This window comes from Ruegeria sp. BG11, from assembly GCF_056538565.1.
Genome location: NZ_JBQFTH010000008.1, coordinates 1 through 115,343, shown reverse-complemented (window position 1 = coordinate 115,343; position 115,343 = coordinate 1). Strand labels below are relative to the sequence as shown.

Sequence of the window (115,343 nt, the reverse complement as noted above, 5' to 3'; positions counted from 1 at the left end):
CAGGCGCGCGCGTGCTGGGCGGAGAGATCCGGCGCGGCGACGGGGATGAGATTGATGCAGCCATCATGTTCTGCGATTTGCGCAACTCGACCAGCCTGGAGGAGAGCCTTGACCGGGATGCCTATATCAATCTGCTTAACGAGTTCTTTGAGACGGTCTCGGGTATCGTGGATGAAAACGGGGGCGAGGTTCTGAAATTCATCGGCGACGCCGTTCTGGCCGTTTTCCCAGCGGGCGAAGAACCCGCGCAGGCCCGCGCGAATGCCCAACAGGCGGCAACGGAAATCGTTGAAAAACTCGCCGAACTGCGTTCAGCGGATCCTAATATCCACTGCGACTGCTCAATCGGCGTGTCCTATGGCCGGGTGACCTATGGCAATGTCGGCTCGCGTGAACGGTTGGATTTCACCGTTATCGGACAAGCCGCCAACGTTGCGGCGCGTCTGGGTGAGCATAGCAAGTCGACCGGTTACCGCATTGTCGTCTCGCAAGACATTGAGCCCGCATGCTGCAATGCAATCCCACTCGGCGACATCAAACTGCGCAACGTGTCCCAGCCAGTCACGTGTTTTGCCCTGCGAACGGCGGCTGATGTTGAGGTCGGTGGTCCAGCTTAACCTCGGCGAATTATCAAGCTCGCAGCGTTTGATTTGGTTCGACCATATGATGCGCAGGCTAGATTGGGTCCCATTCCACCACCCTGACGATTGGTGCAAAAAGCACCGACTCTAGCCCGCACCCAACAAAATCAAAGCGGTCTGCGCCGGTGATATTGTGCTTTGCAACTGCGCGATCTGACTGCGAGCCAGATACGTATCCGTCAGTTTCTGAATAGCTTCAGGCTCTGTGAATTGGGCCAGATCATCCGATCCGGTTAAGCCCGACAAACGGTCCTTGAACACCTCAAGCTGCCTGTCCAGATCGAGCTGCGAAAACGAGGATGGCAGGCCAAGCGCAGTCTCCATCATGCTACGCAAGGGTGGCAAGCCCATCAAGTCGAACCATTTTGTGTCCGCGCTGCTGTCACCGGCAGCCAGTTCACCAAGCGCATGTTGCGCGTAGAGGGAAATCCGCATTGTCTCATTCGTCTCACCCACGGAAACTTCGAAACGGGACACCAGATTGTCTTCGGCGATCTGCTCCATATTCGTGATCAGACCGGTCTTGCGCACCTCTCCGGGGCCAAAACCGAACGCTTGAGAAAACTCGCGATACCGCTTGTCGGACAATCGGTTGGACAGGGCATCATCGGTTTTGGTTCCATCCTCCAATATCTTTTGGATGAAGAACCGATTGTTGATGTCCTCTTCCAACCCGAAAGCGCCCAAAGCAACCTGTAGCAACCGACGATCCGACACAAGGTCTTCGGCGGATTGAACCTTGCTTATGTTTTCCAGAAAATACTGCCTGTCCCTCTGGTTGACGCTGGAGTTCGTAAAGCTCTCCAGCTGTGCGTCATAGGTCCGCTGCAAAAAACGCCAGCCGACAATGCCTCCAGAGGGTATGACAGGCTGGAACGTCATTGTTGGTACGCCATCAGCCGCTCTTCCCGTGGCAGCAAAGAGCGGAGAGATTTGAGACATTTATAGTATTGCTCGGCCACCAGCGCTTCAGTCGCTTCGCTCAGGACACGCCGACTGTCTGAATCCGTGAACACCTGGCTCAGTTCCTCGACCCTTCGCAGCAATTGCTGGCGCGCCTGATCAGGCTCCATATCTCCAGACAATACCAATTGAGCAGCATAGCAAACGCGGCGCACAGGTGTTGTGACTTCGTCCGGGTGGATCGCATCGCGCAGACGCAAAACGTTGGCTTGCGGTGTCATGATCGAAAACCGGCTGCGGCGGTCTCCATTTTCGATCACTACACCATTGATCAACACCCTCTCTTTCGGGGCAAGTTTCAGGACCAGGCCACTCATCCGGCGGCCCTCATGTGTCGCAGACCGCGCAAAACCGCCATGTTGATCTCCAGCAAAGGTTCTACCGTCGCAGTGTTCCCCAAAACCTGTGCGCTGTGCTGCTCCGTAAACTCGGCCAGGTAGAAAATCCGCGCGCGCAGGTCTTTCGGAAGCGAGTTGTCTGAGTCCGCCACGCCGGTCGCCAGCACGGTCCAAAACCGCCGATTTTCATGCAATGCCTAAACAAATCCAGAAAAATCGGTTGCCTTCCGGGCCGCTGCTGCCTTGAGCCGATGCGTGATCATCGAGATCGCCTCATACTCCGTGTCCCGCGGCGTGCGGGTCGGAGCGGCAAATTGCGCATAGGCGCGTTGAGCGTAACTTTGCGGTGTCACTTGAAATCCTTCCAATAGGCCGTCTTCAGGCAGTCAGCGCCGGGGCGCGGTGTTCACTCCCCGGCCAGGTTCCGAATTTAACGGAACAAAGACAGGATCGACTGCGGTGCCTGGTTGGCAATCGACAGCGACTGGGTGGCTAGCTGCTGCTGCACCTGTAGCGCCTGCAACCGGGCCGAGGTTTCTTCCATATTGGCGTCTACCAACGAACCGATGCCCGATTTAAACGAGTCTGTCAGGTTCGAAATGAACTCTTTCTGGGTCTCGATCCGGCCCTGGGCCGAACCGAATGCGGCCGAAGCGTCGATCGAGGTGTCGATCAGCGATTCAACAGCTGCCAGCGCGGCGGTTGCTCCCGGACCGGTCGACACGTCAATGCCAGTCAGCGCTCCCAGACCACCCGAGCCTGCGTTCACATACTGAGCAGAGAACGAAACATCTGAACCCGTGCCATTCGTAACGGACAGAGTGCCTGCCGTGCCCGAGTCGTAGTCAACGGTCAGACCGGTTATGCCTAATTCTTCGATCTTGGCTTTCAAACCAACGGCAACAAGGTCACCGGTCGTGGTGGCTGCCGCATCTGCCGCAGACACGGTGTAGGACACAACTTGATCATCAATAGCGACAACCACCTTATCGCCCGCCGCAAAAGCACCAATGGATTCATCGGTCGCCAATGCGGTTGCCGATGTAGCACCAGCAGCAATGGTGGCACCGACGCGGTCATTGGCTGTCGACGAGCCAGTCGAGCCGTCAAATACCGCCGCTGAGGTATAGCCACCAGTCGACAGGTTCTGACCCGCAACCGTGATGGAAGAAGCTGTCACAGCACCAGTGTTGTCCCGATCCAAAGAGGCCAGGATGGATGCTGAACCAGCCGAACCATCAACAAGGTTCAAACCGTTGAATTGGGCAGCCCCCACAACCGAAGTGATCTGGTTCTTCAGCGCAGTCACATCATCGTTGATCTTGCCGCGGTCCACGTTGTCTTCCTGTGCCGCGACGATCTTTTCTTTCATCTGGGTCAGAAGGTCGGTGACAGTTTCAGACGCGTTCCGCGCAACGGCGACCGTCGATTCACCCAGCGAAAGGCTGTCTTTGATCGCGTTGAAGCCTTTGACGTCCGACTCCATCACTTTGGAAATCGCCCAGACGGCCGAGTTGTCTTTTGCTGTTGCGACATCCTTACCGGTCGAGATTGCGTTCTGGGTCATCTCGAGGTTTTTGTTGACCGATTTCAAGGTCTGCAGCGCAACCATCGCGCCGTTGTTTGTCAGAATACTGGACATAGTTCCATCCTTTTACGTTAGGGCTTCAGCTCCCAAGATCACCCCGCTAGACAAGCGGGCTTTGGTGTCTTTCTGACCTGTGCGATGCGCCGTCCGGCCCGTCGCGCCACCCGATGTTTCAGGTGCAGCACCACTTTTGACCTCGATCCCCTAACGGAGTGCTAAAGCGGCCCGACCCGAAATTTCGCATTTGAATCAACTCTGACCCTATGCGCATTTTTCCAGCTTTGCCTGACCCCGCACGGTAAAACCGTTGCGTTGCCCGTCGGCTCCATAAGTGCTGAATTCCTGCCGCACGCGACGCAGCTCTGCCATGCGGGTGGCCACCGCGCGAATCCCCTCGGCCGCGCTGTTCAGCAGCGCCTGATTGCGCTCCACCTTTTGATGGACGCGAAGCAGATCATCGCTGCTCAGCACCTGAAGATCGTTGATCGCGCCGATCAGTTTCTCTTTTTCAGGTACCATATGATTGAGACGCTCAAGATCACCGTCCACAAGCGCGGAGCGCTCAAGATCAAGGACCTCCTCCAGTGATTTGATCAGAAGGTTAGGCTCATGTGTCATCGGAATTCTCCATCAAGGATTGAAACAGAAGTTCAGACAGGCCAACGCCTCCGGATTGCGCCATTTGCCGGGCCTGTTGCTGAACAAGAAAGGACGAGAACTGGTCCTCACCGGCACCGCCACCAAACGAATCGCGTGCTTTTCCCAAGCCTGCGGATTTCAGCATTTCGGCCAGAAACGCCGCCTCGAGCTCGACTGCGGCGGCTTGCAGGCGGTCATGGGTTGAGGGCGGCGGCGGCATCGACTGGAGGGGAGGGATTTTCATCGGCTTCTCCGAAAATTGCATCGAACTTTCTTGATCAAAGACGAAAGCGGTTAAAAAAAACGTAACCTCCTTTGGGCAGTTTGACCGTCAACCACGACGGAGCCGGAGCAAAATGCCTAACCCTCTTACGCTGATGACACCCACGCAAAACACGGCCACGAAACCGGGGACGCGCGAAACCACATCGGAGACGTCCACGCGCTTTCAGGATGTTCTTGAGGAAGAAACGCCGCAGCCTGAATCCGAGTTTGCAGCCGAGGATGAGCCCGCAACTGAACAGGATATCATGCCGGAGGATCCTGCCCTAGAAGATGTTCTTAAAGACCCTCGGCCGGTAAAGCCCGACGCTCCTGAAGAACACGTGTTTGAGGGCCTGACCGCACTGCCCGAGTCGAGCGCGACGCAGGTACCGCTAGGGTCTGAAACTGCACCTATTCCGTCGAAACTCGAGGGTATAGAGGCGCCGAAGACCGACTCGGGCGCAATGCATAAGGTTTCGATTGCGGCACAGCCCCGGCCCGAGGTCGAAAACACGCGCGGTTCCCCTGTTCAGCCACAACCCAGCGTAGTCCAACCGGCGTCTTCCAAAGCGTCGGGCGGTCAAGTCTTGCCTGCAAGGCCGGTTGCTGGGCAGTCTGTTCCAACTGAGCGTGCGCAACCCTTCGCTTCGGCGCTACCCGCTGAAACAACGACTGCGCTCCAGATAATCGCGACTCAGAGCGCCCCTCAGCCCCCCCGACCAACACCGACCCTTGCACAGATGCAGGTGATGGCGTCTGTGCGGAACGCAGATGCCGAAACCGCCACGGCGATTCTCGAAACTGATGGCGGGATCGCCACGCGCGAAGAGCCATTGCTTCAGAACGTCCGCGACACGGCTTCGGTTGCGCAGCCAGCCACACAGTCTGCCAAGGCTGAGATCACTCGAGCCATCGCCCGGCAGATGGCGGCGGCGATTCAGGTTCGGGCGGGTTCCGGTACGATCGAGATCGCGCTCAGCCCCGAGGAACTGGGGCGGGTCTCCATCACGCTCAACGGTCGCGAGGATGGGATGGTTCTGACCATAGCCGCCGAGCGCCCCGAAACACTGGACCTGATGCGCCGACATCTCGCCGTCTTGGAGGCCGAATTCCAAAGCCTGGGATATGGCGACATCTCGTTTGACCTAAGCACATCGGACGATGCGCAGGAAGATACCGCAAAACCCGAAGGAAAGCGACTATGGCCCGTCCCATTCGATGCAATTGGACGCGCCAAACTCCCCGCTTATTCCCCGAAATCTCTCGGGTCGTGGCATTGATATGAGGCTTTGACCAATGATCACTCCTACAAGTTCCACTCAGACTGCAGCACAGACCCCGACCTCGGCCGCATCGCAGGCGTCCAAGCTAACCTCGGATTTTGAGACCTTTCTGCTGATGCTAACTGCACAAGCGCGAAACCAAGACCCACTGGAGCCTATGGATTCCTCGGAATACGCGTCTCAGCTGGCTCAGTTCTCGATGGTTGAACAGCAGGTTCAGACCAATAGCTTGTTGTCTTCCCTAAGCACGGCTTTGGGGGGACAAAAGCTGAGTGAGCTGTCCAATTGGGTGGGCCTTGATGTTCAATCAGCTTCGGCTTTCCGATTCGAAGGCCAGCCGGTCACTCTGTTTGCTCAGGCCGATGCAAAAAGCGATGAAGCCTTCATGGTGATCCGCAATTCAACCGGCACCGTGATTGACCGCATTCCGGTCAACGACACAGACACCGAATTCCTCTGGGCCGGAACCGATGCTTCGGGCAATCCGCTGAGCCAGGGCACTTATTCCGCCACGTTGGAGAGTTACAAGGATGACGAGCTGTTGTCTCAGCGTCTGGCCGCCAGCTACAACCGCGTGGTTGAGGCGCAAATCGCTGATGAGACGGTGCATCTGTCCCTGCGAAGCGGGGCCACTGTACGCTCGGATGAGGTAACAGCCATCCGAACAGGTGCTTGATCTGATCGGGCTGGCAGTCCAAACCTTGGCAAATCACGATTCCTTTGCTGAGCGGTACGTCCCCTGCCCCATGTCAACGCACCTCCACCAAGCCTGATCGACCACCTGCGCACGCGCGGGCTGATCACGGGGTCCGTGCAGTTTGAACCTCTGTTTGGGGGTCGGACCAATATGGTTTGGAAAGTTCTGGGGGAGAGTGGCGACACGGTATTGAAGCTTTACCGAACCAAACTGCGCAACCCCATGTTCCGCAATGACGCCCACCTCGAAGCGCTGTGTCTGCGCGCGTTTGAGCAGGACGGGTTCGTACCCCGGTTGCGGGCAACGGGGCAACATCAGGGCGACGCCTGGGTTCTGTACGATCACGCGCCGGGTCGCCCGTGGGAAAGTAACACGGCTCAGGTCGCCTCTTTGCTGCGCAGATTGCATGGCGCGACGGTCGATTTGCCGCTGCCTACTGGACGGAACGGCAGCGCTGATCTGGCTCGCCACGGGGCTGAGCTCTTGGCGTTGTGTTACTCTGGCTTTAAAGATCGCGTCACCGCGATGCGGCCCGAGGACCCTGTGCCTCCAACAAAAAGAACATGTCTGATCCACGGCGACCCTGTGGCCGGGAACATTCTGGTGGACGGATCAAACCTAACCCTGATCGACTGGCAATGCCCGGCAATTGGCGATCCCTGCGAGGATCTGGCTCTGTTCCTGTCGCCTGCCATGCAGCATCTGTATCGTGGCGCACCGCTGGCCCAGGACGAACGCGCGCGATTCCTGCCTGAATATGGCGACCCCGAAACGGTTGCTCGGTACGAAGCGCTGCGTCCGTGGTATGCGTGGCGAATGGCAGCCTATTGCCTGTGGCGGTTTGAGAACGGGTCAACAGACTATGAAAAGGGCCTGCAGCTTGAGCTAAAGGCGCTTGAGGGCCACGCTATTTCTGAATGACAGCATCTTCCCAAGCCGTCAGGAATTTCCTGCGTTTGAGCGTGTCGAGGTAAGTCAGCAAAGCAGGTTCCAGCGTAATTACCGCGCTCTCCTGCGCCTGCTGTGACGTGAGCAAGGGCAAAGGTGCCAACTCAGGCCCTGCAACGATCAGGTGGCGGACAAACGCCTCGGCGACAGCAGGATATTGCGTGTTTTTAACCACCATTGCCGTTCGCATCATGGTTGTCTGAAAATCGCTGGGCAGAATGACTTCGAGCGCCTCTTTGCCTTCAACCCGCGCCGTTGCGTAGCTGCCAAGCACGTTATAAGCAACCGCGATCGAGCCGCTTGTCAGATCGTCAATCATGTCGCCCGAGCAGCAATACAGACGCAAGTCCAGCCCGCCCATGACCTCCATCAGGCGCCAAAAGGTCTCAGAGGCGCGGGCATCTTGCGTGGCGAACAGATAGCCCAAACCGGATTGGCGGATATCATAGGTTCCGACCTTCCCACGGAAGTCTTCGGGGCGCGCGCGCAGGGCCTCGATCAGTTCCTGCCGGGTTTGCGGAACGGGATACCCTGCGAAGGCCGCACGGTTGATGACGATAGCCGCAGGTTCCTGCGTAAAGGCAAAAAGGCTGTCATGCCACTGGGCCCAGTCCGAACCGGGCATATTCTCCAGCGGCATTGCGAACCCATCATTGGCAAGTTTCAGCTGTAAATCCATCGCGCTGGAAATGACAATGTCAAACGCCTCAGGCGCTGACCGCACACGCGCATTCAAATCGGCGGTTCCGGTCACCAGATACTCTACGGAGACGTCCGGGTTTTGCGTCAGGAACCCCTCTATCAACGGCGCGAAAAGCGCGGTGTCGGTGCTGGAGATGATGCGCAAACGCGGACCATCAGCGGCAGCGTTGAACACCCGCTGGTCTTCCCACTCCTCGGCCGCGCAGACTGAGGCCAGAAGTGAGAGGATCAAAGCAATAAGGTAACGCATGCGCCTTTGCCTTTTCGGTTGGTCAGGATCAGATCGCCGCCATGGGCCTTCGCGACATCCTGAACGATGGTCAGACCAAGCCCCGAGCCAATGGTCCCGGCCGCATTCTTACCGCGCTCGAACCGCCGGGTGAGCGTGTCAATTTCGCTTGGTGGAAAGCCCGGCCCCTGATCGCGCACGCTGATCTGCGCTTGCGTCCCTTGCGAGACCTCGATCTCGACCACGCTTTCGGCAGGGGCATATTTTAGCGCGTTGTCGACTATGTTGCGTACCGCATTCTGGATCAGGATCGGATCGCCCGAATAGATCACAACGGGGTCTCCGACCAACGTCAGGGAAAGGTCCTTCATCTCGGCAATGGGTGTGAGGCGCTGAACCAGATCGCGGACGAGGGCGACAAGATCAATCTCTTCCCGCTCAAGATGATCGGCGCGAAAAGTGATCATTGCGTGATCCAGCAATTGCCCCGCCGCCCGAGAACTTTCGTCAATCGCCCGAACCATTGAACGCAAAGCCTCTCTATTCTCTTCTTTTTCAACACGTTGCAAGGTTGTATCCGCATAGGATCGAACCGTTGCCAATGGCGTCCGGACCCGGTGTGCCGCCTCGGCTATGAAATCCTCGGACTGGCTGAGCGACTGATCCAAACGCCCCATCAAAGAGTTTAGCGACGACACTAGCGGGGCCATTTCCCGCGGCACCGGTTTTCTGAATGGGCTGAGGTCTTGTGGGCCCCGGCGAGTCACCGACGTCGTCAGCTTGTTCAACTGTCCGATGGTGGCTGACGTTGCCCAGAATGATAACCCGGCGACCAAGGTAAAAAAGCCGATCCCCAGATACGCCGCGTTTCGTGAAATCTGCCTGAGGGTTTCGGCCAATGCGTCTTGCGTTTGACCAAGGGCCACTTCGACCTCGGTCCGGGTTTCCAAACCCACGAGAGTGCGGCTGGCGCTGACCTGGCGAATGGTCTCTCCGCGTACCTCGCCCGATTGAAATGTCCATTCGCCATTGGGCGTTCCATTCGTGGCTGAAAGATCGTCGTAGCCGGACAGCAGTTCTCCGTCCTGAAAGATTGCGTAGAACACCCGATCATCCGACGGCGTGCTGAGCATCGAGAAGGCGGCATAAGGAATGTCGACCTCAAGCTCTCCGTCCCGTAGGGCGACGGCATCGAGGATCGAGGTGACGGAAGCGCCAAGAATATTGTCCTGCCCTTGCTGCGCGACGCGTGCGGCATAACTGCGCACTGTAAAGAACAAAAGCAACGCCAGAATGGCCGCACCGCCAATCAGGGTCAGCACCAGACGGTTGCGCAGAGATCCTGAAACCGCGGGGCTAGCTGACATGATCCAGCCTGTAACCCAGGCCACGCAACGTGGTAATCTTCAACTCCGAAGGCTCGAGATGTTTGCGCAGGCGAGCGACATAGACCTCGATAGCATTGTCCGAGACATCGTCGTCATAGGAAAACAGCCTGTCCGCCAGTTTTTGTTTCGAGAACACTTGACCGGGCGCATTGATGAAGAACTCCAACAGACGCAGCTCCCGGTTGCGCAGCGACAGGGTCTCGCCACCGACAATCAAGTGACCGGCAACCGGGTCGAAGACGATACCGCCGATCTCGATGGTTGATTTGGCGATCCCGGATTTGCGGCGCAAAACGGCGCGGCAGCGGGCCTCGAGCTCTGCGTGATCGAAGGGTTTGGTGACGTAGTCGTCGGCCCCCAGATCCAGCGACCCGATTCGATCCGAGACTTGGCTGCGCGCGGTCAAAACGATGACGGGTGTGTCCAGATGACTTGCACGGTGGCGTTTGAGGAAATCGCGCCCATCCCCATCGGGCAGCATGATGTCCAACAGGATCAGGTCATATTCCTCAGCCTCGACGAACGCGGTCGCATCGTCCAAAGTTGCAGCATGATCAACGACATGGCCGTCCAATCGCATCCGCGAACCGATTGCGTTCGCAAGATCCATGTTGTCTTCGACCAGTAGAAATTTCATGAGGCGTTCGCAGTATTTTCGCGCATGACAGGTTGATGTCAGGTTGATGTGTTTTCTTGACCACAATCTGTGCCGCCAAGCGGCCAGTTGTCAAATGGGAGGACATCATGACAACTTTCAAACTGGGCCGTCGCGCCCTGATCGCGGCTGTGGCCGCTGTTGGTCTTGCCGGACCTGTTTTGGCTGACGGCCACGAAGTGGTGGACAGCATCCACTTCCTGATCCCCGGCGGCGCAGGCGGCGGCTGGGATGGCACTGCACGCGGCACCGGCGAGGCGCTAACCAAAGCGGGGCTTGTAGGTACTGCGTCTTACGAGAACATGTCAGGCGGTGGCGGCGGTAAGGCCATCGGCTACCTGATCGAGAACGCCGACAGCAACCATGGTACGCTGATGGTGAACTCGACGCCCATCGTGATCCGCTCACTGACGGGTGTGTTCCCACATAACTTCCGCGACCTGACGCTGGTCTCGGGCACAATCGGCGACTACGCGGCCATTGTTGTCGGCAAAGACAGCCCGATCAATTCGATGGCGGACCTGCTGGCCGCCTATGACGCGGACCCGGGTGCAACAGCAATCGGCGGCGGCTCGGTTCCGGGCGGCATGGACCATCTGGTTGCGGCCATGGTGATGGAAGCAGCAGGCAAGGACGCGCTTGGCGTGAAGTACATTCCTTATGATGCAGGCGGCAAAGCCATGGCAGCCTTGCTGTCGGGTGAGATCGCGGCGCTGTCCACCGGCTTCTCGGAAGCGGTTGATCTGGCCAATGCAGGCGAGGTGAAGATCATTGGTGTGACTGCGGATGAGCGTGTAGACGCCGCGCCTGACGCGCAGACCATGAAGGAACAGGGCATCGACACCACCTTCGTCAACTGGCGCGGTTTCTTTGCAGCGCCCGGCTTGCCCGAAGACAAGCTGGCCGCCTACCAAGACGCCATCGCCAAGATGTATGACACCCCCGAGTGGGAAGAAGTACGTGCGCGCAATGGTTGGGTGAACATCCACAATTCGGGCGACGATTTCTCGACCTTTCTCGAGCAGCAAGAACAGCAGATCAGCGATCTGATGAAAAAACTGGGCTTCCTCTAAGCACCACTCACGGCAGAGCGGCCCGCCCGCTCTGCCACAATCAACAAAAAACACGAGGGAGGGGATGTCATGGCGCTGGATCGCTGGATCGCGCTTGTTTTGCTTGGGGTCTGTCTGGCCTATGGCTACGCCGCCTGGTTTACGATGGATGGCAGCCTGCCCCCCTTCATGCAGCGCAACCCTATTTGGCCAAGCACCTTCCCCAAAGTGCTGTCTGTTCTGGGCATCATCGCCTGCACGATCATCCTGCTGGGCTTCGAAAAATCCGAGCCGAAAGCGGCGGATATCGACTACCGACGTCTGGGTGACTACCACCTTGATCAAGCTTTGATGCTATTGGCCCTGATGGTGATTTATGCCCTGTGCCTGCGGCCCGTCGGCTTTCTGATCTCGACTTCTGCCTTCCTGATCCTTGGCTCCTTCATTCTGGGCGAGCGCAAGTGGCACATCATGCTGCCGGTTGCGTTCATCGCCACCGGCGCGGTCTGGTACCTGGTTCAGGAAGTCCTGGGCATCTACATGCGCCCCCTGCCGGGCATTTTCGGAGGCTGACATGCTTGAAGGACTTCTGATCGGCCTGCAAACGGCATTCTCAATCCAAAACCTGCTGATGGTCATCGCCGGCTGTCTGATCGGCACTTTCATCGGCATGTTGCCGGGCCTCGGCCCAATGTCGATCATCGCGATCATGATCCCGGTTGCTATTTCGATGGGCGATCCTTCGGCAGCCCTGATCCTGTTGGCAGGCGTCTACTATGGCGCGATTTTCGGCGGGTCGACCTCTTCCATTCTGCTGAACGCGCCGGGGGTCGCGGGCACCGTGGCCTCAAGTTTCGATGGCTACCCGATGGCGCGGCAGGGCAAGGCCGGTAAAGCACTGACGATCGCGGCCATTGCCAGCTTCGCGGGTGGCACGCTCGGCGCCATTCTGTTGATGGTCTTCGCGCCAGCACTGTCCTCTGTCGCGTTGCTGTTCCATTCGGCCGAGTACTTTGCCCTTATGGTCGTAGGCTTGTCCGCCATCGCGGCCTTCGCCGGGTCTGGTCAGGTCGCCAAAGCCATGATCATGACAATCCTCGGCCTGATCATGGCAACCGTCGGCGAAGGCGCTTTGTTCAACCTGCCGCGCTTCACCATGGGGATCATGGACCTACAGTCCGGCTTTGGCTTCATTACGCTGGCTATGGCGATGTTCGCCCTGCCCGAGGCGCTGTTTCTCGTTTTGAAACCCAAAGACCTGAAAGGCGACGACGGAGAAATCAAGGACCTCCGCATCACCAAGGACGAAGCGAAAGCAATTGCACCCGTCATTGGCCGTCAGTCAGTTCAGGGCTTTTTCATCGGCGTCCTGCCTGGGGCTGGGGCGACAATTGCCAGCTTCCTCGGCTACGCGGTTGAACGCAATATTGCACCGAAGCAGGAACAGGAAGAGTTCGGCAAAGGCTCCATCAAAGGTCTGGCAGCACCGGAATCCGCCAACAACGCGGCCTGTACCGGGTCATTCGTACCCCTGCTAACGCTGGGTATCCCGGGGTCGGGCACAACGGCCATCCTGTTGGGCGCTCTGATCGCGCTGAACGTGACACCCGGCCCGCGCCTGATGGTGGATGAGCCTCAGATTTTCTGGGCCGTCATCATGTCGATGTTTATCGGCAATCTGGTGCTGCTGATCCTGAATCTGCCGCTGATCCCCTACATCGCCAAAGTGCTGGCCGTACCGCGCAATTTCCTGATCCCGTTCATCCTGTTCTTCACCCTGATGGGCGCCTATATCGGCCAGAACAACGCGACCGAACTGCTGATCCTCGTGGGTTTCGGCATCTGCGCCACCGCGTTGAAATTCGCCGACTACCCCCTCGCGCCGCTTCTGATCGGGTTCATCCTTGGCGGAATGATGGAGGACAACTTTGCCCGCTCGATGCAGCTCTATGACGGTATCGCTTTCATCTGGGAACGCCCGATGACCCTAGGTCTGCTGGTAATCGCCGTCCTTCTGGTGCTGCTGCCGAGCTACCGCGCGCGCCGTGCGCGGGCACGGGCCGCGGGGATTGCGGATGGGGACTGACCCTCTGGCCGGCATTCGCGTTCTGGATCTGACGAACGTGCTTGCCGGCCCCTATTGCTGCTATCAGCTCGCATTAATGGGCGCCGAGGTGATCAAGGTCGAACGCCCTGGCTCAGGCGATCTAGCCCGTGTTTTGGGCGCTGACCCTGATCGCAACAAAGCTGGCATGGGGATCAGCTTCCTGGCGCAAAACGCTGCTAAAAAATCCGTCACGCTGGACATGAAATCCGACCGGGGCAAAGCGCTGCTGAAAAAGCTTGTTCGCAACGCCGATGTTCTGGTCGAGAATTTCAGGCCCGGCGTTATGGATCGATTGGGTCTGAGCTATGAAATCCTGAAAGCTGAAAACCCGCGACTGATCTACTGCGCGATCAGTGGCTTTGGGCAGGACGGACCCCGCCGGGATGATCCCGCCTATGACCAGATCGTACAGGGCATCAGCGGCGTCATGTCCATCACCGGCGCGCCGGACACGGCCCCTTATCGTGTTGGCTACCCTCTGGCGGATACAGTTGGCGGCCTGACCGCAGCATTCGCCATCTCATCCGCCCTGAATACGACCCCGCGTGGCGCGTTTCTGGACGTTGCTATGACCGAGGCGGTGATTTCTACAATGGGTTGGGTCGTCTCGAACCACCTGATCGGGGGCGTCACGCCGGCCGCGCATGGGAACGAGAACACAACCTCAGCCCCCTCGGGCACCTTTGCCACTGCAGACAGCCCGATCAACATTGCCGCCAACCGCGATGAACAATGGCAGGCGCTGGCTCAGCATCTGGGCCGGGACGACCTGCTGGACGATCCAGCCTACACAACACGAGAGGATCGCAAGACAAACCGTCACGCCTTGCGCGCGGAATTGGAGCACACGCTGACCACGCGACCGGCAAAGGAATGGGTGCGAGAGTTGAATGATATTGGAGTGCCCACCGGGCAGGTTCTGACCGTCGCCGATGCACTCGACGACCCGCAATTATCTGGGCGGGGTTTGATCGGTACGCTGGAAATTCACGGTGAAGACCTACAGCTCGCTGGCAGCCCTATTGTCATGGACGGGTCGCGCAAACATCCTGGGACTGCACCGCCGGAATTGGGCGCAGACAATTCCGCAATCTGGTCTGAACTCGGGCTGTCGCAGGATGAGATCGACGCCTTGAAAAAGGAGGGCATCATATGAGCGATGTATCCGATTGGTGGCAAACCTCGATCATCGACATGGAGCCTGGCCGGATATACCTGCGCGGAGAGCCAATCCAGGATTTGATCGGCAATCTGAGTTTCGCCGAAATGATCTGGTTCATGCTGCGCGGCGAGAAACCGACCGAAGCACAAGCTCGTTTGTTCGAAGCAGCTTTGGTTGCGGCGGTCGATCACGGTCCGCAAGCGCCTTCAATCGCAGCCGCCCGCATGGCAGTCACCTGCGGTCTGCCCCTGAACAACGCGATGGCAAGCGCGGTCAACATGCTGGGCGATGTGCATGGCGGGGCCGGAGAGCAGGCGGTGCAGCTCTATCACTTTGTTGTAGAGCATTCGGGCAATCTGGGGGAAGCATTGGACGACTGGATCACCACTCAAGGAAAGATCCTGCCGGGCTTTGGCCATCGCTTTCACACCCCGACTGATCCGCGCGCGCCGCGCCTGATGGCGCTGGTCACCGAAGCCGTCGATCAAGGGGCATGCAGCGGTGATTTCATGCGGATCGGGCAGGCGATTGAGGACGAGCTGGCCCATCGCAAAGGCAAACCCGTCCCCATGAATATCGATGGCGCGACGGCCGTGATCTATGCCGAGTTAGGCTTTGCCCCACCCTTGGCGCGCGGGTTGTTTTGCTTGTCCCGTTCTGTCGGCATCCTGACTCACGCATGGGAGCAGATGGAGCAAGGTGGCCGCAACAAGGGACCGACCCCGCCCGCCTATCGCTGGACTTATGTGGACCCCAAAACCAAGACCTAAACGCCCAGCCCTTCGGTCGACAGATCATCAAGTCGCGGCATTAAGTGCAATAGTTCCTTGGCGTAGTCCGTCTGCGGGTTGGCGAACAGGGCATCGGTCTCTTGGATCTCGACCATCTGCCCTGCCTTCATCACGGCAACGCGGTCGCACATCTGCCGCACGACCGGCAGATCGTGGCTGATGAACAGCATCGTCAGGCCCAGATGCTCTTGCAGGTCCTTCAGGATGTTCAGGATCTGCGCCTGGATCGAGACGTCTAGCGCACTGGTCGGCTCATCGCAGATCAGGAACCGAGGCTGCGTCGCCAAGGCGCGCGCGATGGAGATACGCTGACGCTGCCCGCCAGAGAACTCATGCGGGTATTTCAGGCCCGCTTCCGAACCCAGACCCACCTGATCCAACAGCTCATCCACCCGACGTTTGACGTCTGAACCGCTCATGAGACGGTGATGACGGATTGGTTCCGCCACGATCTCGTCCACGCGCATTCTGGGGTTCAGTGAAGAATAGGGATCCTGAAAGATCATTTGGATGTTCTTGCGATAAGCATCCTGCACAGCTTTGTCGCCCAGATCACTGACCAACTGCCCGTCAAACGTGATTGAGCCGCCATCGACCGGGTACAATCCTGCAATCATCCGCGCCACAGTGGACTTGCCTGAGCCGGATTCCCCCACAACGCCGAACACCTCGCCCGCACGGATATCAAAGCTCACGTCGTCGACGGCGGTAAAATAGGTCCGGTCCCAAGGCAAAAGTCCGCGCCGTTGCAGGAAGCGTTTGGTCAGGTTGCGAATTTCGAACACGGGCTTGGACGCGTCATTGTCCACTTTCGGCCAATGGCGCGCCATATCCTCGATCGCAAAGCGCGTCTCACGACCGCCATAGCTGATCTGAGGGAACCGGTGCAGCTTGAGCGTCGGCCGTGGCACCGCCGCGATCAGCGACCGCGTGTATTCGTGTTGGGGCTGCCCCATCACCTGCGCGGTTGTCCCGGTTTCGACAACCTTTCCAGCATACATGACGGTCACGCGATCGGTCGTATCGGCGATGACGCCCATGTCATGGGTGATCAGAATGACGCCGACCTGCCGTTCCCGCGCCAATTCCTTGATCAGGTCCAAAATCTGCGCCTGAACCGAAACATCCAGCGCTGTGGTCGGTTCATCAGCGATGATCACATCTGGTTCGGTACACAGCGCCAAGGCGATCACCACCCGTTGGCGCATCCCGCCCGAGAATTGGTGCGGATATTGGTCCAGACGCGTATCCGGGTCCGGAATCCCTACCCGGTCAATCAGGTCGCGGGCGCGTTGATTAGCCTCGGCGTCCGTGCAACCCAGATGGGCCAGGATGGTTTCGGTCAGTTGCTCTCGGACCGTGAACAAAGGGTTCAGCGAGGTCAGCGGGTCCTGAAAGATCATCGAGATCTTCTTGCCGCGTAGGCCGCGCATCGCTTCGGCATCGAGGCCACTGATCTGTTCGCCACCCAGCTTGATCTGGCCGCTGGCGATCCGCCCGGGACGTTCCAGCAGCCCCATGACAGCCGCACCGATGGTGGATTTGCCTGCGCCAGATTCGCCCACCAAACCGTGGATTTCACCCGGCTCGACGGACAGGTCTGCGTGATCCACCGCAGTGAACAGCTTGCGGCGTGTTGGGAATTCGACGGTGAGGTCTTGGATGGTCAGAAGGCTCATGAAATCACCGCAGTTTAGGGTTCAGCGCATCGCGCAGCCAGTCGCCCAGCAGGTTCACGGACAGGGCGAGGGCCAGAAGGGTGCAGGCGGGGAAGAACAGAATCCACCACTCCCCCGAGAACAGGAACCCCTGCCCGATACGGATCAGCGTCCCTAGAGATGGCTGGGTCGGAGGCGCGCCGACGCCAAGGAAGCTCAGCGTCGCTTCGGCGATGATAGCCAGCGCCAGCGAGATCGTCGCGATTACCAGAACCGGGCTGAGGACATTAGGCAGGATGTGACGGAACATGATCGGGATCGAACCGCGACCGATCAGCCGCGCCGCCTGCACGTATTCCTTGTTCTTCTCGACCAGCGCCGCCCCGCGGACGACGCGCGCAAACTGCACCCAGTCTGACAAGGCGATGGCGATGATCAAAACGTAGATTGCCATCTCATCGCGATATTCAGGCGGGGTCACGCCCTTGGCAATGCCGAAGATCAGCATGGCGACCAGAATGGCCGGAAAGGTCAGTTGAACGTCGGCGATCCGCATGATCAGCGTCTCGACCCAGCCGCCAAAATAGGCCGCGACCAGCCCCAGAACGACGCCGATGATCAGAGCCAGCAATACGGCGGCAGCCCCCACGAACAAGGAAATGCGTAGCCCGTAGAGGATGGTCGAGAATACGTCCCGACCCTGGTCGTCTGTGCCCAGCAGGAAGGTTTCCTGCGTAAACGCATTCGGTGTGCCCGGCGGTGTGAAGCCGTTCATCAGGTTCAGCGTCGCAGGGTCGAACGGATTGTAAGGCGCGATCAAGGGCGCAAAGACGGCACAAAGCACAAGGATCAGCACAACGGCCGAGGCAATGACGGCCACCGGCGAATGCCGGAAGGACCATGCGAAATCGCTATCCCACGCTTTGGCAAAGCGCGACTTGGAGGCGGGTTGCGGGGTTTCGATCGTATCGGTCATGTGGCCCTCGCGTCGACACGCAGGCGCGGGTCAATGGCATAGTAGAGAAGATCGACGATCAGGTTGATCGTCACGAACATGACCGAGATCAGCATCAGATAGGCGGCCATGACGGGAATATCGACGAACTGGATTGCGTTGATGAACAGCAGTCCGACACCGGGCCATTGGAACACGGTCTCAGTGATGATGGCAAAAGCGATGATCGATCCCAGTTGCAAACCTGTGATCGTAATCACCGGCACCAGCGTGTTTTTCAGCGCGTGGCGGAAGTTGATCACCCTGTCTGACAGCCCTCGGGCGCGGGCGAAACGGACGTAGTCGGCGCGCAGGACCTCAAGCATCTCGGACCGCACCAGACGCATGATCAGGGTCATCTGATACAAGCCCAACGTGATCGCGGGCAGGATCAGCGCCTTCAGGCCCGAGGTGGTCAGAAACCCGGTTGACCAGCCCCCTATCATGACCGTCTCACCCCTGCCGAAACTGGGTAAGAGGTCAAGTTCGACCGAGAAGATATAGATCAGCAATATCCCGATCAGGAAGGTGGGCAGAGAGACCCCGATCAGACTGACCGTCATGATGATATTCGCCGCCACCCCTTGTCGTCGGATCGCGGTGAAGACACCCAGCGCGATGCCCATAGTGATAGCGAGGAAGCCTGATACGAAGGCTAACTCCAGCGTCGCGGGCGCACGTTCAGCGATGATGGTCGAGACCGGGCGCCCCTGACGGTAGGACACTCCGAAATTGCCCTGAACCGCGCCTTGCAAGAACTTGGCGTATTGCACGATAAATGGCTGATCGAGGCCCAGTTCCGTCCTCAGCCGGTCGATATCGGCCTGTGTGCGTTCCTGACCCAACATGTTGTCGATCGGATCGCCGACAAAACGAAACATTGAGAACGCGACCAGACCCACGACCAGCAAAACGATCACGGATTGGAACATCCTTCGAACAATATATGCGAACATTCAGAATCCCCGGTTGATCGGCCTGTCTAAGCCGCGTCTGACCAAATGGTCAAGATACCGCTAACGAAACAGGGGCCAGAACGATCCGGCCCCTTGAACAGCGTTTTCAGTCTACGGTAACCCACCGCAGGATGAAGAAGTTATCCGGCCGTTGCGTCAGCTCGATATTGCTGCGCGTTCCCCAGACCAGAGGTTGCACATACATCGGAACATAGACCTGCTCATCCTGAATGATGCTGGTGACCTCGTCCAACATGGCCTGACGAGCGCCTTCATCCAGCTCGGACTGAATCTGCGGCAGCAGTTCATCGACACGCGCGTTCGAGAAGCCGCCGAAATTCCAGCTGCCCAGCTTTTTCTCTTCGTTGGGTGTCGCGACGAGAAAGCGCACGGGGTGTTCGGCGTCAAATGTGCCCGGGCTCCAGCCCAGCAGGTACATGTCGTAGTTGTCCTCGCGCAGTTCGGGCCAGTAGTTGCGCACCGGCATCGCGTCCAACTCAGCCGTTAGGCCGATCTGCGCGAGCATGCTGACAATCGCCTGACAGACGGCCTCGTCATTCAGATAGCGGTCATTAGGGCATTTGAGGCCGAACGAAAACCCATCCGCGTATCCGGCCTCGGCCAGCAACGCCTTTGCGGCCTCGACATCATAGGCCGGTCGCTCTGCATTGGCCGCCGAGTAACCGCTCATTGCCGGGCTTACGAGTTGTGAGGCCGCTTCAGCGTTGCCGCGCATGATCGTGGCAAGGATGGCGTCGACATTCACCGCATACGCCACGGCCTGACGCACGCGCGCATCCCGGAACGGGTTCGGTTTGCCAGCATCATCGGTGTATTTCAGGGTCTCGGCCTGATGATCAAAGCCCAGCATGATCACTCGGGCCTCAATCCCCTGAATGACCTCGACCTCATCATTGCCCTGAAGGCGCGCCACGTCTTGAATCGGAACAGGCTCAATCATATCGACATCGCCGGACAGCAAGGCCGCGACGGCGGTGGCAGAGTTCTGGATCGGGTTGAATTCGGCGCGGGTGATGTTGTGCTCTGCCTCACCCCACCAACCATCAAAAGGTTCCAGAACGGTGCGCAGACCGGGCTCACGCGCGGTGATCTGAAACGCACCGGTGCCGTTGGCATTCAGCGTCGCGTAATTCCCGGTTTCCTTGACGGGCAGAGCGGCCTCGTTCGCCTCAGCCCAGCCCTGATCCATGATCATCCAATTGGCAATGGACGACGGGAACAACGGGTTGGGTGCAGTGGTCATGAAATCGACGGTGTAGTCATCGACCACTTTGACCTCGCTGATCGGTGCAAACCAGCTGCGGGTATCCGAGACCTCATCCGAGGCGCGTTGATAGCTGAACAGAACGTCCTGCGCGTCGAATGTGCTGCCATCGTGGAACGTCACGCCCTCACGCAGGGTGAACCGCCAGCCTTCGCCGTCTCCGATCGGTTCCCAATTGGTGGCCAGGGCGGGCTCAACGCTCATATCCTTGCCGCGGCGGACCAGCCCTTCGTAGACATTGTTGAGGAACCCAAGAACAGCGGCCGAGTTGACGGCATGCGGGTCCATGGTCTGTGGATCGGTGGTCGAGGCCCATTTGAATTCGGCCGCCTGAGCGGCGCTTGCGGCCAAAAAGGCCAAACCGATGGCTGTTGCCTTGAAGGTCATGGCGATACCTCTCTGTTTTGGGTGAACAGTCGTGAAACACCAAATGACAGGGCGCTGGTCCGCGCCCTGCCCTGTCTTGAAGCCTGAACCTTAGTTCATGGTGAAGTATTTGATCTTCGGCGAATCTTCCGGCTCAACAATTGTGCCGACATTCGACTTCATACCCCAGTTCAGCACCTGATGGTGGATCGGGATATACAGCTGATCGTCCTGCACCACTTGCCAGATTTCGGCGATCTGCGCGTCGCGCTTCGGAAGGTCCGTTTCAGAGGCCAGCCCCTGGATCTTGGCATCCAGTTCCGGGTTGTTGTAGCGGGTCGCATTCCACGAGCCGTATTTCTCACCCTTGGTGTGAACCAGGAAGTTGAAAATATACTCAGAGTCGTAGGTCGGAACGCCCCAGCCCAGCATGTAGAAGTCGGTCTCGAGGTTCGAAAGCAACGGGAAATGCTGCGCCTTGGGTTTGGCATCCAGATTCACCGTGACACCAATCTGCGCCAGCATGCCAACGGCAGCCTGACAGATCGCTTCGTCGTTGACATAGCGGTCATTGGGGCAGTTCAGCGTGATCGAGAACCCATCCGGATATCCAGCCTCGGCCATCAGGGCCTTAGCGCCTTCGATATCGGTCGTCGAGGAGCTATCCATTCCCTCATCCCAACCGTTCACGAAAGGCGGTGCGATCATGCCCGCAGGGGCCGACTGGCCGCGCATAACGACCTGCTTGATGGCATCCCGATTGATGGCCTTGGACATTGCCTGACGCACACGCACGTCAGCCAACGGGTTCTTCCCGTCCACATTGTCCGAACCCAGATCGGCATCACCCATGTTCATGCCGAAGAAGATCACCCGGTTCTGAGGCGCGGTCCGCACGTCCAGACCATCGGTATCCGCAACGCGGGCCAGATCCTGCACCGGAACGTCCTGAATAAAATCGACCTCACCCGACAGCAAAGCAGCAACCCGGGTCGCGGCGTTCTGGATCGGGGTATAGATGATCTCGGTCACTTCTAGGGGGAACTCATCCTTGCCCCAGTAGTTCTCGTTCGCGGTCAGAACGGTTTTCACGTCCGGTTCACGGCTGACCAGCTTGTAGGGGCCAGTACCGTTTGCGTTCTTAGCGGCGAATGTATCCTCGCCCCCTTCATAGTCCTGCACCTTCACGGCGTTGTTCGCCTCGGCCCAGGCCTTGTCCATCATGAACATGTTGGTCAGGTTGTTGGGCATGATCGGGTTCGGACCGTCGGTTTCGATCTCGACCGTGTATTTGTCCGGCGCGCGCACCTCTTTGACCGAGGCCAGCAGCTCTTTGTAGTCCGAATCCGGCGTCATGGCGCGGTTGAGTGAGAAGACAACGTCTTCGCTGTCGAACTCGGCGCCGTCATGGAAGGTCACGCCTTCACGCAGCTTGAACACCCAGACGTTCGGGTTTTCCTCAGACGGCGCCCATTCAGTCGCCAGCGACGGCACAAGCGCCCCGGAATGGTCGCGCATCACCAGCGTTTCCATGATCTGATGCGCCATGGCCGATGTCGGACCCTCGTTCTGGGCATGCGGGTCCATCGTCAGCGAGTCGCCCGCGCGTGCCCAGCGCAGCGTTTCCGCAGAGGCAGTACCAGCCAAAAGGGCCATGGCACTGGCTGCGACCAGCAAGTGTTTCACTTTCATTGTAATCTCCCCAATTCTTTTTTAACCCGCACGGATGGCGGGTGATCGACGAAGTGCGATCAACGTGCCCTTGATAATCCAAATCATTCTGAAACTTGCAATGCCTAATTGGGGTGCTGGACCCGAGGGGAACCTACCAGATTTTAGCCGTTTGGCCGGATTTCGCTGGTCCTTTGACGATCGAGTTGCATACCCTAACTCTTTCTTCGAGACTCGGTTCGCGGTAAAAAAACGTAGCCGCATCAGGCTGGACATCGTGTCGGGGACATTGATTTGAAACAGACAAACCGCAAACCGCCCAACCCGAGGCGAGAGCTTCAGAGCGTGCGCAACCAGAGCGTATCGTTTCTGGGTGTCGCGTTTCTATTCAGCATCTTCGTCAACCTGCTGATGCTGACCGGGCCGCTGTTCATGCTGCAGGTCTATGACCGGGTTCTCAGCTCGCGCTCTGTCGAGACGCTTACGGCGCTGTTTCTGCTGGTCGGGCTGCTCTACGGCCTGATGGCCATGCTGGATTACGCGCGCGGCCGGATCGTGGCGCGGTTCGGGGCCAAGTTCCAATCCTCGCTGGACGAGAGGGTTTTTGACGGAACCATTCGGCGGGCATTGTATCCACAGATCCGCTCGGCCCCAGCAACGGCCTTGCGCGATCTGGAGGCCGTGCGGTCGCTTTGCGCGTCACCTGTTTTCCTCGCCGTTATGGATATTCCGTGGACGCCTGTATTTCTAGCCGCGATCTTCCTGTTCCACCCATTGCTCGGCTGGTTAGCGGTTGCTGGTGGGTCCTTGCTGATCGTCATTGCCTTGCTCAACCAGATCCTGACCAAACAGAAGGTGGCCGAAGCACAGGTTGCCTCAGGCCGGGCCAATGCCTTTGCGGAACAAGCGCGGCAAGCCGCCGAAGTTGTGCGGTCGCAAGGCATGCAGGGCGACGTTGCACAGCGCTGGTTGTCACAGCGCAGCAACGCTTTGTCGCAGAGCATCTCGGCCAGTGACTGGACCGGCAGCTTCACGTCTTTGACGAAATCGCTGCGCCTGTTCCTGCAATCCGCGATGTTGGCGCTTGGCGCTTGGCTGGTGCTGCGCAACGAGATGACCGCCGGGGCCATGATCGCCGGTTCGATCTTGCTAGGCCGCGCTTTGGCACCTGTGGAAATGGCGGTGGGCCAATGGGGGCTGATCGAAAACGCGCGAACGGCGTGGTCCCGTCTTGGCACCTTCCTCGATGAAACCCCTCCCGAGCAGGCCAAAACCAAGCTGCCGGTGCCCGAGGCGCGTCTCGTCGCAAAAGGGCTGACGGTCATTCCCCCCGGCGTTCAAAAGCCAACCCTGCGCAATGCCTCGCTGCTATTGGAACCCGGCAAGGCGCTGGGTGTGATCGGCAAAAGTGGCTCGGGCAAGACGACTCTGGCCAAGGCGCTTTTGGGTCTGCTGACCCCCGCAGCGGGTGAGATTCGCTTGGGTGGCGCGACACTGGACCAATATGCCGCAGATGATCTGGGCCACTACATCGGGTACCTGCCGCAGCAGGTGACACTGTTCAACGGAACGGTAACTGAGAACATCGCCCGGATGTCGCAACAACCCGATGACGCCGCTGTTGTCGCCGCCGCCAAAAAGGCCAACGCACATGAGCTGATTATGTCTTTGGAGAAGGGCTATGACACCTTTCTGGAAGGCAATGACAGCCAGTTGTCCGGCGGTCAGAAACAACGGATCGCGCTTGCCCGGGCGCTCTATGGTGATCCTGTTCTGCTGATCCTGGACGAGCCGAACTCGGCCTTGGATGCCGACGGCACCGAAGCGCTGAACCGCGCGGTGCGCAGCCTCAAGAATAGTGGCAAGGCCGCGATTATCATGACGCACCGCCCGCAGGCGATTTCCGAATGTGATGACCTGATTGTGGTCGAGAAAGGCCAGATCGTCAAAGCAGGCAGCCGGGACGAGGTTCTGGGCTCGATGGTCCAGAATGCCGGTGCGATCAAACGACACCTCAATAAAGTGGGTGAGAAATGAGCAACCCTCCTGCGCGCCGCAGTTGGCGCATAACCTTCCCTGCAACTGTGGGCTTTGTTGCGCTGCTCATCCTTGTTGTGGGCATCGGCATCTGGAGCGTTCGGACCCAACTGGCTGGTGCGATCATCTCACAAGGTGTGATCGAAGTGCAAAGCAACCGTCAGGTGGTAGAGCATCCCGATGGCGGGGTCGTCGGCGAGATTTTTGTGCGCGACGGGGATCAAGTCGAAAGCGGCGAACTGCTGTTGCGTCTGGACGATACGTTTCTGGCCTCGGAGAAAACGGTGGTCGAGACGCAATTGTTTGAACTGCTTAGCCGTCAGGCCCGGTTGGAAGCGGAACGCGATGGGGCCACCTCCGAGGAGTTGGCGGCAAAGCTGCGAGAGGTACAGCAACGCGAAAACATCCCAGACGATCTGATCGCAGGTCAGCAGCGCCTTTTTGACGCCCGCAACGAGACGTTGACGCAACAGACTGAGCAATTGACTCGTCAGAAAACCCAGATCGAAAACGAAATCGACGGCACACAGGCGCAGTTAACCGCCGCCCAAAAACAAGTGGAACTGATAAGCGAAGAGCTCAAAGATCAGGAAAGCCTGTTGCAGCGCGGCCTGACACAAGCCAGCCGCGTATCGGCCTTGCAACGGGAAGAGGCCAACCTGACCGGTGCCATCGGACGGCTTGAGGCGACCATCGCCCGGTTGACAGGGCAAATCGCCTCGACCGAGATCCAGATATTGGAGCTGAACGCAACCCGCCGCGAAGAAGCGATCACAACGCTGCGTGACGCGCAGACGCGCATCGCCGAGCTTGCTGAACGGCGCCTGTCCCTGACCGAGCGCCTATCGCGTCTGGATATTCGCGCGCCCGTTTCGGGCACCGTCTATGACAGTCAGGTTTTCGCCCTGCAGTCGGTCATCCAGCCGGCTGAACAGATGATGTATGTGGTGCCTCAGGATACGCCTCTACTGGTCGCGGCCAAGGTGGATACAATCCATGTTGACCAGCTGTTTCGCGGTCAAGAAGTCGCCCTGCGCTTTCCCAGCTTCAACCAGCGGGAAACGCCTGAACTGGACGGTCATGTCATCAATGTCTCGGCAGATACATTCACCGACGAAGGCACAGGTTTTACCTTCTACCGGGCTGAACTGGTCCCTGATGACGGTCAGCTGGATCGCCTGAATGGGCAAACTCTTCTGCCGGGCATGCCGGTCGAGGCGATGATCAAAACCGATGAGCGTACCCCGCTGTCCTACCTGACCAAGCCGCTGACCGACTACTTCACGCGGGCGTTCCGGGAATAACACATCGCGCCTGGGGCAACCTGTCCCAGTGTCACGACTTGCAATCCCAGCAGATTTAGTATACCGCCGCATACAAAGAGCATATCCGGGCGTCAGATCCATGTCTGAAACCGGGAACTCAAGCACCTTCTAACGCCAATACGTCGGGATAGCCATGAGCCTGTATACTGATTACCTTGCCGAGATCGAAACACGCAAAGAGCAGGGGTTGAATCCCAAACCCGTCGATGACGGTGCCCTGACAAAAGAGATCATTGACCAGATCCGCGACCCTCAGAACGAACATCGCGCGGACTCGCTGCACTTTTTCATTTACAACACCCTGCCTGGCACAACCAGCGCCGCGGGTGAGAAGGCGGCGTTTCTGAAAGAGATCATTCTGGGTCAGGCCGATGTCGAAGAAATCTCGCAGGATTTCGGGTTCGAGCTGCTGTCGCACATGAAGGGCGGCCCCTCGGTCAAGGTCCTGCTGGATCTGGCATTGGGTGACGACGCAGCGATCGCGGGCAAGGCGGCTGAGGTTCTGAAGACTCAGGTCTTCCTGTATGACGCAGATACCGACCGGCTGAAAGCTGCGCTCGATGCAGGCAATGCCGTCGCGAAAGACATCCTTGAAAGCTACGCCAAGGCCGAGTTCTTCACCAAGCTGCCCGACATCGACGAAGAGATCGAAGTCGTCACCTATGTCGCCGCCGAAGGTGACATCTCGACCGACCTGCTGTCGCCCGGTAATCAGGCACACTCGCGCGCGGACCGCGAATTGCACGGCAAATGCCTGATCTCCGAGACCGCGCAACAAGAGATCGAAGGGCTGAAGCTGAAGCACCCCGGCAAGCGCGTCATGCTGATCGCTGAAAAAGGCACCATGGGTGTGGGATCGTCCCGTATGTCGGGTGTGAACAACGTGGCCCTGTGGACCGGTAAACAAGCCAGCCCCTATGTACCCTTCGTCAACTACGCCCCTATCGTGGCTGGCACCAACGGCATTTCGCCGATCTTCCTGACCACTGTCGGCGTGACCGGCGGCATCGGGCTGGACCTGAAGAACTGGGTCAAAAAGGTAGATGAGGATGGCAACGCTATCCTCAACAATGACGGCAACCCGATCCTGGAAGAGAAGTACTCGGTTGCCACTGGTACGGTTCTGAAGATCAACACCAAAGACCACAAACTGCTCAGCGAAGATGGTGAAGAGCTGGTCGACGTGACCTCGTCCTTCACGCCGCAAAAGGTCGAGTTCATGAAGGCAGGCGGTTCCTACGCCATCGTCTTCGGTAAGAAACTGCAGACATTCGCAGCCGAGGCACTGGGTGTCGAAGCGCCGCTGGTCTTTGCTCCGTCGAAGGAAATCAGCCACGAAGGCCAGGGCCTGACAGCGGTTGAAAAGATCTTCAACAAGAACGCCGTTGGGACCACGCCCGGCAAGACCCTGCATGCCGGATCGGACGTGCGCGTCAAGGTCAACATCGTCGGCTCACAGGACACAACCGGCCTGATGACCATGCAAGAGCTTGAGTCGATGGCGGCTACAGTTGTCTCGCCCATCGTCGACGGGGCGTATCAGTCTGGCTGTCACACGGCCTCTGTGTGGGATGCGAAGGCGCAAGCCAACACCCCCCGCCTGATGAAGTTCATGAATGACTTCGGCCTCGTCACCGGGCGTGACCCGAAGGGCGTCTACCATTCGATGACCGACGTGATCCACAAGGTGTTGAACGACATCACCGTGGATGACTGGTCGGTCATCATCGGCGGCGACAGCCACACTCGTATGTCCAAAGGCGTGGCCTTCGGGGCCGACTCGGGCACTGTTGCTTTGGCGCTGGCCACAGGTGAGGCCTCGATGCCGATCCCTGAATCGGTCAAGGTGACCTTTAAGGGCAAGATGGCCGAGCATATGGATTTCCGCGATGTCGTACATGCCACCCAGGCGCAGATGCTGGAACAGCATGGCGACAACGTGTTCCAGGGCCGCGTGATCGAGGTTCATATCGGCACGCTGCTGGCCGACCAGGCCTTCACTTTCACCGACTGGACTGCCGAGATGAAGGCCAAGGCCTCGGTCTGTATCTCGAATGACGAGACCCTGATCGGTTCGCTGGAACTGGCCAAGTCGCGCATCCAAATCATGATCGACAAAGGCATGGAGCATGAGAACGGCATGCTGCAAAAGCTGATCAACATCGCCGATGCGCGCATTTCCGAAATCAAGTCGGGCGAAAAGCCAGCGCTGCGCCCCGATGACAACGCGAAATACTTCGCCGAAGTTGTCGTTGATCTGGACCAGATCGTTGAACCGATGATCGCCGACCCGGATGTCAACAACGCTGATGTCTCAAAGCGCTATACCCACGACACGATCCGCCCGATCTCGTATTACAATGCCGAGAAGCATGTGGATCTGGGCTTTGTCGGATCCTGTATGGTGCACAAGGGCGACATCAAGATCGTGGCCCAGATGCTGAAGAACCTTGAAAAGGAAACCGGCAAGGTTGAGTTCCAGGCCCCGCTGGTCGTGGCAGCCCCGACCTACAACATCATCGACGAGTTGAAGGAAGAGGGCGACTGGGAAGTGCTAGAGAAATACTCTGGCTTCGAATTCGACGACCTGTTCCCGAAGGAAAAGGCGCGGACTGAGTACGAGAACATTCTGTACCTCGAACGTCCCGGCTGTAACCTGTGCATGGGCAACCAGGAAAAAGCCGCCAAGGGCGACACGGTTCTGGCCACCTCGACCCGCCTGTTCCAGGGCCGCGTCGTGGCAGATGCGCCGGACAAGAAAGGTGAATCGCTGCTGGCCTCGACCCCGGTTGTTGTCCTGTCGGCCATTCTGGGCCGGACGCCCACGATCGAGGAATACAAAGCCTCGGTTGAAGGGATCGACCTAACCAAGTTCGCCCCGCCGGTTGCGAAAAACCCGGCCACTAAATCGGCGCATTTCTAACGCCGCATCTGACAAGTTTTTCATGCGCGCGGCCGTTCATCGGTCGCGCGCAGTGGTTTTTTTGGGGGCGAAGCTAGCGCAGTTCGGCTTCGGTATTACCACCATCGACCGTGATGACGTGTCCCGTGGTACGCTCCATCAAAGCCAGATTGACAAAGCCTTCGGCGACATGATGCGCCTCAACCTCGCGGCCCAGAAGGTTGCCGCCCATATAGACCTCTTCGCTGACACCGCGCGCGGCGGCGCGTTCCTTGATGAACGCATCCGTCAACAGGCCTGATCTGATCTTGTCAGCATTGACCCCGTTGACCCGAATACCAGACCCCGCCAGTTCCAGCGCCAGTTGCCGCATCAAGAACATAGTGGCGGCTTTGGGGGTTCCATAGGCGCCCAGGTTACGACCGGGATTGACTGCCTGTTTCGAGATGTTGAACAGAATCTGTCCACCCCGCCCCTGATCCTGCATCAGCTTGGCGGCGGCGGTGGCAAAGGCCTTATGCGCAAAAAAGTTCAACTCGAAAGCCGCGCGGAAGGCTTCATCCTCCAGCTCGACCAGAGCGCCCCCTGTGGCCGTGCCCGCATTCGACACCAGAATATCCAGCCCCCCGAAGGCCGCAACCGCAGCCGCCATCGCGGTATCGGCAGCGTCAGCTTGCGTGATGTCCAGCGCGCAGGCCGAATGCCACCGACCCAACTGGGATAGGGCGGAATCCAGAGCCGCTTGATCCCGATCCACCAGAACGACATTCGCGCCCTTGGCGGCAAAGGCTTTGGCGGTTGCCAGACCAATCGCGCCTGCCCCTCCGGTCACCATGACGACCTGACCCTGAAACGGCGGTGGGGTGCCTTTGCCCAGCTTTGCTTGCTCCAACGACCAATATTCGCAATCGAACATGTCCTTTTGGCCAATCGGATAGAAGCCGCCCGCATCTTCTGCGACGGCGCGCACGCGGATGTTCTGCTCGGCCAGATCAGCCGAGGCTGAGGCCGCCTTGGCGTTCACCCCAATCCCCAGAACACCGATCCCTTCGATCCACGCATGTTTCGGGTCAGGGGTCAGCATGGTCTTGGGTTCCGCAGCCTGAGGGGCCTGACGGTCGAAATAGGCGCGGTAGTCTTCAGCGAAAGCTTCGACCTTGGCCCTGATGCCATCCCGGTCGGTCAGGTCCGACTGTTTCAGCACCAGCGGCCAGCCTTTGGTGCGCAGAACGTGATCCGGTGAGGCCATGCCGCGAGTCGCCAGCGCGTCCACATCGCCGCGCGCCATAAACGCATGTGTCGCGGGGCCATTTCTTAGATCAAAGACGGGCATCGCACCGTCCCGATCCGCCGTGACCTCGGCGATCACACCGCGCAAGACCGGCAACATTTCCAGCCCGTTGGCAGGCAGACGTTCACCAATTGGCGTCAGTTCGGTCAGGCTCATATAGGCTGCGACCTCATTGGTATGCTGAACGATCTTGTCATAGCTCTCCTGAGCGGTGGCGCCAAAGGCGAAATGACCATGTTTAAGCAGCAACAGCCCCTCAACATCAGGGTTGGCGTCGTACACATCCGCCGCCGCCTTCGCGAGGCTGAAACCGGGCATGATGTAAGGCACGATCCCCAAGCGGTCGCCGAAAATCTCACGACAGACCTCTTCAGCATTGGGCAGGTCGGCCAGAATCAGAAACGGCGTGGCGTGGGTGTGATCGACGTATTTATGTGGCAGGAAGGCATGCAGCAGCGTTTCGACTGACGGGTTGGGCGAGGCCGAATTTAGCAGGCTTGAGCGCTGATAGTTCACCATGTCCTCATCCGACAGCTTATCGAGCGCGCGCAGCTTCAACAGCGGCTCTTGCCAGACACCGGGCAGTCCGGGCGCTTTGATCGTGTCCAGATCCCAGCCCGAGCCCTTGACATGCAGAATAGGTCGCATCTGACCGAACAGGTCGGGGCGCTCTAGCTTAACCGAGGTATTGCCCCCGCCATGCATCAGCAGATCCGGGTTCTGACCGATGAGGCGCGAAGTGTAGACCCGCTCTGCCAATTCCTGATCAGCCGGATCGGCGCCGGCGGCCGCACGCCAATCTGCAGCGGCCTGCGCCTTGTACATGTTTTCGATCATGTCTTTTGTATCCTTGTCGTTCTGCGCTCAGGCGGCTTGGCCAACCTTTTCGGGGAACATGGCCGCCAGACCTTCGGCGCTGGCATCGCAGACGCCCCGCTCGGTGATCAAGCCGGTAACCAGACGGTTCGGCGTAACATCAAAGGCCGGGTTGCCCACAGCCGAGCCATCGGGGACGACACAGACCTCTCCAATGCCCTCCTCTGTCATGCCAAACACATGCGAGATTTCGCGGTCCGGTCGGTCCTCGATCGGGATTTCGGCGACCCCGTCCCGCAGCGTCCAATCGATGGTGGGTGAGGGCAAGGCCACATAAAACGGCACATTGTTGTCATGCGCGGCCAGGGCTTTCAGATAGGTGCCAATCTTGTTGCAAACATCACCGGTCGAGGTTGTTCGATCCGTCCCGGTGATCACCAGATCTACTAGACCATGCTGCATCAGGTGACCGCCTGCGTTGTCGACGATGTATTGATGGCTGATGCCATGTTCGCCCAGCTCCCAGGAGGTCAAGGCCCCTTGGTTCCGGGGTCGCGTTTCATCAACCCAGACATGGATCGGCAAGCCAGCGTTGTGCGCCTGATACATCGGGCTGGTCGCAGTGCCCCAATCTACGGTGGCCAGCCACCCGGCATTGCAATGGGTCAGCAAACGCACCGGCTCACCTGCGGGTTTGCGGGCGGCGATGTCGCGGATCAAAGCAAGCCCATGTTCTCCGATCCGGCGATTGATCTCGATATCCTCTTCGCAGATCTCGTCCGCCAGCGCCCAGGCCGCGGCGGCACGTTGATCGGGCTGCAGAGGCAGCAGGGCCTCCCGGCAGCGCTGCAACGCCCAGTTCAGGTTCACCGCCGTTGGGCGGGTCGCGTTCAGCACCGAGGCTGAATGTTCAAAACTCTGATCAGACGGGTCACGGGACATCGCATCCGCCATCCCATAAGCAGCTGTCGCCCCGATCAAAGGCGCGCCACGCACCCACATCTCGCGGATTGCGGCCTCAAACTCGGCCAGAGAGGACAATGTAGCGATCCGGAAATCATGCGGCAGCCAGCGCTGGTCGATGATCCTGACCTCGCCGCTTTCAGCGTCGCGCCAGATTGAGTGGTAGTGAACACCGCCAATTTTCATCCTCTGCCCTCCGGTCGGGTTTCATGGGGTCTTCCACACGTTCCAGTATTTTCACGCAGGCCTCAAGCGCCGATGGGTTGTTTCTGCAAAGCCTTTTGCAGTGGATCACAGATCGGCCAACCCCATAGCGGCATAGGCGGGCGGCATCAGGGCGCGCCGCCACCGGCCCAAAGGAAAGCGCCGGGCGGTCTCGGACACAACCTTTGGCAATTCGCTGGTCTGACCCAGCGCCAACCGCCCCAGGGCCCGGCCGCTATAGGTGCCCATGGCGACCCCGTTGCCATGATAGGCAAAGCCCGCAAACATCCCTGCCTGCCCCGGAACCGGCCCGACAAAGGGCACCAGATCGCGCGACATGCACACCATGCCCGACCAGATATGAGTGACGTCTACCTCGGCCCACGCCGGGAACATGTGCTTGAAGTCGCACTGCACTTGCGTGCGGATCGCTGCCTCGGATTTGGGTGAGGACAGCAGCCCGCCCCGCATGCCAAACAGGAACCGACCGTCCGGCATCAGGCGGAAATAGTGCAAGAGATTGCGCGTATCGTAGGACATCTGATCCGAGGTCCAACCCTGCGCCTCCTTCTCGCCCGGCGTCAGAGGACGAGTGACCAGCACCGTGGATTGGGCAGGCATGTAACGAGCCGACATCCAAGGCGGGATATCTTCGCTGGAGTACCCATTGGTGCAGACCAACACTTTGTCGGCTCGGATTTGGCCCTTTGGTGTTTGAACAGCAAAGCCTGACGCGGTCTTCTCAATGCTCAGAACGGGGCTGTTCTGAAAAAACATTGCGCCTTGCGCCTGCGCGGCTTGGGTTAAACCAAAAAGGTATTTCCGGGGATTGAGGCCGAAGCCGACAGGTGTCGTGTACCCACCATGGAACGGCCCGTTCAGGCCTAGACCGGGTAGATCGGTAGCTTCATGCAGTATGCCTTGATCTTCGGCCTTGCGCCTCAGCGCCTCCATCGCGCGGCGGGAATGGGCCAGTTGCGTCTCACCTTTTGAATGCCGATCCACGTCGATCCCATAGCGGTCCAGAAGGCTTGCGACGAGTTGCACCGCGTCGCTTTCAGCTTCGGAATAGGCTTGCGCGGAAGCTTCACCATAGCGACGACACATGGCCTTGTAGCTGAGTTTTGATCCCCCCAAACAGCAGAACCCACCATTGCGTCCTGAAGCCCCCCAACCGGGTGTTTCGGCTTCACACACAGCGACGGACACGGCGGCATCCGCCAGATGCAGCGCGGCCGAAGCTCCGGTGAAGCCGCCGCCGATGATGGCAACATTAACCTGCAAATCACCCTGCTGCTCGGGCCAGTCGGGGGCGGCTGTAGTTTCATCCCACCAGCACCCCTGCCTTGGCCCATCGCCATAGGTGTAGTCTGGAAATATCCGCTTCATTCGGCGCGCACGGCGGCCATCTCATCCTGCTTTTGCCGCATCATGGCACGCTTGGTGACCAATGAGGCGGTGATGACGCCGATAGTCACAACCGCGATCATGAGAGTCGACAGCGCGTTAATCTCAGGGCTGACACCAAGCCGCACGGCCGAGAAAATCTTGATCGGCAAGGTCGTGGCAGACGGACCCGAAGTAAAGGACGCGATCACCAGATCATCCAGAGACAGAGTAAACGCCAGCAGCCAGCCTGAGATCACCGCCGGTGCGATGATCGGCAGGGTCACCAGACGAAACGCTTGCGCGGGCGAGCAGCCAAGGTCCAAGGCGGCCTCTTCCAGCGACTGGTCAAAGGTCACAAGACGCGAGGAGACAACCACCGACACAAAGCACATCGAAAAGGTCGTATGGGCCAGAACGATGGTCAGAATCCCCCGGTCCAATCCGATGCCGATGAAGAGTAGCAACAGCGAAAGACCTGTGATCACCTCTGGCATGACCAGCGGCGCATAGATCATTCCCGAGAACAGGGTGCGGCCAAAGAAGCGCCCTCCGCGAACGAGGACATAGGCCGCGGCGGTACCCAGAATGGTTGCCAGCGTCGATGAGAACACCGCCACCCGGATCGTCACCCATGCCGCGTCCAGAAACGCTTCGTTCTGGGCCAACTCTCCGTACCATTTGGTCGAGAACCCAGCCCAGACAGTGACCAGTTTGCTTTCGTTGAAACTGAAGATGATCAGGATGATCATCGGGATGTACAGGAACGCGAACCCCAGTGTCAGGGAAACCGTGTTGAACCAGCTTAATCTGTTCATTTCTCAGCCTCCGCCTGTTTCTGCTGATTGCGCTGGAACAGCACAATCGGCACCACGAGGATCAGCAGCAGAACCACCGCCACCGCGCTTGCCACCGGCCAGTCACGGTTTGAGAAGAACTCCTCCCACAGAACCTTTCCGATCATCAGGGTGCCCGAGCCGCCTAGAAGTGAGGGGATCACGAACTCACCGATCACCGGGATCATGACAAGGAAACAGCCCGCAATGATGCCGGGGCGCGACAAGGGGATCGTCACCAGCCAGAAGGCCTGAAGGCGCGAGCATCCAAGATCCTCGGCGGCTTCGATCAGTGACTCGTCCATGCGCTCCAACGACGAATAGATCGGCAGGATCATGAACGGCAGATAGGTGTAGACGATCCCGATATAGACAGCCGTATTGGTGTTCAGAATCGTCAGCGGGGTCGAGATGATACCCGTCCACAGCAAGAGCTGGTTCAGATACCCTTCGTTCGACAGGATCCCCATCCACGCGTAAACGCGGATCAGGAATGAGGTCCAGAACGGAAGGATCACCAGCATCATCAGTGTCGGTCGCCATTCGGCCGGCGCGCGCGCCATGCCATAGGCAATCGGGTATCCCACCAGCAACGTCAGAAAGGTTGAGATCAGGGCGATCTTCAGGCTGGAGAGGTAGGCCTTCCAATACAGGTCATCCTCGGTCAGCCAGACGAAATTCTCAAAATCCAGCTGGCTGAAGAAATCCTTGATCCCGGCCCAACCCTGCGACAGGTCCAACGTCGGCGTGTAGGGCGGAATCGCCAGTTCCGTGTCTGAGAGTGAGATTTTCAGGACAATGAAAAACGGCACCAAAAACAGCGCCAACAGCCAGACATAAGGAACTGCGATCAGCAGCGCGCGGCGCATCAGCTTGCCAATAGGACCGCAGCCGTCGCTGTCCACGACAGCCAGACCGGATCTTCCCATGTGAATGACCGGCGCGAGATGCGGCGGGTATTGGCCGTCTGCGCCTTGATGATCGTGCCGTTCGGCAATTCGACATGATAGGTCGAGAGGTTGCCCAGATAGGCGATGTCCAACACCTTGCCTTGCACGGCATTGATTGCCTCGGCAGGGCGGTCGGTTGAGATCGTCACTTTCTCGGGCCGGATCGCCAGATGGCAGGCCTGACCCTCCGAGAAGCCGTTCGCCGAGGTTGCCGTCAGCGGAGCCTGCCCTTCGGCCCAGTCGATCCGATAGGTTTCCTCACCATTCGCGGTGGCGTGGCCTTCGATGATGTTTACGTCGCCGATAAAGTCAGCGACATAGACCGAGTTCGGGTTTTCATAGATGCGATCGGGCGTGGCGACCTGCATCAAGCGACCTTGATCCATTACCGCCACGCGGCTGGCGACGGTCATGGCTTCCTCCTGATCGTGGGTTACGATCACAAAGGTCGTGCCGGTCTTCTCCTGAATATCCATCAGTTCGAACTGCGTGTCCTGTCGCAGTTTCTTGTCCAACGCACCCAGAGGTTCGTCCAAAAGCAACAGCTTAGGCGCCTTCGCCAGCGACCGCGCCAGCGCGACCCGTTGCCGTTGACCGCCCGAGATCTGATGTGGCTTACGGCGTGCAAATTGCTCGAGCCGTGTCAGGCGCAGCATCTCTTCCACCCGGTCCTCAAGGTCATGCTTGGGCATGTTGTCCCGACGCAAACCAAAGGCGATATTTTCCCAGATACTAAGATGCGGAAACAGCGCGTAGGACTGGAACATCATGTTCACCGCCCGCTTGTTGGGCGGGATCGGGTCAATATCCTGACCGCCCAGAATGATGTGCCCCTCGGTCGGCGTTTCGAACCCCGCCAGCATCCGCATCATCGTTGTCTTGCCGCAACCCGACGGACCGAGCAGGGCAAAGAATTCTTTCTCGAAAATATCCAGAGACAGATTGTCTATGGCCGTGAAATCTCCAAACCGTTTGGTGACATTCTGGAATTGGATCAAGGGTTTCGCCTGCGGGTCATCCCACGGCGCAAAGACGTCTGAGTTCAAAACGGCCCCCGTTCGACAATCTGGAAGTGGGCGCAAGGCGATCCCCGCCGCCTTGCGCGAAATCGGATCAGGTGCCCGATTTGATCTTGGTCCACATACGGGTCACAACCCGCTGCGTTTTTGCCGGGTAAGGCGTCGTGATGTAGAGGTTCTGCATCGTCGCATCATCCGGATAGATCGCCGGATCACCGATCACGTCTTCCTCAAGGAACTCTTGCGAGGCCTTGTTGCCATTGGCGTAGTACACATAGTTCGACGCTGCCGCCATGTTGTTGGCGTCAAGGATGAAGTTCAGGAACTTATGCGCGCCTTCCGGGTTCGGAGCATCTGCCGGAATGGCCATCTGGTCGAACCACATCAGAGAGCCTTCGGCGAAGGGGTGGTATTCGATCTCAACACCGTTGTCGGCCTCGGCCGCACGGTCACGGGCCTGCAGAATGTCACCCGACCAGCCAACAGCCACGCAGATATCGCCATTGGCCAGCGCGTTGATGTATTCCGAGCTGTGGAATTTCTGGATATAAGGGCGCACGCCGGTCAGTACTTCCTCGACCTTTTTGATGACGTCCGGGTCATGGCTATCCGGGTCCTCACCCAGATATTGCAATGTCATCGGGATCATTTCGGCGGGAGCATCCAAGAAATGCACTCCGCACTCGGCCAGTTTCTCCATGTTTTCGGGCTTCAGCACCAAATCCATGCTGTTCAGCGCCACGTCATCCCCCAGCGCTTCTTTCACCTTGCCGACATTCACACCAATGCCAGTGGTGCCCCACATGTAGTTGATCGAATAAGCATTGTTCGGGTCGTATCCGGCAGTACGCTCCTGGATGACATCCCAAAGGTTGCCAGCATTGGACAGCTGAGCTGTATCCAGTTCCCGGAACGCTCCGGCCTGAATCTGGCGCTGAAGGAATGTACCCGAGGGCACCACGACATCATAGCCAGAGCCACCGGCCAGCATCTTGGTCTCCAGCAATTCGTTGCTGTCGAACACGTCGTAGATCAGGGTCAGCCCTGTCTCTTCCTCGAACTTCGTTAGAAGCTCCTCGTCGATATAGTCCGACCAGTTATAGACTCGCACCTCTTCGGCGAAGGCCGCCGAAGTCCCCAATGCGAGAACCGCTGTCAGTGTCAGCGTCTTGAACATCATTTTTGTTCTCCCTGCGATTATGGTGGGTATTGTCCCGTTTTTTTGGATTTGATCAAGTTTTGCGTTTTTCGACTTTCTGAACTATGGTTCCAAAAGGTCAACAGCCCGGCAAGTCGGCACCCATCGAGACAAGGCAAACCAATTGGATTTGATCAAAAATAAGGCACCTAAGCCCAATATTGACGCCGGGAAACGGCCCGCGCACGAACAGGTCTACCACACCCTGAAATCCATGATCATGTTCGGCGAGCTGGTCCCAGGTCAGCCCGTCACTATTCAGGGCCTTACCGATTCGCTCGGCGTCGGCATGACCCCCGTGCGTGAGGCGATTCGACGTCTGATCTCGGACGGCGCATTAGTGTTTCAGGGCAATCGCAGGGTCAGTGTGCCGTTGTTGTCCAGCGGTGATGTTGAGCAGGTGATCTTCGCCAGAATTGCCATAGAATCAGAGCTTTCAAGGCGATCCACCGCCAAAATGTCCGCCAGCGACGTTGATCAACTGGAATCTATCGACCAGCAATTGGACCAGATGATCGCGGATGGTGACGTTCACGGCTACCTGCATCTCAACCACAGATTCCACGAAACGCTATATGCACATGCCGATGCGCCCGTTCTGAGCGATCTGGCCGAGCGTCTGTGGCTTCGATTCGGGCCATCCTTACGTGTGGTCTGCGGCCGCTTCGGCACTCAAAGCCTGCCTGATCGCCATAAGGATATCATCGCAGGGCTGCGCGCCGGGGATGCGGAAAAAGTGGCGAAGGCGACCGCTCAGGATATCGAGCAAGGCATGGAACTGATGATCGAGTCTGCCTCGGACATCTAGAAAACACCGATTCGATTGACAGGAAATAATTTGATCATATTGTGACTCGCAACCACCGTTGCAGGAGTCTTTCGGATGTCCACGATCACAAACCACATGCCCACCGCTGAATTGCAGGCGCTGGATGCCGCCCACCACATGCACCCGTTCTCTGCCAACGGAGCGCTGGGGAAAGAGGGCGCGCGCGTTATCACCCGCGCCAATGGCGTCTATCTGACAGACAGCGAAGGCGAACAGATCCTGGACGCAATGGCCGGCCTGTGGTGCGTGAATATCGGCTACGGGCGCGATGAGCTGGCCGACGCCGCCGCCCGCCAAATGCGCGAGCTTCCGTACTACAACACCTTCTTCAAAACGACCCACGTGCCTGCAATTGCACTGGCCAACAAACTGGCCGAGCTTGCCCCAGGCGATCTGAACCACGTGTTCTTCGCCGCTGGCGGGTCCGAGGCGAACGACACCAACATCCGTCTGGTGCGCACTTATTGGGCCGAAAAAGGCCAGCCCGACAAGAACATCATCATCAGCCGGCACAATGCATATCATGGCTCGTCGGTGGGCTCTGCCTCGCTGGGCGGAATGGCCGGAATGCACGCACAGGGCGGTATTCCGATCCCGAACATCCACCATATCAATCAACCCAACTGGTGGGCCGAAGGCGGTGACATATCGCCCGAAGAGTTCGGCCTCGCCCGTGCACGCGAGTTGGAGGACGCCATCCAGGAACTCGGCGAAGATCGCGTCGCGGCCTTCATCGCCGAGCCCGTACAAGGCGCAGGCGGCGTGATCGTTGCGCCCGATACCTACTGGCCCGAAATCCAGCGCATTTGCGACAAATACGACATCCTGCTGATCGCCGATGAAGTGATCTGTGGCTTTGGCCGTACCGGCAACTGGTTCGGATCGCAAACAGTTGGTATCAAGCCGCATATCATGACCATCGCTAAAGGCCTCAGCTCCGGCTATGCGCCTATCGGAGGCTCCATCGTCAATGACGAGATCGCCGAGGTGATTGGCGGCACTGAATTCAACCACGGCTACACCTATTCCGGCCACCCGGTCGCGGCTGCTGTTGCTCTGGAAAACCTGCGCATCCTCGAAGAAGAAAAGATCGTCGAGCATGTCCGCAACGTCGCCGCCCCCTACCTGAAACAGAAATGGGAGGCGCTGGCCGATCACCCGTTGGTGGGCGAGGCCAAGATCGTCGGCATGATGGCGTCGATCGCGCTGACCCCCGACAAAGCCAGCCGCGCCAAATTCGCATCGGCCCCCGGCACGGTGGGCTATATCTGCCGCGACTGCTGCTTTGCCAACAACCTGATCATGCGGCATGTCGGCGACCGGATGATCATCTCTCCGCCACTGATCCTGACCCCTACGGATATCGACGAGATGTTCGTGCGCATCCACAAATCACTGGATGAAGCCGAGGCCGAGATCATCGCGCAGGGCCTGATGAAAGCGGCCTCCTGATCCGCCCTTCATCTGGCTGAAAATATCCCGGGGGAGACGCCGACAGGCGGCGGGGGCAGAGCCCCCCTCCTCTACCTCAACCGCTCAAGCAAACGAATGGACGCATAGCCATCTGGCAGCAGTCCTTGTGCCAGCTGATAGGCCCGCACCGCATTCACCGTATTCGGCCCGGTGCGCCCATCTATGCCCTGAGTATCAAACCCGGCCTGCGTCAAACGCGTTTGCAATTCCTTTTTCTCGGTAAAACTCAGCACCCGGTCGCCGCGCGGCCAACTGGCCTGAAACGGAGCATCCCCGCTCAGACGATCCGACAGGTGACCGATCCCGATCACATAGGCATCCGCGCCATTGTACGCCTCGATCACGCTGAAATTGTCGAAGATCATCAGCGCGACACCCTGCCCGCCCGCAGGCAGCAAGATCGCGGCCCGCCCATAATCGCGCACCGGTTTGCCATCCAGCCCGACCACACTACGCGCCGCCCAGTCCGACGGCATCAGAGTGTAGTCCCGCTTGGCCGTCGCATAGTCGAACCCCTCGGGCAGCCGCACCTCGACGCCCCAGGGCTGCCCCTTGGTCCACCCGTGCCGAGCCAGATACGCGGCGGCCGAGGCAAGCGCATCTGTCGGGTCCTCAGACCAGATGTCACGTCGCCCATCGCCATCGAAATCAACCGCGTGATCCAGATACGAGGTCGGCATGAATTGCGTATGCCCCATGGCACCAGCCCAACTGCCCACCATACGACCCGCACTTACATCCCCGGCCTGAATGATCCTCAAAGCTGCGATTAACTGGGCCTCAAAAAACGATGCGCGACGGGCGTCAAAGGCCAATGTCGCCAGCGAGCGGATCGTCTGGTTGCTACCACGATAGGACCCGAAGGAGGTCTCGAGGCCCCAAATGGCAGTTACAACCTCTTTCTCGACACCATATTGCGCCTCGATCTGCCGCAGGACATTCCGATGCCGGTCCAAACCCGCGCGGCCATTCGCGATGCGCGTGTCCGAGACAGCCGCGTCGAGATATTCCCAGATTGGCTTTGAAAACTCAGCCTGATTACGATCCCGTTTGATAACCTTTTGATCATAGCTCAGCCCGGCCAGTGCCTGATCCAATGTCTGCTGAGTTATCCCCTGCGCTACCGCCCGCCGCTGAAACGCACCGAGCCACGCCTGAAAGCGGGCATTGCCTTCCACCGAAACCCGAACGGCCTCAGCCGAAGGTCGCGGCACCGGTCGGAGGGAGATCACCACATCCGCCGAGGCCAGTTGTATCGTATTGTCCAAAAGTCGATTTTCTGACCTTTGCGATGTTTCTGCTAAACCTGCCTGCATCATGGATGCCCACAATGCGGCGGTCATGACGCCGCCTATGCATTTACGCATTCCGATTTTCCTGATTACTGCTCGGCGTCAGGATAGCGCAAAATGGGCGATTTTCAAAGCACGCAGAGCGGTTCCACCGACAGGGTCATCAGCGGATTTTCTGCCCGTCCTGCCAGACAGCCAGCAAATCCCCCTCGGGGCCGATATGCAGGACATGCGCTAGCGCGCCTTTGGTCAAACGTCCGAGGTGACGATTGCCGATCAGATTCGCTGGCACAAAGCTGGCCATCTGCAGGGCCCGATCAAACGGCACATCGACCTCAGCGACAAGATTCTGAGCCGCCTGCAGCAATTCCAGATGCGCGCCTGCCAGCGTTCCGTCGGCCAGCGTTAGCCGGTTGTCCTCCCGGTGGATTTCACGGCCATTGAGCTCAAACACGCGGATATCCGACCCTGCCGTCGCCATGGCATCGCTGACCAGAAAGATCTCACCCGGCCCCTGCTTGGCGTTCAATGCATTGCGGATCATGGCAGGATGCACATGGATCATATCCGCGATCAATCCCGCCGAGAATTCCCCCTCGGCCAATGCCGCGCCAACGGTTCCTGGCGCGCGTCCTTGCATCTGGCTTTGCGCGTTGAACAAATGGGTCACACAGAGTGCACCGGCTTTGGCGGCAGCAACACAGACCTCATAGCTGGCATCAGTATGCCCCAGAGAAACCAACACGCCCGCCGCCGTCAGCACTTCGATCTGGGCGTTTGTGACGCTTTCAGGTGCCAGTGTGACTTTTAGCACCGGAAGTTGGGCGGCGGCCTCAAGCAGGGCTGCGACATCCACATCTTCCATCGGGCGGATAAAGGCAGCGTCATGCGCGCCTTTGCGAGATACGGCCAGATGCGGGCCTTCCAGATGCAAGCCAACGATCCCCGGAAAGCCTTGCCGCACGGCCTCAATCGCGGCCGAGATGGCGTTTGCGGTGATCTTGGGCGAATCCGTGATCAAGGTCGGCAGGATCGAGGTCGCGCCGATCTGCGCATGAGCCTTGGCCATGATCTTCAGCGCATCGACATCCGGCTGATTGTTGAACATCACACCGCCGCCGCCATTGACCTGCAGATCAACGAAACCCGGCGCGAGAAGTCCACCCTCCAGCGTGATTGGCACATGCCCAGAGCCAAGTTCCGACATGGGAACGACGCCATCAACCCGCCCACCCCGATGCAACAGCGCGTGGTTTTTCACGATGCCGTCTGGCGTCAGAATATCCGCTCCGATGAGGGCGTGGATCGTCTCCGTCATACCGTCTCCGTCACCTTCTTGAGGTGCCGTGGGGCATCCGGGTCAATGCCGCGCGAGGCGGCGAAAACCTCGACCATGGAGTAGAACGAAACGATCAGGCTCAGCGCGTCGGTCAGCGGGTGCAAGGTGCGGACATGTTCGACTGGCGAAGCAAATTTGACCTTGGTCGTGGTCGCGAAAACGCGGGCCCCTTTTGCACTGATCGCATCGGCGACCTCGGACAGCGCGGATTCCGCAGCATCGGCAGCTGCAAAACTGAGGACAGGAAACCCTTCTTCGACAATCGAGACCGGCCCATGCAGCACTTCGGCCGAAGAATAGCTTTCGGCATGCAACTGGCAGGTCTCTTTGAACTTCAGCGCGGCCTCGTTGGACATGGCAAGCACCTGCCCGCGCCCCAAGGTGTACAGCGATTGGTTCGCCCCAATCGCAGCCCGTACCTCGGGCCAGTCGATACGCGCAGCCTGCGCCAGCCGTTCTGGCAAATCGCGAATAGCCGCCAAAAGCGCCTCATCCCGCGCCCATTCGGCCAAGACCCACAGGCCTGCCACGGCCGAGGACACAAATGTCTTGGTCGCAGCCACACTCAGTTCCGGGCCTGCTTGGATATCAATTGTGTGGGCACAGGATGCCGCCAGCGGAGAGGCCGCGTCATTGGTCAGCCCGATGGTCAGCGCGCCATCACGATCCGCGCTGCGCACCATCGCCAGAATATCTGGGCTTTGCCCGGACTGGGACACGGCCAGACACAGGCTGTTTTGCAACCGAAGCGGCGCGTTGTAGATCGACGCGACAGAAGGACCAACCGAGGCCACCGGCAGGCCCAACAGGATTTCCGACGCGTATTTGAGATAGGTGCAGACATGATCCGACGACCCCCGCGCCACGCTTGTCAGAAAGGCAGGATCAAGGGTCCGGGCGACCTCGGCGGTGGACGCGATGTCCTTTTGACCCCGGCTGAGCAGCCGTTCGACCGCTTCGGGTATCTCATCGATTTCCCGGCGCATCCGGGTGATCTGCTGTTGCATGTGCTTTCCTAGCTGTTTGCAAGGCGCAGTTCGGCCACAAAATCGTAGGCATCACCGCGATAGACAGAGCGGGTGAACTCCACCACACGTCGATTGGACAGGAATGAGGTCCGGACGATCCGCAGCCCTGCCATGCCCGGCTCGACCCCCAGAACAGCGGCATCGTTGGCCTCAAGGTTGATCGCTGAAATTCGCTGCATGGCGCGTACCGGGCGGTTGCCGTCGCGTTCCAGCACCTCGTAGAGCGAGGATGTCACGCCTTCGGGATGCGGCAGGATATCGACCGGCAGGGCCGCGTGCTCAATCGCCATTGGCTTGTCATTGGCCATGCGCAGGCGCGAAAGCCGCGCCACCTCTTCGCCTGAGGACAGGGCCAGTGCCATGACCTCTTCCGGTGAGGGCGTGTGGATGCCCCGGTCCAACCACTCGCTGGTCGAATCCAGCCCCCGACGGGTCATGTCTTCGGTGAATGAGGTCAGCAGTGACAGCGATTGTTCGACCCGAGGCGTACCGTCCGCCACGAAACTGCCCGAGCCCTGACGCTGCACGATGATGCCACGCTCGACCAGATCCTGCAGCGCGCGCCGGACGGTGACACGGGAGAGGCCCGTCAGATGGGCCATCTCACGCTCGCCTGGCAGCGGGGCGCTTTCGGCCAGAACTCCGGCCTCAATGCTTTGCTCAAGTCGCTTGCGCAACCGAACGTAAAGAGGACCTGTGGCCTCCTGCAGCCAATCGGCAGATTTCAGGAATGTCTCGATCGTGTCGCTCATCAGCCCGCCCCTACCTTTGCCCGCTCAGCCAGGTGGCGCGCCAAAATCAGGGCACCGTCAAGCGGTGAGCCCTTGGCCTCGGTCAGGCAGGCCTGAATGTGAGGGGGCAGATAATCTGCATAGTGCGGTGCGACCCCGCCGATCATGCAGATGGGCGATCCGTCGGTGTGACCAAGGGCGCGCAGCCCCTGCGCCAGATAGTCGGCCCCGCTTTGCAACAGATCTCGCGCCACGGGATCGCCACCAGCCGCAGCCGCGATGATCTCGGGGGCGAGGCCAGCGCAATCAGAGGGGTTGGCCTGGCCAACAAACGCGACGATTTGCATGGGATCGTCGTCATACTCTGCGCTGATCCTTCGGGTTAGCGTGCTGTGCGGTTGAATGCCGTCCATCGCCAATAGAGCGCGTTGCAGCAGCTGAACGCCTAACCAGTTGCCCGAGGCCTGATCGCCAATCAAAGCTCCGTAGCCGCCAATAAACTGCGTTCGCCCATCGGCCTGCCGGGCCAGAAAGGACCCCGTTCCAACACCGATCACGGAACCGCCCCGAGCACCCAACGCGCCTACAACCGCCGATCTGCGATCATCTTCGACCTCGACGATCCGCGAGGGAAGGCTGCGCGCAACCTCCGACGCCGCAACGGCATCCGTCACCCCAGCCAGCCCCGCGTAAGTCGGAATCGCGGCCAGATGTGCTCGGGGCAATTGCGCCTTATCGGCCAAGGCCTGCAACCCCTCATCGAGGGTGTGCAGCGCCTTCTGTCGATCCGAAAAGGCATTGGCACTGCCCAATGTCACCTCGACCCGACCGTCAGGTGTGGCCATCGCGAAACGGCACTTTGTGCCACCGCCGTCGATTGCAATCAGGTATTGGAAGGACTCACCCATATAAATACCTTTAAGATACCTTTTGCCGAAAAAAAAGACCTCAGCTTATACAAACTGCAAATCATTGGCCATATTTGGGGCTTTTTACATATTTATCCAACGAGAGGTAGACAACAGGTATTATATAGGTATTACTCTCAAATGGGGAGGAATCAAATGCTGCCGCAAACCGAAATGCTGCACGACGAGGTCGAAGGGCTGGACCTGCGGGCAGATGTCGACATCCTAGGCTATCTGCTTGAGGCGCAGAAGGCAGCATTGGGTGGGCTTGACGGTTGCTTGGATGCCCTCTCAGAGGGGGCCGCCATTCTGACGGAGACTGTTCGCCGGGGCGGCAAGATTTACTACGCTGCAGCCGGTTCATCGGGCCTGATGGGGCTGGCGGACGGGGCTGAATTATCCGGAACCTTTGGCCTTTCGCCTGAGTCCATGGCGATCTGCATGGCAGGCGGGATACCTCAGGGCGCAGCAATGCCCGGCCATACGGAAGATGATGAAACCGCAGCGCAAACTGCCGCGACCAATGTGGGGTCGGATGACGCTGTGATCGCTCTCTCGGCCAGTGGCAGCACACCCTATGCCGTCGAATTCGCGCGTCACGCGCGCGTGCAGGGTACCAAGGTCATCGGGATCGCCAACAACGCAGAGGCCCCGCTATTCGACTACGTTGATTGCGCCGTCCACCTGAACACACCGCCCGAACCCATCGCAGGCTCAACGCGGTTAGGGGCCGCGACGGCGCAGAAAGTGGCTCTGAACATGATGTCCACGCTGATGGGCATTCGCCTTGGGCATGTGCATGACGGGATGATGATCAACGTCATCGCCGACAACCATAAACTGCGCCAACGCGCCGAAGGGATCGTTGGAAAAATCGCCGGGGTCTCGGCAGATCAGGCCAGTGATGCACTGAGCCGCGCATCTGGTAACGTGAAACAGGCGATCTTGCTGGCCGCAGGCGCCGACAGCCCAGACCGGGCCGAGGCGCTTTTGGCGCAATCTAATGGGCACCTGCGCCCAGCGCTGAAACAACTTTAAAACCAAACAAAATACCAAGGGAGAAAACCATGAAGAAGATATCACTTAGCGCCGTTTTGCTGGCGTCGTCGGCCCTTGCAGGCGCTGCCTTAGCCGAAACGGTTCTGACCATCGAAAGCTGGCGCAATGACGATCTGGCGCTGTGGCAGGAAAAGATCATCCCTGCGTTTGAGGCGCAGAACCCGGACATCAAGATCCGGTTCACACCCTCGGCCCCTGCCGAATACAACGCCGCCCTGAACGCCAAACTGGATGCCGGGTCGGCCGGAGACCTGATCACCTGCCGTCCGTTCGATACCTCGCTTGGTCTTTATGAGGCCGGTCACCTGACAGATCTGTCCGATCTGGGCGGCATGGCCAATTTCTCGGACGTGGCGAAATCTGCATGGCAGACCGATGACGGCGCGGCGACCTTCTGTGTTCCCATGGCCTCGGTCATTCACGGTTTCATCTACAACAAGGACGCCTTCAACGAGCTGGGCATCGACGTGCCCACAACCGAGGCTGAGTTCTTCGCCGCGCTCGACAAGATCAAGGAAGACGGCACCTATATTCCGATGGCCATGGGTACCAATGACCAGTGGGAAGCGGCCACCATGGGCTACAACAATATCGGCCCGAACTACTGGAAAGGTGAAGACGGGCGTCTGGCTCTGATCGAAGGCTCACAGAAGCTGACGGATGAAGCCTGGGTCGCGCCCTATCGCCAATTGGCGAAATGGGGTGAGTACATGGGCGACGGGTTCGAAGCCCAGACCTATCCGGACAGCCAGAACCTGTTCACTCTGGGCCGCGCAGCCGTCTATCCGGCAGGCAGCTGGGAGATCAGCGGTTTCAACAACCTCGCCGATTTCGAAATGGGCGCATTCAAACCTCCGGTCCAGAATGCGGGCGATGAGTGCTATATCTCGGATCACACCGATATCGCCATCGGCTTGAACGCAGCCTCGCCCAACGCTGAGGCCGCGCGCACCTTCCTGGATTGGGTTGGCTCGGAAGAGTTCGCAACCATCTACGCCAACGCCCTGCCCGGCTTCTTCTCACTGTCCAGCTTTGACGTCGCGATGGACGACCCGCTGGCGCAGGAATTCGTAAGCTGGCGTGGTGAGTGTGGCTCAACCATCCGCTCGACCTACCAGATCCTGTCGCGCGGCACGCCGAACCTTGAGAACGAGACCTGGAACGCCTCGGCTCAGGTCATCAAGGGCGAGGAAAGCCCCGAGGACGCCGGTCAACGCCTGCAGGATGGCCTCGCCTCGTGGTACGCACCGCACCAATAACCACTCACGAAACCAACGGGTCCGGCCTTCGGGCCGGACCCACCCAGAACAGTCGAGGCATACGATGGGCAACAGCCGGATCAAATGGCACATAGTGGTGTTCCTTGCGCCCGCCGTGCTGGTTTACACTGCCGTGATGATCCTGCCGCTTTTCAACACGCTGCGGCTGGCGCTTTATGCCGAGGTCGATCAATCCCGCGTCTTTGTCGGGCTGGACAATTTCCGCACGCTTTTTGGCGATCCTTTGTGGTCGGATGCGTTTTGGAACGCGCTCGGTAACAATTTCTGGTTCTTTTTCATTCACATGCTGGTGCAGAACCCGATCGGCATCGCTCTGGCCGCCATGCTCAGCCACCCGCGGCTGAGGTTTGCCGCTTTCTACCGCTCGGCCATCTTCATTCCGACAATCCTGTCTTTCGTGATCGTTGGCTTTGCCTGGAAACTGATCCTGTCGCCGATCTGGGGCATTGCGCCGGACATGCTGGCCGCTGTTGGCCTGAAATCCCTCTATGCTCCGTGGTTGGGGAAAGAGGAGTATGCCCTGACCACCCTGGCGCTCGTGTCAGTCTGGCAGTTTGTCGGTATCCCGATGATGCTGATCTATGCCGCCCTGCTTTCAATCCCAGAAGAAATCCTTGAGGCCGCCGAGGTCGAAGGCATCACCGGTATGGCCGCCTTCTGGAAGATCAAACTGCCGCTGATCCTGCCGTCGATCGGCATCATCTCGATCCTGACCTTCGTGGGGAATTTCAACGCGTTTGACCTGATCTATGCCGCCCAAGGAGCTCTGGCAGGTCCCGATTTCTCGACCGACATTCTGGGCACCTTCATGTACCGCACCTTCTTCGGGTTCCAGTTGCAGCTTGGCGATCCGCATATGGGCTCGGCCATTGCGACGGGGATGTTTGCGATCATCCTAACCGGCGTCTGTGTCTATCTGTTCCTGATTCAGACCCGCATCCGCCGGTATCAGTTCTGAGGGTGGTAGGATGAACAAAGCCCGTAGAAACCCGTTAAATATCGCCGCCATGCATGGCGCGCTGATCCTGTACACCCTGATCGCGCTGTTCCCGGTCTTTGTGATCGTGATTAACAGCTTCAAGTCCCGCAAAGCGATCTTCCGTGAGCCGCTAGCCCTGCCGGATGCCGAGACATTCTCAATGATCGGCTATCAGACAGTGATGAAACAGGGGGATTTCTTCCTCTACTTCCAGAACTCGATGATCGTCACGGTGGTGTCGCTGTTCTTCATCCTGCTGTTCGGCGCGATGGCGGCCTTTGCGCTAAGCGAGTACCGCTTTCGCGGTAATACCCTGATGGGCCTCTATCTGGCCTTGGGCATCATGATCCCGATCCGCATCGGCACGGTCGCCATCCTCGAGATGATGGTCGCAACCGGGTTGGTGAATACGCTGATGGCCCTGATCCTTGTTTACACCGCGCAGGGCCTGCCACTGGCCGTCTTTATCTTGTCCGAGTTCATGCGGCAGATCAGCGACGATCTGAAAAACGCGGGCCGCATTGATGGCCTCAGCGAATACACAATCTTCTTCCGCCTGGTTCTGCCGCTTGTGCGCCCGGCCATGGCGACGGTGGCAGTGTTCAACATGATCCCGATCTGGAACGATCTGTGGTTCCCACTGATCCTGGCCCCGGCCGAGGAAACCAAGACGCTCACGCTGGGCAGTCAGGTCTTCATCGGGCAGTTCGTCACCGACTGGAACGCAGTTCTGTCCGCGCTGAGCATGGCGATCCTGCCGGTCATGGTTCTCTATGTCATCTTCTCGCGGCAATTGATCCGCGGCATCACCTCGGGGGCGGTCAAATGATCCGAGTCCTTATCGCAGGTCTGGGCAATATGGGCCTCAGCCACGCGCTGGCGCATCACCATCATCCCGACGCGCAGATTGTTGGGGTGGTCAATCGCTCTGGCCGGGTCGATCACCGGGAGTTGCGGGGCTATCCCGCCTTCTCGGACTTCCACACCGCTCTGGCAGAGACCGCACCTGATCTGGTGGTCATCGCGACCTATTCCGACAGCCACGCCGACTATGCCTGCGCTGCGATGGAGGCGGGCGCGCATGTGTTTGTTGAAAAACCTCTGGCCACCACGGTCGAGGATGCGCGCCGTGTTGTCGCCAAAGCGGTCGAGACGGGGCGCAAGCTGGTGATCGGCTATATCCTGCGCCACCACCCCTCATGGATGCGTTTGATCTCTGAGGCGCGCGATCTGGGCGGCCCCTACGTGTTCCGGCTGAACCTGAACCAGCAATCCACCGGCCCGACTTGGGAGACGCATAAGGCGCTGATGCAGACCACCTCGCCCATCGTCGATTGTGGCGTGCACTACGTGGATGTGATGTGCCAGATCACCGACGCCCTGCCCGTTCGGGTCAATGGCATGGGCCTGCGTCTGTCAGACGAGATCGCACCGGATATGTACAATTACGGACAGTTCCAGGTGGTCTTCGAGGACGGATCAGTCGGCTGGTACGAGGCCGGATGGGGCCCAATGATGTCCGAAACCGCATTCTTCGTGAAAGACATCGTCTCACCCAATGGGGCCGTTTCGATCACCGAAGGCAATAAGGGCGCTTCGGACGACGTGGACGGGCACACCAAAGTGGGCGGCATTCTGGTGCATCGCCCGGATGGGGACAGTCTGATCGAAATGGACGGCGAACCGGGCCATCAGGAGCTGTGCGATGCAGAGCAAGCCTACATGCTGCGCGCCATCGCCGAGGATATCGACCTGACCCGCCACATGAGCGATGCGGTGCAATCCCTGCGGATCTGCCTGGCGGCCGATGAAAGCATTCGAACCGGACAGCCGGTTGACCTGAAGGAGGCGTGACGTGACCGCCCTGAAGCTGAGCAAAGTGTGTAAATCCTTCGGGCCGGTTGAGGTGCTGAAGAACATCGACCTGACCGTCGAGGAGAACGAATTCGTGGTCTTCGTCGGCCCCTCGGGCTGCGGAAAATCGACCTTGTTGCGCGTGATTGCGGGGTTGGAGGATGCGACCTCGGGCACGGTTGAAATCGACGGCGAACAGGTCAACACAGTGCCCCCGGCGAAACGGGGGCTTGCGATGGTGTTCCAGTCCTACGCGCTCTACCCGCATCTCACGGTGCGTGGAAATATGGCGCTTGGGCTGAAACAGGCCGGGCACCCGAAGGATGAAATCTCGCGCCGCATTTCCGAGGCCAGCCGGATGCTGTCGCTTGAGGACTATCTGGAGCGTCGCCCTGCCGAACTGTCAGGCGGCCAGCGGCAACGCGTCGCCATCGGGCGCGCGATTGTGCGCAACCCGAAACTGTTCCTGTTTGATGAGCCGCTGTCCAATCTGGACGCCGCCCTGCGCCTGAATACACGGGTCGAGATCGCCAATCTGCACCGCCAGATTGACGCCAGCATGATCTACGTGACCCACGATCAGACTGAGGCGATGACACTCGCCGACAAAATCGTGGTTCTGCGCGACGGGCGCGTGGAACAGATCGGCAGCCCGATGGACCTCTACAACAACCCCGCCAACCGCTTTGTGGCCGAGTTTATCGGCTCCCCCGCCATGAACTTTGTCCCGGCGGATATGATCGGCGGCCCAAAGGGCACCTATTTCGGCATCCGCCCTGAATACGCCACTCATTCCGAGAGCGGAGCTCTATCCGGCACCGTGGTGCATGTGGAAAACCTGGGCGCCGATACGAATATCATGGTCGATATCGGAACCGGAAAACCCTTCACCATCCGCGCCTTCGGCCAACACAGGGTTGAACCGGGTGCGCAGACAGGGATCGCGTTCGATCAGGCAAACGTCCTCACCTTTGGCGAGGACGGGCAGAGACTTTAGCGCTACGCGTCTTCCCCAAGCTCTTTGACGGCGGCCAAGAGGCGTGCGATTTCCTGTTCCGTATTGTAGTGACAGAAGGAAATGCGGATGCAGTCCGATAGCCCCAATGGCCCCAGCACATTGCCCGAGTAATGGTCGGCCTTGCGCGTATGGGTTCGGATGCCCTGATGATTCAGCGTCTCGACCACATCTTCGGATGCCTTGCCTTTGACCACAATCGATACTAGCCCCTCTCGCGCCGGGTTGTCGGCCCCGGCCAGAATGGTGACGTGATCCATATCGCGCAAACCTGGCAGGTTTCCGGTGCCGTTGATTGCGGTGTTGGTCAGATGGGTTTCATAGGTGTGAATAGCACGACCCGCAGCCTCGATCCGCGCGCGCGGGTCGGTCTCTTCCGATACTTCCCCACCCAGCCAGTCGAAATAGGACACCACATCCGACACCGTCGCATAGGAACCTGTGTCGCGGGTGCCGAACTCCCACCCTGTCGCGGGTGCGTCGATCAGCATGTCGTGCGGCGTATGGGTCAGCCGGTCAGAGATCCACGCAATCCCGTATCCGTGGCGTGAGAACACTTTGTAAGGTGAGATCGCATAGCCATCGACGTTGTACGCATCCAGATCGAGCTGCCCATGGGCCGCGTGCTGGATGCCGTCGACGATGATCATGCAATCGGGTGCAACCGCCCGGATCGCGGACGAGATCGCGGCCACATCCATGCCCATGCCTGTCACAGGTGAGGCATGCAGGATCGTCGCCACCGCCACATCCGGGGTCATAAATGCGGTGTAGTCCTCAGCCGTGACCAGACCGGTGTCGTTGTCATGGGGCACGTTCACATAGTCGAGCCCCGCAATCTCGGCCCAGCGGCGCGCTGCGCTGCGGGTGGCCGGGTGTTCGATGGAGGACCCGATCACTTTGGCCCCCTTGGGTGCGGCCAAACACGCGGTACGGATCAAGCGGAACAACAGCTCGGTGCCGCTTTCGCCGGCAAAGAACTGGCCGCCTGAGGCGTTCATGAACACTCCCAGATCCTGTTTGGCCTTGTTGATAACATTCTGCGTGCCCTGCCCCGCAGGGTTGATACGGCCCGGATTGTCCGGGATCGCCGCATAGAAAGCCGAGGTCTCTGCCACCGATTTCAGCGTCAGGGCGCCGCCTGCATTCTCAAAGAAAATGCGTTCACCCTGAAACGGGCACGTGTCAACATGGGTGAACCTGTCGCGAATAGCATCAATAAGCGCGGGGTTGTCTTGGATCATGAGTCAGTCCTGTGGAAAGTCGATGCGTTCGGACCGCTTGCACAGGCGTGCCGAACAGATCGAATTCAAACACCGGTTTTGTCTTCATGACAAGAAAAAGGGCCGGTTGAAACAACCGGCCCTTCTGCGTCAGTTGAACCGAGGGATCAGTTCGAACCGGCGTTCAGCTTTTCGTTCTGCTCGCGCAGCGTGTCCGAGATGATGGCGTACCACTCGCCGGACTGGCGCATCTCGTTCAGACCTTTGTTCATCATCGCGATGTATTCGCGGGCAAACGGGTTCGAACGGTGGGCCATGAAGCTCATCGACGAGAGAGTCGAAACATAGGGGTTCTCGACGATATCGTCCGATGTCAAACCCATGTCATTCATGGTTGAGGCAAACAGCTCAACCTCGAATGCAGCAACGTCTGCTGTGCCGGTGAGAACGGCATCCAGGCATTCACGCGCTGAGTTGGGATGAATCAGGTTCAGATTTTTGCCGTTCAGGCCAACTTCTTCCAGAACAACCATGCTCCAACCCGCCATACGGCAAAGAGTTGCGCCTTCGAGATCCGAAAACTCTGTTGCGGCGGCGTATTCGCTTTCGGGCAGCGTGAAGAAGCCACCAACAACGTCGTAGATCGGAACAGACGCCACGAACTGCGTGCAGCGGGCTTCGGTTGCCTCAGACCACTCATAGGAACGGTTTGTACAGTCGGGCAGCGTCCAGGCGATCGAGATGTCGAATGCGCCCAGCGGCAGGAGAGTGTCCAAGTGCGAAGACCAGTCATCCACGAAGCTGACCGAGAAGTCGCGGCTGTTGCCGGCACGCTGCAGGCTGGTTGTCGCCAGACGGGTCATGATGCCGCCACCGCTCAGGGATTCCGTTGTGAACGGCTCCCAGCCGTTGCCCGCAACCAGTTTGATCGGCGGTGCATAGACGTTCGACCGTTTCACGCTGGCCGCACGCTGTTCTTCCGCCGCGATGATTTCCTGCGCCGATTGACCGTTGGGCAGGCTTCCATCCTCACACGGCAGAGCCAGGACCAGACCGGGCTCTAGCGAATTGGGGTTTGTGATCTCGTTGCGGTTCGCGTTGAAGATCGGCTGATAGTTCGATGTGCCATAGGCTGCGATGGCGATGGTTGCCATCGTGTCGCCGTCCTGCACGGTGTAGTTTGAACAGGCTTCCTGCGCTGCGGCAGCACCTGCGGAAAGTGTGAGGACGGCGGTTGCCGTCATCACTTTGGTATTGAGTTTATCTCTTAGCATTTTTTATTCCTCCCATAAGTTGGAATGTGGAGATGAGGTTTCAGTTGATTGCGTCTAGCAGTCTTTCGTTATGCTCATTCAGGCTATCCGAGATGATGGCGTACCATTCCCCGGTTTCACGCATTTCGTTGAGGCCCTTGTTCATCAGGGCAAGGTATCTTTGACCCTGAGGATTGGACCGGTGAGTGATGAAGCGAAGGGACGACAGCGTCGAGACATAGGGGTTCTCGACCAGGTCGTTGGCATTCAGGCCCATTTCGCTCATGGCGTCTGCGAACAGCTGCAATTCGAACGTTGCGATGTCAGCCGTTCCGGTGATGACCGCATCCAAACATTCCCGTGCGGTGGCGGGCTGCACAACCGTCATGGTATCGTCGCGCAGCAAACCTTCTTGCTCCAGATCGTGCAGAGGCCAGCCTTCCATACGGCAGATCGTGGCGCCGTGCAGGTCGTCAAAGCTGGTGGCTCCGGCGTATTTACCCTCGGGCACGCTGTAGAAGCCGAACACGATGTCGTAGACCGGCGCCGAAGCGTGGAACTGGGTGCAGCGAACCTCGGTCTCCCATGACCATTCATAGCTGCGGTTGGTGCAGTCGGGGATGTTCCAGGCCATCGACACATCGAAGGCACCCAGCGGCAGTAGGGTTTCGATATGCGAGTTCCAGTCATCCACGAAACTGATCGAGAATTGCTCATTATTGCCACCACGCTGCAGCGTTGTGGTGCCCAGACGGGTGATGAACCCGCCACCGTTCAAGGTTTCATCCGCGAACGGAGCCCAGCCATTGCCGGTCACCAGCTTAATCGGCCGTTTGAACGCACTGCTCTGCGCAGAATTTGCAAAACGTTCCTGCTGTGCCGCGATGATGTCGCTGGCGCTCTGACCGTTTGGCAGGTTGCCGTCCTCACAAGGCAGGACCAGAGACAGCCCGGGATCGAGCGCGTTGGGGTTGCTAATCGCATCGCGGTTCGCGTTGAAGATGGGCTGGTAGTTGGACGTGCCATACGCGGTCAAAGCGATGGACGCCATGGTATCGCCGTCCTGTACGGTATAATTCGTACAGGCTTGTTGGGCGGCAGCGGCTCCGGCACTGACCGTCAATACGGCAGCGGTTGTCAACGCAACATTATGGAGCGTGAAGTTGGGCATTCGGTGTTTTCTCCAGATAAAATTTGAGATGGCTTTTCAGTTTTTTCAGCCGTTTTCCATTTGATAGCGAAGAGCGGATGAGACGATGTCTCGCCATTCGCCGGATTGCTGCATGATCGCCAGACCCTTGTTGAGCGTTTCCAGAATCGCTTCTCCGTCCGGGTTGTCCTTGTGCGTCATGACATTCAGCGACTTGATCGCCGCCAAATTCGGGTTCTCGACAATGCGGTGTTCGTAGCCAAGACGACCGATGGCTCCGTCGGCAAGGTGCGCTTCGATTGCGACAATGTCGGCCTCGCCCGTCATCACGGCTTCAAAGCACTCGTCCGGCGATTCCGGGCGCAGCAAGGTGATGATCGGCTCGTACAGACTGACCGCATCCATATGTGACAGCGACCAACCTTCGGGGCGGCAGATCGTCGTGCCGGCGAAATCAGCGTAGCTGAGCGCTTCGACATAGCTTGTGCCTTCGCGGGCGAAGAACGTGTCGACCACTTCGTAGAACGGGTTCGAGAAGTTGTAGGTCTCACAGCGGTTGCGGTCGTTTTCGGACAGCGCCGCAGGTTCTTCGCAATTCGGACGCGACCAGGGGAACGTGCCATCGAACGCAAGTGTCGGCATCAGCAGATCCAGATGCGAATTCCAGTCGTTGACGAACTGAATCTTGTAGGCCTGCTCGGGCGCGGCGCGCAGCATCGCGGTTTCCACCAGATGTGTATAGAGGCCACGGTGCGGCAGTGCTTCGTCCGTGAAGGGCTGATAGTCACCGCCGGTGATCAATAGCACCTGACGGTCACGCACTTCGGGGCGTTCGCCCGTACCGGCGTCGCGGATCAGGGCGGCGCCTTCGGCGCGTGCGGCCTCGATTTCCTCACGCGCGGCGGCCTTTGCTTCAACCACGGCCTGTTCACTAACCTGCTTGACCTCGGCTTCGGCGGCGGCCACACGGGCTTCGGCCTCGGCGATTGCCTGTTCTGCACGCTCTTCGGCAGCTTTGACCAGCTCGGCAGCCATTTCGGCGGCCAGACGTTCGGCCTCGGTGTCAGCCAGAACCGGAGTGCGACCGATATCTTCAAGGCAAGGCATTTCCAGCACGTCACCGACCCGAATGATGTTCGGATTGGATCCAATCACATCGCGGTTGGCGTCAAAAATGATGCGGAAATCTTCCGTCGCATAGACCTGAATCGCCAGCTCTCTCAGACTGTCGCCGCGCTGAATCTCGTAGCTCGAGCACGCCTCTTGCGCCGATGCTGCACCTGTAGCCGCCGCCAGGGCCAGGCTCGATATGATCAATGTGTTTTTCATGGGTCCCGTTGCTTTGCCTTATTATTGTTTCGCAAGTTTCACGACTGCGATTGAGAGGTTGTCTTGATCAGGGTTGTTCTTCGCCAGCACCGCCTGCTGCAGCGCTTCCGCGATTTCTTGCGCCAATGCCTGAGAATGGCTACCTACGACCACCTGCAGCTCGTCATCGGTCAGGGTTTGCAGGCCGTCACTGCCGAGGATGAGGATATCCGCAGACGTCACTGCCAGCGGATCTTCCGGGCAATCCACTTTTGGAATTGCACCCCCCATGATGACCGAGGTCAGCTGATTGCGGTCCGGATGAGACCGCGCCTGCGCTTCGGTCAGCGTACCGTCGGCAACCTGCGCGTCGATCATTGGCGCCATCGAGTGGTCTTCGTTGATCTGCATCAGCGCGCCGTCCCGAAACAGGTAGAGTGGGCTGTCGCCAATCGAAATCCAGAACAGACGCTGCCCCAACAGCAAGGTGCCCAGCAAGGTGGACCCCATGTTGCAGCCTTCGCCCTGTTCTTCATTGCGGTTCGAAATCAATGCGTTGGCCTGCATAGCCGCCAATGGCAATGCATCTATCGCCGCGCGTTCCGACAGGGTGTCGCTTTCCAGCTCGGCGTCCAGCGCCTCGCGCCAAGCGGCGACGACAAGGCTTGAGGCGACCTCACCGGCCTCATGCCCGCCCATACCGTCGGCAATCACCACATAGCCTGCATCCGCCGCGTCGAACATACGCGCAGCGATAGCATCCTCCTGCGTGTCCCGCTGACCCTGGTTCAGGATCAGCGCAACGTCATATGCCGGAGTCGCGAGCATCTATCAGGAATCCCGCCAATCAAAACCTTCGTCACAGAAGGCCATGAAACGGATCGAGGTTTCGCTGATGCGGATCAGGTCGCCATTGGACAGCGCCACTGTGCTGAGAACCGGCTTGCCATTTAGGCGCACCAGATTGGCCTTGCCGCCGTGGCCCAGATAGCATTTGCGATCTTCTGGGTCATAAGCAATCACGGCGTGGTTGCTGCGCGAGATGCCAGTGTCGCCGAAATCCAGCTGGATGGCCTGATCATCATTGCGTCCGATCTGCATCAGACCTTCGGTTAGGGTGATGCTGGACCCACGGCCGGGGCCTTGGGTGACAACCAGCCAACCCACCGGGAAGGTCTCTTGCGCGGCTTCAGTCTTGGCCACCGGCTCGGCGGTTTCGATCAGGTCCTGAACGTGGGTATCTGCGCGTTCAAAACCCAGGAAAGTGGTCTTCACACGCGAACGGCGGTCCTCGGCTGGGGCCGGAGTCGGCGCTGGAGCCGGTGTTGGCGCAACCGCTGCGGCCTGCACTTCGGGTTCGGGCTGCGGTTCAGGCTGCGGTTCGGCGGCTTCCGCCACCGGTTCCTGAACTTCGGTCTCAGGCTCGACCTGAGCGGGGGTTGCTTCCAGAGTAGGCTCGACCGCGACCGGTTCGATCGCTTCGGGCTCTGCCACTTCGACCTCATCCTGAACCGGCGCTTCGACCCGCTCGTCTTCGGACAGATGTAGGGTCACGATCTGCTCATCGGCTTCCGGCTCGTCAATCGCTACTTCCTCGGCCAGCTCTTCGGTCATCGGAGCCTCTTCTGCGAAGATCGACGTCTCTTCCTCGGTGTCCTCGGCCACGTCTTCGGCATCCGAAAACTCAGGCATCTCGCCTTCGGCGGTCAGCTCATCCTCTTCGTCATAAGTTTCTTCATACGCCTCAGAGGCCAGATTGCCGCCGCCCAGCGCCGCGCGCAGCGCGTTAAAATCCGCAATCGGTTCGGGCTTTTCCTCGGTCGGGGCTGCTGCCTCAGTCGTTTCTTCTTCTTTGGCTTTGCCGGCACCTTCTAGAAGCCGGCTGAGAGGGCTTTTGTATTTGAACATGGTGTCGACACCTTCAACTTGTTGGCACGCAATTCTGTGCCGTTTCGATACCCGCACCGCGACTGTCCGCGCTGCGGTCTTCAATCTTGAAACCAGGAAACTTTCTACCTTTCTGCGCCGGGCCGGATCCCGTCAGGGTGACTGTCTTTCGGGGCCACCCTCAGCAAACACACGCTGGCAGACTACGTTCGAACCGGTCTGATCACTCCTGCGCAAGGGGCATGGTTGCGTTGGCATCTGCATCGTTGCGCGATACCGCAAACTGCGCCTGAGGCTGTTCGTCTGAGACCAGTTGCGCCAACACCGCATCGAGGCTTTCCGGCCCTTCGAATGCAAGCCCTGTTTCGGCCTCGCTTACCAGCACATCCCCTGTTTGCAAGCTGCCCGACGCGCCCTCGGGCACCTCTGTCACAACTGTCTGCCAGCCACCGACCCCATTGCCGTTGACGCTAAAGCCGTAGCCGTTTTCCAAACCAATCGTGCGGAATGCAGGCAGCGCCAGCAATCCGTTCTGCGCCCGCGTCTCCCCCAGAGGACGGTAGCGCGCAGCCACGCGCAGATACCCGTCGGGATCCACCTGCAGGTTCTCAAGCACCTGAGCCGCAAAGGACGCATCGTCGCGCACCGGCTTGCCGTTCAAGGTAAAGATGGTGGCTCCGCGCTGAACCCAATCGCCGATCACCGACATATCCTGATTGGCATCCACGCCCGTGATCGAGAACATATTGCCGGTCGAGGCGCGACGGCGGGACGTATCAAACGGAATCTCAACATCCCAATGCGAGAACGCCACCTGGGCCTCGGCCAGATTGACCGGAGCTGCCGGAGCCTCGACCTCAGGCGCGGTCACTTCGGGCGCGGCTGCCGTTGCTTCGGGTGCGGCTGCGGTTTCTTCGTTCGCGACTGCTGTTTCTTCGGGCGCAGCAGCTGCGGTTTCTTCAGGCGTTGCTTCTTCGGTCACCGTTTCTGCGGGGGTTGCTTCTGTGGCAACCGTCTCCGCAGTTTCAACCGGCTCCTGCTCGACAGGCTGCACTGCAGCGCTGACTTGTTCCAGTTCCTGTGAAGGCTCTTCGGTTTGGGCCGTTTCGACCGCCGCTGTTTCGGATTCCACCGCTGCGGTTGCGGGTTGCGCCGCTTCCGTCGCAGGGGTCACCGCCGCCGCTGTCTCGGCCTTGTCCGCATCACCGGACATCATCACATAACCACCTGCGGCCAGAGCAATGGCCACAACAGCCACACCTGCCAATAGCTTGCCATTGCCGCTCGATCCGCTTTTGACAACCGTATCAACAGCAACCGCTGGTTCTTCGCGGGGCGAGAGCTTGGACAGATCCTCTTCAGCCTTGTCCTCATTGCCCATGACAATGTCGGAATTGCCCGCCAACAAAGCGGTCACAACCGCCTCGGCATTTTCGCTTTCGGCCTTGATCCGCGCTTTTTCGGCCTCTTTGTCCTCCCGGTCCATACCAACTATGACCGAGACCGGACGGTAGGCGAATGTATCGAACATCACCCCTGGCCCGCGGAACATGCGCAACCAGTCCAGCGCCGATTGCAGACGGTCGGTGGCGTGAACCTCCATCGCCTTGTCGATCGCCTCCAGGAATCCCTCGGGATAGCCTTCGAATCGACCGGTCAGCGGGGTATAGGGATCTTCCTGACCGTTGTTGAACGCGTTCAGGCGGCTTTGACCATCAATCGGACGCTCACCGCTGATCGCGTGATACAGTGTTGCCGCCAGTACATAGAGGTCGCTGCTGGGGCCTTGCTCGGCACCGCGCACATAGAATTCATGGGGCGAGTAGCCATCCTTGATCACCCGCAGCGTCAACAGCGCCGCCGACTTGTTCGCGGCCTGCTCGCGCGCAGCGCCAAAGTCGATCAGAACCGGATCGCCATTCTCATCGATCAGGATGTTGTCAGGGGAAATGTCCCGGTGCAGCATGCCACTCTGGTGGATGAACGATACCGCAGACAGCATCTTTTCGGTCACCTGCACGATGAAGTCAGGGCCGCTTTCGTTCTCAGGCTTGTCCATGTAGTCCAGCAGGTCGCACCCGCGGATCAGGTCCATGGCGATATAGGCGGTGTTGTTGTCCTCAAACACCTGATGCACATCGACGATGTTTGGATGCACCAGCCGCGCGTGGTTACGCGCTTCCTGGATAAAGAGGTCCACGATCGCGCGCAGGTCTTCGGAGTAGGAGGGATCAGCGGCTTCGACCAGGTCACCATCGCGGCGACAGAGCGCGCCAGGGAAACATTCCTTGATCACCACGTCCCGCTCCAGGCTGTCACGGGCCAGATAGGTGATTCCAAAGCCACCATTGCTGAGATAGCTCAGGATTTCATACTGCCCCCGCAGGAGCTTGGCTCCGGGTTGCAGACCTTCAATTTTTGGTTCGTCGTGCGATGCACCGACAGCCTGGTTATGGCTCATTTCAATCCGCCCGTATTTCTCAAATCGCGGTACAGAAAACTGGGCAATCAGCCCGCGAACTCATAACCAAAAACAACCGCAGGACACTTAAGTCCGGTTAGACGTTTCAAATTTGACTTTATTGGGGCCGCCTCATGGCTTCACTATGGATCGTATTTCCCCTAGATCAACATATAGTGTTGAGTCCATATTGCAATCATATATGTGGTAAAGTCGCATATATAATTTGAAAACTGAACCGACCAAAACACGCGGTTGGTCTACGAATTCGAAACAATAGGGAATCGTTTTGGGCAGGCCTCGAATCGCCGCAGTGCAGCTCAATTCCAAGTGGAGCGCGTCAGGTTCCGGTCTTGGACTGCTCGGTCGCCACGGTGCTGCCAGCCCAAGCCAGGTTGTCGCTCAGCTGCGCCAGAATGCTGATGGCATCACGCAGAGGCGCATCTCCGCTTTCGAATTGCAGCAGCAGTAGAAGGTCGGTGGCCTTTTCGAACTCACCGGGAATCCAGTCCGCTTCGGGGTCGATCTCGCCACCCTGTTCCAGACGTTCGGCAAAGTCCTCGACGATTTCCTGACAGCTTTGCAGGAACGCGGCCGGTTCGATATCCGAGGATTCACGCAGGTCCTCATAAATGCTGGCAATCGCGGCCAGCCAGTCTTCGAGGATCGGGTTGTTCAACGGTGGCAGGGCCGATCCGAGCGCAGCTTGAACCGAGGGGCTTTCGGTCTCCGGCTCTGGCTCGGGGCCAGCGAGAGTTTCCAGAAACGGCTGGAACAGCTCGGTAATGTCTTTGCGGGCTGCGTTCAGGTCATGCATCCGACGCGCGGAAGCCGCCTCGAGCACCTTCTCGGCCAGATTCTGACCGCCGCAGTTTTCCCACAGATCAAAATCTGGTTCAGGCTCTTGCGCCATAGCTTTCACAGCGACAGGCGTACCGATTGGAACCACGGCGTTGAAAAGGCCTGTTTTTTCCTTGTTCAACCGGGCAAGCACGCGGTCCAGAGCATCCCGGACGTGAGGCAAATCGGTATGCGTTACGGCCAGCAGACTGTTGTCGCGCAATTCCTGCGGGACCTGTGCCCAAAGATGACGCTCGGTCTCGCGCCAGGCGTTTGTGCCATTTGTACACCAGATGGCGCAGTCTACGAAGCGCAACAGGTCGAGCGTTGGCTTGTAGGTTTCATCCAACGCGCCCGAGCCGGGCAGGTCGAACAGAGAGATCTCGCGCAGCGCGGGCGTGTTCAACCCGACGGAGATGAAGTCCGGCTTATCCTCGGCCGCCTTCTCAAGCACGATCCCTGAGTAAGTCTTGGGCTCCTTGTCCCACCAGCCGACGGTGGTTTCCGGTGCGTCCGCATAGGCGACGATCACGAGGGGCAGCTTCAGATGCTGCGGGCCGGTGGGCAGGATATCTGCCCCGGCCAGCATATTGGCAAGGCTTGATTTGCCCGCGCCGAATTCCCCGGCAAAACCGATATTGACTGCGTTGGACAGACGCTCGGCATGGGCCAAAGCCTTCGCGCGCATATCCTCCAGCGCCGAATCCATTGGCAGGGATTCGGTTGCGTTCAGAAAGCGTTCAAGCTGCCTGACGTCCTGTTCGGTTCCGGGAAATTCGATCATTCCGCTGCCTTTGCTTGTCCTTCATCCGCGCGCACCGGGCCGAACACAATTTCCAGTTCATCGGCGATGCGACGGGCCCGATCGAACGCATCCTGCGCTTCGGCCTGAGCATTAGTTTCACCCGAACCGGTCCGGTGTTCAAGATAGCCGCCCAACAGCGCCACATAGTGGTCCAGAACCGTTTTCAGCCGCTCCATCATGTTTTCACGCGCCGTGTCGATCAGATCATCCCCGATCAGTTCGAATTCCTGCACGATCATCCGCTCTGCGCGCGTGACGACGCTTTTGCGCGAAATCAGGCGCGACAGCCAGTTCACCCGCAACTCCACCGTAATACCGCGGGTCAGGGCCGTCGTGTCCGGACGGAACCACCGCACCGCGCTGGTGTTCATGCGGTTGTCGACGGGATCCTGCCATCCGGACAAGGCGCGCAGGGCCGCGTTGGCCTGCATGTCGATCGCGTAAAGCTCGCTCAGCATGCGCTGGCGGACGACCTGCGTGGCCCCCTGGATCAACTCGCGCATCCGGTCGCGCAGAGGGGTAAAGTTCAGCTCGGTCTCAGCACCTTTGGCCAGCAGAGGTGAATTGCCATCCGGACCACGCACCACGGCCGAGACCGCCTCGGCCACCGTGTCATCCATGACACCGCGCAGATTGGCCAGCACGTCGTCCATGTCGCGCGTCATCACCTCGGTCTTCTCGGCGACGAGCGCCCTGAGTTCGCCAAGCGTCTTGTTGTTTTCATCCAGATCGACTGTGGCCGAGCCATCCTCGGACTCCAGCGCGCGCAGCTCGGCCTGCGACCGCTCCAACTCGCCCTGCGCGAAGCTATTCAAATGCTGCCACGCCATCCGCAGCTGTTCGCTGCGCGGTCCGTCGGCCAAGGCCTGCGTCACATGCCGCCGCAAGTCTGGAAGGCCTGACGCGATCATGGCAGCAAAGCGCAGCACGCCTTCGCGGCTGATTGGGCCGGGACCTTGCTTGATCTCTTCCACACCGTCCAGATACTGCTTCATCTGCTCGGGATGGGCGCGCAGCCAGGCCAGAACGTCATCGTGATTGACGCCGGTCTCATCCCCGGTCAGCGCATAATGTGCCCATTGGGCACTGCCCATCAGCACGTCAATGTCGGAGTTCCCCAGCGCTTGCTCCAGACCGTCCAGAACATCGCTGCGCACCTTGCCGGCATCCTCGGCCCCGCCGCCCAGCTCATCCACGCGGTTGATGAAGACGACGATCTGGCCCAGTTCTAACGCCTGCATCAGGCGGAACAGCTTCAGATCAGCACGTGACAAGGCCTGATGCGCGGACAGAACCACCACAAAGAAATCGGATTCCTTGAGGTACTGGCGCGAGATTTCTTCGCGGATCAGCAGCGGGTCGTTGACGCCCGGCGTGTCGGTAACGGTCAGTGGAAACGGGAAATGGCCGATGTCAAAATAGACCTCGGCCTTACGGGTGATATCACTGTAAAGTCCCCGATCCGAGCCGGGATCGTGGGTTTCGCTATCGCTCGGATCATCGCCTGCGCAGACATAGCGGGCCAGATCGTCCGGGTTCAGGTCTTCCAGATCGTGGTGCTGACCCAACAGCTGTTCGTAGCTGTCGCCCAAACGCAGACGGGCTCGGGTTTTCATCGCCTCGACCTGCTCTTCGATCATCTCACGCTTATAGCTGTCCTCTTCATCAGGGAACATGTTGCGCAGCTCTTCACCCTCGGCGATCAAAGCCTGCCACTGGTGATTGTCGAAGAAGTGGAACTCTGCCCCTTCGGTGCGGCCCGAAGGATGGCCGAAATGCATATCGGTGATCACCGTCGTCCACGGGTTCACATCCGAGGGCAGGTATTCGGCCTGCCCCGTGAAGCCGTTGATCAAACGCGATTTTCCTGCCTTGATCTGCCCGACAAAGGCGATCGAAGGCTTTAACCCCGAAAGGTCTCCGACAATGCGCGAGATGAACTGACGGGTTTCGTCATTGCTTGTCTCGTTCATGTCTTCGGCGATGCGAATAAGCTCGCGGCGACTGGTTTCACTCATAACTTTTTACCCTGGTAACAAGAAACACTGGTTTGAATTGATCGAAAATTTGAAGGATCGGGAGGCACTCATGAGTCACCCCCGGAAAGTTTGGTCCACAGGCCCACAACGGCACCCAGCTTGCGCGCGTCATGGACGGCAATAGCGGTCTGGCCTTGATCCTGCACCACCGCCACGGCGGCCCCCTTACCCCCCGAAGGACGCATGACAATCAGTTGAGGTTGCTGCAGCTCGGACTGGCTATCATCGTTCCATCCGGTCAGATCCGCCATGAAACGCGCCAGAAGACCGGCATCCGGGCGCAACGCGGCGTCTCCTTCGAACTGAGGATCACCTCCGTCGATCAGGCCACGCGCCTGCGCGAAACGCTCGGCACTGTCAAAGAACCCCCTCGCGGCAGAGATGGCATCCGTTGTCTGAGGCGCAGGCTCTTCAACATCCGGTACAACCGAAACAATCGGCTCCGCCGGAAGTTCGATCCGGGCGCAGGCCGTTTCGATTTCGCCAAGCGTGACACCGACGTCATCGGCCTCAAGCTCGGCATCGGGTTTCAGCGAGACAAACTCCAGCGGCGCGGGCGCGTCGGCGATGTCCGACACCAGCTGCGCAAGTTTGCCGATCAGCCCTTCGCGTGGTTCGGTTTCAAAATCCGGCACCATACCCGACCGGACGCGGAACACATCGGTCACGCGGGCATTGCTAACCTCGATCGCCAGCACGTCGCCGTTGGCCGCGGTGAACTCCAACCGGCGCGGCAGAACGGTACCGCGAATTGCGCGCAGAACACCCGCTCGGCGCGCAACCGAGGTCTCGCCCTCGACCGTGACGGCGGGCGACAAACGAGCAACCGAGGACCGCCCGATATTGTCGAGCATGTCGAGTATGTTCGTATCCATCATACCGTGACCCCCTCTGGTCCCGTTCAGACTGCGGCCGCAACCGGCCCTAAGCTGAGATGTGATTTTGTCAGCGCCAACCCTACATTCGCGCTGTTGCTGCAGATGTAGCAGACCACATGTTCGGGATATTCCCGGGTCCGCTGGAAAATGATCAACCTTTCGCCGGAAAACACCGCGATTTCCCCAAATCCCGGTGTTTCAGATGTATCCCCGCCTGCTTCACGCAGCATGGCTTCAAAAGCCACCACCCCGCGCCCCTGAAACAGGTTTGCCGCGGCCAAAGCCAGCGTGTCCAGCATGTCCGATGCATCAGGGTCCTTGACGCTGGTGCCCAGCAACATCCCCGTTTCCATGTCGACATACCCGGCTGCAACGCAGTCGGGTATCGTTTCCATCGCCGCGGTCAGAGCAACTTGAATAGACATTTAACCTCTGACCTTCTTTATGTCTTGTCGGCGTCGGCTACAGAACATGCCATTCTGCCCCTCTGTGTTCCCCAGCTTTGGGAATGGACCTGATCGCCTCTTTGGCCTGAGATTCTGCGTGCTCGCGGGCAATCTGGTCGAACTCGGCCAGGAAGGCCAGGAAGGCGCGTTGAAGCCCCTCGGCATCGGTTGGCAGTTCCCCGGCGGCGGCAAGCTCTCGCCACATTGCGGCTGCGCTGGGAAGCTCGCCTGCGGGGATGTCCAGCAGCCCCTCGCTTGAATCTTCCTCAACCTCTTCCGGTTCGGGCTGCGGCATCAACCGCACTTCAACCAGACCGTTGGTTTCGGGCTCCGGTTCAAAGTCATCGTCATCGCTGCCCGACTGTTCCGCCATCAATGCCGTGATCGACGAGACCGAAACCTCAATCCCGCCCGAGTCGGATTGGTCTTCTGTGTCCTCCGTCGGCGCAACCTCGGGTGTGTTGGACAAGGTCTTGTTGAGCGATTCCAGAAGGTCTTCAGATTCCTCAGCCTCAGGCGCTGCCTCAGCCACATCATTTGAGGGCCTGGGTGTTTCATGCTCTTCGGCAAAGACATTCTCATCTTCGTCTTCGTCTTCCGCACCCGAGAATTCGAACACGTCGAGGTCCGCCTCGTTATCAGCGAAAGAGGACAAGTCCAGCGGGTCTTTGGGGTCTTCTCTGAACTGGGCGCGCAGCTGGTCCTCTTCCGTCTCTGCGGGTTGAGGGTCCGGCGTCGGGACCATTTCGGCGCGCAGGCGCTCGGCCTCGTCCGCATTGATCCGCTCCCGCTCCACCTCGTCCGAGCGTCGTTCGACGCGGGACGGGCGCACTGGGAAATTGGTGACCACGCCACTGTCCTGATCTGCCACCTCCGGGGTTTCCGAAGTAACCGGATCCACCAGCTGCAGCGGCGCGACCTCAGCGGTCTCATCCTTGCGCTTGGGCCGGGTCGGGCGCACCAGCGGGCCGTCAGACTGGCTCTTGTCAATTTGGTACCGCGACAGATGGCCGGCGCGGGTGTCCATGATCTGCTCGGTGATCCCGAGGAAGCAGTCGATCATCTTGCCGCCACCGCTGCGCGCCCACATCTCGGGGTCGCCGGTCTTATCGCGCGCGGTAATCGCATCGCGGGCAGAAAACAGGATCGAGCGGTTGAACAGATGCCCCGCTTCGCGGTTGACCCGACGCAGGACTTTTTGCCGGTCCTTCTGGCCCAGTGCGTCCGCGCGCGTAATCAGCAGGATCGAATTGTTCTGCAACCGTTCGGGCAGAGAGACCCATGTCGCACGTTCAGTTTCCCGCCAGGCCTGCGTCGCATGGGTGCACCACAGAACGCCATTGGCCTGTCCAACAGCGCGCTGCCAAACATCGGTCGAGATTTTGGGGTCCGAGATACCAGGCGTGTCGATCAGATCCACCGCCTCAAGAATATCGGCTTCAAGGAAAATCCGAATGAACTGCGCGTCGTTGACACCGACGCTCTCAAGCTGATCCAGCGAGATATCTTCGGTGCTGCCATCATGGCGTTTGACGTAAGCCGAGCGATTGCCATAGCTGAACCAAACCGGTGGGAGTTGGGTTGCGGTGACCTGCGTCGGCAAGGCCTGCTTGCGCAGCAGAAAATTCATAAGCGTTGATTTACCGGCGCTGAACTCGCCCATAAGGGCGAAAACCGGCTTACGGCGCGACCACTGCTCGATACGCTCCCATGCCTTGGGGGTGATGAAACGGTTTTGGATATCTTTTGCCATTTTTCTACTTACGCCGCTTCGTTGCTTAGATCTTTGAGGATGCTGCCCAGAATCTCGTCACGGGATTTCTGCAATTGCAGACCCGCCATCAGCGCCGGATTCTGCCCTGCATCCTTCTCGGCCGTGGCCGAGATATTCAGCAGGGTTTCCTTCTGTTCGCGCAGGAAGTCGGTCAGGACGGCCCGCACGTTTTCAAGCACAGCGGCGACCTGATTTTCTTCGATATCCTTGGTGATCGAGTTCGCCTCTGACGCGATCAGACGGGTGTAATCGGATGCATAAGCTTCGAACCCTTTGCGCCGCTGCCACCAGCGCCGCCACCATGTGCTTTGCAGGTCCAGCGCGATAGTACGACCGATCCCCAGCGGGGGCGGCACACGGGGTACGATCGGGGCTTCGATGTTGAACTCACCCAGATGATTGCCAAGCAGTTTCTGGTAGAGCGCCTCGACATCCGCCGCAGCTGCAGAATAAAGCGCGCCGGCTTCCTTGCGCATCGAACGGGCAAAGCTGAAATACGCCGCTTTTTGCAGCGTCCGCAGACCTGCAGGGTCATACTGCCACGTACCCTGTTCACCATTCTGTTCCAGATGTGAAATCAGAGAGTCCGTGGCCCTTTTGACAAAGCTCGTTTCGGCCGAGTTCAAACGCTCCAGCACCTTGTCGCGTAGCTTGGCGGTCAGGTCAGCGGCCTTTTTGTCATACTCGGCGGAAACAGCGGCAATCGCATCCTCGGGCGACGCGCCGTCAAGATCGCGGACGACGCCCTCACCCCCGGACAGAGTCTTTGCAACCGCTGTGGCGCGAATCTGGCTCGCGATGTTACGCGCCCGGTGGCGCACACGGTCCAGCAATCTGGCCCCTGCCCCTTCGGCGATACGTTCGTTCATTGCCAACAGAAGGTCGGGCAGCCCCGAAAGCGCCCAGATCTTATCCAGTGACGGCGCCTGATCCCCGAACCCTGCAGCGAGGTAGAAGGTGTTCAGGGTCTCGCGCGATTCCTCGCTCAGAATATCCGGGTTGCCGGTCAAGGCCGCCTCGGCCCAGAGGGCGCTGCCGAAGACAACACTCGTGTTGGCGTCGATGTTGTTCTGTTTCAGCGTTTCCTGAATCCGGTCGCGGATCTCGGGCACCTGGTTCACCGGATCAGCCAGCTCATCGATACGGTTCACGAAAAGGACGATCTGACGGTTTTCGAACTGGGCGATGATCCGCATCAACGCCATATCCATCGTGGTCAGCGCCTGGCTTGCGGCCAGCACGACAACACAAACCTCGGACCCGCGCAGGCTGCGCAGCGTGATCTGCTCGCGCACCATGAAGGTATCGTTCACACCGGGCGTATCGCAGAGCTTCAGCGCAATCGGGTATTGCGGGATGTCCATGTAAAGCTCGGCCGATTTGGTTACATCGGCGAACCGCCCGGTCTTGGGGTCGATATCCGGATCGTCCTCATCACCCAGACAAACGTAGCGCTGGATCAGCTCTTCGTCGAAATAGTCGTACTGGTGGCTTTGGCCAAGGATCAGGTCGAAATGCTTGCCAAGGCGCTCTTCTGATTTGGCTTTCATCTCACCGATCTGGCGGCGGATATCGTCCATTTCGTCATCCGCACCGGCGCGGTTGGCCAGCTCACCCAGACGACCGCCGCCCACCAACAGGTTGTCCCATTCTTCCTGCTCGAAGAAAGTGAACTTAGACTTGGTATCACCCGGCGGGCGCGTGTTGATGTTCAGCGTCGTGACCACCGAGGTCCACGGGTTGACGTCAGAAGGCAGCAGCGCAGGACGGCCTGCCAGAATGTTAACGATCGAGGACTTGCCAGCCTTGACCTGCCCCACCATCGTCACGCTCGCGGTGAAGTTCTCCATCCGCGTCTTGAGCGTCGCCAGACGCGCCGAGGAGCGCGCATCCGCCACCTCTGTCAGTTGGTCGATCTGCGATGTCAACGACGTCATCGCCGACGTCATCGGCATCAGAGCTTCGTTGCCCACAGACAAAAGGTGGTCATTGCGCGCCATGTTCAGCCTCCGGTTCCTGTTGCCGCGATCCGGTGCGCGTGATCCGCGCCTTGAGCCGAGATCCCGGTCAGGGTGTCGATACGGGCGATTAGGTTCAGGGCGTTGCCCAGAATCTCGGCCTCGGCCCGTGGTGTAATGGTTTCATAGCCTTCGGAATCTGCCAGAACTTCGATCGAGCTGAAGCGGTCGCCGTTTTCAAGGCAGGCAACACGACGCCCGGTCGGAAAGCCGTCAGACTTGCTGGCGGGCAGCGGCATCCGCGCGTTTGCCAGCAGATAGTGCTGACCCGAATGGGTGCGCAGTGAAATTCCAAAGCCAGTATTGGGGTAGTCACGGTTCAGGGTTTTGAGTTCACCCAGAAAACTCTCACGTGCAAAGATGACAGCATCCTGCTCGTGGGCAGCGGAGTTGTTCGGATCGGTCACAGCAAAGAACCTCGAGACTGGAGTTGAGCAAAAAAACTCGTAAGGGCGCCTAAGTGGCAGAAAAGACTCATTAACTCCTACGCGACCAAGAAGCCCGTTCAAGGCGGTGTTATTTTGACGCGAATAAGATATTTTGGCGTTTCAAATGTGGCGCCATTAAGGCGCGCGATTCATAAGAATGCCTCAACCCCTACGTGTACGGGGTTGTCCTTCAGAAACATCTATCTCGCGACAAACCGCATAGTCTGCAAATTGGCAACGTTGGCGGACTATACCGCAGCGCTTGGCAAATACCAGCGAATCGCAATGGCGTTTTGTTCAAGTGCAAAAACTTGCCATTGGGTGGATTTTACCCCTCGCGCTGGAGGAAAAGCTTTGCTATCCAGCGCTCCAGTCCGACGCATAAGCGTCCGGTTGCGGGTGTGGCGAAATTGGTAGACGCACCAGATTTAGGTTCTGGCGCCGCAAGGCGTGGGGGTTCAAGTCCCTCCACCCGCACCACTGATATCCATAGGCGATAATTGTACTGTTTTAGCTGGTTCGCTCAGTTGGCTGTCCCTGTGAATCCAGAGGCCAGCCTCTTAGTTTCGCGACCCGAACCATTTACGGTAAATCTCGTCATAGGTGCCATCTTCGCGCAAAGCCAGAAGCGCCTGATTGACGTCTTCCACCAAAGGTGATCCCGTCGGGAAGGCTATGCCGTAGTTTTCGCGCAGGAAAATCCCACCGGTCATCGTGGCGATCCGGCGACCTTCATGGGCGGCGAAATAGGACAGGACCGGAGCGTCGAATACGACGGCATTCAAGTCTTCGGCCTTGAAAGCCTCCAACATTTCATCAAGCCCGGGGTAGGCGACGTATTCGATCTCGCGCCGGTTGAGGAAACTGGCAGCCGTCGATCCCTCGATCGTGCCGACATTTTTGCCGTAAAGATCATTGACCGAGTTCACATTTCCGGTGATCGCATCCACCGTCATCACACTGGTGATCCGGGCGGTGAAGACCGAGACGATGAACAGGGACGACACTACCAGTATGACCCCCAAAATCCGGCCAAAGGGCGTGCGGGGCATCCTCTCTTCAAAGCCGCCATTGACGACCAGATTCAGTGCCCACCAGAAAGACGGGAACCAAGCCTCGTTCAATTTCCGATCGAAATAGGGCTGCGCGCGACGTTCGAACCCCCACATCAGCATGCCGCCGCCCAGAAGGATTGCAAAGGCCAGGCCGATGGCAAAGAACAGCTCGGCCGACAGCAGCGCCTGCAGCAGCGACGGCTTGCGTGCCGAATCCGAGGGCACCATGATCTGCAACCCGGCCTCGAAGATCGGCTGGCTGAAATCCATCTGGGTCTCACGCAGCGCGGTGATCGAGATATTTGCGATCGCCAGATCCGCTGTACCATCCTGAACGGCCCCCAGCATGTCACCGAAGGCCTCGACCCGGGTGACGGAATACTCCCACTCCAGCGACTCGGCGAGCGCTGCTAGCAGATCCATGGAAAAACCAGCCGCGGCACCGTCCTCGACATAGGAAAACGGTGGGCGGGTCACCGTGGTGACGTTCAAGGTTTGGGCCAGGCTTTGCTGTGCGAGAACGGCGAAAGTCAGGCTGATCAATGCGTAATAGGCGCGTTTCATGGTCAAATTACCTGTTTCGCCGCCCTGTAGCGCGATTGAGGTCAAAACAGCAAGGTCACCGCAGGGTAAAGCACCATGTTTTATTGGCGTCTCAACTCGACACATTGTGGGAATTACCGGGGGAATCTGGCGGATTGGGGTTGGCAATCCGGCCAATTCGTTGAATCTGTGCGGGAACCTGAACGATAACCCAACCCCGAGGCCCGAAATGACGGACGCAGTTCAATTGACAGCGGATTTGATCCGTTGCCCATCGGTCACACCCGTTGAAGGGGGAGCTTTGGTCTTGTTGGAAAATCTGCTGTCAGATGCGGGGTTTGACTGCACGCGGGTGGATCGTGGCGGCATCAGCAACCTGTTCGCTCGTTGGGGGGGCAAAGGGCATCCGCGCAGTTTTGGCTTCAATGGCCATACCGATGTTGTTCCGGTAGGCGATGAGGCCGCATGGACCAAGCCACCATTCGGAGCCGAGGTGCATGACGGCGTCATGTTCGGACGCGGCACAAACGACATGAAATCCGGGGTCGCGGCCTTTGCCGCCGCAGCTATTGATTTCGTCCGCGATACCCCACCCGATGGGGCCATCATCCTGACCATTACCGGAGATGAGGAAGGCGACGCGCTGGACGGCACGACGGCCCTGCTGGACTATATGGATCAATCGCATGAGCGGATGTCGGTCTGTCTGGTGGGCGAGCCAACCTGTCCCAACCATATGGGCGAGATGATCAAGATCGGTCGTCGCGGCTCAATGACCGCTTGGTTTACAGCGACCGGGGTGCAGGGGCATTCGGCCTATCCCCATCGTGCAAATAACCCTCTACCGGCGATGGCGCGGCTGATGGATCGGCTCGCCAGTCATGAGCTGGATCAGGGCAGCGATCACTTCGATGCCTCTACGCTGGCTGTTGTGACAATCGACACCGACAATGCCGCGACCAACGTGATCCCGGCGCAATGCAGCGGGGCGGTGAATATCCGCTTTAACGACCTGCATTCCGGAGCCGCCCTTAGTGATTGGTTACTGCAGGAGGCCGGTCAGGTGGCGCAGGATTACGGCGTTGAGGTCGAGACCCGGATCAAGATCTCGGGCGAAAGCTTTCTGACCCCTCCGGGCGCGCTGTCCGATCTGGTGTCTAACGCCGTTAAAGCCGAGACCGGCATCACGCCCGAGCTGTCGACCACAGGCGGCACGTCCGACGCGCGGTTCGTCAAGAACCACTGCCCGGTGGTCGAGTTCGGGCTGGTCGGACGGACCATGCATCAGGTGGATGAATGCGTCGAGGTGGCTCAGATCGAACAACTCAAGGCGATCTATACCCGCATCCTAAAAGACTACTTCGCCTGACGGGCTCAGGGGGCTGCGATTTTAGTCATGACGCCGTCGCACCGCCGTGCTAGGCCAAACCCATGACTCGCATCCCCACCAAGCAAGAGGTCCTGGATTGGATCTCGGCGAACCCCACCCTGACCTCGAAACGCGATATCGCCAAGGCCTTTGGCATCAAAGGCGCGGATCGGATTGATCTGAAACGCATCCTCAAAGAGCTTGAGGCCGAAGGGCATCTGGAAAAGCGCAAGCGCAGCTACCGCGACCCGGATCGTCTGCCTCCGGTCAGCGTGCTGCAGGTGAAGGCGCCGAATGAGGATGGCGACCTGTTCGCGCGGCCTCTGGAGTGGCATGGGGACGGCGTTGAGCCGGTTGTGCTGCTGATCACCCGCGCCAGCGATCCCGCTTTGGGCGAAGGCGACCGGATTCTGGCCCGCCTGACCGTGGTGCAGGAAGAAGACCACAATTACGAAGCCCGCCTGATCCGCCGTATCGGGACCAACCCGCGCAAGATCGTAGGTCTGTTCCGCAAAGGGGCCGAGGGCGGGCGGATCGTGCCCATCGACAAGGCCAGCCAGACCGAATGGCAAGTGCCCGAAGGTGCGGTGCATGGGGCCAAAGACGGTGAGCTGGTCGAGGCCGAACAAGCCGGACCCAAATCCCGCATGGGCTTGCCTCGCGCGCGCATTGTCGAGCGCTTGGGCGACCCGTCCGCACCCAAGGCTGTATCGCTGATCGCGATCCATCAACACGGCATTCCGGACGATTTCCCCGATAAGGTGATTGATGAGGCCGACAAGGCCAAACCCGTTGGTCTGAAGGGTCGCGAAGACTTGCGGGACATGCCGCTGCTGACCATCGACCCCTCGGATGCACGCGACCATGATGACGCCTGCTATGCCCATGCCGATGACGATCCCAAGAACCCCGGCGGCCATGTGATCTGGGTCGCCATCGCCGACGTCGCCGCTTATGTGCAGCCCGGCACCGCGTTGGATCGCGAAGCACGCAAACGCGGTAACTCCAGCTATTTCCCGGATCGCGTCGTACCGATGCTGCCGGATCGTCTGTCCGGTGATCTGTGTTCCCTGCACGAAGGTGTCCCGCGCGCCTGTATCGCCGTGCGGATGCAGATCGACGCCGAGGGCAACAAGATCGGCCACCGCTTTGTGCGCGGCCTGATGCGCTCAGCCGCGTCGCTGCACTATGCCGAGGTGCAGGAGGCCATCGACGGCTCCCCCAATGACCGCACGGGACCGCTGTTGGAGACGGTTCTGAAACCGCTCTACGCCGCCTATGCCGCACTGAAAACCGCGCGCGCGGCGCGGCAACCGCTGGAGCTGGACCTACCCGAACGCAAGATTGTTCTGTCCGACACGGGTGAGGTCACCAGCGTCGCCTTCCGCGACCGCTTGGACGCGCATAAGCTGATCGAAGAGTTCATGATACTCGCCAATGTCTCGGCGGCTGAAACGCTGATTGCGAAACGTCGCCCCTTGCTGTTCCGCGTTCACGAGGAACCCTCGCCTGAAAAGCTGGAAAGCCTGCGTGAAACGGCTCAAGCTGCCGGCCTGAACCTTGCCAAGGGGCAGGTTCTGCAAACCCGACACCTGAACGCCCTGCTGAACGCGGCGGCAGGCACCGAAGATGCGGAACTGATCAACCTGACGACCCTGCGGTCGATGGCGCAGGCCTATTACAATCCCGAAAACTTCGGTCATTTCGGGTTGGCATTACGGAACTATGCACATTTCACCTCGCCCATTCGGCGCTACGCTGACCTTATTGTCCACCGCGCGCTGATCTCGGGCCATGGCTGGGGTGATGACGGTCTGACCGAGGATGAAATCGCCCGGCTTGACGAAACCGCGACGCATATCTCGGACACCGAGCGGCGTTCGATGATGGCCGAGCGCGACACGACCGACCGCTATTTGGCGGCCTATCTCAGCGAACGTGTGGGCAATGAGTTCACGGGCCGGATTAGCGGCATCGCGCGGTTCGGGGCCTTCGTGAAAATGGACGAGACCGGCGCGGATGGGCTGGTGCCTGTCCGCTCACTGGGGCGTGAGTTCTTCCATTTCGACCGCGAGGCTGGAACCCTCATGGGCTCGGATACCGGTCTGATCATAGCGATCGGCCAACGTGTCACCGTGCGCCTGACCGAGGCGACGCCGGTTACGGGCGGCTTGGAGTTGGAGTTGCTCTCCATCGACGATCAGGCCCTGCCCCGAGGACGTGGGCCAAAGGGACGCGCAACCAGACGCAAGGCCGTCAGCACCAAGCGCAAGAAGGACAAGATCAAGCGTAAGGTCGAGCGGAAACGGCGTCAGCGCTAGCCTTTGTCCGCAGGTTGTGACGACCCCTGTGCAAAGACAAGCAAGTCACGCATGCGGTCGTTCAGGCGGGGCTCAATCTGTTTCCGCGCCCGGGCGATCCGCGCGCTTTCCTCCAACTTGCGGGATAGGGCGTCGATATCCACGCCGTTTCGCCTCAGCCAATGCTGCAGCGCCTGCTGATCAAGCAGGCGGTGTTGCTGTCGAAACTCTGATACTGCACGCACAAGGTCTTCGCCCGGAACGGGTTGCCCGGAGCGCCGGTCCAGCGCAAGAGCCAGCGCGTCGATCTCTGCGGCAAGGCGCAGCGCGTCGAACCGATCACCGGAGGCAGTCTCGCATCGCGCAAGGGCCTCGGGATCGTTAATTGGGTTATGTGACAGCACACCTGTCAGAAGGGTTTCGAACGCATCCGTATGCCGAAACTCGAACGCTGGCGCGTCGGGTAGCGTGTCGTTCAGCCAGTCGCTCTCCACGCGCAGCAAACAAGCCTGAGCATCCCGGTTTTTCTGATCAATTCGACCTTCGGGCAGCCATAGCTCAAGGCGATCTGAGGCGGCCGGGTCCAAAGCTGCACAGTCCTCCAGTAGGCTGTTAAAGCTGCGATCGGGATAGAACCTGCGACGGGCGGCTGCGACAAGTGCGTCCGCCAACCGCCGCTCAACAACCTGCGCGGCGACGGCGGCATCCAGCGTCCAGCGGATGTTCACCAGTGGCTCGGACAGGTTGGCAAAACCGACCTGTTCGGGCGCATGGATCAGCGCGACCTCATCATCAGCTTCAAGCCGGAAATGGGCGAACGCGTCAAAGATCTCGCCGACCCCGATCATGCCAAAACTGCCAAGCTCACACGCGCGCAAGGCCCCTATCGAGGCGGCGCCATAGACGGGAATGCCTTCGGACAGCGCCCACAGGATTTCCTTGTGGTAGACGGCGGGCAAGGCCTCGAAATAGCCATCCAGAAGGATGATGGCTCGCGGGCGGGCAAGCGCCGCCTTCAGCAGATCACCCTGCGCTGCAGGCCCAAGACGTCGGATCGGCAACCGGTCTTCCACACCACACGGGTGCGGCAGGGAAGGGCCGACAAAGAGGACGATGTCACCTTGGCTCATGACACTTTCCGCGCGCGCGCTCCGGGGCGGTATCCGGGTGCGTAGGATGTACCTTCAAGCCCTGGCGCAATGACTCGTATGACCGTCGCGGGCAGGTTGGGCACCGAAAGATCAATGGCGACCGGCGCCTCAAGCCCGGCCCGTTCAAGCGCGGCCAGCATGCAGTCAAGGCTATCACGAGGAGAGCGGACCTGATGCAACGGCACCTGATCGAACCTGTGTGGTGTGTTCGCCTCCACGATCTCGGCGCGCTGAGACCGGAGCGTCTCCGCATTGCGCCGCGCCTCAAAATAGTCGCGCGTCCGATCGTCCCGCGCGCCCGAGATGAGGGTCAACCGACTTTGCGCCGCTTCGGTCAGGGCACGAGACAAGGCGATGCCCCGTGCAGGGTGGCACCCTGCCCCCGAAGCCGCCTGCAAGCCACGTCTCGTGTCATCCTGACGGTCGATGATCGTTGCGAAGAATGCGGGAATTCCAAGGTCCGAGGTCACGTTCCAGATCGCGCAAGCCACGCCTGCGGCGTCGAACCTGTCAAGAAGCGCTTGGCAGATCGGGTCTGTGACGGAGTGCAGATCGACCCGGCAGGACGCCATGATGCTGGGGTTGCGCTTCCACAAGGTCACTGCATCACGCTCAAGCGTTTCGGCCAGCGCCTGACAGGTGGCCTCATCAACGCTGCTGCCCGAGGCGAGGCCGGTCGACGACATCAGAAAACACCCCAATCCGGGCTGCAGGGGCAGCGTGAAATCCATATGGACCAGTTCGTAAGGAACCCAGACCGAATGATCATCTGAGAGTGCCTTTCCCTCGGCCCAAAGCACCGGTTTGCTGCGCGAAATGGGGTGATCTGAGATCCGGGGCAGACGCTCAAGATCAATCACTTTTTCCGTCTTCGCCAAGTCATCGGCGCTTGCCAGACGCAAGGGCAAAACCGGAGTTTCGGCGCAGCTGAGCTCGACCGCCTCCATCAAGGCCGAAACCTTTGCATCCTCGACGGTCGCGCCTTTGCCTTGCGTCACGGCCAGAGACCGCGCATTCGGGCGATGCGCGGCGTAGACGGGAATGCCGATGCAATCCAGGCCAGTCAGATCGGCCAGCCGGGTGACGCCAAGGCGTTTCATATGGGGCAAGATGCGGTCCAGAACCTGTACGGACGGAACCGCGTGGGCAGGCGCTCGGTGCTGGTCGTCCCTCTCCTGCCCCATGTCTGTCAGCGGGGCTGATCCTAGCTGCGTGTGAATTTGTGCCTCTGTTTCAGCCCGTCGATATTGACCAGATAGCAGGTGCCTTCGGGTTCGAACTTGTCAGGCGGCAGGAAGTCTTTGGGCGGGATGGTGGCAAGGTTCACACCACACTCCAGAAGCTCTCGGACCAAGGCCCAGCCCTTGTCGTTCTGGTACTTCTCAGGATCAACCTGATAGGCTTTGTTGTCCCAGACCTCACGCGGGATATGCAGCACTGTGCCATCATCGCTTGCAATAATCAGGTCGTGTCTAAAGTTCTCAATATCGCTTTCGGACATTATGTCTCCTCCACTCAATACAGGCACGTTCACTACAGCAAATCGAACCCGGTGCCGCAAGCTTTCCCTCGGGCCGGAGCAATCTTGCGCAAATGAGCCGTGTTAGAGGAACCCAGAATAGCGTGCAGCGTCGATCAACGCGGCGATGCGCTGTTTGATCAGGGGCACGTCATCCGTGCCAGTCAGGGTGACAATATCTGCCACGACATTGCGCAGCGTCTCGGGCAGGTTCTGCTGGCTGCTGTCCAGAAGGCGCTCGCATAGCTTTGGCACCTCGGACAAGTCTTTCTGCGTCTGGCCGGATGCGATCAAAGGCAATAGCGCGGACCATTCAAACGGATAAGCGATCGAGGTCTTCTCAAACTGAACCATCGCGTCGCGGGCCAGCTTGCAAGCGGTGCTGTCAGCGCCGCGCTGCCATGCCTCCCACGACAGGTTGGCGGTCGCCAATGCGATATACTCATGCATTTGGAGTTCCCGCGCCAACGCGATGCTTTCATGAGACAGGCGCGTGGCCTCGGATGGATTGTGCATGCGCCGGTAGACGAGGGACAGATAAGTCATGCAGCGCAACTCGATCTTGCGGTGACCGGATTTGCGCGCGGCCTCCAAACCCGCGCTCATCGCCTCCTGTGCCTGAGGCAAGCGGATGCAGTGCAGATTGACAAACCCAAGGATAAACAGGGCCGAGGCAACAACGGCGAGATTACCAGTTTCCTCAGCCGCAGACACATAGTTCGATGCGGTTGCTATCGTGTCCTCGGTCGGATCATAACGCGACATTCTGAGGTCACGCAGTACCAGTTGATCGAAATACTCGGCGCGTTGTTCAGCGGTCATGCTGCCCACATCCTGCGCCAGTCCGGCCGCCAGTTGAGACATTGCCTCGCCATCCCCGCTCCAGTAGTGAACGTTGAGCGTATTGAGTTGGATGTCGATCCACTCCCGCAACAGCTCGGCGTCGTCCCGCCAAGCGGTTTGATCCAGAGCGGCTTCGGCAGCGGCAAGTGCGGCCAGTGATCCCGCGCGATCCTGTTGCAAGGCGTTTCCGGTCAGACGGTGTAACCGAGCAGTTTTCCGGGGGTTGTCTGGAACCAACCCTACGGCCTCACGATAAGCCGCAACCGCGCCGTCCAGGTCGTGTACCAAGGTTAGGACGGTGCCAAGCTGTTCCAGCAGGTCAGCGCGTTCCGGTAAGGTGCCGGGGTGCAACCCGTCCGATAGGGTGACCTGTTCCAGATGGTTCAACGCGGATTTGAAATAGGCCGTTGCCTCTGTATTTGCATAGCGCGAACTTGCCTGCACCGCCGCCTGCTGGAAGCACCGTGTTGCTTCAGCATGGTTGCCAGACAAACCCCAATGGCTGCCGAGAACATGGGCGGGCGTGATTTTGCGAAACCGCGCACCAAGTACAGCCGCAATTCGCGCATGCACCATTGCACGCACGGATCGCAGCATGGTTTCATACGCGGCATCTCGCATCAGCGCGTGGCGGAATGAGTATCTGCGAGCCGCAGCCGGGGCGGGAACAATAATCTGCGCCGATACCAACGTGTTTAAATGAGCCGACAGCGCATGATCGGATTCATCAATCACGGCAGACAGAACGTCGAAGGAAAAATCCCGACCAATGGCCGCAGCCGTCTGCAGTATCCGGCGGGATTCGGGGTGACGATCAAGGCGGGCGACCAACAACTCGTTCAGCGTGGTCGGTACCGCCGTCTCATCAATCGAGGTACCGCCCCCATCGGTTCGGTCAAAGACGCCGGTTTCTATGAACGACTTGGAAAGCTCTTCGGCAAAGAGCGGCACCCCGTCGGACCGATCTGCGATCAATTCCAGCACCGGCATCGGCACCGGTTTCAGATCATAGACATGCGCCGCAATCTCACCGATTTCCTCGTTGGACAGCCGGGTCAGTTCGATGCGCGTATTGACCTCCCACGCGGTTTGAAACGCGGGCCTGCAGGTCAGCAGCACCATGACCTGCTCATCTTTGAACGTCTCAAGCAGCCGTCCCAAAAGCTCTTTTGTGGTCGGGTCGATCCAGTGAAGGTCCTCGAAGACAACCAGCACTTTCTTGTCGCGCACATACCATTCGAACAGAGCAATCAGCGCCTGAAACGTCATCTCTTTCCGTCCCAGCGCATCAAGCGGCAGCGTGGTGTCGCGCCCGTGTTCGCGAAACTGCATCAAGGCGTCCGCCAATGAGGCTGTCTTGCCCGGATCCAGGTTTGTAGCCGAAAAAATCTGTTCCAGCCGCTGGGCCGTGTCCCCGGCCGAAAGCTGCCCCCCGCCCAAAACCATAGACCAGATTTGGTTCAGTACCGGATACAGGGCGTCATTGGTGTGAAAGGGCGAGCATTGAAAGCGCAGAACGTCGCCCTCGACCTCGAACACATGCGATACGAACTCTTCCACCAGTCGAGACTTACCGATCCCCGGCTCACCAGAAATGAGCGTCGACCGCGGTACGCCCTGCTCGACCTGCTCCCACGCGCCATCCAACTGGGCCAGTTCAACCTTGCGATTGATGATCGGCAGCTTTTCTTTTGACCGACGCTTGAAATCGGGGGTGGGGCCGTCCGTTGCGCCTTCGACGCGCCAGATACGTACCTCGCCGCGGAAGCCTTTCAATTTGTGATTTCCCAGATCGGTCAGATCGAATTTGCCTTCGACAATCTTCTTGGTTTCATCCGAGATCGCCAAGGTGCCCGGTTTTGCCATCAACTGGATACGGGCAGCCAGGTTGGGCGCGCGCCCGACGGCCTGATCCTCTTCGATATACGAGTTGCGGATCAGGTCTCCGACAACGACATTGCCCGTTGCGATGCCAATGCGGCAATTCAGCTTAACCCCATGCGGGCGGCCCAGAAAATGCATCGAGTCGGCGATGCTCAGCCCCGATCGGATCGCCCGTTCGGCGTCATGATCATAGGCCTGCGGCCAGCCAAAATAAGCCAGAACGCCATCGCCCAAATACTGCGCGACAAAGCCGCCATATTCCTCGACAATCTCGGTCACGGCACTTTTGTAGCTGGTCAACAGGGTCGAAAGCTCTTCGGCATCTAATTGTTCGGACAGTTGGGTCGAGCCGACAAGATCCGTAAACACCACTGACAGCTGCCGTCGCTGTTGCGGCGCGACCGAGTGGCTGCGATCCGCCTTTTCCGCAAAAGGGCCGTTTGCCAGGTCCGATGCCTGCCCGCTGCGAAGCAAGGCAATCGCATTTAACAACTGACGGCGATGGCCAACCGATGCGATCCCCATATCCCTGAGATCTTCCGCAGTGATCGTTGGCAACAGGCTGCCGTCCACATCATGGTCATGAAACGCCGAGATGTAGCGCTCCATTCCAAGCGCGCGCAGCCAATCGTCGAGATCAATTGCCATCGTGTTGTTTCACCATTCACCCTACCAACGGGCACTTGCGACACGACTGAAACACACCAACCGCCCGCCTGAAGCGCTGCAATCTGAAAGAGAGCACAAAAAACAATTATCATCATGATACCGATTCCACTATCCTCGGAATCGCAACATTATCAAGGGGAAGAACGTCGTCGTGCCCAACTCAAGAAATTTGCTTATCGTCGGAACCGGAAATGTCGCCAACGCGCTTGCGCGCCGGTTTTCTGCAACGGATCATGTGGTTCATATAGGCTCGCGAGATGCCGGACGGGGCGCGGAGGCCGCGGACCGACATGGTATTAAAGGCGGCCTTGCAGCCGATCTGGTGCAACACGCCGAGGTTGTGTTCATCGCCGTACCGTTCACGGCGTTGGATGATACATTGGAGGCTCTGGGATCACTGGAAGGCAAGGTGGTGGTCGACTGCACCAACCCTCTGACCGATGACTACATGGCTCTGACCCTGGGGCATACCACATCCGCAGGTGAGTTTTGCCAGTCGAAGCTGCCGGGCGTTCCGGTCGTAAAGGCCTTCAACGCGATCTTCGCGGATGTCGTTGACTCGGATCCGACCTATGGCGGCATCCTCCCTCAGGTGTTCCTTGCCGGGGACGATGCTGGGGCAAAAGAAACGGTGGCCGAGTTGGTGCGTGCCATCAATTATGACCCGGTCGATAGCGGGGCGATGCTGAGTGCGCGGTATCTGGAACCTCTGGCCGAGTTGATCATTCAGATGGCCTATGTTCAGGGCGAAGGCACGCGGATCACGCCCGTCATCCTGCGCTCAGACGCATAATACCGCTTGAATACCCGGAGTAGCAGGCAGGCTCGGACGCCCTGCCTGTTTCAGAGGCTTGTTCCAACAAGCGGCCACCGACGCGTGTCTGGGCCAGAGCTTCGGATCGCAGTACTCACCTTCCGACGTGACCGCCTGTGGACTTTGTCACCCGACATAAGGCTCATCCCAGCTTCGTGAAACTCTTTCGATCACATGAATAACAGACTTTTGGGAATACCTTTTCTGTAGCACAGGACGGTAGTGCTCATCTATCGACCAAGGCCGGTCGAAATAGCCCTGATCTCCTCCTCAGCCGCGTACTGCTTTGGTGTCCTGCGCTTGAAACCGCTGACCAGCTTGTCAGCCACGCCCCGCGATTCGAGATTTTCTGGGAGATATCAGGACAGCCCATCGCTCAATACTGGGCTGGACTGCAAGCCGTTCTGTCCCAGGAAGATCCAGCAGAGCCTTCTGGACTGTCGTCTGCTATTCGAACAAGGCGGACTTTCATGTGGCTCTACAACTATTTGCCAATTTCATCTTGAAAGGATTGCTAGGCACAGCGACGGAGGTGAAAGAGCCCTGGGTACTAAATCCTGCAGACAGATCTATGCGTTTGAAACGCGTTTTTCTGCAATGGCTGAAAGCCAGCGCATGTGTCGTAGGGTCCTCCAGACCAAACAAACAGACCCGGATATTCGGATCGCGCAGCGGACTGCGCTCGCCAGTGAGATGTGGTAGAAAAATCGGCGCCCGATCCCATGTAACCGTTTCGGCAAGCGCAACAACTTCGGCAGCAGACAGTCCAAATTGACCGCCAATCCATGAGATAGACCTTGCACCGTTCAGTATCGCGCCGTTTAGTACCAGCGATCCGGCAGTGTGCGCGCAAAAGCATGCACATATCGTTCGGGACTAGGCTTGTACCTACAGTCCGACACGAACAATTGCCCGGACGTCCCCAAGCAGATGAAGCCCCGTCCCGTTTCTGTCGCGCCCAGAGATACCGCCCCGGTTTCTTCCGCGGCTTGCGCCGTCACTGTCCAAACCACCTCGTGGTCCCTGAAATTCTGCGGCAGCCAATCCGGCCTCGTATCAATAGCTTCAGCAATTCCGGGGCGTCAAACACGCGAGGCCTGATACCGCAACAGTGCCCTTGCAGCGTCCGACGTATCGATAGCCAATTCGCCATGCAGTTACAAACCGATGTAGTCCTTCGGCAAGAGAATATGAACAATTCGGTCATGGTTGGCCGGTTCATGTCGTTCCAAACATGCATTCTTGGGCGCAGTGAAACCCGGCAAAGGAGGGACCCCGGAAATATGACCAATCCGGGGTTCGGTCGCACCAAGCTCTTCGCATTCACGCGCCGCCCTGCTGTCATTCCACATGATTGCCGGGCGTATCGGTGTTAGATAGTCGCTCAACAAAACGGCCCCATGCATTTGACCGGACAATCCGATGACCCGCACCTGTGACAGCGCGATTTGTCCTGAAAACTGCTTCAACACGCCGAGCGCCGCCCGCCTCCAAAGAATTGGGTGCTGCTCCTACCAGCCGGGGTGTTGCGAAGACGTTGAAATTCCCATTGAGGTCGTCGCGAAAATCCGATCAAACAAGCTTGACCTCCGATGTCCTGGTATCAATCCCGAGATACATTCAAACTCGGTGCCTGCAGAAATACACGGAACTTGACTGGCTATTGATCTTTTTAGCGCGCGCAAAGAATATGTAAAAGTAAGATAAGATCAAGGCGGCTATGATCCGCAGGCAGACTGGCATGACCAAAATCAAGAATATGGAAGAGTTCGCGGCGCTCAGCGGAATCTCGCGGCCCACGGTGTCCAAATACTTCCACGATCCCGATAGCGTTCGCCCAACGACAAGGGCGCGTATCGAAGAAGCGCTGGAGCGGTTTGACTACCGCCCGAACATCTATGCCGTGAACCAAAACCGTAAACTGACCAAGAATATCGGCATTGTCGTGCCCTATCTGGCTGATCCGTTCTTTGCTGAAATCGCTCGTTATCTTGAACAAAGCTGTATCGCGGCCGGGTATCGTCCGTTCCTTTTCAGCGCTCACGGCGAACAAAAGCTGGAAAACGAAATCCTGGACGGCTTGCAATCCCTGAAACCTGCAGGCGTGTTGTTGGCGCCTTTGGGACGCATCTCAGACAAGTCAGTGATCGAGAAATTCTGCGCCAGTGTGCCGACGGTTCTGTTCGACAGTAACCTCGACGGTTTGGGTGCGGCGTTTATCGGGTCCGACAATTTCAGCTTTGTGTCTCAGACCGTGGAATACATGACCCGCACGGGCGAGCCGCCCTCGTTCTTCGAAATGCGGACACCTGCAAACCCCAACGCCAACAAGCGGCGCAAGGCCTATGTCGAGGTGATGGAGCGTTTGGGTTTTGAACCGCATGTGATCAAAATCGAAGGCACTGGCTGGGCTTTTGAGGAGATTGGTCGACAGGGTGCGCTCAAGGTTTTGGATGAACGCAAGTTACGCACAGATTCGGTTTTGTGCAGCAATGACCGATTGGCGATCGGCTTCCTGGCGGCGTGTTTTGAGCAAGGGATTCGCGTCGGGCGGAAAGCCGATTGTACGCTGCGGGTGGCCTCGAACGACGATCATCCCTTTGCAAAGTTCACTTGCCCCTCACTGACAACCGCGGCGCATGACTATGACAATGTGGCGGCCCGAAGTGTCGAAACGCTTTTCGAACTCATTGAAAACGGAGGGAAATTTGAGAAGCGGACGGAAACCCTCTTCCCGGCACGATTAGTTCTCAGGGAATCCGCATAGCGCCAAAAATTAACGCGCGTAAAGTTTTTATTGACGCCGCGACAAATCTTGAACTAGTCTTTCTGCACAGCATCCAAGCTCAGGGAGGACAGGGATGTACTTGAAACACGCACTTCGTGCGGCGACAGCTTTGACGTTCGTCGCGACGGCCGCGGCCCACGCACAATCCATCACGATCGCCACAGTAAACAACGGCGACATGATCCGGATGCAGGGCTATACCGACAAATTCACCGAAGCGACGGGTATCGACGTCGAGTGGGTGACGCTGGAAGAAAACGTACTGCGCCAGCGCGTGACCACTGACATCACCACAAAAGGTGGTCAGTTCGACATCATGACCATTGGTATGTACGAGACCCCAATTTGGGGCGCAAATGGCTGGCTGGTGCCTCTGGACGGTCTGTCCGAAGAGTACGACGTCGGCGACATTTTGCCCGCGATGTCGGGCGGTCTGAGCCATGACGGAACGCTGTATGCAGCACCGTTTTACGGCGAAAGCTCGATGATCATGTACCGTACTGACCTGATGGAAAAGGCGGGCATGGAAATGCCTGAGGCGCCAAGCTGGCAATTCATCAAAGAGGCAGCGGCGGCGATGACCGACAGAGACGCCGACATCAACGGAATCTGCCTGCGCGGCAAAGCCGGTTGGGGTGAAGGCGGCGCGTTCATCACAGCGATGTCCAACTCCTTCGGCGCGCGCTGGTTCGACGAAGATTGGAAGCCCCAGTTCGATCAGCCCGAATGGTCTGACACGCTGAACTTCTACGTTGAAATGATGACGGAATCCGGTCCGGCAGGCTATGCTACCAACGGGTTTAATGAGAACCTGTCATTGTTCCAGCAAGGCAAATGCGGCATGTGGATCGACGCCACTGTTGCGGCGTCATTCGTGACCAACCCGGACGACTCGACCGTCGCGGACAGCGTTGGTTTTGCGCTGGCACCCGACACCGGATTGGGCAAACGCTCCAATTGGCTTTGGGCTTGGGCACTGGCCATTCCGGCCGGTACACAGCAAGAAGACGCAGCCAAGCAGTTCATCGAATGGGCAACGTCTAAAGACTATATTGAGCTAGTTGCTGAAAACGAAGGTTGGGCAAACGTACCGCCGGGCGCGCGCTCCTCTTTGTATGAGAACCCGGAATACCAGAAGGTTCCGTTTGCCAAGATGACGCTGGACTCGATCCTGTCCGCTGATCCAAACAACCCAACGGTCAAACCTGTCCCATATGTTGGTATCCAGTTCGCTGCGATCCCAGAGTTCGCGGGTATCGCGACACAGGTCAGCCAAGAGTTCTCGGCAGTCTATGCCGGACAGCAAACGGTTGAGGAAGCACTTGCCAAAGCGCAGGCCTTCACCGCCGAAGAAATGGAAGCCGCAGGGTACTGAGGCATCCTCCCATGCGGGCGGGCAGAGAGCTGCCCCCCGCTCACCCCTTCCACAACCCATATTTTTCTCGCAGGCTAAGTTACGCCTGAACAGAGAGGGTTTGCGTAATGGCTACTCAACACTCCCGATCCGTCGCGCGCCTGATGATGGCACCCGCAGTGGTCCTGCTGCTTGGCTGGATGCTCGTGCCCCTGACGATGACGCTGTATTTTTCCTTCAAGAAATATCTGCCTCTGCGTGGCGGTGATCTGGGCTGGGTCGGCTTCGACAACTACGTCCGGTTCGTATCGTCCAGCTCCTTCTGGCCAGCGGTTCAGGCAACGCTTGTGATCGTCGGAGGAGTTCTGGTCATAACCGTTATCCTGGGCATCCTTTTGGCGATGCTTCTGGATCAACCGATGTGGGGCCAAGGGGTTGTCCGCATCCTCGTGATCGCGCCCTTCTTTGTCATGCCAACCGTGTCTGCATTGGTCTGGAAGAACATGTTCATGGATCCGGTAAACGGCCTGTTGGCACATCTGTGGCGCTTTTTCGGGGCCGAGCCGATCTCATGGCTGTCCGAGGCGTCGATGACCTCGATCATCATGATCGTTTCTTGGCAGTGGCTGCCTTTTGCTACCCTCATCCTGCTGACCGCAATCCAGTCGCTGGACAGCGAGCAGCTTGAAGCGGCCGAGATGGATGGCGCACCGGTCCTTAAGCGGTTCTACCACATCATCCTGCCGCATCTGAGCCGCGCGATCACCATCGTGATCCTGATCCAGACAATCTTCCTTTTGTCGATCTTCGCCGAGATTTTCGTGACCACCGGCGGCGCATTCGGCACCCGTACACTCACCTACCTGATCTTCCAGCGTGTGCTGGAGAGCCAGAATGTTGGCCTCGGATCCGCCGGAGGTGTCTACGCAATCATCTTAGCCAACATCGTTGCGATCTTCCTGATGCGCATCGTCGGCAAGAACCTGGACGCGTGAGGAGGTAAGACCATGGCCCGCACCGTCACAACTCGCCGTAAGTCGCTGAATACCGCCCTCGCCTGGGCCGTTGGTTTGCTGATCTTTTTCCCGATCCTCTGGACCATCCTGACCAGCTTCAAGACTGAGGCACAGGCGATCGCCAGCCCACCGCTATTCCTGAACTTCAACTGGACGCTGGAGAACTATGCAATCGTGCAGGAACGGTCCGACTATATGCGGTTCCTATGGAATTCGGTCATCATAGCCGGGGGTTCGACTATTCTCGGCGTTATCATCGCCGTCCCTGCCGCATGGGCAATGGCATTTGTTCCGTCCAAGCGCACCAAGGACATCCTGCTGTGGATGCTGTCCACCAAGATGTTGCCTGCGGTCGGCGTTCTCTACCCGATCTACCTGTTGTTCATCCGACTGGGCCTGCTGGACACGCGCGGAGGGCTGGTCGTCGTGCTGATGCTCATCAACCTGCCGATCATTGTCTGGATGCTCTACACCTATTTCCGCGAAATTCCCGGTGAGATCCTGGAAGCTGCGCGAATGGACGGGGCGACGTTGAAAGAAGAAATCCTCTACGTCCTGACACCGATGGCCATCCCCGGCATCGCTTCGACCGTGCTGCTGAACTTCATCCTGGCGTGGAACGAGGCATTCTGGACCCTCAACCTGACCGCAGTCGACGCGGCACCTCTAACGGCCTTCATCGCCAGCTATTCCAGCCCCGAAGGCTTGTTCTTTGCCAAGCTCAGCGCGGCCTCGACGATGGCGATTGCGCCAATCCTGATCCTTGGCTGGTTCAGCCAGAAACAACTTGTCCGCGGCCTGACCTTCGGCGCTGTGAAATAAGGAACACGACACATGGGACGTATTCAACTCAAGTCCGTGACCAAAAGCTTCGGCGACGTACAGGTCATTCCACCGCTGGACCTGACCATCGAAGATGGCGAGTTCACCGTTTTCGTCGGCCCCTCGGGCTGCGGAAAATCCACCCTGCTGCGTCTGATCGCTGGGTTGGAGGATATCACCTCGGGCTCTATCGACATTGACGGCGCGGATGCCACCGATGTCCCGCCCGCGAAACGAGGGCTGGCGATGGTTTTCCAGTCTTATGCGCTCTACCCCCATATGACCGTGCGCAAGAACATCGCCTTTCCCTTGCGGATGGCGAAGCTGGATCAGGCCGAGATCGACAAACGCGTCGAAGGTGCCGCCAACGTCCTGAACCTGACCGACTATCTCGACCGCCGCCCCGGACAGCTGTCCGGCGGGCAGCGTCAACGCGTCGCCATTGGGCGCGCTATCGTGCGCGAACCGGCGGCGTTTCTGTTCGACGAACCTCTGTCGAACCTTGACGCGGCACTGCGCGTTGGTATGCGGTTGGAGATCAGCGAGCTGCACGAACGCCTGGCGACCACCATGATCTACGTGACCCACGATCAGGTTGAAGCCATGACCATGGCTGACAAGATTGTCGTCCTCCAGGCCGGAGTGATCGAACAGGTCGGCAGCCCGTTGGAGCTGTATCGCACACCGCGCAACCTGTTTGTCGCAGGCTTTATCGGTTCCCCCAAGATGAACTTCATCGAGGGCGAAGAGGCCGCAAAACATGGTGCTAAAACCATCGGCATCCGCCCGGAACACATCGCTGTTTCGGAAACTGAAGGCGAATGGTCCGGGGTTGTCAGCGTCTCAGAGCATTTGGGTTCGGACACATTCTTCCACGTCCACGACACCGGACTGGCCGAGACGATCACGGTTCGCGCCGATGGCGAGGTTGGGTTCCGCCACGGGGATCGTATTCACCTGACGCCACGGGCCGACGTCATCCACCGCTTCGACGAAAAAGGACTGCGGATCGAATGACTCGTCTGAATGGCAAAATCGCTCTGATCACCGGGGCCGCGCGCGGCATCGGGCTGGCCTTTGCCAAATCCTATGTCGCGGAAGGCGCACGTGTTGCCATCGCAGATATCGACATCGAACGCGCCCAACAGGCCGCAGCCGAGATCGGCGCGTCCGCCATGGCCGTCGAAATGGACGTGACAAACCAGCAGAGTATCGACGACGCCATTGCCCACACGGCATCGCATTTCGGCCCGATCGACATCCTGATCAACAACGCGGCGATCTTCACCGCCGCCCCGATTGTCGAGATTGAACGCGCAGAATACGAGCGCGTCTTTGAAATCAACGTCGCCGGTGCCTTGTTCACCATGCAGGCCGTCGCGCACCATATGATTGCGCATGGCACCAAAGGCCGGATCATCAATATGGCCTCGCAAGCCGGGCGGCGCGGTGAGCCTCTGGTCGCCGTGTATTGCGCCAGCAAGGCCGCGATCATCTCTCTAACCCAATCTGCGGGCCTGAACCTGATCTCGCACGGGATCAACGTGAACGCGATAGCTCCGGGCGTAGTGGATGGCGAACATTGGGACGGCGTCGATGCATTCTTTGCCAAACACGAAGGTAAACCGCCGGGACAGAAGAAACGCGAAGTGGCCGCTGCCGTTCCCTATGGCCGCATGGGCCGGGCCGAAGACCTGACGGGGATGGCGGTGTTTCTCGCCTCGGACGAGGCAAAATACATCGTTGCACAAACCTACAATGTCGATGGTGGGAATTGGATGAGTTGATGAACCCAGTGGCACACTCAAACCCTCTGATCCAGCTGCAGCAAGACAGGCTTGCAGATCTCCCAGCGACTGTCAGCACCCCTAATTATCGGCGTTCAGAGCTGACGCCGGGCATTGTTCATATCGGTCTTGGAAATTTCCACCGCGCCCACCAAGCGTGGTACATTCATCAGCTCTTGCAGCAGGGCCAAGCCTACGATTGGGGCATTATCGGAGCCGGAGTGCGCAGCTATGACGCCGAGATGCGCGAGAGGCTGCTGGCGCAGGACTGCCTGACCACGTTGATTGAGTTGGATCCACAAGGAATATCCGCAGAGGTCATAGGCCCGATGATCGACTATCTGCCGATTGAAGCAGGTAACGCAGCACTCATCCGCCGGATGGCGGATCCGTCTATCCGAATTGTTTCCCTGACTGTAACCGAGGGCGGCTATTTTCTGGATGCCAACACCGGCGTGTTCAACTTGGATCATGAAGACATAAGGTACGACGCGAAGAACCCGCTCCAGCCACGCACAGTATTCGGTGCGATGGTCGCGGCATACAGGCAAAGGCGTGAGAATGGTTTGGAACCGTTTACCGCGCTTAGCTGCGACAATCTTCAGGGCAACGGCGCAATACTAAAAACCTGCATTGTTGGTTTGGCGCGTCTGGTCGACACGGACCTGGCCGACTGGATCGCCCAAAAGGGCGCATTCCCGAACTCGATGGTGGATTGCATCGTGCCCGCGACGACTGAGCAGGTTGTTTCGCAATGTCGGGCGCTTGGAATTGACGATCGCGCTCCGGTCTCGCATGAGAATTTTCGGCAATGGGTCGTCGAAGATGATTTCTGTGCCGGGCGGCCGCCCCTTGAACAAGCTGGGGTAACGATGACCCACGATGTTCACGGATATGAAATGATGAAATTGCGCATCCTGAACGGAGGTCATCAGCTGCTTGCCAATATTGGGGAAATTCTGAAGGTACCGACAATTTCGGACTGCATGCAGGATCCGGACATCGTAGCGTTTTTCAAGAAGGTTCAGACAGAAGAGATTTTGCCCTATGTCGAAGCCGTTCCAGGCACCTCGGCAACTGAATATCTTGGATTGGTTGAAAAGCGATTTGCAAACAGCACCATCCGCGACACGACACGTCGCGTGGCATTTGATGGGTCTTCACGACATCCCGGGTTCTTGCTGCCCTCGTTACGCGATGCCATTGCCTCAGGCCGATCTCTGACTGGTTTGGCATTGGCCGAAGCGTTCTGGTGCCGGATGTGCGCAGGCGTTCGCGAAGACGTTTCGGAAATTGCGCCAAACGACCCCCAATGGGAGCATTTGCAAAACACCGCTCGGGCCTCCAAGGCCGACCCGAAAATGTGGATCGAGCAACGCCAATATTATGGGGAGCTAGCTGGCAACGCGCAATTTGTCGAAGCTTTCAACGCCTGGCTGACCACAATCTGGCAAGATGGTTGCCGGGCAGCGGCATCCGAGTATGTCACCTCATAGGCAAAGCGACACTAATCGCGCCGCGCAATGGGCGTAAACTTCCCTAGCCCTCATTGAGCGGAAACATAGTCGCACTCAGTTCAATTCGGCCAGAAAGGAGTCGGCCTTTTCCAGATGCTTCTCTTTTGTTACCAGCGACATCCTATCGCCTGTGCGACACATCATGGCCCAACGCGGGTTTTTTGAAAGCGTGTCTTTGTGTTTGAAAATGAAGCGCCAATACAAGCCGTCCCAAGTCTCGGCCCATTCGCCTTTGCCCCAATGGCTCATCTTCCGAATGTAGTTTGATCCGGAAAAATAAGGCTTGGTCGTGATCAGCCCGCCATCTGCGTTTTGACTCATTGCATAAACATTTGGAACCATGACCCAATCGTAGCTGTCCACGAACATTTCCATGAACCACAGGTACACGTCGTCTGGTTTGATTTCACACAAGAACATAAACCCGCCTAGAACCATCAGCCTTTCGATGTGGTGGCAGTAGCCTGTATGCAGGATCCGTCTGATCGTATCGTCAATCGGGTCTATCCCTGTTGTGCCGTCATAGAAGGACGAAGGCATTGGTCGGTTGTGACGCCAATGATTGGTTGTACGCATTCGTACGCCCAAGTCCTCATAGGTGGCACGCATGAACTCTCTCCAACCTATGATCTGACGGATAAACCCCTCTACAGAGTTGAGTGGCGTCTTCTTGCGCTGGGCATGGTCCAGAGTCGCGTCAATGACTTGCTGTGGCGTGATCAAGCCAATGTTCAGTGCAGGTGTAAGGACGGCATGCCAAAGCCAGCTTTCGCCTTCAACAATCGCATCCTCAAAGTCACCGAACTGCTCGAAACGCCGTTCCAAAAACTGGTGCAGCCACGCTAGAGCATCAGCGTGCGAAGTTGGATAGTAGAGGGTATCGAGATGTCCGCGCGCGTCGGGAAATTCAGACAGAACATCGTCTTTCGCCGCTTGGTCCATACTGTCGTGCTGCGGCCAGTCGATCCAAGGCAAGCTTTGTAGCAGGGCTTTTGGAACCTTTTTGCGATTGTCTTCGTCGAAACTCCACTGGCCGCCCAAGGGCTGATCGTTCTCAAGCAAAATGTTCAATCGGCGTCGCTGGCTTTTGTAGTATTCCGCCATAAACCAACGTTTGCGGCCGGCAGACCAGGCCTGATTGCTGGCACGTGTGTTCAGAAAGCCGGGCGAAGGTAGGAATTCAATCGCAATTCCTGTTGCTTTCGATGCCTCACTCAAACGCTTTTCAACGACTGAATCGACGGGATCAGCCATCACGACCCGAGAAATCTGATCCAGAGAAAGCCGTTCGAACAAATGCAGGCAAGCTTTGGTAGAGCGCTCATACTCAAAGAGGTCAACATCAAAGCCCTTGATCTCGAGCTTTTGGCGATACCTGGCCATGCTCGCCCTATGGAGCCAGAGCTTCTGCTTGTGCATTTTGGCGGGATACTGTGGGTCTCCGAAGAACAACGGATCTTCAAACAAGATCACCTTTTGCAGCGGCATCTCAAATGCGGGGTGTTCTGCAAAAATTTGATTTGGAAGCACAATTGCGGCGTATGTCACGGCGTTTTCCCGGTTTTGTTTACACGGCTAGCGGGTCAGATTCAGGGCCCGCATTATGGACGGGATCTTCTTCTTGAAGCCAAAGAACCCTGCTTTGGCGTGTGGCCACGTGTGCGCATCATAAGGGCGCCAGATACGATGCAGATGAATGCCGGCCTCGTTCAGCTGTGGTTCGGCACGGTCCAAGCGCACCCGTGTCGGACCGATAGGACAATAGGGTGTGAAAATCGTATCAACTTTGTCTGTTTGGGCCGCCTTGATCAGGTGCTCGGTCCAATCGTCCTTGGCCTGTCCAATCTCTCCAAACGGCGAAAGTGCGCTATTCACTGCGTGTTCGACAAAAGCTAATGGCAAGTCACCGACCTGACCAGGCGAACGACCATCTGTGGCCAGCAGACCGACCACACCTGTGGGGCGAAGTGATGTGATATCTGCTGCGGACATGTCTTCCTCTGTCACCAGGAGCAGATACGGCTTTGAGAAGGGTTTTTCTGACTGCGGGCGGATTTCGATGCGCGGATGATCTGTTGCTTCAACCAGTGGCTTAGCGACGTTGGCCAAGCCTTGGGGCTGAAACCGCCCATCGGTGTATTTCGCGATATTGTCGGCGCGCGCGAGATAGGTTTTTCCCTTTGTGTGGAGACCCGCCACCCAACGCCAACTCAGGGTATTTGACGCCGGATCGCCGTCGACAAGGTGGCGCATGAAGACATCTGCGCCCAGTTCCCAAGGGAGTCTGAGCGTGAAAATCCAAATGGAGGCCACCCACATCCTCACGTGGTTATGAAGATACCCCGTCGCGTTTAACTCGCGCATCCAGTGATCAAAACATTCGATACCAGTACGGCCTGACACAGCATCCCGATACGCCGCATTCAATGCTGTATCGCCTTCCAAACGCTCCAATTGCGCCAGCAAGTTTCTTTGGTAGCTAAACCAAACACTTGGACGTTGCTCCAACCATCCTTTGAAATACGTGCGCCAAAACACTTCGTGAATGAACTTGTCGGCAACCTTTTCGCCATGAGCGGACAGAACGCGTGACAGAACCTCTTCCTCAGTTACCAAGCGGTGTCGCAGCCAGGGCGAGAGGGTGGATACGTTGCCGCGCCGATCGGGGCCAAAGTCATAGTTTCGACTTTGCGCATATTCGCGTCCAGCGCGGGGCAAAAATTGCTCCAGACGCCTCAGGCCTGCGTCGCGCGTAGATTCAAACCGCAGCTGTTCAAAAGCCTTATCCACCACAGGAACTTCCAAAGTCATGCAGCAGCCTTGCAGCGTTTCGAGCAGTATTTGACATCATCCCAGACCTTCTCCCATTTCTTACGCCACACGAAGGGACGTTGGCAGATGGGACAGATCTTTTGCGGTAAATCCGCCTTCTTGCGCATTTTCACGTGAGGTCTCCGAACGGTAGGTCAAGTTGAACTGCACTCCGCAGTGTTCTGGTTTTTCTTTTACGAGAGCGTTCAGTCTTTCGGCTTGCATGTTTGGAGGCGATTGCGTGCGCTCGATCGCGAAATTCGGGCCCGCGCCTCACCGCCCAAACCTTTTCTCGCGCAGCCTTTGCCGCCGCCAGATGGTCAAACACGCGCATAGGATATTTTCGGTCAAGAACCGCGTCTGCATTGTCCGCGTTCCATGGGTCATGCAGATGTGCATCCGGTATCTCTGCCAGTTCTGGCACCCACCGACGAATGAATATGCCGTTCGGATCCTGATCCCGGCCTTGTTTTACGGGGTTGTAAATACGGATGGTGTTGATGCCGGTTGTGCCAGATTGCATCTGGACCTGACTCCAATGGATACCGGGCTCATAGTCGGTGAACATCCTGGCCAGATGCAGGCCCGGTGAACGCCAATGCAGCCACAAATGATAGCTCGCAACTGCCATCAACATGGCTCGCATGCGGAAATTCAACCAACCTGTCGCGCGCAGAGATCGCATGCAGGCGTCCAAGAAAGGATACCCTGTCTCACCTGTTGACCAGGCTTGCAAAAGCGCCGCGTCCGGTTCCTTGGGGCGCAAGCCATCATAGAGCGGGTGAAGGTTTTCGAACTCTATTTGCGGTTCGTCCTCCAGCTTTTGAATGAAATGACAATGCCAGTGCAAACGCGCTGAAAAGGATCGCATCGATTTCTGCCATTTCCCTGCGCCCACGGGAAGCGAGCGACGGGCATTTTCCGTCTGTTGCGCAATTTCGCGAACAGAGATTGCGCCCCATGCAATATAGGGAGACAGCCGCGAACATGCCGTCGCGCCACTCAAGGGACTGGACATTGCACGTTGGTAGTCAATGCTCCTGTTGTTCAGAAAGCTGTTCAAAAGCCCCAGCCCCACTTTACGCCCACCCTTTTGCCGACCCGTACATACGGCCCCTGCAAGGCCAAGATCTTTGCTGCTTGGGAGCGCGCCAAGCTCTATGGGCAATGGCGCAAGCTGCGGTGCCTTTTCTGTAGGTTGCGACATCTGCACGTCCCAATGGTTCGCCCAGCCGTCTCGTGACTTCAGTCGGCGGATAACACCTTGGTTCTGAATCTCATGCCAAGGGACACCCGCGTCGCGACACCAGGCAGCGACATCTTGATCCCTGCGATAGGTCCAATCGTTGCCCGTCTCCTCGTGAGACCATAAGGCCTCCAGAAATCCCTTTTTTTTCAGCTCCTTAAGTGTCTCAATCACTGTCCCGATACGAACGGCGAGTGGCTGCCCCAACTGAGCGGTTGCCTCCCGCAATTCCGCAAGTGTTTCAGAAACAAAACTCCATTGCCGTTCTGAGGCATCAGGCTGCAGCCACAGTTCAGGTTCAACAACATATAGCGGCAACACGGGGCCAACTCTGGCCGCGCGTGCCAAGGCCGCATGATCCAAAACACGGAGATCTCGCTTGAACCAGACGACTTGCAAATCCGTACACCTCACCCAAGCCATTCTTTGAGTGATTACGCGTCATGGAATGCAACGGATCAGAAAAAGTGCTGATTTTGCAGAATGATCGCGACGTCTTTGCCTGCATGTCGGCGACTGCAGGTAGTGTCCGTTACTGCGCTTTTTCTCGGTTTAGTTGCTGGCAATAACGCGCAAAAAAAATCGCTCACGGCCAGACATCGAAGGACGGCTTAGTCCCCGTCCGCAACCTAACCTACTCCACAGTCTTGCGGTTGTAACGAATGTCAGTTTTGACCGGCCGTATTGCAGCGACGAGGTTGTTGGCCTACGGCGGAAGAAGGCCGCACGTAGCGGCCTACGGATCAGCCAATTCTCCCCAGTTTTCTTTGTCCGCCAAATAGCAGTCAGTTGAGAACGTCCGCTATTGCACCAATCAGGTTCAGAACTTCGTTCGTCCGTCGATCTACCTCGTAGACATAGTTTCCGGCCCGCACGTAGTATCCGTTTCTTTTCAGACCATATCTGTAGGGATCGTTGATGCGCACATAGCCATCATAGATGTAATCCCCAGCCCGGTATCGTTTGACTTGTCCGGGGGGGACGCACGGAACTGCTTTTTTGGCCAAGCCCGGCGGGCAATGTCCTGCTTTTGATTTCACTAAAACAGGCTGCATAGCATTGTGCGACCCAACAGTCTTTCTAAGATCAAGAGACTGGACGTCAAAACTCGCACTCGCAACCGGCCCGGTTTGCATTGCGAACACCATCGCTGTGATTGCTAAAGCCGTTTTCATCCTTTTGTCTCCTTTGACTGCATCTTCCATCTATGATCCCTGTCGGGATTTGGCCAATGCAATGGGCGAAGACTGGCTTACCGCTGAAGTCTTCCGCTGTGACGCTATGATTCGCTGGCACGACAGACTCAGCTAACGACCTTTCAAACCGTCAAATTAGAATGGGGTAATTGAAGGGGCGCACGGCCGGACAAATCGTTTGTTCTTATTTCGTAAACAACATTAACCGAACGTGAACAGTGTATTCGCAGTGGGTTCAAACAACTTTAGGCATACTGACTTAGTTGGATCGAACGAGACATATATCGTTTGACGAAAACAAGGGGAACAAAATGGTCAAGCCTGCCTTTATGACTGAAGATCGCAGCACTGAAATTGCGATGCGGACCTCTAGCGAATCTGCTGAAGAGCGCCTGCAAACCACGATGAATTCGAGCAATAGCCGCTTCCCTCCTATTGAAAATGCACTGACAGAGATCATAAAAAACAAGCGGCTATCCGAGGCTCACCAGAACTTCTGAAGGCAAACCAGCTGACCCCCCCGACAATTCTCGATATTCGTCCTAAACATCGGAATTGTAACATAAATCCCGTCCCAACTTGGGGCGGGATTTTCTTGCTGCGCATCGCAATCATCAAGAGTTTGCGCCTAGCAGGTCGACTGGGTTGACCTGCCAACTTGGTATTCGAAAGGCTTATCGACGCTCCCGCCTTCAGTTCATCCTGAAGTAGAGGCTGGCGATGGCCGGGAAGCCTCAAGTCACAGTCCCAGCAGGGCTTTGACCTGTTCCTCGACTGCATCGGTGACAGGCTTGTTGGCAGCAGCTTCCAGGGCCTCACGTTCAGCCAGATCTTGCTCTTCTACAAGTTCTGTCAGCTCTTCCACCTCTTCAACAGCTTCGTTGTATTCAATGGCTGCCTGTCTCTCGTCATTCAAAGTCTGGGCTTCATCAATCGAAGCGTCCAAATCAGCTTGGGCATCTTCTAGCTGTGCTTCGATATCCGGATCGCTACCACCCGCGTCCTCCAATGCCTGTTCAAGCTCTGCGACCGTGTCCCGGTTGGTTTGAACCTCACCCAATGCGACTTCCAAGTCATCCTCGATTTCTTGAACTGTCCGATCTGGTTCTTCCAGCCCCTCAAGGAGCTCCAACTGTTCTTCCAGTTCCTCGCGCAAGGGTTCTCCGGCCAGCACAGTGTCGCGGTACGTGGCAATTCGGCCAACCCTCGAATTGGGCGCAGCATTGGCGAGGGCCGTTGGACTTGCATTGGCCGCGTTCAGTGCGCCCAACTCGGACGGGTGTGCACCAAGCAGCGCAGCCATACGATTACCTTTGGTGCGGGAAACGGGACGCTTGGACTCTTCTACAATGACAGTCTGCTGACGAACCGTTTTTTGCACCTTGGCCTTCTGCGTTCGAAGGGTTGTCGTGGCAACCCTTGAGGTGGTTGCCGTTTTGCGAGTTTTGCCATTCCCGTTGAACAGATCTTTCAGAGAGAACCCGCCGCCTTTTTTCGTACCGGACCGAGCAGACTGAGACTTTGTTTTCCCTTGTCCGAATATCCCGACTCTGGTGCCGCCACGGCTTTTGTCTGCCCCGTTGCCACGGCTACCATTTCCAGCCGAGCTGTTGTCTCCGCGATCTCCCTGAGCACCGTTGCCATTGCCGCCGCTGTTTCCATTGCCACCGCCGTTGCCGTTGCCGTTTCCGCCGCCGTTACCACCACCGTTTCCGCCTCCATTGCCGTTTCCACCGCCATTGCCGCCACCATTACCGTTACCCGGCTTGGCATAAGCAAAATCAGGAGCTGCGACGGTGGCTACAATGGCCGTTGACCCCAACAAGGCAATCGCGATCGTCGAAGCTTTAAGCAGTCCGCACTTGGTGGTTTTCATTTTCAATCTCCTCAAAACCTTCAGCAACGACAATCAGCGTGCTGAGGTTGACCACAGTGTTTCGGCAGTCTGACTCGCAGTCGAATCAAAGCCCTTGCCACTGATTTAACTTGAGGTCGCTTGAACGCAGGGCTAACTGCTTGTTCATCATCGGTTCATGTCTGGCCTAGTAGTCTTCAATGAAGGTGTTTGAGGGTGTTATGCAGGCCAAAGCGTTTTTTTTGGTTGCAGCTTTGCTAACCGCCTTGTCCGGGGGACAAGCGGCGGCAGATGCACGCGAACTCAAGCAGTCTGAACTGCGCATGGCGACGTTGTCAGGCAGTGCGATACGGCTGAACCGTGTGATCAAAGGCGTGAAAAAAGCATTCGGCGGAACCCCTGTTGACGCGCGCGCATTCAAAACAGACAAGATCTACTATCGTATTCTGGTCAAAAAGCCGGGCGGAAAGATCGTCAGCGTGATCGTGAACGCCGAAACCGGCACAGTCGTCTCAAACCGCTCGAGTACCGGTCGCGAGATTTCAGAAGCCGCACGCAATTCAACCAAATCCAAAAGCAACAACGGTCAGAGTGCCTCTGCCACCCGTGGAAACAGTGCAGGTCGAAGCAATGCGGGCGGCAACGGCGGCGGCAATGGCGGTGGCAATGGCGGCGGCAATGGCGGCGGCAATGGCGGTGGCAACGGCGGTGGCAACGGCGGCGGCAATGGCGGTGGCAATGGCGGCGGCAATGGCGGCGGCAATGGCGGCGGCAATGGCGGCGGCAATGGCGGCGGCAATGGCGGCGGCAATGGCGGCGGCAATGGCGGTGGAAAAAATTAGAGTTAAGATCGCGCTGATTTAGCTGTAGTCTCTGGATATGCGAATACTCCTTGCTGAAGACGAACCCCAGCTTTGTGAGCAAGTCAAAAAGCTATTGGGTGCGGAAGGTCGCGTGGTCGACGTGGCCAACAATGGTACAGATGCCCTGCATCTGGGGTCGACTGAACCGTACGACATGATCATCCTCGACATCGGCCTGCCTGAGCGTGACGGCATTTCGGTCCTGCGCGAATGGCGCAGCGCGGGTGTCAAAACCCCGGTCTTGATCCTGACGGCCAGAGATGGCTGGAGCGAACGCGTCGACGGTCTGGATGCCGGCGCGGATGACTATATGACCAAGCCGTTCCACATGCCTGAATTGGCGGCACGGGTAAGGGCCATCTTGCGACGTCAGAGCGGTCAGTTGAACCCCGTGATAGAGATGGGTGAGGTTTCTCTGGATACGCGGAATGGTCGGGTCACCGTTGGGGGCATACCTGTCGATTTGACTGCGCAGGAGATCGCTGTTCTAACCTATCTGGCGCACAACATCGGTCGCATGGTGTCGCGTACTGAGCTGTCTGAACACATCTACGAATATGACGGCGACCGAGATTCCAACACCATTGCAGTATTTGTGACCCGCCTGCGCAAAAAACTGGGCTCCGATTTGATCACAACCGTCCGGGGTCGCGGCTATATGATTGATTCCGCCTAATGCTCTCGTTGCGCCAACGGGCCTTACTCGGAGGTATCGCTTCGGGAGCGCTGTCCGTAGGGGTCGGTACGCTGATGGTGTTTTCCTACATCAATACGCGCGTTCTGGAGCAGTTCGACGCAACGCTACAAGACCGACACACGCAGGTTGTTGTTGGCCTCAGCGCCACCACGGATGAACCTGAAACCCTGCGGCAGTTGGTATTCGATCCTGCGTATAGCACGCCATATTCGGGGCGGTATTGGCAAGTAACGGACAGTACCGGCGCAATCTATACATCCGCTTCACTCTTTGATGAAACGATCGCCGAGCCTCCGCGCGGAAACAACGAAACAATCATTTGGAACACCTCGGGTCCAGATAGCGAAGCCATTCGTAGCGTCTATCAAAAGATCACGTTCGAAGACGGAACGGAGTGGGGCGTAACTGTCGCTGAAAGCAGGAGCGAACTGATCAACGAACGCAGCGCTGCACAGAGATACCTGCTCCCGGTTTTCGGATTAGTTGGGTTGATCGGAGTGGCAAGTTCTCTTTTGTTGATGTCCGCCATTGTTGGCCCGCTCCGGAAATTGCGCGCAGATGTCGCTCATCGTTGGGATCGAGGAGATGAGCTGGCTCCCGAAGACTACCCGGAAGAGGTTTCTCCTCTGGTGGAAGATCTCAACAAACTTCTGCATCGAAACCGCGAGATCGTCTCAGGTTCGCGAAGACAAGCGGCGGATCTGGCACATGCCCTCAAGACACCGACGGCCATCTTGCGAAACGAATTGGCAGAACTCGCAGACGCCGGCGCACATACGGAACCTGCGGAAGAAGCCCTAACCCGAATTGACGCCCAGCTTAGCCGTTCACTTGCGCGCATGCGCGCATCAAACACCGGAGAGTTAACGCATTCCAGGACAGATCTTTCGAATTCGGTGGAACGACTGTCCCGGTTGTTTTCGGTGATGGCCGAACGCGAGGGGAAGACGCTTGTTTCGAATTGCGAGGCTGGTCTTCACGTTCGAATGGACCCACAGGACATCGAGGAAGTGATCGGAAACCTCCTCGACAACGCCCTCAAGTGGAGCCGGACGACATTCCAAATCACTGCGAGGCGAACGGAAAGCGGCATCGAACTTCGCGTCGAAGACGACGGGCCCGGAATCCCAGAGGAGGCCCGGCTTGAGGTCCTGCGTTCCGGCGGTCGACTCGATACGTCAGTAAGAGGAACAGGGTTGGGGCTGCCTATTTCCATTGATTTATTGGCCGCCTACGGTGGAACGCTGGAACTTGGTACATCGAAGCGCCTGGGGGGCTTGGCTTGTGTGGTGAATATTGGGCGCGGGACATATAGCCAATAGATGACCAGAGCGGCGACAGTGTCCCACCGCGTCGCCACACGGCGCCAGTCCTTCGAACGAGACGTGATCGGTCCTGATACTCGGCAAATAGTTTGGGAGCGCGACGATCTAAACTTGGCGAACCTCGAGCCCAAAATGAACATCGGATAGCAGGCCTGAAGTCAGTTGCATGTCGCAGCGAGGTCGGGAAGCAAAAACTCGTCGATAGCGCGTCGCCAAGACTCGGAATCAAGGTTACAGAACGACACTCTTGCATCGCCTTCCCGATCACGCAGCCCATCGACTTTGCTGGCAATAACCGTGCGCCCAGCGGCGAGCGCTTCGTCCAAGACCAATCCGTACGCTTCCCACCGCGACGGGATCGCGACGATATCGACCGCTTGATAGGCCTCTGCCGGATCCTCGGCGTGGCCACGAAACTCTATGCGCGGGTCACCCTCTGCCAACGCCTCAAGGTATGAACGCTGACTGCCTTCACCAAAGATCAACAAGCGCGCGCCCGGCGTTCGGATTGACCGAAAGCCCTGGATCAGGATGTCGAACCCTTTCTGCTGTTCCAGCCGCCCGATGGCACCAATTGTGGTCTTTGACTTGGGCGGCATCGTGTTGCTCGACAACTGCTCAAAATCAACGGTCGGAGGAATGACGCTTAGTTTTTCCGAAGCAGCCAGGCGTCGTTCCTTCATCCAGTCCGATTGCGCATGGCTGACCGCGACCACCTGATCGAAGAAGGAATAGATCACCCGCAGCATCGCAAAAAACCGACGTTTATAAAGGACATTCAGGGTGGTGAATGCCCGAGTGTAGCTGTGTTCGACATGTACCAGTCGAGTGTCCAGATGCATTGCGCGAAGCGCCGAGAACGCGGGTAGGCTTCTCCAGCTTGGTACGACGTGGGACACGATGACATCCGCATTCAGTTTGCCCCAAGAAAATGCGGTCCGTTTGACCTTCAACACCTTTTGCTCGACCGCGCCGGACAGATCTGACTGCGCCAAAAGATGGTCGAGCATCCGCATCACGCCGCCTGCTGTGGTGTCGTCTACCAGGTGGAGAATCTTTTTCTGTTCCATGATGACGCCTCTCTCAGATCGATTGTAGTTTGGATTTCATTTGTGCCACCCGGGTGATCGGGCCGGGTCCAAAAGTTTTCAACGCAAGGGCTGCGGCGAAAGTGCTGAACGATTTCATAGGTTCCTCAAGCACCGGACGGGGGCTTTCCTGGACGCTTCGCACAAACAACTCCCAAGCTTTGTCCCGATCGAGGTTGGTGATGGCCCGCCGCGCCAGATAGCGCAGCTGATAAGCGCGGGCCGAGGGTTCGTGCCGGGTGAAGAATTCAGGGTTCAGCGGGCGCAGCTTCGCGACCATCCGCTCCCACGCCTCTAGCTGACGATCCAAAGCGGCGGACAGACCGCCTGCGTTGATCCGGTAGTGGGTCAGCAGCCCCGGAACGCCTTCGATCTGCCAATCGGTCTTCAACATCAGCCGCATCCAGCATTCGATATCTTCGGACTGCCGGAAGGTCTCATCGAAGACCCAATCCCGCTCGGTTTCAAAGTTCGGGCGGTAGGCCAGAGCCTTTAGCACAGTCTTTCGAATAACGGCCGCCGATCCATTGCCGATTGGGTTGCGGTTCAGAACATGTGCTGCGGTCACATCCTTCAGGCGGGGTGCTTGTTTGATCCCCATCGCGCACCCCGCCTCGTCGATCAAGGCACTGCCGGAGTAACTAACACCCACATCCGGTTCGGCCTTGAGATGATGAATATGAGCCGCCAGCTTTTCGGGCATCCACAGATCGTCGACGTCGCAAAAACCGATGAACGCACCATGCGCAGCAGCGATGCCAGTATTTCTTGCCCCCGCCAGCCCACGATTGGCTTGCTGGACAAGTCGTACGCGTGGATCGCTTTGGTGCGCGCGCGCGATCTCGGCGGTTGCGTCCTGCGATCCATCGTCGACGATGATGAGTTCGTAATCGTCATAGGTTTGCGCCTGAAGTGAGGCGAGCGTTTCGGCCAAGGTTGCTTCGGCGTTGTAGGCGGGGACGACGATGGATGCTGTGGGCATGGTGATCTCCTTCAGAATTCTCATGAAAACAACGCGCGTTTGATCGCTTGCGGCAGGATCGGGGCCAGCGCGGCCCCTGCGACGGTAAGCAGTCCTCGGCGCAGGGGCAGCAGGAAACTGCGCGCATGCAGGCTCAAGCCGTTGCGTGTGTAGAACAGGGCCTGACTCTGATGCCCCAACCGCAGCGCCCGGCGTGCAAGATAGCGCTGATAGATGGCCTCGGATGACCGCGACGGGAACACGCCATATGATGCGGCTGTTTTGACCGCGTAGGCCCGCCCAGCGCGCATTGCGGCCAAATCCGACGATAAGCCCCGGGCGCTGGTGCGATACCAGACTTGGAACTGATTGACCCCTTCGATGGTGAACCCTTCGCCTGCGAGGCGGATCAACAGCTCCAAGTCTTCGTTATGCACCGTTCTCGTGTCTAACCCGCCAACGGCGTTGAAGACTTCACGACGTATCGAAAGATTGGACATGGTGCAGACCGGGTTCTCGGCCAACAGGTCCTGAATGGTCAGCGTTGCACTTGGAACGGTCGAGCGTGTCTGAGAATCTCCGGGCTGATCGGTGAAGAACCGGATTTGCCCAAAAACTGCATCTGTCAAAGACGGCTGAAAGGCTTCGTCTAGTTGCGCCAGCTTGTCCTTGTGCCACAGATCATCCGCGTCGCAGAACGCCAGTATGTCACCCTTGGCCAGTTCGGCCCCATAGTTGCGGGCAGCGCTTGGGCCATCGAAGGGGCTGCTGGCGACCCGGATACGGTGGTCTTGCGCGATGTGATCTAGCACGACGGACAGGCACGCGCTTGAGGGACGGTCGCCGACGCAGATCACCTCCCAATTCGTGAAGCTTTGCGTGCGAATGCTGGTCAGCGTGTCGGCAATTGTATCCGCATCGGTGTGAAACGGCACGATGACGGTAAAGCGGGTCATTGGAAGCCGAACCTTTCTGTTGATTTGTGATCCCGTGGCAACAGCACCCAAGAGGCGGTCAACATCAGGGCAGTACTGGTCAGCAGGTATCCGAACGCCACTGGCATCAGCCCGAACGGAGCCATGATCGCGGTGTTGAGGATCAATGCGAAAGCCAAAGCCGCGCTGACCCGCAGCTCAGTAATCGCGCGGTTCTCGGACCGTAGCCAGCCGGCCACGGCGGACCAGATGACGCTGGGTAATGCGGCAAGGCACAAGACCGAAACCACCGGTGAAATCTGTTGCCACTCGGCCCCCAGCAGCAGCGGCACATAGACCGGCGCAAGCGCGGCTTGCAGAAAAACCAACGGGCTCAGCACCAGGAGGGACGTGCCGAGCCCATGACGCAGCGCCTTGGTTTTATCCGGGGCTGCGCAAAGATGTGGGAAAAGAACGACTGAAAAGGCCTGCGTGAACGATGTCGCCAAGCCGAGCCCAGCGTTGAAAGCCATGAAGTAGATGCCAAGGCTCTCGGCCCCCAGCATCGCGCCGACGACAAGCTTGTCGGCTTGCAGACGCAGAACTTTGACGATCTCGACCCCCAGAACGGCCCAGCCGAACCCAACAAAGGGGCGAAGGGCGGCAAATCCTTGTTTGGTGTCCGACGCCCAAGGGCGGAGGCGGCGCATTAGGACCAGCCAGATCGGAGCAGCCAGCAAGCGGGGCAGCGCCAAAGCCAGCGGCGAGGCCCAGAGCAGCGCCAGTAGCGCCGCCATGACATTCGCACCAACCACCTGCCCTCCTGCAACCGCGGCAGTCTGTTGCAGCTTGCCCTCACGCATCGCAAGCGCGGCCTGCACCAGACCGGCGGGCATGAACAGGTACTCTCCGGCCAGAATGGCGAGCAGCAGCGCCAGCGTCTCGTGCCCTATCGCGTAGAGGAACGCAGCTATTGCCAGTTGCAGCGAAAACAGCGCCCCGCACCAAACCCAGAAAATACGACGCGCGGTGTTGCAGCGCTGTTCCAGCTCGGCCTGCGGGGCTTGGATGATCCTCTGCCCCACACCGTTCTCGGTCAGCGCCTTGAGGATATCCCCTGCGGCGAGGGCAGCAGCAGCCAGACCGATCGCCTCGGGGCTGAGGCTGCGGGCCACAACAACAACGACCACAAGACGCGAGGCTTTTGCCGCCACTTCGGACGCCGCATAGGCCAGCAAGTGCCGCAAGAAACCGGAATGTGCCAATCGCTGAGTCATGTCGCCAAAAGTCCAAAACACTGTTGGGATCAGTTTTAATTAGCCGCGACATCCCTGTCCCAAACGCGGGCGGACAGCAGGAAGAACCATCCGGCGAGCGACCTATCCGAATGGGATAAGCGGCAATCCCGATGCCGGTCTGACGCACATCAAGACACTGCTGTAGCTGTGGATGCAGTTCAGGAGAGTTCAAAATGACACGACATTTCAAAGTTTTGGTATTAGGAGCCGTCAGTGCGATTGCTCTGTCGGGTTGCAGCAGCATGAAGACCCCGCGCAACATCGAACCCGTCGCAAAAGGCGACAGCTATCAGGCGCAGTACCGTGCCCCCTCGCGGCGCCGGGCAAATGGACCCTTGCTGCAAGCGGAACATATGAACGGTCGCGCCTGTATGCCTCAGACCAGGGATCAGGGCGCAAGCGCCTTTGCCAAATGGTCTCAGCCCGTGCTTAGCGCTCTGCAGGGCGAAAAGCTTTCGCGCAATGACATGGTGCAGATCACCATCGACGGGGATGAGCTTCTCAGCGACACCTATGTTGTGTCCCGCGATGGCGATCTGAAGCTGCCCTACCTGCCGCCGGTGCGCGCGCAGGGCAGAACGACCGAGCAGGTGGAGCGGGATGTCGCCCGCGTTCTGGTGGCGGCGCAGTTCTACGACAACACCCCGCGTGTCACGGCGCGCATCCGCGATTTCGCCTCGGTCACTGTCGGCGTGAAAGGCGCAGTGTTCGAACCCCACTCGGTCGAGATCGGAGGCACTCCCGGCGACGCGCTGGATCGAAGGCGTCAGGGTGTGCTGGGGGCCTCGACCGAGGCGCGCAACTTATCAGTCGCCATTCGCGCCGCCGGAGGTGTGCGTCCGGATGCCGATCTGTCAGCGGTCGAACTGCACCGGCAAGGCAAGATCTATCGCATGGACTTGCGGGGCGTATTCGAAGGCTCGGACCCGACCGACATCATGCTGCTGACAGGGGATCAGATCGTGGTCAACAGCCGAGGGTGTTTTCAAGACGATCTGATGCGCCCCAGCCCGATCAGCCCGCCCGGCGTGACGCTGTACATGTCCAACCTGACGCAACCTGCCACAGGTAACGCAGAGTCGGCCATCGGACGCGACGTACGTGAAGTTCCTTATGGCACGCGCTACCTGCAGGCCGTAGTCGATACCAATTGCGTCGGCGGAGCCAAGACGACCAACGCCAATCGCAGTGCGGTCCTGTTCACCCGCAACCCGATGACCGGGAACTCGATCGTCATTGAACGCAATATCGAAAAGCTGCTGCGACGTGGGGATCGGGATGACTATGACCCCTATGTTCTGCCGGGTGATGCGATTGCCTGCTACGACAGCAAAGTGACCGGCTTGACCGAGGTCGCCCGCGCGGTTGGCGTAGTCGGCGCAGCGGCGCTGCTGGCCCCCTAAATCAATCCCGAGCGGGCGATGCTTTCGCCCGCTCCCAAGCGGTGGAGACTGCAGCGAGTTTGTCAGTGATGTCTTTGTGTTCCTTGGCGGCAGTCTCTACCGCAACTAACGCCTCTCGAAACTCTTCCGCGCCGAAGGTTGCCGCGCTGCCAGCCAATTTGTGACAAGCCTGAGCGATTTGGTTCAAATCTGACTGGTCAATGGCTCCGGTTACGAGCTGTTCAACGAACTCATCCCCTTCGGCAATGAACTTGCCACGCAGGCGGGCAAAAACCTCAGGCCCAAGGCTGTCTTTCAACTCCGCCAACGGATCCGGCTGCGCATTCTCCGAAATCTGTCCCTCGGCTCGGGTGACCACCGAAAGCGCCTTGCGCAGAGCATCAAACGAGATCGGCTTGCCAATGAAAGCGGTCATGCCAGCGGCACGAAAGGTTTCGACCGCGTCTGGCAGGACATTGGCCGACACCGCGATAATCGGTACATCTGCCGACTGCCCTTGACCGTTGCGAATGTGGCGTGCAGCGGTTGGTCCATCCATCACCGGCATGCTGATATCCATCAGGATCGCGTCGAACCTCTGACTGCTGGCCTTGTCGACGCCGACCTGCCCATTTTCCGCTGTCGTTACACTATGGCCGTCCAGCGCGAGCATGTTGCAGATGACGTCGAGGTTGATCTCGTTATCTTCGACCACCAACAAGTTCAGAGGGCGAACGGTCTTGGTATTGATCTGAGCAGCTTCTAGCAGTTGGTCGCGCGCCGACGGCTGCAACGGCACCCTCAGCCAGAAAACACTGCCTTCGCCCAAGGTGCTTTCCGCCCCGACCTCGCCCCCCATGGCCTGCGCGAACCTACGGGCAATTCCCAGGCCAAGCCCGGTTCCTCCGACCGTGCGACCGATAGAGGGATCGCTGGTGTAGAAGTCATCAAAAATGGCGTCGATCTCATCATCGGCGATGCCAACCCCGGTGTCGATCACACGCACTTCGTAGACATGTGCCTTACTCTGATCTGCCGGTTCAAATCTTTCGACCTCGATCGACACACGGCCATTTTCGGTAAACTTGATTGCATTACCGACAAGGTTCAACAGAATTTGCCGCAACCTTTGCGCATCAGTCGCGACATGCGGATAGGCTCCGCCCACCCATTGCCACGAGATTGAGTTGCCGCGCGAGGCCGCATTGCCGCTTTGACCATCCACCAGGTCCTGCAACATCGCGTTCAGGTCGGTTGGCTCGTGCGCGACTGACAGCTTGCCGGCCTCGAACCGAGCAATATCCAGCACCGCATCCACATGATTTTGCAGAACCTGGCCCGATATCTCCATGTTGCGGACAAACTGAGACTGCTGTTTGGTCGTGCGTGTATTCTTGAGAAGGGTGAGGTTGCCCAGCAGCCCGTTCAACGGGGTTCTGATCTCATGGCTCATTACAGTCAGAAAATCCGACTTGGCCTTTTCCCCGGCAAGGGCACGGTCGCGGGTCGAGACAAGCTCTTTCTGATCCGCAACGCTTTGTGAGATATCGCGGACGAAACCGATTACGATTTCCTCGTCCCCGGCCTGGGCGGATTGCAACGCGAGTTCGACGGGAAAGACCTCGCCAGTCTTGCGCATCGCCTCAAGCTGGACGCGACCCTTGCCAACGACGTGGCGGTCGCCTCCGCTCTGCATCCGCTCCATGCCTTCATCATGAGCTGCGCGTAGATGCGAAGGCACAATCAATTCACCGATCGAATGCCCTTTGGCCTCTGCTTCGGAATACCCGAAAATCGCTTGTGCAGCCGCGTTGAACTCCAGCACTGTGCCAGCGGCGTTCACCACGATCACGGCATCCAACGAGGTCGACAGGATCGTATTCATGCGCTGGTTTGCCTGCTGGATCGCCTGCCCCCGCCGATCAGATTTGCGGTTGACCACCAAGAGGTACGCGCTGACCGCGGTCAGCGTCAGAAACAACCCACCGGACAAAACGGCCAGTTGAAACAGGCTGAGCGCCGTTTCCTCACGGCGCTGATCCGACTGGCTCGCAAAGTACGAGATCGCAGAGACAGAAAGTTCTCGCACCTTTGGAGCGACACCCTGCGCGCCGTCATAGAGATCCGACAGCCCGGTTCTCAGCGCAGGGTCCCCAGCGTCAATTGTAGGCACCGAGGCCTCCAGATAGGCGGAGACGTCGTTCAGAGGTTCAGCGAATTTCGGGTCACTTCGCAGCGTTTCAAACAGACGCGATGTGTCCAGAATGTCGATACGGCTGTAAAAAAGATCGAAACGGCGACGGATAAGGTCCAAGTTTTCGAGGCTTAGCTCTGCATCCGAAACACCCGCCTCAAGCGCGTTGAGGTAGAACAAAAACTCGACCTCGACCTGCGTAAGCGTCCATTGCACGTTATCTGTCCGGGCTGACTGCCGGTCGCGCAGGTCGGATATCACCTTGACGGACAGCAATACGACCAAAGCTAGGGCACCAAGAACGGCGATGCCGATGAGCCCGAAAGCCCACCGGCGCCTCGAGTGGTTTTGGAAATTTCTTGTCAATGTCTGGCCCGTATCGCCCACTTCATGCCGTATTTTAACCCAATGCTATTTAACGATTTCCAACCTGTCGAGTTGCCAAATACTGCGAGAGTAAATCACCTCGGTCTGGTACTTGGTGTCACTGTCATAAGGATAAACAATCCATAGCGGACCTTTTTGTCGGCGGGACATCGCCTCCCCATCCATCTGATAGGCGACAATCGGGTCCTGTGCTGAGATCGACTCTACTGGGATCTCAACCGCGTAGTCATTTATCGCCGTTGCTCGGATCGTCGCGCCCTCTGCTCCGATCTGTTCCAGCAAGACAGAGAGGGGAACGCCGACAAAACTGGTCTCGCCTTCAGTCCAGATCGTCGAGGTTTCAAAGCTGCGCTGCGGTAGCGCCTGCAACATTTCCATATCGAACTGCGCTGCCCCGTCGGGTCCGGCCTTTGCGATGTTGCCTGAAATGGTCAGCACAACCTCACCTGCCGGGGTCGCCAAATCTTCGGCTTGCGCTGACGTCAGGCAAAATGTGAACACAGCTGAGAGGATCGCAAAAAACAGACGCATAATAGTCTCCATTTCTTTGGCCTTAAGAAACCAGAAAGAGGTCCGTCGCGACAGATGGGCAAGGGGATACGCACCTATCCGAACGGATAGGTGCCTCGGTCTCATGCGGCGACAGACAGGAGGTTCATGCGCTGACGCAACATGGATTTGAACCCGTCCCGCAACTCGGCTCGTTGCAACGCAAAGACGGTGGTTGCCTCAAGATATCCGGCGACCGACCCACAATCGAAGCGCTCTCCCTGAAAGGCAAAGCCGTTGCATCCGGTCCTTTCGATATCGGATGCGATCGCATCGGTCAGTTGGATTTCATTGCCCGCGCCGGGTGCCAATCCGTTCAGCTGATCGAAAATCGAAGGGTGAAGAAGATATCGCCCGACGATGCCAAACTCGGATGGGGCCTGATCGGCGGAGGGTTTTTCGACCAACCCTTTCAGATGTTGCACCTGCCCTCTCCTTTGCTCGATATCGACCACGCCGTAGGCACTGATCCGGTTGGATGGAACCTCTTCGGTCGCGATCATGTGTCTGCCTTCAAAGTTCTGGACCATTTGCGCCAGGACCGGGCGCTGCGCATGGATCACATCATCCGGCAAGATCACGGCAAAGGGTTTATCACCCACGATGTCACGCGCCAGAGAGACTGCGTGGCCCAGACCGCGCGGGCTGTCTTGTTGGATAAAACTGTATGCCTCATCCTCAAGATTTGTGCGGCGCAAACGGTTCAGCAGGGTGGTTTTGCCGCCATCCTTCAGTTTGCGCTCCAGCCCCGGGTTGCGCCCAAAATAAGTCTCCAGCGCGGATTGGCCGGTTGAGGTGATAAAGATGAATTCATCAATCCCGGCGGCGCGGGCCTCGTCCACTGCATATTGGATCAAGGGGCGATCGATGAGTGGCAGCATCTCCTTGGTTACAGATTTGGTGGCGGGCAGAAACCTTGTGCCTAGACCTGCGACCGGGAAAACAGCTTTGCGAATACGTGTCATTTCAATGCTCCTAGGATTGATCAGTAAGCGCCTCTGCCCGACACGACGGCACGTGCGGTCAATGCGATGAGGAAGAGGTTCAGAAGGGGCGAGCGGGAGCGGACATAGGCCTTATCCAGCTCAATCATGCGGTCAAAGCCGATGCCCGCGCGGCCCGAAACTTGCCAGAGGCCGGTGATACCGGGACGCACCTGAAGGCGCTCCAGCGCTTGTTCAGGATAGGCGGCAACCTCTTCGGGCAAGGCCGGGCGCGGGCCGACCAGCGACATATCCCCTTTTAGCACGTTGAAGATTTGCGGCAGTTCATCCAGCGAGCACCGGCGCAGAACTTTCCCGACACGGGTGATGCGTGGATCATTTTTGGCTTTGAAGCACACGCCCTCACGATCCGAATGGGTGAGCAGATCCGCACGCCGCGCTTCGGCGTCCTGCGTCATCGAGCGGAACTTGTACATTGTGAAAGGCACCCCGTTTCGACCGATACGTGTCTGTCGAAAAAAGGCGGGGCCGCGACTGTCCAATCGCACCAATGCGGCGATTGCGGCCATGGGCAGGGCCAGAAGAGACAGCGCGACCACTGCCAAAGTGAGGTCCAGCAGGCGACATGCTGAGACCTTGCGAACAGAATTGTGGACGGCACGCCCCAGGAATTCGAAATTACCCATTAGATATCTGCGGGCCATGCGACGTGGCTCCAACGCCAATCGCCATGCCCACTCCATCCGGAAGCGCCGAACAATGCGCGGTGCCCGGCGCACGTTGCCAGCCAGGAAATCAAACAAAGCACCCACGCCCAGTGCGATGCGAGGGTCTAGCCGGTGGCGGTTCTGCGTAATCCACAACTCCTGTAGCGGAACACCCATCGCGACCAACAGGATGTCGGCGCCGGACTGGTTGATATCGTCGATCGCCTCATCAACCCGCGTTGCACCTTCATAACCATCGCGCGTACCAGCCACGGCCAAATCGGGGATTATTTGCTGCAACCGTGCCGCCGCTGCCTGAGCTGTTCCGGGACGTCCCCCCAAAAGGTAGACCGACTGCCCAAGACGCGCAGCGCGTTTCAGCAGTTTGGGCACAAAGTCCGTACCGTTCAGGTTCTCGGCCAACTGGACACCTTGCAACTTTGCCGCGACCTCTACCCCAATTCCGTCCGGAAGGATCATATCTGCCCGGGCCAATGCTGCTCGATAGGTATGGTTACGGGCCCGTATGTTTGCGCAATGTGCGTTCAGAAAAAATACCGTCCGGCGCGTCCCATCCAGCAGTTTTGAGATCACCTGTCCGGATTGGGCATTCACAATTGGCAAACCCAAAATCTCGGTCTTTTCCAGCGTTGGTATGGGTGTTGGCCGCGCGCCTTTGTACATATCTTGGACTGACAGGAACTGCATGGAACTCTCCGATCAACGATGACAATCTCTTGCTTCAGACTGCCAATGAGACCCTGCAACCGATAGGCGAGCATCCGGAGAGGGATCGGAGAATAGGTCTATTCAAACGACACCGCAGCACATAGCGTGGTGAAAACGGCCCGCTGACCTATCCGATTGGATATTCACCTGTCCGTCAGGCAGGCTTCATGCCATGGGTTCAATGATTTATTAACGCCTTTGGGTGTGGTTGGGGGCAGACGGAGATTTGAGATGAAAGTTCTTATTGCTGACGACCACGAGCTTATTTTGGACACGCTCGTAGCCTTTATAGATGCCGCGGGCGGGATCGAGGTTGAGACCGCGCCGGATTTCCCAGCCGCGAAAACTCTGATTGAGAACGACGGAGCCTTTGATCTGGTCCTTCTGGACCTGAACATGCCCGGAATGAACGGGTTGAGCGGGCTTGAAACCTGCATCGCTTTGGACGGTGCCCAGCATGTGGCCTTGTTTACCGGCGACACCTCGCGCGATCTGGCGCAACGCGCGCTGGAACTTGGCGCCGCCGGTTTCGTCCCAAAGACTCTACCTGCCAAATCCCTGGTTAACGCGATCCGCTTTATGGCGATGGGCGAGCAATACCTTCCTGCGGGTTTCATGAACGCAGAGCAGCCAGAAGACTCCCACCCCATGGCTCAAAAACTCACAGAGCGAGAGCGGCAAGTTCTCAAAGGGCTGACTGAGGGCAAATCCAACAAGGAAATCGCCCGTGATCTGGACCTGTCAGAGCCGACGATCAAACTGCATATGAAGACTTTGTACCGCAAAGTTGGTGTCAGCAATCGAACGCAGGCTGCCCTGGCCGCGCGCGAAGCTGGGTTGTTCTAGGCCTCACTATCCGAACGGATAGGGGGGTACTCCCAATCCCCTTGCCCCCTAGCCCGCCGAGCGCATGATCAGCGACCAGATGCGGTGTATCACCCTTGCAAGAAAGGGTTTTTCCATGCTGCAACAGATTTCGAACTCCTCTGATTCCACACGCGACATGCAATTTCTGCATTGGGTGCGCATTTCCCGATCCAATTTTAGAACGCTGGGGTGGCGTCGCATCGCAAAGGGTGGGCGCCTTAGCGATCTAGGCCGCCTGCCCCGTTACATGGCATTATACCTGCTTGGGGCGAGTTGCATCTGGGCCCCCATCAGCGGCTATTTGGCGACCGCGCCTGTCAAATACACCTCTCACGCATCACTGATCCTGCCAGGATCTGGCGCTTCCGCATCGGTCAATCTGGCCAATATCGGTCAGGCATCCTCATATGCGAATTCTGCCTTTGCCAACGGGTCGATCAGCCCGACCGAGACGTATAAACGTTTGTTGTCGGCCGATCGCATCCTCGATGCGGCAGCCAAGGCGGTAGAGGCTGACCGAGATGCGTTTGGCAAGCCGCGGGTTCAACTGGTCGATCAAACCAGCCTGATCCATATCGAGCTTCAAGCGGCCTCTCCGGCTGACGCTCAGCAAAATGGTGACGCCCTAGTGGCGGCTTTTTTCGCCGAAATTGACGCCCTGCGCGCTGATGAAATTGCCACCCGTGAGGCCAGCAATACGGGCGCGATCGAAGACTACACGCGCTCAATTCAGGCCACACGGGCCGAAATCAAACAGCTGCAGTCGCAAAGCGGCCTAGTATCAGTCGCGCAATACCAAGAGCAGGTCGCTGCAAATGACCGTGCAAAGCAGGAGTTGCGTACGCAGGAGAGTGAGCTGGCACGCCAATCGGAACGTGTAGCCGCGCTTCAAGTCGCGTTGGATCTGCCCTCTGATGCAGCGGCGGCAACGCTGAAACTCTATGCTGATGCGCAGTACCTATCGTTGCTTGAGGACGTGTCGGTGGGGGCTGCAAAGCTGGCGCAAGCTGACGCGACCTATGGATCGCGCCATCCGATCTACGTGAATGCCCAAAACGACTATGAAGGGGCGCGTTCGGTTGCGTTACAACGCGCGTCGCAGGTGACGGGCTTGACGGCCGAGCAGCTCGGTGGACTGGATCGCGCGCCGGAAGGGCAACGGGCGCAGTTGCTCAGCGAGTTGGTGCGCGAGGATGCCTTGCGTGCGGGATTGGAAGAACATGTCGCGACGCTGCGCACACAAGTTCGTCTGGAAACTCTGCGCTTGTCAGACCTCGCCCCCATCGCCGCTGAGTTGGAGGACCGGCAGAGAGATTTCGCAGTGGCGGAAGCCGTGTTCGCCTCTGCCATCGCTCGGTCCGAGTCGAAAAAAACCGATGTCTACGCCTCCTACCCGTTGATCCAAATGTTGGAAAACCCGTCGCTTCCGACCCGCCCGTCTGCACCGAACAAGAAGATCTCGATTGCCGCCGGGATCGCCGCAAGCTTTATGCTGCTGATGGGTTTGGTGCTGGCATGGGTCCGAAACCCGCTGATCTCAAAGCTGCTAAAAGACCAGAAAGAGGCCGTTGTTTAATGCATGTGGCCCCTCAAACCCCGTCCGAAAAAATCATCTGGTACACGCTGATTTGGACATGGCCGTTCTACGGGCTTGGTGCGCTCTATGTTGTCGGTCCGGTGCTGGGTTGGATGTTGGCTGCGATGGCCGGGTTGTCGCTTTATCTCGGCCCGGCGATCCGCTTGGATATGCGTGCAACGGGCCCTGTACCCACCGTGGTCTGGGTCTGGAGCGTTGGCATGCTGGCGATGCTGGTCTCACTGTGGGCAGGCCACGCGGATTGGAGCCTCGGCACCGTCAAAACGATCAAGTCGAGCATCGGATGGGCCAAGGGTTGGGCGCTGATCCCGTTGTTCATCCTTGCCGGATCAGTCTTGCCCATCCGGCGTGAGATTCTGGTCAGAGGACAATGCGTGTTGGGCCTTTGGACCTTGTGCCTTCTGCCGTTGCTAATGGTCGCTCCCTATGCCGGTCTGCCGCATCTGCTGTTTACGTCTCCGTTGAAAGCGGTTGGCGGCCCGGGGCCTGAGTATTTCTCGGTCTACCTGTACACAATCGACCCGGCCAGCGGCACGCCGCGTTGGCAGTTCTTTGCGCCTTGGTCTCCATTCGCAGCTTTGCTGGGTGTCTGCATGGTCCTGTTTTCCCACGAAGAAAAGCACCGCAGCTGGAAGGTCATCGGTTTGACTGCCGGAGTTCTGATGATCCTTTTGTCGAAGTCCCGCATGGGCTTGGTCGGG

96 protein-coding genes, 1 tRNA gene and 3 pseudogenes (1 of these 100 running past the window's edge) are annotated in these 115,343 nt (G+C 58.4%); 39 read left to right on the top strand and 61 right to left on the bottom strand.

The window, feature by feature from the left end; translation table 11 throughout:
- Nucleotides 1–617, top strand: partial view of a DUF427 domain-containing protein gene (locus ACR0JF_RS14290; RefSeq protein WP_170661586.1) — the 3' end only. The gene continues 961 nt to the left of window position 1, outside the view; the window shows 617 of its 1,578 coding nt (coding positions 962–1,578); its start codon lies beyond the left edge, outside the window; it ends in the stop codon at nt 615–617.
- 111 nt (nt 618–728) lie between these two features.
- Here the strand turns inward: ACR0JF_RS14290 and ACR0JF_RS14285 are convergent, their stop codons facing one another.
- From ACR0JF_RS14285 to ACR0JF_RS14260, 6 genes and pseudogenes are all read right to left on the bottom strand, one after another.
- Nucleotides 729–1,523 (bottom strand): DUF1217 domain-containing protein, encoded by a 795-nt coding sequence (locus ACR0JF_RS14285; protein ID WP_170661587.1) that lies wholly within the window; start codon nt 1,521–1,523, stop codon nt 729–731.
- Nucleotides 1,520–1,921: a flagellar biosynthesis repressor FlbT gene (flbT, locus tag ACR0JF_RS14280; protein ID WP_170375637.1), complete on the bottom strand. Its 402-nt coding sequence runs from the start codon at nt 1,919–1,921 to the stop codon at nt 1,520–1,522. The genes ACR0JF_RS14285 and flbT overlap by 4 nt, the downstream gene beginning before the upstream one ends.
- Nucleotides 1,918–2,295, bottom strand: a pseudogene (flaF, locus tag ACR0JF_RS14275) (flagellar biosynthesis regulator FlaF). The gene flbT and the pseudogene flaF overlap by 4 nt, the downstream one beginning before the upstream one ends.
- A 77-nt stretch (nt 2,296–2,372) precedes the next feature.
- A complete protein-coding gene (locus ACR0JF_RS14270) occupies nt 2,373–3,584 on the bottom strand; it encodes a flagellin (protein WP_170661588.1) in 1,212 nt (403 codons plus the stop codon).
- 207 nt (nt 3,585–3,791) lie between these two features.
- Complete coding sequence (locus tag ACR0JF_RS14265; RefSeq protein WP_170661589.1) at nt 3,792–4,148, bottom strand: flagellar biosynthesis protein FlgN; 357 nt, start codon at nt 4,146–4,148, stop codon at nt 3,792–3,794.
- The gene (locus tag ACR0JF_RS14260) at nt 4,138–4,413 is read right to left on the bottom strand and encodes a rod-binding protein (RefSeq protein WP_170661590.1); all 276 of its coding nucleotides are present in this window, start codon (nt 4,411–4,413) and stop codon (nt 4,138–4,140) included. The genes ACR0JF_RS14265 and ACR0JF_RS14260 overlap by 11 nt, the downstream gene beginning before the upstream one ends.
- 112 nt (nt 4,414–4,525) lie before the next feature.
- On the opposite strand from ACR0JF_RS14260, the gene ACR0JF_RS14255 reads away from it, so the two are divergent.
- From ACR0JF_RS14255 to ACR0JF_RS14245, 3 genes are all read left to right on the top strand, one after another.
- Nucleotides 4,526–5,713, top strand: a complete 1,188-nt coding sequence (locus ACR0JF_RS14255) for a flagellar hook-length control protein FliK (protein ID WP_170661591.1) — start codon at nt 4,526–4,528, stop codon at nt 5,711–5,713.
- Between the two features lie 16 nt (nt 5,714–5,729).
- Complete coding sequence (locus ACR0JF_RS14250; RefSeq protein WP_170661592.1) at nt 5,730–6,392, top strand: flagellar hook capping FlgD N-terminal domain-containing protein; 663 nt, start codon at nt 5,730–5,732, stop codon at nt 6,390–6,392.
- Nucleotides 6,393–6,527: 135 nt separating this feature from the next.
- Nucleotides 6,528–7,334 (top strand): phosphotransferase family protein, encoded by an 807-nt coding sequence (locus tag ACR0JF_RS14245; RefSeq protein ID WP_480669524.1) that lies wholly within the window; start codon nt 6,528–6,530, stop codon nt 7,332–7,334.
- On the opposite strand, the gene ACR0JF_RS14240 is transcribed toward ACR0JF_RS14245, so the two are convergent.
- The 3 genes from ACR0JF_RS14240 to ACR0JF_RS14230 are packed head-to-tail and all read right to left on the bottom strand — an operon-like array spanning nt 7,321 to nt 10,317.
- Nucleotides 7,321–8,313 (bottom strand): ABC transporter substrate-binding protein, encoded by a 993-nt coding sequence (locus ACR0JF_RS14240; protein WP_170661593.1) that lies wholly within the window; start codon nt 8,311–8,313, stop codon nt 7,321–7,323. The two genes, ACR0JF_RS14245 and ACR0JF_RS14240, sit on opposite strands and share 14 nt — an antisense overlap.
- Complete coding sequence (locus ACR0JF_RS14235; protein ID WP_170661594.1) at nt 8,292–9,659, bottom strand: sensor histidine kinase; 1,368 nt, start codon at nt 9,657–9,659, stop codon at nt 8,292–8,294. Before ACR0JF_RS14235 ends, ACR0JF_RS14240 begins: the two co-directional genes overlap by 22 nt.
- Nucleotides 9,649–10,317, bottom strand: coding sequence for a response regulator transcription factor (locus tag ACR0JF_RS14230; protein WP_170661595.1), 669 nt, complete (start codon nt 10,315–10,317; stop codon nt 9,649–9,651). Before ACR0JF_RS14230 ends, ACR0JF_RS14235 begins: the two co-directional genes overlap by 11 nt.
- Before the next feature lie 107 nt (nt 10,318–10,424).
- On the opposite strand from ACR0JF_RS14230, the gene ACR0JF_RS14225 reads away from it, so the two are divergent.
- The 5 genes from ACR0JF_RS14225 to ACR0JF_RS14205 all read left to right on the top strand — a co-directional run bounded on the left by ACR0JF_RS14225 (nt 10,425) and on the right by ACR0JF_RS14205 (nt 15,426).
- Nucleotides 10,425–11,408, top strand: coding sequence for a tripartite tricarboxylate transporter substrate binding protein (locus tag ACR0JF_RS14225; protein WP_170375647.1), 984 nt, complete (start codon nt 10,425–10,427; stop codon nt 11,406–11,408).
- Nucleotides 11,409–11,477: 69 nt separating this feature from the next.
- On the top strand, nt 11,478–11,960 hold the full coding sequence (locus ACR0JF_RS14220; protein ID WP_170460001.1) for a tripartite tricarboxylate transporter TctB family protein: 483 nt from the start codon (nt 11,478–11,480) through the stop codon (nt 11,958–11,960).
- Between the two features lies 1 nt (nt 11,961).
- Nucleotides 11,962–13,473, top strand: coding sequence for a tripartite tricarboxylate transporter permease (locus tag ACR0JF_RS14215; RefSeq protein ID WP_170375649.1), 1,512 nt, complete (start codon nt 11,962–11,964; stop codon nt 13,471–13,473).
- A complete protein-coding gene (locus ACR0JF_RS14210; protein WP_170661596.1) occupies nt 13,463–14,650 on the top strand; it encodes a CoA transferase in 1,188 nt (395 codons plus the stop codon). Before ACR0JF_RS14215 ends, ACR0JF_RS14210 begins: the two co-directional genes overlap by 11 nt.
- Nucleotides 14,647–15,426 carry a citryl-CoA lyase gene (locus ACR0JF_RS14205; RefSeq protein WP_170661597.1) on the top strand — a complete coding sequence of 260 codons (780 nt, stop codon included), beginning with the start codon at nt 14,647–14,649 and terminating at the stop codon, nt 15,424–15,426. The genes ACR0JF_RS14210 and ACR0JF_RS14205 overlap by 4 nt, the downstream gene beginning before the upstream one ends.
- Here ACR0JF_RS14205 and ACR0JF_RS14200 read toward each other — a convergent pair.
- The 5 genes from ACR0JF_RS14200 to ACR0JF_RS14180 form a co-directional block, all read right to left on the bottom strand.
- Nucleotides 15,423–17,126, bottom strand: coding sequence for an ABC transporter ATP-binding protein (locus ACR0JF_RS14200; protein ID WP_170661598.1), 1,704 nt, complete (start codon nt 17,124–17,126; stop codon nt 15,423–15,425). The genes ACR0JF_RS14205 and ACR0JF_RS14200 overlap by 4 nt on opposite strands.
- Before the next feature lie 4 nt (nt 17,127–17,130).
- Entirely contained in the window at nt 17,131–18,081 is a 951-nt protein-coding gene (locus tag ACR0JF_RS14195) for an ABC transporter permease (RefSeq protein ID WP_170493418.1), read from the bottom strand.
- A complete protein-coding gene (locus ACR0JF_RS14190) occupies nt 18,078–19,055 on the bottom strand; it encodes an ABC transporter permease (protein WP_170483132.1) in 978 nt (325 codons plus the stop codon). Before ACR0JF_RS14190 ends, ACR0JF_RS14195 begins: the two co-directional genes overlap by 4 nt.
- A 106-nt stretch (nt 19,056–19,161) precedes the next feature.
- Nucleotides 19,162–20,727 carry an ABC transporter substrate-binding protein gene (locus ACR0JF_RS14185; protein ID WP_170661599.1) on the bottom strand — a complete coding sequence of 522 codons (1,566 nt, stop codon included), beginning with the start codon at nt 20,725–20,727 and terminating at the stop codon, nt 19,162–19,164.
- Between the two features lie 90 nt (nt 20,728–20,817).
- Entirely contained in the window at nt 20,818–22,398 is a 1,581-nt protein-coding gene (locus ACR0JF_RS14180; protein ID WP_170375664.1) for an ABC transporter substrate-binding protein, read from the bottom strand.
- Between the two features lie 273 nt (nt 22,399–22,671).
- Between ACR0JF_RS14180 and ACR0JF_RS14175 the strand changes: the two genes are divergently transcribed.
- From ACR0JF_RS14175 to ACR0JF_RS14165, 3 genes are all read left to right on the top strand, one after another.
- Nucleotides 22,672–24,414, top strand: coding sequence for a type I secretion system permease/ATPase (locus tag ACR0JF_RS14175; RefSeq protein ID WP_170661600.1), 1,743 nt, complete (start codon nt 22,672–22,674; stop codon nt 24,412–24,414).
- Nucleotides 24,411–25,718 carry an HlyD family type I secretion periplasmic adaptor subunit gene (locus tag ACR0JF_RS14170; RefSeq protein WP_170661601.1) on the top strand — a complete coding sequence of 436 codons (1,308 nt, stop codon included), beginning with the start codon at nt 24,411–24,413 and terminating at the stop codon, nt 25,716–25,718. The genes ACR0JF_RS14175 and ACR0JF_RS14170 overlap by 4 nt, the downstream gene beginning before the upstream one ends.
- Nucleotides 25,719–25,872: 154 nt before the next feature.
- Complete coding sequence (locus ACR0JF_RS14165; protein ID WP_170661602.1) at nt 25,873–28,662, top strand: bifunctional aconitate hydratase 2/2-methylisocitrate dehydratase; 2,790 nt, start codon at nt 25,873–25,875, stop codon at nt 28,660–28,662.
- 73 nt (nt 28,663–28,735) lie between these two features.
- Here ACR0JF_RS14165 and ACR0JF_RS14160 read toward each other — a convergent pair whose 3' ends face one another.
- The 7 genes from ACR0JF_RS14160 to ACR0JF_RS14130 form a co-directional block, all read right to left on the bottom strand.
- Entirely contained in the window at nt 28,736–30,769 is a 2,034-nt protein-coding gene (locus tag ACR0JF_RS14160; RefSeq protein WP_170661603.1) for a bifunctional aldolase/short-chain dehydrogenase, read from the bottom strand.
- Between the two features lie 27 nt (nt 30,770–30,796).
- A complete protein-coding gene (gene mtnA, locus ACR0JF_RS14155) occupies nt 30,797–31,897 on the bottom strand; it encodes an S-methyl-5-thioribose-1-phosphate isomerase (protein ID WP_170661604.1) in 1,101 nt (366 codons plus the stop codon).
- Nucleotides 31,898–32,002: 105 nt separating this feature from the next.
- The gene (locus tag ACR0JF_RS14150) at nt 32,003–33,304 is read right to left on the bottom strand and encodes an NAD(P)/FAD-dependent oxidoreductase (RefSeq protein ID WP_170661605.1); all 1,302 of its coding nucleotides are present in this window, start codon (nt 33,302–33,304) and stop codon (nt 32,003–32,005) included.
- Nucleotides 33,301–34,119 (bottom strand): ABC transporter permease, encoded by an 819-nt coding sequence (locus ACR0JF_RS14145; RefSeq protein ID WP_170375678.1) that lies wholly within the window; start codon nt 34,117–34,119, stop codon nt 33,301–33,303. The genes ACR0JF_RS14150 and ACR0JF_RS14145 overlap by 4 nt, the downstream gene beginning before the upstream one ends.
- Nucleotides 34,116–35,006 (bottom strand): ABC transporter permease subunit, encoded by an 891-nt coding sequence (locus ACR0JF_RS14140; RefSeq protein ID WP_170528328.1) that lies wholly within the window; start codon nt 35,004–35,006, stop codon nt 34,116–34,118. Before ACR0JF_RS14140 ends, ACR0JF_RS14145 begins: the two co-directional genes overlap by 4 nt.
- Nucleotides 35,006–36,133 (bottom strand): ABC transporter ATP-binding protein, encoded by a 1,128-nt coding sequence (locus tag ACR0JF_RS14135; protein WP_170375680.1) that lies wholly within the window; start codon nt 36,131–36,133, stop codon nt 35,006–35,008. The genes ACR0JF_RS14140 and ACR0JF_RS14135 overlap by 1 nt, the downstream gene beginning before the upstream one ends.
- 67 nt (nt 36,134–36,200) lie before the next feature.
- Entirely contained in the window at nt 36,201–37,286 is a 1,086-nt protein-coding gene (locus tag ACR0JF_RS14130; RefSeq protein ID WP_170375682.1) for a polyamine ABC transporter substrate-binding protein, read from the bottom strand.
- Nucleotides 37,287–37,428: 142 nt separating this feature from the next.
- On the opposite strand from ACR0JF_RS14130, the gene ACR0JF_RS14125 reads away from it, so the two are divergent.
- Both ACR0JF_RS14125 and ACR0JF_RS14120 read left to right on the top strand, forming a co-directional pair.
- Nucleotides 37,429–38,112, top strand: a complete 684-nt coding sequence (locus ACR0JF_RS14125) for a GntR family transcriptional regulator (RefSeq protein ID WP_170661606.1) — start codon at nt 37,429–37,431, stop codon at nt 38,110–38,112.
- A gap of 75 nt (nt 38,113–38,187) precedes the next feature.
- A complete protein-coding gene (locus ACR0JF_RS14120) occupies nt 38,188–39,585 on the top strand; it encodes an aspartate aminotransferase family protein (RefSeq protein ID WP_170661607.1) in 1,398 nt (465 codons plus the stop codon).
- A gap of 71 nt (nt 39,586–39,656) precedes the next feature.
- On the opposite strand, the gene ACR0JF_RS14115 is transcribed toward ACR0JF_RS14120, so the two are convergent.
- The 5 genes from ACR0JF_RS14115 to ACR0JF_RS14095 form a co-directional block, all read right to left on the bottom strand.
- Complete coding sequence (locus tag ACR0JF_RS14115; protein WP_480669523.1) at nt 39,657–40,973, bottom strand: lytic murein transglycosylase; 1,317 nt, start codon at nt 40,971–40,973, stop codon at nt 39,657–39,659.
- Nucleotides 40,974–41,061: 88 nt separating this feature from the next.
- On the bottom strand, nt 41,062–42,216 hold the full coding sequence (nagA, locus tag ACR0JF_RS14110) for an N-acetylglucosamine-6-phosphate deacetylase (RefSeq protein WP_170661608.1): 1,155 nt from the start codon (nt 42,214–42,216) through the stop codon (nt 41,062–41,064).
- The gene (locus tag ACR0JF_RS14105; protein WP_170661609.1) at nt 42,213–43,244 is read right to left on the bottom strand and encodes an SIS domain-containing protein; all 1,032 of its coding nucleotides are present in this window, start codon (nt 43,242–43,244) and stop codon (nt 42,213–42,215) included. Before ACR0JF_RS14105 ends, nagA begins: the two co-directional genes overlap by 4 nt.
- Nucleotides 43,245–43,252: 8 nt before the next feature.
- Nucleotides 43,253–44,017, bottom strand: coding sequence for a GntR family transcriptional regulator (locus tag ACR0JF_RS14100; protein WP_170661610.1), 765 nt, complete (start codon nt 44,015–44,017; stop codon nt 43,253–43,255).
- Complete coding sequence (locus ACR0JF_RS14095) at nt 44,017–44,904, bottom strand: BadF/BadG/BcrA/BcrD ATPase family protein (RefSeq protein WP_170747574.1); 888 nt, start codon at nt 44,902–44,904, stop codon at nt 44,017–44,019. Before ACR0JF_RS14095 ends, ACR0JF_RS14100 begins: the two co-directional genes overlap by 1 nt.
- 156 nt (nt 44,905–45,060) lie before the next feature.
- Here ACR0JF_RS14095 and ACR0JF_RS14090 point away from each other — a divergent pair, with 156 nt between their 5' ends.
- From ACR0JF_RS14090 to ACR0JF_RS14065, 6 genes are all read left to right on the top strand, one after another.
- Nucleotides 45,061–45,942, top strand: coding sequence for an N-acetylmuramic acid 6-phosphate etherase (locus ACR0JF_RS14090; protein WP_170661612.1), 882 nt, complete (start codon nt 45,061–45,063; stop codon nt 45,940–45,942).
- A 29-nt stretch (nt 45,943–45,971) separates the two neighbouring features.
- Nucleotides 45,972–47,222 carry an ABC transporter substrate-binding protein gene (locus ACR0JF_RS14085; RefSeq protein WP_170661613.1) on the top strand — a complete coding sequence of 417 codons (1,251 nt, stop codon included), beginning with the start codon at nt 45,972–45,974 and terminating at the stop codon, nt 47,220–47,222.
- Nucleotides 47,223–47,286: 64 nt separating this feature from the next.
- Nucleotides 47,287–48,201, top strand: a complete 915-nt coding sequence (locus ACR0JF_RS14080; RefSeq protein WP_170661614.1) for a carbohydrate ABC transporter permease — start codon at nt 47,287–47,289, stop codon at nt 48,199–48,201.
- A 10-nt stretch (nt 48,202–48,211) separates the two neighbouring features.
- Complete coding sequence (locus tag ACR0JF_RS14075) at nt 48,212–49,051, top strand: carbohydrate ABC transporter permease (protein WP_480669522.1); 840 nt, start codon at nt 48,212–48,214, stop codon at nt 49,049–49,051.
- Nucleotides 49,048–50,076: a Gfo/Idh/MocA family protein gene (locus ACR0JF_RS14070; protein WP_170661616.1), complete on the top strand. Its 1,029-nt coding sequence runs from the start codon at nt 49,048–49,050 to the stop codon at nt 50,074–50,076. Before ACR0JF_RS14075 ends, ACR0JF_RS14070 begins: the two co-directional genes overlap by 4 nt.
- Before the next feature lies 1 nt (nt 50,077).
- On the top strand, nt 50,078–51,073 hold the full coding sequence (locus tag ACR0JF_RS14065; protein WP_170661617.1) for an ABC transporter ATP-binding protein: 996 nt from the start codon (nt 50,078–50,080) through the stop codon (nt 51,071–51,073).
- Between the two features lie 2 nt (nt 51,074–51,075).
- On the opposite strand, the gene ACR0JF_RS14060 is transcribed toward ACR0JF_RS14065, so the two are convergent.
- The 14 genes from ACR0JF_RS14060 to ACR0JF_RS13995 all read right to left on the bottom strand — a co-directional run bounded on the left by ACR0JF_RS14060 (nt 51,076) and on the right by ACR0JF_RS13995 (nt 69,580).
- Nucleotides 51,076–52,335 (bottom strand): aminotransferase class V-fold PLP-dependent enzyme, encoded by a 1,260-nt coding sequence (locus tag ACR0JF_RS14060; RefSeq protein ID WP_480669521.1) that lies wholly within the window; start codon nt 52,333–52,335, stop codon nt 51,076–51,078.
- Nucleotides 52,336–52,481: 146 nt separating this feature from the next.
- A complete protein-coding gene (locus tag ACR0JF_RS14055) occupies nt 52,482–53,588 on the bottom strand; it encodes a LysM peptidoglycan-binding domain-containing protein (protein ID WP_170661620.1) in 1,107 nt (368 codons plus the stop codon).
- Between the two features lie 40 nt (nt 53,589–53,628).
- Entirely contained in the window at nt 53,629–54,738 is a 1,110-nt protein-coding gene (locus tag ACR0JF_RS14050) for a LysM peptidoglycan-binding domain-containing protein (RefSeq protein WP_170375715.1), read from the bottom strand.
- Between the two features lie 45 nt (nt 54,739–54,783).
- The gene (locus ACR0JF_RS14045) at nt 54,784–56,046 is read right to left on the bottom strand and encodes a transporter substrate-binding domain-containing protein (protein ID WP_170661622.1); all 1,263 of its coding nucleotides are present in this window, start codon (nt 56,044–56,046) and stop codon (nt 54,784–54,786) included.
- A gap of 21 nt (nt 56,047–56,067) precedes the next feature.
- On the bottom strand, nt 56,068–56,853 hold the full coding sequence (locus tag ACR0JF_RS14040; RefSeq protein ID WP_170661624.1) for a protein phosphatase 2C domain-containing protein: 786 nt from the start codon (nt 56,851–56,853) through the stop codon (nt 56,068–56,070).
- 3 nt (nt 56,854–56,856) lie between these two features.
- Complete coding sequence (locus ACR0JF_RS14035) at nt 56,857–57,933, bottom strand: FHA domain-containing protein (RefSeq protein ID WP_170661626.1); 1,077 nt, start codon at nt 57,931–57,933, stop codon at nt 56,857–56,859.
- A gap of 202 nt (nt 57,934–58,135) precedes the next feature.
- Nucleotides 58,136–60,373 carry a serine/threonine protein kinase gene (locus ACR0JF_RS14030; RefSeq protein ID WP_170661628.1) on the bottom strand — a complete coding sequence of 746 codons (2,238 nt, stop codon included), beginning with the start codon at nt 60,371–60,373 and terminating at the stop codon, nt 58,136–58,138.
- Nucleotides 60,374–60,713: 340 nt separating this feature from the next.
- Nucleotides 60,714–61,997 carry a dynamin family protein gene (locus tag ACR0JF_RS14025; protein ID WP_170661630.1) on the bottom strand — a complete coding sequence of 428 codons (1,284 nt, stop codon included), beginning with the start codon at nt 61,995–61,997 and terminating at the stop codon, nt 60,714–60,716.
- Nucleotides 61,994–64,036 carry a dynamin family protein gene (locus tag ACR0JF_RS14020; RefSeq protein ID WP_170661633.1) on the bottom strand — a complete coding sequence of 681 codons (2,043 nt, stop codon included), beginning with the start codon at nt 64,034–64,036 and terminating at the stop codon, nt 61,994–61,996. Before ACR0JF_RS14020 ends, ACR0JF_RS14025 begins: the two co-directional genes overlap by 4 nt.
- Before the next feature lie 68 nt (nt 64,037–64,104).
- Nucleotides 64,105–64,935 (bottom strand): hypothetical protein, encoded by an 831-nt coding sequence (locus tag ACR0JF_RS14015; RefSeq protein WP_170661635.1) that lies wholly within the window; start codon nt 64,933–64,935, stop codon nt 64,105–64,107.
- A gap of 23 nt (nt 64,936–64,958) precedes the next feature.
- Nucleotides 64,959–65,360: a hypothetical protein gene (locus tag ACR0JF_RS14010; RefSeq protein WP_170661637.1), complete on the bottom strand. Its 402-nt coding sequence runs from the start codon at nt 65,358–65,360 to the stop codon at nt 64,959–64,961.
- Nucleotides 65,361–65,397: 37 nt separating this feature from the next.
- Entirely contained in the window at nt 65,398–67,134 is a 1,737-nt protein-coding gene (locus ACR0JF_RS14005) for a dynamin family protein (RefSeq protein ID WP_170661639.1), read from the bottom strand.
- 8 nt (nt 67,135–67,142) lie between these two features.
- Complete coding sequence (locus ACR0JF_RS14000; RefSeq protein WP_170661642.1) at nt 67,143–69,155, bottom strand: dynamin family protein; 2,013 nt, start codon at nt 69,153–69,155, stop codon at nt 67,143–67,145.
- 2 nt (nt 69,156–69,157) lie between these two features.
- The gene (locus ACR0JF_RS13995) at nt 69,158–69,580 is read right to left on the bottom strand and encodes a hypothetical protein (RefSeq protein ID WP_170661643.1); all 423 of its coding nucleotides are present in this window, start codon (nt 69,578–69,580) and stop codon (nt 69,158–69,160) included.
- A 416-nt stretch (nt 69,581–69,996) separates the two neighbouring features.
- Between ACR0JF_RS13995 and ACR0JF_RS13990 the strand changes: the two genes are divergently transcribed.
- Nucleotides 69,997–70,081, top strand: a tRNA-Leu gene (locus ACR0JF_RS13990).
- Between the two features lie 80 nt (nt 70,082–70,161).
- On the opposite strand, the gene ACR0JF_RS13985 is transcribed toward ACR0JF_RS13990, so the two are convergent.
- The gene (locus ACR0JF_RS13985) at nt 70,162–71,220 is read right to left on the bottom strand and encodes a transporter substrate-binding domain-containing protein (RefSeq protein WP_170661645.1); all 1,059 of its coding nucleotides are present in this window, start codon (nt 71,218–71,220) and stop codon (nt 70,162–70,164) included.
- 208 nt (nt 71,221–71,428) lie between these two features.
- Here ACR0JF_RS13985 and dapE point away from each other — a divergent pair, with 208 nt between their 5' ends.
- Both dapE and rnr read left to right on the top strand, forming a co-directional pair.
- The gene (gene dapE / locus ACR0JF_RS13980) at nt 71,429–72,568 is read left to right on the top strand and encodes a succinyl-diaminopimelate desuccinylase (protein ID WP_170661647.1); all 1,140 of its coding nucleotides are present in this window, start codon (nt 71,429–71,431) and stop codon (nt 72,566–72,568) included.
- Between the two features lie 62 nt (nt 72,569–72,630).
- On the top strand, nt 72,631–74,889 hold the full coding sequence (gene rnr, locus ACR0JF_RS13975; RefSeq protein WP_170661649.1) for a ribonuclease R: 2,259 nt from the start codon (nt 72,631–72,633) through the stop codon (nt 74,887–74,889).
- On the opposite strand, the gene ACR0JF_RS13970 is transcribed toward rnr, so the two are convergent.
- The 4 genes from ACR0JF_RS13970 to ACR0JF_RS13955 all read right to left on the bottom strand — a co-directional run bounded on the left by ACR0JF_RS13970 (nt 74,886) and on the right by ACR0JF_RS13955 (nt 80,913).
- A complete protein-coding gene (locus ACR0JF_RS13970; protein WP_170661651.1) occupies nt 74,886–75,998 on the bottom strand; it encodes a TfuA-like protein in 1,113 nt (370 codons plus the stop codon). The two genes, rnr and ACR0JF_RS13970, sit on opposite strands and share 4 nt — an antisense overlap.
- Nucleotides 75,995–77,203, bottom strand: a complete 1,209-nt coding sequence (locus ACR0JF_RS13965; RefSeq protein WP_170661653.1) for a YcaO-like family protein — start codon at nt 77,201–77,203, stop codon at nt 75,995–75,997. The genes ACR0JF_RS13970 and ACR0JF_RS13965 overlap by 4 nt, the downstream gene beginning before the upstream one ends.
- 20 nt (nt 77,204–77,223) lie before the next feature.
- The gene (locus ACR0JF_RS13960) at nt 77,224–77,520 is read right to left on the bottom strand and encodes a hypothetical protein (RefSeq protein ID WP_419739375.1); all 297 of its coding nucleotides are present in this window, start codon (nt 77,518–77,520) and stop codon (nt 77,224–77,226) included.
- A gap of 102 nt (nt 77,521–77,622) precedes the next feature.
- The gene (locus tag ACR0JF_RS13955) at nt 77,623–80,913 is read right to left on the bottom strand and encodes an adenylate/guanylate cyclase domain-containing protein (protein ID WP_170661655.1); all 3,291 of its coding nucleotides are present in this window, start codon (nt 80,911–80,913) and stop codon (nt 77,623–77,625) included.
- Nucleotides 80,914–81,085: 172 nt separating this feature from the next.
- Between ACR0JF_RS13955 and ACR0JF_RS13950 the strand changes: the two genes are divergently transcribed.
- A complete protein-coding gene (locus tag ACR0JF_RS13950) occupies nt 81,086–81,727 on the top strand; it encodes an NADPH-dependent F420 reductase (RefSeq protein WP_480669520.1) in 642 nt (213 codons plus the stop codon).
- A gap of 1,178 nt (nt 81,728–82,905) precedes the next feature.
- Here the strand turns inward: ACR0JF_RS13950 and ACR0JF_RS13945 are convergent.
- A complete protein-coding gene (locus ACR0JF_RS13945) occupies nt 82,906–83,220 on the bottom strand; it encodes an FGGY family carbohydrate kinase (protein WP_170661657.1) in 315 nt (104 codons plus the stop codon).
- A gap of 269 nt (nt 83,221–83,489) precedes the next feature.
- Here ACR0JF_RS13945 and ACR0JF_RS13940 point away from each other — a divergent pair, with 269 nt between their 5' ends.
- The 7 genes from ACR0JF_RS13940 (at nt 83,490) to ACR0JF_RS13910 (ending at nt 91,011) form a co-directional block, all read left to right on the top strand.
- On the top strand, nt 83,490–84,515 hold the full coding sequence (locus ACR0JF_RS13940; protein ID WP_170661659.1) for a LacI family DNA-binding transcriptional regulator: 1,026 nt from the start codon (nt 83,490–83,492) through the stop codon (nt 84,513–84,515).
- Between the two features lie 94 nt (nt 84,516–84,609).
- Nucleotides 84,610–85,911: an ABC transporter substrate-binding protein gene (locus tag ACR0JF_RS13935; protein ID WP_170471559.1), complete on the top strand. Its 1,302-nt coding sequence runs from the start codon at nt 84,610–84,612 to the stop codon at nt 85,909–85,911.
- Between the two features lie 107 nt (nt 85,912–86,018).
- Complete coding sequence (locus tag ACR0JF_RS13930; protein ID WP_170375757.1) at nt 86,019–86,885, top strand: carbohydrate ABC transporter permease; 867 nt, start codon at nt 86,019–86,021, stop codon at nt 86,883–86,885.
- Nucleotides 86,886–86,897: 12 nt separating this feature from the next.
- Nucleotides 86,898–87,728, top strand: coding sequence for a carbohydrate ABC transporter permease (locus tag ACR0JF_RS13925; protein WP_170661661.1), 831 nt, complete (start codon nt 86,898–86,900; stop codon nt 87,726–87,728).
- Between the two features lie 12 nt (nt 87,729–87,740).
- Nucleotides 87,741–88,745: an ABC transporter ATP-binding protein gene (locus ACR0JF_RS13920; protein ID WP_170661663.1), complete on the top strand. Its 1,005-nt coding sequence runs from the start codon at nt 87,741–87,743 to the stop codon at nt 88,743–88,745.
- Nucleotides 88,742–89,515 (top strand): L-iditol 2-dehydrogenase, encoded by a 774-nt coding sequence (locus ACR0JF_RS13915; protein ID WP_170661665.1) that lies wholly within the window; start codon nt 88,742–88,744, stop codon nt 89,513–89,515. The genes ACR0JF_RS13920 and ACR0JF_RS13915 overlap by 4 nt, the downstream gene beginning before the upstream one ends.
- Nucleotides 89,515–91,011 carry a mannitol dehydrogenase family protein gene (locus tag ACR0JF_RS13910; RefSeq protein ID WP_170661667.1) on the top strand — a complete coding sequence of 499 codons (1,497 nt, stop codon included), beginning with the start codon at nt 89,515–89,517 and terminating at the stop codon, nt 91,009–91,011. The genes ACR0JF_RS13915 and ACR0JF_RS13910 overlap by 1 nt, the downstream gene beginning before the upstream one ends.
- 75 nt (nt 91,012–91,086) lie before the next feature.
- Here the strand turns inward: ACR0JF_RS13910 and ACR0JF_RS13905 are convergent, their stop codons facing one another.
- The 6 genes and pseudogenes from ACR0JF_RS13905 to ACR0JF_RS13880 all read right to left on the bottom strand — a co-directional run bounded on the left by ACR0JF_RS13905 (nt 91,087) and on the right by ACR0JF_RS13880 (nt 96,294).
- A complete protein-coding gene (locus ACR0JF_RS13905; RefSeq protein WP_170661669.1) occupies nt 91,087–92,580 on the bottom strand; it encodes a cryptochrome/photolyase family protein in 1,494 nt (497 codons plus the stop codon).
- A gap of 27 nt (nt 92,581–92,607) precedes the next feature.
- Entirely contained in the window at nt 92,608–93,843 is a 1,236-nt protein-coding gene (locus ACR0JF_RS13900; RefSeq protein WP_170661671.1) for an FAD-binding domain-containing protein, read from the bottom strand.
- Nucleotides 93,840–93,971, bottom strand: a complete 132-nt coding sequence (locus ACR0JF_RS13895) for a DUF2256 domain-containing protein (protein ID WP_170661699.1) — start codon at nt 93,969–93,971, stop codon at nt 93,840–93,842. Before ACR0JF_RS13895 ends, ACR0JF_RS13900 begins: the two co-directional genes overlap by 4 nt.
- Nucleotides 93,972–93,973: 2 nt before the next feature.
- Entirely contained in the window at nt 93,974–94,714 is a 741-nt protein-coding gene (locus tag ACR0JF_RS13890) for an FAD-binding domain-containing protein (protein WP_480669532.1), read from the bottom strand.
- A 405-nt stretch (nt 94,715–95,119) separates the two neighbouring features.
- A pseudogene (locus ACR0JF_RS13885) lies at nt 95,120–95,512 on the bottom strand (deoxyribodipyrimidine photo-lyase); the annotation flags it as partial.
- Between the two features lie 362 nt (nt 95,513–95,874).
- Entirely contained in the window at nt 95,875–96,294 is a 420-nt protein-coding gene (locus ACR0JF_RS13880) for a hypothetical protein (RefSeq protein WP_480669519.1), read from the bottom strand.
- A 302-nt stretch (nt 96,295–96,596) separates the two neighbouring features.
- Between ACR0JF_RS13880 and ACR0JF_RS13875 the strand changes: the two genes are divergently transcribed.
- Nucleotides 96,597–96,785, top strand: a complete 189-nt coding sequence (locus ACR0JF_RS13875; RefSeq protein ID WP_170638051.1) for a hypothetical protein — start codon at nt 96,597–96,599, stop codon at nt 96,783–96,785.
- A 239-nt stretch (nt 96,786–97,024) separates the two neighbouring features.
- On the opposite strand, the gene ACR0JF_RS13870 is transcribed toward ACR0JF_RS13875, so the two are convergent.
- The gene (locus ACR0JF_RS13870) at nt 97,025–98,161 is read right to left on the bottom strand and encodes a hypothetical protein (RefSeq protein ID WP_480669518.1); all 1,137 of its coding nucleotides are present in this window, start codon (nt 98,159–98,161) and stop codon (nt 97,025–97,027) included.
- Between the two features lie 179 nt (nt 98,162–98,340).
- Here ACR0JF_RS13870 and ACR0JF_RS13865 point away from each other — a divergent pair, with 179 nt between their 5' ends.
- From ACR0JF_RS13865 to ACR0JF_RS13855, 3 genes are read left to right on the top strand one after another with little or no spacing between them, the layout of a single operon-like run.
- Nucleotides 98,341–98,982, top strand: coding sequence for a PepSY domain-containing protein (locus tag ACR0JF_RS13865; RefSeq protein WP_480669517.1), 642 nt, complete (start codon nt 98,341–98,343; stop codon nt 98,980–98,982).
- A 37-nt stretch (nt 98,983–99,019) separates the two neighbouring features.
- Complete coding sequence (locus ACR0JF_RS13860; RefSeq protein WP_170375774.1) at nt 99,020–99,679, top strand: response regulator transcription factor; 660 nt, start codon at nt 99,020–99,022, stop codon at nt 99,677–99,679.
- Nucleotides 99,679–101,022, top strand: coding sequence for a sensor histidine kinase (locus ACR0JF_RS13855; protein WP_170661675.1), 1,344 nt, complete (start codon nt 99,679–99,681; stop codon nt 101,020–101,022). The genes ACR0JF_RS13860 and ACR0JF_RS13855 overlap by 1 nt, the downstream gene beginning before the upstream one ends.
- A gap of 161 nt (nt 101,023–101,183) precedes the next feature.
- Here the strand turns inward: ACR0JF_RS13855 and ACR0JF_RS13850 are convergent, their stop codons facing one another.
- From ACR0JF_RS13850 to ACR0JF_RS13835, 4 genes are read right to left on the bottom strand one after another with little or no spacing between them, the layout of a single operon-like run.
- Nucleotides 101,184–102,095: a glycosyltransferase family 4 protein gene (locus ACR0JF_RS13850; RefSeq protein ID WP_170747611.1), complete on the bottom strand. Its 912-nt coding sequence runs from the start codon at nt 102,093–102,095 to the stop codon at nt 101,184–101,186.
- Nucleotides 102,096–102,108: 13 nt separating this feature from the next.
- The gene (locus ACR0JF_RS13845; RefSeq protein WP_170747610.1) at nt 102,109–103,095 is read right to left on the bottom strand and encodes a glycosyltransferase family 2 protein; all 987 of its coding nucleotides are present in this window, start codon (nt 103,093–103,095) and stop codon (nt 102,109–102,111) included.
- Nucleotides 103,096–103,115: 20 nt separating this feature from the next.
- The gene (locus ACR0JF_RS13840) at nt 103,116–104,030 is read right to left on the bottom strand and encodes a glycosyltransferase family 2 protein (protein ID WP_170471327.1); all 915 of its coding nucleotides are present in this window, start codon (nt 104,028–104,030) and stop codon (nt 103,116–103,118) included.
- Nucleotides 104,027–105,265, bottom strand: a complete 1,239-nt coding sequence (locus ACR0JF_RS13835; protein ID WP_170663336.1) for an oligosaccharide flippase family protein — start codon at nt 105,263–105,265, stop codon at nt 104,027–104,029. Before ACR0JF_RS13835 ends, ACR0JF_RS13840 begins: the two co-directional genes overlap by 4 nt.
- 194 nt (nt 105,266–105,459) lie before the next feature.
- On the opposite strand from ACR0JF_RS13835, the gene ACR0JF_RS13830 reads away from it, so the two are divergent.
- Nucleotides 105,460–106,689: a polysaccharide biosynthesis/export family protein gene (locus tag ACR0JF_RS13830; RefSeq protein ID WP_170663338.1), complete on the top strand. Its 1,230-nt coding sequence runs from the start codon at nt 105,460–105,462 to the stop codon at nt 106,687–106,689.
- A gap of 1 nt (nt 106,690) precedes the next feature.
- Here the strand turns inward: ACR0JF_RS13830 and ACR0JF_RS13825 are convergent, their stop codons facing one another.
- From ACR0JF_RS13825 to ACR0JF_RS13810, 4 genes are all read right to left on the bottom strand, one after another.
- Nucleotides 106,691–109,078: an ATP-binding protein gene (locus ACR0JF_RS13825; RefSeq protein WP_170663340.1), complete on the bottom strand. Its 2,388-nt coding sequence runs from the start codon at nt 109,076–109,078 to the stop codon at nt 106,691–106,693.
- 195 nt (nt 109,079–109,273) lie between these two features.
- A complete protein-coding gene (locus tag ACR0JF_RS13820) occupies nt 109,274–109,780 on the bottom strand; it encodes a putative pterin-binding protein (protein ID WP_170663342.1) in 507 nt (168 codons plus the stop codon).
- 101 nt (nt 109,781–109,881) lie between these two features.
- Entirely contained in the window at nt 109,882–110,763 is an 882-nt protein-coding gene (locus tag ACR0JF_RS13815; RefSeq protein ID WP_170663344.1) for a UTP--glucose-1-phosphate uridylyltransferase, read from the bottom strand.
- A gap of 20 nt (nt 110,764–110,783) precedes the next feature.
- Nucleotides 110,784–112,157: a sugar transferase gene (locus ACR0JF_RS13810; RefSeq protein ID WP_480669516.1), complete on the bottom strand. Its 1,374-nt coding sequence runs from the start codon at nt 112,155–112,157 to the stop codon at nt 110,784–110,786.
- 252 nt (nt 112,158–112,409) lie between these two features.
- Between ACR0JF_RS13810 and ACR0JF_RS13805 the strand changes: the two genes are divergently transcribed.
- The 3 genes and pseudogenes from ACR0JF_RS13805 to ACR0JF_RS13795 form a co-directional block, all read left to right on the top strand.
- On the top strand, nt 112,410–113,024 hold the full coding sequence (locus ACR0JF_RS13805; RefSeq protein WP_170663346.1) for a response regulator transcription factor: 615 nt from the start codon (nt 112,410–112,412) through the stop codon (nt 113,022–113,024).
- 268 nt (nt 113,025–113,292) lie between these two features.
- Entirely contained in the window at nt 113,293–114,621 is a 1,329-nt protein-coding gene (locus tag ACR0JF_RS13800) for a GumC domain-containing protein (protein WP_480669515.1), read from the top strand.
- Nucleotides 114,621–115,343, top strand: a pseudogene (locus ACR0JF_RS13795) (O-antigen ligase domain-containing protein); the annotation flags it as partial. The gene ACR0JF_RS13800 and the pseudogene ACR0JF_RS13795, both read left to right, overlap by 1 nt.

Bases quoted from the DNA above. Each gene is read 5' to 3' on its own strand.
- ACR0JF_RS14040 (WP_170661624.1), bottom strand. From the start codon at position 56,853: ATGCTCGCGACTCCGGCATATGACGTTGCGCTGATCCTGAACCAGGGT.
- ACR0JF_RS13890 (WP_480669532.1), bottom strand. From the start codon at position 94,714: ATGCGATCCTTTTCAGCGCGTTTGCACTGGCATTGTCATTTCATTCAA.
- ACR0JF_RS14070 (WP_170661616.1), top strand. From the start codon at position 49,048: ATGATCCGAGTCCTTATCGCAGGTCTGGGCAATATGGGCCTCAGCCAC.
- ACR0JF_RS13820 (WP_170663342.1), bottom strand. From the start codon at position 109,780: ATGCGTCTGTTTTTTGCGATCCTCTCAGCTGTGTTCACATTTTGCCTG.
- ACR0JF_RS14010 (WP_170661637.1), bottom strand. From the start codon at position 65,360: ATGTCTATTCAAGTTGCTCTGACCGCGGCGATGGAAACGATACCCGAC.
- ACR0JF_RS13800 (WP_480669515.1), top strand. From the start codon at position 113,293: ATGGCATTATACCTGCTTGGGGCGAGTTGCATCTGGGCCCCCATCAGC.
- ACR0JF_RS14000 (WP_170661642.1), bottom strand. From the start codon at position 69,155: ATGGCGCGCAATGACCACCTTTTGTCTGTGGGCAACGAAGCTCTGATG.
- ACR0JF_RS14085 (WP_170661613.1), top strand. From the start codon at position 45,972: ATGAAGAAGATATCACTTAGCGCCGTTTTGCTGGCGTCGTCGGCCCTT.
- ACR0JF_RS14080 (WP_170661614.1), top strand. From the start codon at position 47,287: ATGGGCAACAGCCGGATCAAATGGCACATAGTGGTGTTCCTTGCGCCC.
- ACR0JF_RS14095 (WP_170747574.1), bottom strand. From the start codon at position 44,904: ATGGGTGAGTCCTTCCAATACCTGATTGCAATCGACGGCGGTGGCACA.
- ACR0JF_RS14170 (WP_170661601.1), top strand. From the start codon at position 24,411: ATGAGCAACCCTCCTGCGCGCCGCAGTTGGCGCATAACCTTCCCTGCA.
- rnr (WP_170661649.1), top strand. From the start codon at position 72,631: ATGACTCGCATCCCCACCAAGCAAGAGGTCCTGGATTGGATCTCGGCG.
- ACR0JF_RS13915 (WP_170661665.1), top strand. From the start codon at position 88,742: ATGACTCGTCTGAATGGCAAAATCGCTCTGATCACCGGGGCCGCGCGC.
- ACR0JF_RS14180 (WP_170375664.1), bottom strand. From the start codon at position 22,398: ATGAAAGTGAAACACTTGCTGGTCGCAGCCAGTGCCATGGCCCTTTTG.
- ACR0JF_RS14060 (WP_480669521.1), bottom strand. From the start codon at position 52,335: ATGATCCAAGACAACCCCGCGCTTATTGATGCTATTCGCGACAGGTTC.
- ACR0JF_RS14045 (WP_170661622.1), bottom strand. From the start codon at position 56,046: ATGAAAAACACATTGATCATATCGAGCCTGGCCCTGGCGGCGGCTACA.
- ACR0JF_RS14035 (WP_170661626.1), bottom strand. From the start codon at position 57,933: ATGTTCAAATACAAAAGCCCTCTCAGCCGGCTTCTAGAAGGTGCCGGC.
- ACR0JF_RS14020 (WP_170661633.1), bottom strand. From the start codon at position 64,036: ATGAGTGAAACCAGTCGCCGCGAGCTTATTCGCATCGCCGAAGACATG.
- nagA (WP_170661608.1), bottom strand. From the start codon at position 42,216: ATGACGGAGACGATCCACGCCCTCATCGGAGCGGATATTCTGACGCCA.
- ACR0JF_RS14230 (WP_170661595.1), bottom strand. From the start codon at position 10,317: ATGAAATTTCTACTGGTCGAAGACAACATGGATCTTGCGAACGCAATC.
- ACR0JF_RS14270 (WP_170661588.1), bottom strand. From the start codon at position 3,584: ATGTCCAGTATTCTGACAAACAACGGCGCGATGGTTGCGCTGCAGACC.
- ACR0JF_RS14150 (WP_170661605.1), bottom strand. From the start codon at position 33,304: ATGAAGCGGATATTTCCAGACTACACCTATGGCGATGGGCCAAGGCAG.
- ACR0JF_RS13970 (WP_170661651.1), bottom strand. From the start codon at position 75,998: ATGAGCCAAGGTGACATCGTCCTCTTTGTCGGCCCTTCCCTGCCGCAC.
- ACR0JF_RS14165 (WP_170661602.1), top strand. From the start codon at position 25,873: ATGAGCCTGTATACTGATTACCTTGCCGAGATCGAAACACGCAAAGAG.
- ACR0JF_RS13985 (WP_170661645.1), bottom strand. From the start codon at position 71,220: ATGAAACGCGCCTATTACGCATTGATCAGCCTGACTTTCGCCGTTCTC.
- ACR0JF_RS13875 (WP_170638051.1), top strand. From the start codon at position 96,597: ATGGTCAAGCCTGCCTTTATGACTGAAGATCGCAGCACTGAAATTGCG.
- ACR0JF_RS13920 (WP_170661663.1), top strand. From the start codon at position 87,741: ATGGGACGTATTCAACTCAAGTCCGTGACCAAAAGCTTCGGCGACGTA.
- ACR0JF_RS13955 (WP_170661655.1), bottom strand. From the start codon at position 80,913: ATGGCAATTGATCTCGACGATTGGCTGCGCGCGCTTGGAATGGAGCGC.
- ACR0JF_RS13900 (WP_170661671.1), bottom strand. From the start codon at position 93,843: ATGACTTTGGAAGTTCCTGTGGTGGATAAGGCTTTTGAACAGCTGCGG.
- ACR0JF_RS14090 (WP_170661612.1), top strand. From the start codon at position 45,061: ATGCTGCCGCAAACCGAAATGCTGCACGACGAGGTCGAAGGGCTGGAC.
- ACR0JF_RS13870 (WP_480669518.1), bottom strand. From the start codon at position 98,161: ATGAAAACCACCAAGTGCGGACTGCTTAAAGCTTCGACGATCGCGATT.
- ACR0JF_RS14100 (WP_170661610.1), bottom strand. From the start codon at position 44,017: ATGAGCGACACGATCGAGACATTCCTGAAATCTGCCGATTGGCTGCAG.
- ACR0JF_RS13835 (WP_170663336.1), bottom strand. From the start codon at position 105,265: ATGACTCAGCGATTGGCACATTCCGGTTTCTTGCGGCACTTGCTGGCC.
- ACR0JF_RS13865 (WP_480669517.1), top strand. From the start codon at position 98,341: ATGAAGGTGTTTGAGGGTGTTATGCAGGCCAAAGCGTTTTTTTTGGTT.
- ACR0JF_RS13940 (WP_170661659.1), top strand. From the start codon at position 83,490: ATGACCAAAATCAAGAATATGGAAGAGTTCGCGGCGCTCAGCGGAATC.
- ACR0JF_RS13925 (WP_170661661.1), top strand. From the start codon at position 86,898: ATGGCCCGCACCGTCACAACTCGCCGTAAGTCGCTGAATACCGCCCTC.
- ACR0JF_RS14185 (WP_170661599.1), bottom strand. From the start codon at position 20,727: ATGACCTTCAAGGCAACAGCCATCGGTTTGGCCTTTTTGGCCGCAAGC.
- ACR0JF_RS14115 (WP_480669523.1), bottom strand. From the start codon at position 40,973: ATGCGTAAATGCATAGGCGGCGTCATGACCGCCGCATTGTGGGCATCC.
- ACR0JF_RS13815 (WP_170663344.1), bottom strand. From the start codon at position 110,763: ATGACACGTATTCGCAAAGCTGTTTTCCCGGTCGCAGGTCTAGGCACA.
- flbT (WP_170375637.1), bottom strand. From the start codon at position 1,921: ATGAGTGGCCTGGTCCTGAAACTTGCCCCGAAAGAGAGGGTGTTGATC.
- ACR0JF_RS14195 (WP_170493418.1), bottom strand. From the start codon at position 18,081: ATGACCGATACGATCGAAACCCCGCAACCCGCCTCCAAGTCGCGCTTT.
- ACR0JF_RS14140 (WP_170528328.1), bottom strand. From the start codon at position 35,006: ATGCGCCGCGCGCTGCTGATCGCAGTTCCTTATGTCTGGCTGTTGGCG.
- ACR0JF_RS14120 (WP_170661607.1), top strand. From the start codon at position 38,188: ATGTCCACGATCACAAACCACATGCCCACCGCTGAATTGCAGGCGCTG.
- ACR0JF_RS13805 (WP_170663346.1), top strand. From the start codon at position 112,410: ATGAAAGTTCTTATTGCTGACGACCACGAGCTTATTTTGGACACGCTC.
- dapE (WP_170661647.1), top strand. From the start codon at position 71,429: ATGACGGACGCAGTTCAATTGACAGCGGATTTGATCCGTTGCCCATCG.
- ACR0JF_RS14025 (WP_170661630.1), bottom strand. From the start codon at position 61,997: ATGATCGAATTTCCCGGAACCGAACAGGACGTCAGGCAGCTTGAACGC.
- ACR0JF_RS13855 (WP_170661675.1), top strand. From the start codon at position 99,679: ATGCTCTCGTTGCGCCAACGGGCCTTACTCGGAGGTATCGCTTCGGGA.
- ACR0JF_RS14190 (WP_170483132.1), bottom strand. From the start codon at position 19,055: ATGTTCGCATATATTGTTCGAAGGATGTTCCAATCCGTGATCGTTTTG.
- ACR0JF_RS14055 (WP_170661620.1), bottom strand. From the start codon at position 53,588: ATGCTAAGAGATAAACTCAATACCAAAGTGATGACGGCAACCGCCGTC.
- ACR0JF_RS14075 (WP_480669522.1), top strand. From the start codon at position 48,212: ATGAACAAAGCCCGTAGAAACCCGTTAAATATCGCCGCCATGCATGGC.
- ACR0JF_RS14285 (WP_170661587.1), bottom strand. From the start codon at position 1,523: ATGACGTTCCAGCCTGTCATACCCTCTGGAGGCATTGTCGGCTGGCGT.
- ACR0JF_RS14220 (WP_170460001.1), top strand. From the start codon at position 11,478: ATGGCGCTGGATCGCTGGATCGCGCTTGTTTTGCTTGGGGTCTGTCTG.
- ACR0JF_RS13895 (WP_170661699.1), bottom strand. From the start codon at position 93,971: ATGCGCAAGAAGGCGGATTTACCGCAAAAGATCTGTCCCATCTGCCAA.
- ACR0JF_RS13845 (WP_170747610.1), bottom strand. From the start codon at position 103,095: ATGCCCACAGCATCCATCGTCGTCCCCGCCTACAACGCCGAAGCAACC.
- ACR0JF_RS13880 (WP_480669519.1), bottom strand. From the start codon at position 96,294: ATGGAAGATGCAGTCAAAGGAGACAAAAGGATGAAAACGGCTTTAGCA.
- ACR0JF_RS14240 (WP_170661593.1), bottom strand. From the start codon at position 8,313: ATGCGTTACCTTATTGCTTTGATCCTCTCACTTCTGGCCTCAGTCTGC.
- ACR0JF_RS13960 (WP_419739375.1), bottom strand. From the start codon at position 77,520: ATGTCCGAAAGCGATATTGAGAACTTTAGACACGACCTGATTATTGCA.
- ACR0JF_RS14030 (WP_170661628.1), bottom strand. From the start codon at position 60,373: ATGAGCCATAACCAGGCTGTCGGTGCATCGCACGACGAACCAAAAATT.
- ACR0JF_RS14205 (WP_170661597.1), top strand. From the start codon at position 14,647: ATGAGCGATGTATCCGATTGGTGGCAAACCTCGATCATCGACATGGAG.
- ACR0JF_RS13930 (WP_170375757.1), top strand. From the start codon at position 86,019: ATGGCTACTCAACACTCCCGATCCGTCGCGCGCCTGATGATGGCACCC.
- mtnA (WP_170661604.1), bottom strand. From the start codon at position 31,897: ATGAAAATTGGCGGTGTTCACTACCACTCAATCTGGCGCGACGCTGAA.
- ACR0JF_RS14210 (WP_170661596.1), top strand. From the start codon at position 13,463: ATGGGGACTGACCCTCTGGCCGGCATTCGCGTTCTGGATCTGACGAAC.
- ACR0JF_RS13935 (WP_170471559.1), top strand. From the start codon at position 84,610: ATGTACTTGAAACACGCACTTCGTGCGGCGACAGCTTTGACGTTCGTC.
- ACR0JF_RS13830 (WP_170663338.1), top strand. From the start codon at position 105,460: ATGACACGACATTTCAAAGTTTTGGTATTAGGAGCCGTCAGTGCGATT.
- ACR0JF_RS14105 (WP_170661609.1), bottom strand. From the start codon at position 43,244: ATGCAACAGCAGATCACCCGGATGCGCCGGGAAATCGATGAGATACCC.
- ACR0JF_RS14255 (WP_170661591.1), top strand. From the start codon at position 4,526: ATGCCTAACCCTCTTACGCTGATGACACCCACGCAAAACACGGCCACG.
- ACR0JF_RS13965 (WP_170661653.1), bottom strand. From the start codon at position 77,203: ATGGGGCAGGAGAGGGACGACCAGCACCGAGCGCCTGCCCACGCGGTT.
- ACR0JF_RS14200 (WP_170661598.1), bottom strand. From the start codon at position 17,126: ATGAGCCTTCTGACCATCCAAGACCTCACCGTCGAATTCCCAACACGC.
- ACR0JF_RS13810 (WP_480669516.1), bottom strand. From the start codon at position 112,157: ATGCAGTTCCTGTCAGTCCAAGATATGTACAAAGGCGCGCGGCCAACA.
- ACR0JF_RS13910 (WP_170661667.1), top strand. From the start codon at position 89,515: ATGAACCCAGTGGCACACTCAAACCCTCTGATCCAGCTGCAGCAAGAC.
- ACR0JF_RS14225 (WP_170375647.1), top strand. From the start codon at position 10,425: ATGACAACTTTCAAACTGGGCCGTCGCGCCCTGATCGCGGCTGTGGCC.
- ACR0JF_RS14050 (WP_170375715.1), bottom strand. From the start codon at position 54,738: ATGCCCAACTTCACGCTCCATAATGTTGCGTTGACAACCGCTGCCGTA.
- ACR0JF_RS14215 (WP_170375649.1), top strand. From the start codon at position 11,962: ATGCTTGAAGGACTTCTGATCGGCCTGCAAACGGCATTCTCAATCCAA.
- ACR0JF_RS13850 (WP_170747611.1), bottom strand. From the start codon at position 102,095: ATGGAACAGAAAAAGATTCTCCACCTGGTAGACGACACCACAGCAGGC.
- ACR0JF_RS14260 (WP_170661590.1), bottom strand. From the start codon at position 4,413: ATGAAAATCCCTCCCCTCCAGTCGATGCCGCCGCCGCCCTCAACCCAT.
- ACR0JF_RS14005 (WP_170661639.1), bottom strand. From the start codon at position 67,134: ATGGCAAAAGATATCCAAAACCGTTTCATCACCCCCAAGGCATGGGAG.
- ACR0JF_RS14160 (WP_170661603.1), bottom strand. From the start codon at position 30,769: ATGATCGAAAACATGTACAAGGCGCAGGCCGCTGCAGATTGGCGTGCG.
- ACR0JF_RS14250 (WP_170661592.1), top strand. From the start codon at position 5,730: ATGATCACTCCTACAAGTTCCACTCAGACTGCAGCACAGACCCCGACC.
- ACR0JF_RS14145 (WP_170375678.1), bottom strand. From the start codon at position 34,119: ATGAACAGATTAAGCTGGTTCAACACGGTTTCCCTGACACTGGGGTTC.
- ACR0JF_RS14235 (WP_170661594.1), bottom strand. From the start codon at position 9,659: ATGTCAGCTAGCCCCGCGGTTTCAGGATCTCTGCGCAACCGTCTGGTG.
- ACR0JF_RS14130 (WP_170375682.1), bottom strand. From the start codon at position 37,286: ATGATGTTCAAGACGCTGACACTGACAGCGGTTCTCGCATTGGGGACT.
- ACR0JF_RS13860 (WP_170375774.1), top strand. From the start codon at position 99,020: ATGCGAATACTCCTTGCTGAAGACGAACCCCAGCTTTGTGAGCAAGTC.
- ACR0JF_RS14015 (WP_170661635.1), bottom strand. From the start codon at position 64,935: ATGATGGATACGAACATACTCGACATGCTCGACAATATCGGGCGGTCC.
- ACR0JF_RS13840 (WP_170471327.1), bottom strand. From the start codon at position 104,030: ATGACCCGCTTTACCGTCATCGTGCCGTTTCACACCGATGCGGATACA.
- ACR0JF_RS14265 (WP_170661589.1), bottom strand. From the start codon at position 4,148: ATGACACATGAGCCTAACCTTCTGATCAAATCACTGGAGGAGGTCCTT.